We start from the raw sequence: 115,343 nt of genomic DNA on the forward strand, positions 1-115,343 counted from the left end.
TATTACGATGTCTTTTTAAAAGAGCATCCCGGTAGTTTGAAAGTAGGAGTGGGCTTTGACTTTCAGTTAGTGGATGCACTTCCCGTAGAAGCGCATGATGTGCCTCTCGACAAAATCATACTGGGTTGAGCATTGTTAATGAATCTTGATTCCCGTTGATCTGCTCTCTTTTTCCTGATTATTCTATTATTTTTGACAATACAACCCAAAGGATCTGTATTTATGAGTTTAAAATGGTTGGAAGTAGCCAAACGACTACAAGCAATTGCCCAAAATGGCCTCACCTTTACCGAAGGAGAATATGACCGGGAACGCTATGAAGAGCTTCGAGATATTTCTGTGAAGATGATGAGTCATTACAGTGGGGAAGAGATGCAGAAGGTAGGGGAGTTGTTTGCCTTCGAAAAGGGATACCAAACTCCCAAAACGGATGTACGGGGAGTGGTATTTAAAGAGCGGAAAATTTTAATGGTAAAAGAGGCGGCTGACGGTAAATGGTCTTTACCCGGTGGTTGGGCCGACATCAATTATTCTCCCAGGGAAGTAGCGGAAAAAGAGGTATGGGAAGAAGCCGGGCTGGAAGTGAAATCGGGAAGGTTGCTGGCCGTATTTGATAAGCACAAACACCCTCATCCACCGGACCCTTATCATGCGTATAAATTGTTCATCCGTTGTGAGATTATCGGAGGTGAGCTGAAAACCAGTATTGAGACCTTGGATGTAGGCTTTTTCGGCAAGGAGGACTTACCGCCTCTTTCTGAGGAACGGAATACGCATAGCCAGATCCTGACCATGTTTGACTATTTGGAAAACCCTGAAAAAGAGGTACTGCTGGATTAAATAAGAGCCGTGACACTTATTCTCTTATCTTTATTTATCCTGTACCTGAACTCTATAAATAGTTGGCTGGAACCGGATCGAATAACTTTTCTGGCTGAATAGCAATAAATTAATACTAATTATTCTAACCATATTTGATTAAAAGCAAATGAGCAAAAAAGTACTTGTTACCGGTGGATGCGGTTACATCGGGTCACACACGATTATCGAAATGATCCGTTCAACTGACTATGAGGTGATTTCTGTGGATAATAATATCAACTCTACGGAAAAAACCATGGAACGAATTCGGCAAATCACAGGCAAAGAGGTGAAGAATTATCAGGTAGACCTCTGTGACCTGGCTGCAACTCGTCAAATTTTTGAAGAAAACGACAATCTGGTGGGGGTAATCCACTTTGCCGCACTGAAGGCCGTAGGCGAATCGGTAGAGCAACCTCATTTGTATTATCATAATAATATCAACTCTTTATTGAATATTCTTAAATGTTGTGAAGAGTTTAAGGTGAATAATTTTATTTTTTCTTCTTCTTGCTCATTGTATGGTAATGTGGAGCAACTTCCGGTGAAAGAAGATACTCCGTTGAGCAAAACCGAATCGCCTTATGCACATACCAAATTGGTAGGGGAAGAAATAATTAAAAGTATTGTGCATGTAAATGATGTGCAAGCGATTGCGCTTCGCTATTTCAACCCGGTAGGAGCCGATAAAACAGGTTTGAACGGAGAAAATCCTATCAACAAGCCGAATAACTTGGTACCGGTGATCACCCAAACCGCAAGTGGAATTATTCCTAAAATGCAGGTTTTCGGAGATGATTACGATACCCGTGACGGTTCGTGCATCCGTGATTATATCCATGTTACGGATATCGCGAATGCACATATCAAAGCGTTAAACTACTTGATTGAACAACGAAACAGTTCTAATTACGAAGTGTTTAACCTGGGTACAGGTAACGGAGTGACAGTATTGGAAGCGATTAAGGCTTTTGAAAAGATCAGTGGCTTGGAGTTGAATTATGAAATCGGTCCGAAAAGGGCCGGAGATGTCATGGCAATCTATTCGAATAGTAGTAAAGCCAAAGAACTGCTCGGTTGGGAAACGACTTTTGGCATTGAAGAGATGATGGCAAGCGCTTGGAAATGGCAACAAAACTTGAATAAAGAGGCGGGAAGAGCATAAGGGAAAATAGCCGCTTTTACAAAGAAGCTAAACCTTCCAGGTTTTCAAAACCTGGAAGGTTTTTTTACCATGACACAATCAGTCAAATACAGACACTAATTGGTGATTCTGTGTATGGAATTGGATATATGTTTTCTTATTACCAAACCATTTCAGTACCTCCCTCCTACAAAGAAATGTATCTCTTTTGCGTAGCAGTTCAGTATAAGACGAGTGTTTCCATTTTTTCAAATCGTCCACAAATCCATGATGCACAGGATTGTGATGTATATAGAATACCAGTTGACTATAATAACTCGCATCGCGAACCGCTTTACGCTTTATGATTTTTTGAAAAAGAGCTCCTTGTCTTTGATAGGTTTTATTAAAAGCCTTGGCATAACTATTAAAAAAATTGCTGAACTGTTGACTGACCAGACCTTCCAGGTTTCGAAAACCTGGAAGGTCTAACAATTCGCCTTTTCGCTTTAGTTTTTTCTTTCGAAAGTAATAGTCAATAAGTTTATTTTCAGGTTTTACCCTGATCATCATATGAAAGTGGTTTGGCATCAGGCAATAGGTAAAAGTATCGACAACAGGAGCCAGGTATTTTTGATATTTTTCCAGAAAAAAGAAATAGTTTTTACTTTCTTTAAACAGTACATCTTTTCCATTGGCATGATTATAAATATGGTAGACAGCATCAGGAATAAAAGGCAGGTGCATGATATAGTATAAGTTGAACATATACAATCAACTTAAGTCGTTAGGAAATGTTTATTGGAATAAAAAAACCTTCCAGGTTTCCCAAACCTGGAAGGTTTAAAAGGTATGTATAAACAAAATTAAATCAAGCTTTCTCCTGTCATGGCAGCCGGTTGAGATACTCCCATCAGTTTGAGAATGGTCGGAGCGATATCCCCCAATTTCCCATCTTTAATACTTCCTTGATATGCACTGTCAACCAAAATACAAGGCACCAGATTGGTAGTATGTGCAGTGTTGGGCGTTCCGTCCGGGTTAATCATCATATCCGAATTACCGTGGTCGGCAATGACGATGGTAGCGTAACCGTTTTCCAAGGCCGCATCGATTACCGCTTGCGCACATTGGTCTACGGTTTCACAAGCTTTTACTGCGGCTTCAAAGACACCCGTATGCCCTACCATATCCGGGTTGGCAAAGTTCAAACACACAAAATCCGTTTCCTGAGCTTTCAGTTCGGGAATGATTTTATCCTGAATCTCCTTAGCACTCATTTCCGGTTGCAAGTCATAGGTTGCGACTTTAGGAGAAGGGCACAACAAGCGCTTTTCCCCTTCAAAGGGCTCTTCCCTACCACCGGAAAAGAAGAAGGTAACATGAGGGTATTTTTCCGTTTCTGCGATACGGATTTGCTTTTTACCCGCTTTTTCCAACACTTCTCCCAGTGTTTCGGTGAGGTCTTCATTTTGGAATACGATTTTTACATCTTTGAAAGTCTCATCATACATGGTCATTGTGACATAGTACAAGTCGAGCTTTTTCATTCCCTGTTCCGGAAAGTCTTTTTGCGTAAGCGCTTCGGTAATTTGGCGTCCCCGGTCGGTACGGAAATTAAAGCAAAGGACTACATCTCCTTCTTCAATGGCAGCCAAGGTATTTCCTTGCGCATCCACACCCACAATCGGCTTGATAAACTCATCGGTCACCCCTTCGGCATAAGATTCTTTAATGCTTTGTAAGAAGTCCGTGGTTTGTGTACCGGCACCTTTTACCAGTGCATCATACGCCAATTGTACCCTTTCCCATCGCTTATCACGGTCCATTGCATAATAGCGACCTACTATCGAAGCCAATTGCCCGGTAGTATTAGCCATATGTCCTTGCAGGTCTTCTACGTACTTCAAGCCCGCTTTAGGGTCCGTATCACGCCCATCGGTAAAAGCATGTACAAATACTTGCTCCAAGCCATAGCTGTGAGCTGCACTGAGCAAACCTTTCAAATGATTGATATGTGAATGCACCCCTCCGTCAGACAACAAGCCCATGAAGTGTACTTTTTTTCCATTTTGTTTCGCATAGTGAAAAGTATCCTTTAAGGTAGTGTTTTCGGCCAAAGAGCCATCTTCCACGGCCCGGTTGATACGTACCAGCATTTGGTATACAACCCTCCCTGCACCCAAGTTCATATGCCCTACTTCCGAGTTTCCCATTTGCCCATCCGGCAATCCTACGGCAATGCCGGAGGCTTCCAGCTTGCTATGTGCATATTTGGTGTACAAAGAGTCGATAAAAGGAGTGTTCGCTTTATCGATAGCGGATACTTCCTTGTCGGGAGCAATGCCCCAACCGTCTAAAATCATTAAGATTACTTTCTTGTCCATAAGCTTTAAGTTACGAGCATTAAGCTGATTTTTCTTTTGGAATGAAAGGGATTGGTTGGCGAGTGCCTGACGGTATAATTCTAATAATTCTAAAAAACATCTCTCTCGTGATTTTCTGAGAATTAATGAAAATAACTGCCATATTCGGCAGCATTGCCAAAGGCTCCGTCACTACTTGTTTCCCTTCATCCGTATTGCCGTACAAAATTAGTCATCGTCAGGCGAGATCGTAAAGAGTTTGGAGAATAATTCTAAAAAATTAGTAGGAAAGAAGGGCAAGAGGAAATGGAAAAGGGTGTTTAACCTGCTTTTCAGTAAGGGGGCTGTAAGTCTATACTATTGAAAAAGCCCTTTCAGTTAAGGCGTATAGCGAAAGGGCGATAAGTACATTGTTATGAAATAAACGTCTGTAAGGAATTAATCTTCCATTTCACCTTCCGGCAGCTTTTTGAGGTTTTTGATAAACCGTTCGTAATTGAAAGGCTGTTTGTTCTTCATAATATGAAATAATTCTACAGATACTGCCTGTCCGATCATGAGTTTTGCATCCGCTTTATCAATGCCTAACTCGAGCAAGCGTTCATAGGTCTGTGAAGTTTCAGGAGGGTGATTATCAATTATTTGGTTATCCACAATGGTTAACACTGCGCTCATTAATTTTCTGTTGACTCTCATGTGCTTTGGGAGTTTTGCTGTTAAGCTTCTATTCCGATAAATATTCCGTTTGTCTCTACCTTGATGGGGTAGGTCTCAGCTTCTTTGGTACGTAAATGACATTCCTGGCCATCGGTCAATTGAAAGCGATAGTGATGCCAAGGACAAACTACTTCGTTGAGTTTATTGACAGAACCTTCACTCAGAGAAGCCCCCATATGTGGGCAAATGTTTTGAATGGCATATAGGTTTTTTCCGTTTCGTACCAAACAAATCTTCTTTTCCCCGGCTATGACTAATTGCAGGGATTGATCGGGCATCTCTCGGAAGGCCTCTTCTTCCGAAACAAAAAGTTTATACCATTTCATTCAATGAATATCGGGTTTGTTTACAATTTGTTCGGCTGGATTTTTTTCTCATACGTTGGATTATGTAACTTTCATTCTGAATTGTTCGGGAAACAGATCAGGTGAGGTTCAGGACGGACAATAGTATGCCAATCCTGCTTCCAAACCGCTTTTATTCCAAATGTAAGAGAAAATTTTTGTGATCAGAGTTCTATTAATACTTATTAATTTTTTTTACTACGCAAATGAACTGGCCCCATTCCAAGTCTTTTTTTGAAAATGCATTGACAAATGTCTGTCAAAACAAGCCACAAATCCGCACAGTAAAGAGTTTAGGAGGGGGCTGTATCAATCAGGCGGTCCGGCTCAGTACGGATGCAGGAGAATATTTTTTGAAGTATAATCCGGAGAAGGCCCTTCACTTTTTTGAAGTAGAAGCTAAAGGATTACAACTTTTAGCAAATACCCAAACCGTAAAAGTTCCCCAAGTGATCGGTTATGGTAAAACAGAAGATAAGGCATATCTGGTTTTGGAGTTTTTGGAGTCACGCTATCCGGAAGCATTTTACTGGGAAAATTTCGGACGGCAACTGGCCCGGTTACACCAACATTCGGAGCAGGCTTTCGGGTTGAGTTATGCCAATTACATAGGGGCATTGCCGCAGGAAAACGATTGGAAATTCACCTGGGAGGAGTTTTTTTTTGAAAAGCGCTTGAACATACAGTTTGAGCTGGCGCTGCAAAACGGCTTGATCGATTACAGTTACCTGAAAAAACTGGAAAAACTGAGGTCCCGGTTAGTTGACTTTTTCCCTGTGGAAAAACCTTCGTTGTTACATGGAGATTTATGGAGTGGCAATGCCATGATTGGTCCCGGCGGACAGGCATGTGTAGTGGATCCGGCGGTGTATTTCGGGCACCGGGAGATAGAATTGGCATTTACCCGTTTGTTTGGGGGCTTTGAACCGGAGTTTTATGAAGCCTATCAGGAAGTATTTCCATTGCAACAAGGATTTGAGGAACGGGTTGATATTTATAATATCTACCCTTTAATGGTTCATGTCAATTTGTTTGGGAAAAGTTACCTGAGAGGAATTGATACAGTTTTGCAAAGAATGCTTTAGTTTTATTGAAAATCAAGATTAACCATTTTACAAACAACACACAAAAAAAAGAATGAAAAAAATTTTGGTAATTGGAGCAGGAAGATCATCACACACTTTAATCAAATACTTGCTGGAACATGCACAGGAAGAAGATTGGCATGTGACCGTAGGCGATATGGACTTGGCTTTGGCGCAGGAAAAAGTGAAAGGACATTCGCGGGGCGAAGCGGTGCATTTTGACGTGACGGACCCGAAATCGCGGGAACGTGAAATCCAAAAAGTGGATTTGGTTGTGTCAATGTTGCCTGCCCGTTTTCATCATATCCCGGCCAAAACCTGTTTGCAATACAGTATACCCATGGTAACGGCTTCTTATGTTTCTCCGGAAATCAAGGAGATGGACGAAGAAGCTAAAAACAAGGGGATCATCCTACTGAACGAAATGGGACTGGATCCGGGTTTGGATCACCTCTCGGCAATGTATATGATCGACCGGGTGAAAAATGCCGGAGGAACCATAAAATGTTTTGAATCCTTTACCGGAGGACTTCTGGCGCCTGTGTCTGAAAAAGGAAACCCTTGGAAATATAAGTTCACCTGGAATCCTCGCAACGTAGTCCTTGCCGGACAAGGGGCAGTAAAGTTTATTCAAGAGGGACGTTACAAATACATTCCTTACCACCGCTTGTTCAGGCGTTCGGAAGTAATTGAAGTGGAAGGGTACGGACGTTTCGAAGGATATGCCAACCGCGATTCCTTGAAATACCTGGATGTGTATGGCCTGCGCGGAATTCCGACCATTTACCGGGGTACGCTCCGGAGACCGGGTTTCTCCCGTGCTTGGAATATTTTTGTGCAGTTAGGAGCTACAGACGACAGTTACATGATGGAAGGTGTAGAACAAATGACCCACCGACAGTTTATCAATTCTTTTCTCTCTTACAACCCGCATGATTCCGTAGAACTCAAATTGATGCATTATATGCATTTGGATCAGGACTCGGATGTTATGGAGAAGCTGGAGTGGTTAGGTATGTTTGAGGATACGCCTATCGGTCTGAAAGAAGGAACCCCTGCCCAAGTACTACAACATATCTTAGAGAAAAAATGGGCCTTGACCGAAGAAGACAAGGACATGATTGTTATGTGGCATAAATTAATTTATGAATTGGATGGCAAAGAAACGTTTTTGACTTCCTCTTTAGTAGTTGAGGGAGATGACCATCAAAATACCGCGATGGCCAAAACCGTAGGTTTACCACTGGCCATTGCTACCAAACTGATCCTGAATGGAAAGTTAAAACTGAAAGGTGTGCAGTATCCTACCTCCCCCGAAATTTATCATCCGGTGTTGGAAGAGCTGAAAAAAGCAGGAATCAACTTTGTCGAGAAAGAACAGTAACGATTTGAGGAAGGTTGATGCAAAGGAGGAAAGAAGGGGGGATAGGGTTTCATAATCGTATGCCCCTTTCTTTTGAATTTGCCCAATGAAACCCTAAGCCCACAATTTTAAAAAGACAAAACTCCATGAATAAACAAGACAAATTTAATTTACTCGAAAATAACAACCGGGAAGCAGAGCTGGGAGGGGGTGAAAAGCGCATCGCTTCGCAGCATAAGAAGGGAAAACTGACGGCCCGGGAAAGGATTGGCTTACTGGTGGATGAGGGAACGTTTCAGGAAATCGGGAAATTCGTCCGGCACCGGAGTACTGAATTCGGCTTGGACAACGAACACTACCTGGGTGATGGTGTGGTAACGGGCTATGGCAAAGTCAATGGCCGTTTGGTGTATATTTTCTCCCAGGATTTCACTGTATTCGGAGGCTCTCTTTCCGAAACCCATGCCGAGAAAATTTGTAAAATCATGGACTTGGCTATGAAAAACGGAGCTCCGGTGATTGGTTTGAATGATTCGGGAGGAGCGCGGATTCAGGAAGGGGTCCGTTCACTGGGCGGATATGCGGATATCTTTTATCGCAATACCTTGGCCTCCGGAGTGGTCCCTCAGATTTCGGCAGTGATGGGGCCCTGTGCCGGAGGTGCGGTGTATTCTCCGGCCATTACGGACTTTACCCTGATGGTAGAGCATACCTCCTATATGTTTGTGACCGGACCGAATGTAGTGAAAACCGTTACGCATGAAGAAGTAACGGCGGAAGAATTGGGAGGGGCCAGCACACATAGCTCGAAAAGTGGGGTGACGCACTTTGCCTGTGCCAACGAAGTGACTTGTCTTCAACAAATCAAACAATTATTAAGTTATATCCCTCAAAACTGTGAGGAAGAGGCACCGGTGTACCCTTATGAAATCAAAAATGAAAAGCGCCCGGCACTGAACGAACTGATCCCGGAAAACCCCAACCAACCTTACGATATGCGGGAGGTAATAGAAGGAGTGGTGGATGAGCAATCGTTTATGGAAGTGCATGCCAACTTTGCTGAAAATATCGTAGTGGGCTTTGCCCGTCTGGCTGGAAGAAGCATTGGAATTGTCGGCAACCAACCTTCGGTACTGGCAGGAGTGTTGGACATTAAAGCCAGCAACAAAGCCGCGCGCTTCGTTCGCTTTTGCGATGCATTTAATGTGCCCTTGCTCGTATTTGAAGATGTTCCCGGCTTTTTACCAGGGACTGATCAGGAATGGAACGGGATCATCGCCAACGGGGCGAAGCTGTTGTATGCCTTCTGTGAAGCCACTGTACCCCGGGTGACGGTGATTACCCGGAAAGCCTATGGAGGGGCTTATGATGTGATGAATTCCAAGCATATCGGGGCGGATATGAACTATGCCTGGCCTTCTGCTGAAATTGCCGTGATGGGGGCCAAAGGTGCCGCAGAAATTATTTTCAAACGGGAAATAGCGGAGGCCAAAGACCCGGAGGCCAAATTACAGGAAAAAGTGGATGAATATACCGAAGCTTTTGCCAACCCGTACCGGGCAGCTTACCGGGGCTTTATCGATGAGGTCATTAAGCCGGAAGATACCCGGGAAAAATTGATGGCTGCTTTTGAAATGCTGGAAAATAAGGTGGATCAACTGCCCAAGAAAAAACATGGGAACATTCCTTTATAAAGAAGGAAATATAGGAAATAGGATCGACCGGAGGTAGTTGGGCGCTTCCTATTTCCTTCCTTCCAGAGAGCTTATTTTGTAAGTGAGTGATTAAATAAACGAATTGTGAAGTTGCCTATAAACCACACAGGTGTTACTACTTTACCACTCACTCATTCACTATTTCACTATTTCACTATTTCATAAATCAAGACATCCTTTGCAACTTGTATTCGTCTTATTGAACACTTGCCTCTTCTAACAGGCTACTGCCATTTTTTACCTTTAATCGTTTTCCGACACGGATTTTATCAGAAGGGTGTAGCAAGTCGTCTACATACCACCATTCGGCAGTTACTTCTTCCGGCTGGATATCCAAAATCACATAACCGTGATCGCTGAGATTGGCGTGTTTCATATGAGGGTTGTAGGCCGGATCCCGGTGCTTTTCCTCAATCACTTTTACCGTATCTCTGCTCATATAAAAATCGTAATTCGGAGCGGAAATACTCTGAACTACAAATTCCGCAGCTACGGCACCTTTTCCGGTTTTAGGATCATATGCTTGCGTATTCAAAGGGTCTTGGGTAACTTCCATCGCTAATGAACTGTGAAAGTCCCCGGTGACAAAAAGCACATTTTGTTGTTCGCCTAAGAAGTCGATCAGTTTGGTTTTTTCAAACGGATATCCATCCCACATATCCATGTATTTGGGGTTTTCCGGTTTTTGAAAAGCAACATTAACCCCTGCCAGAATCACTTGGTTGCCTACAATTTTCCATTGGGCCTCGGAGGCTGTCAGTGTATTGGTAAACCAGTTGTACTGCTCCTGTCCCAACATGGTACGGGTACTGTCCAGATAAGCAGGATCTTGCATGTTTTTTACTTGTTTGCTCCGTCCTTCGGCCCGGGTATCCAACAGAACGAGTTCCGCCAGATTTCCGAATTTTAACGTACGGTAAATTTTTTGATCTTTTCGTTCACGCATGGGCAACCACTCAAAATAGGCTTGACGGGCAGCATGAAAGCGCTCGTTCCAGTCACCTTCTTCCGGTTGGTGATTTTGAGCCCCTCCGTTGTAAGTATTGTTGGCGAGTTCGTGGTCGTCCCAAATGACGATAAAGGGATGTTTTTGATGAGCAGCCCGCAGATCCGGATCTACATGGTATTGAGCATAACGAGTGCGATAGTCCGCCAAGGTAATAATTTCTTTATCTGGAAGGTGGTTACGGTGCAATGTCGTATCGGCATATTTACCGGCTTTGTACTCGTAAATATAGTCGCCTAAATGAACCACGGCATTGAGGTCTTCCCGTTCGGCCAGCTTTTTATAAGCATTGAAATAACCCGTTTGATAATTGCTACAAGAAACGAATCCGAACTTTAGTTGTTCTTGGTCGCCTGTGGGTGCCGTACGGGTTTCTCCGGTAATCGAAGTTGCTTCCAAAGCCAGGAACCGGTAGTAATATTTAGTGCCGGGTTGCAACCCTTCTACATCGACTTTTACGGTATAATCGCGAGTAGAATCAGTAGTAAAGCTTCCTTTTTGAGTGATTTGTTCAAAAGTAGGGCTTTCACTGATTTGCCATTGTACTTCCACGGGTTGTGCTACATCAGGGGTAACACGCGTCCAGAGGATAACCCGGTCTGTTAGCGGATCACCGGAGGCGACCCCATGATAAAAGGGTTTTAAATTTTTATCAAAATACTCCGCCAAAGGATCGGAATAAGGGCTTGCACTTTCTTGAGAGGGTTGTGATGCCTGGCATGCGAATACCAAGCCCGCTAACCCTGCCAGAATGAAATTCAGTACAGGTTTCATACGAGTTTTGTAGTTTTGAAAAGGTTTATTTGCGCGAAAATAGATTCAATTTTTCAAACTCCTCACAGTTTCATATTTAAGAAATTAATAATTGTTTAAGTTGTTGATTTTTAATTTTTTATAAAATAACAATGTGTGCATTTTACTTTTGTGTCTTATTCTGTTAAAAGACATTTCAAGTATTGTTAAACGCCTTTTGCGAGCCTCAAAATAAGCCTCCCTCTAATTTTGCTCCGCATACAAAAACAAAATCTCTCAATGAAAAACTTACAACTACAAGTAGGACTATTTCTGTACTTTATGATGTTATCTGTGCTGGGGAACGGCCAGGTAACTTCTACCCGGAAAGTACAAGGTAAAGTAGTAGACCAAATTACCTCGGAGCCCTTACCCGGTACCAGTGTACAGTTGCTTGGTCTGAATCAAGGGACTATTACCGATGCGGATGGTTACTTCCTTTTTAACAATATAGTGACCGGACAAATTAAAATCCAGGTGCGCTATATGGGATACAAAACCAAAACGGTGGATTTTGACTTATTTCAGAACTCTTCGGAAATCGTCATTGAGTTGGAAGAAGATGTTTTGGGCTTGGAAGAAGTAGTGATTTCCGGCCAGGGAATTGATGTGGAAAAGCGCAGGCTTTCTACCAATGTTTCTTCCATGAGCTCCGAAGAGATCGAACGGGTACCTTCCCAACGGATCGACCAATTATTACAATCGGCCGTGCCGAATTTACAAATTAAAATGACCGGAGGACAACCGGGAAGCACCTCGTTGGCCCGGGCCCGGGGGATCGTTTCGGCCTTTGTAAACTCTACTCCGATTGTTTATGTGGATGGCGTACGTATTGATAACCTGAATACTGCACCCGAATTGGGCTTGGTCACTTCCGGAAGCCGGCACCAAGGGGCGGCCACCAGTGCACTGGCGGATATTCCGGTGGAAAATATTGAGAAAATTGAATTTATCAACGGTGGAGCTGCAACTACCTTATACGGTTCGGATGCAGCGAACGGTGTGATTCAGATTTTTACGAAGAAAGGTGGTGAAGGCAAGGCCAAAGTGACTTTCGAAACCCAATGGGGTGTGGAAAAAGCCAATACGGATTTTTACTATTTTGACCGTACGGATGAGTTGTTTTTCGAATCTGGTTTAATGCAAAAGCACCGTATGGGTATTAACGGGGGATCGGAAAATTTCGGCTATTCTCTTTCCGGAAGTATTTTTCATACGGACGGTACCCGTATTCATAAGCAAAATGAAAATACCCGTTACGATTTGCGTTCTTCGTTCAGAGCGGAATTGGGGAAAAAAGCTACCTATCATAGCTCTTTCGGGTATACTTCCAACCAATTCAACAGAGTTCGTAACGGAAATGCCGGAGGATATACCGGTTTGTGGTTTACCGAAGGTGGAGCGTCTTTATTCACCGGACCGGGATTTAATAACAAAATTGATGAATTGAGTCAGGAGGAATTTGATGTGATGAAAGCCTATGTGGACAAAGCCGAAGCACTTCAGAATTTTCAAACCAATGTCAACCGTTTTCAAACTTCACAAAGCATTATTTTAAAGCCCGTTAAAAACTTAACCATAAAAGCCTTGGCCGGGGTAGATTACCGGGTACAAAAGGAAACGGGTATCACCACCAATGAATATTTGAACCATACCCGGGCTGCCAAACCCGGTTCGGAAACGACTACCGAAGGATCGATCAGTAATTACGACCGGAAATTTTTGGGCTTGACTTTAGAATTGACCGGGCAGTACAATTTGCAAGTCGGTGACTTCTCTTTCCTGTCTACGGGTGGTGGGCAACTATTCCGCAACGAAGACCATCAGAGTGCTTATATCGGTACCAACCTGCGTGACGGAGCACAAACCATCAGTGGGGCGGCCAACCTGACCAGTGACGAGTATTATTCGGAGGTGGCTAACTACGGTCTGTATTTCCAGGAAAGTATAGGCTTTAAAGACCGTTACTTTTTTGAGTTTGGTTTGAGAGGCGATCGCAATTCGGCCTTTGGGGATAATATCGGGACTCAATTTTTCCCCAAAGTAGGTGCTTCGTATGTCTTGAGTGACGAAGCTTTTTTCGAAGGCTTAAAAGAAGCTGTTTCCTATGTGAAAGTAAGAGCCAACTACGGAGTGGCGGGTAACTTTCCCACACCCTTTGCGCACCAACGAACCATTGCATTTGCCGGTTTCCGCAATGAACAAGCTGCCACGTTCGGGCAAGCAGGTAATGCCGACCTTAAGCCGGAAAGAGTGAAAACTTTTGAAGTAGGGGCCGACTTGGCTTTTGTCCGTGACCGGATTTCCTTGGGGGTAAACTATTACCAGTCCAATACGGTAGACGCTTTGTTTGTTGTTCCTGCCGCACCTTCTACCGGGCAAAATGAGCAGTTGAGAAATATTGGTAAAATCGAAAACAAAGGTTGGGAAATTTCAACCCGGATTGCCGTGCTGCAGAACAAAGATTGGAAAGTCAATGTAAGAGCGGCTGTAAATACCTTGAAAAATAAAGTAACCGATGCCGGAGGAGCAGCCCCATTCAATATCAACGGTTTTAGCCCGCGAACCATCCAAACGGTAGTGGAAGAAGGGCAGCCGGTAGGATACTTGAGAGGAAACAAAGGTACCTTCTCCAGCGAAGGGGTGATGACCGGTACCGAAGCGCAGGCGAATTTGGGAACCACTTTACCGGACCTGTTTGGAAATTTGGGTGTGGACATTCAATTCAAACGTTTAAGTGTATTTGCCAATGCCGATTACCAAGCCGGAGCCTATGCCCATTCTTTTGACCGCCAGTTCCGCTTTAACTATCAAGTAAGCAATGAGGGAATTCCTCAAGCCGAAATTGACGCCAATGGCCGTAAAAACTGGTTGAATTTTACCGATCGTTTTGTGGAAAAAACAGACTTCCTGAAAGTAAGAATTATCGGAGCCAATTACACTTTCCCTAAAACTGTTTTAGGGAATTACTTTGAGCAAGTCAACTTGGGTGTTTCCGTAACCAACCCCTTTAATTTTACCAGCTCCAGCTTTGACCCTGAAGTGTCTCAATCCGGAGGTAGTCAAGGCCAAAACGGGGCCTCTACCGGAGGTATTGCCTATGGTGTGGTTTCCAGTCCACGACAATTCATCGCTACGTTAAAAGTATCTTTCTAAGCGTTTGTACCGGTTTTTACCTTTTGAATTTCATCTAACTATGAAAAAATATATTTATTCCATTGCACTGGCAGCCAGTTTAAGCGGTTGTTCGTTTTTGAATCCCACGGAAGTGACCAACCCGAATGTTACCGATGAGGTATTTGTCGACAATCCGAATGCTGCAGCTTCCTGGCTGAACGGTATGCGCAGACAGTTGGCCTTGACCCTTAACCAGACGGTAGTGTTAGGGGAGTTGACCTCAGACAACTATTATAACAATCGTACCCAGAGCAGTAAGGTCTTTGATATCCCCCAGATTATTTCGACGGACGTGGATGTGAATACCTTGCAAGCTACCGTGCAAAAGCTCCGGGAAATGGGCTACTTCGGCATTGAAACCGTTGCCCCCAAAGATGCCGCTACTACGGATGATATGTTGGCGGAAATGTATTTCTTAAGAGGTATCGCTTCTATGTTTTGCGGGGAGTATTTTGTAGGCTTGCCAGGCAGCGCCCTCAGCGAGATTATGCACCCGGAACAGCATCTGCATTTGGCCATCGCGGATTTTGAAAAAGCGATGAGTTTAAGCGATGATGTTTCCCAAAAAACGGCTTGCCTTTTGGCTATGGCTCGTAGCTATTATCATATGGGAGATAAAACCAATGCGGTAAAATATGCAGAGGATGTGTTGGTGGCCGACCCAATGTATATAAAAGAAATAGGCTATGATGGCGTAAACGGAGTGTCCAACAGTATGCAATTTTTCTTGTTTGACTCCTCCAATGATGAGTTTGCGCCTTTGCCCCGTTTGGATTTTCTGGATCCTAAATATTATAGTATTGGGAATCCGGATCAAGACCAGAAGCCGGTGGCTTTGCTAAAAGCGGAAGAGGCGTATTTTATCCTGGCCGAAGCAGCCTTGGCTGACAATCAATTGGAAAAAGCCAAAACCCAATTAAAAAACCTGTTACAAGAAGTCATTGCCCAACGCCCTACGGCTTCTATTGACGATTCCAAGGAAACCCGTAGCGGAGGTAACCGGACCGACTACCCGCTAACCGATGACTATTGGCTGAAAACCAATCCGGATGCTCCGGCTCGGACGGGCTTTATTTTGGATAGACAGAAGGGCAATGTCACCATTCCGGTGGTATCGGGAACGTCTGTGACAGCAGTGGAAATTGATGCGGCCACTACGGTAGATGAGTTGCTGGAAACCCTTTATTTGATGCGTCAGGAAGTGTTCCTTGCAGAAGGAAGGCGGGTCATTGACCTGGGAATTAAATATCCGGTTTCCGATATCGAGTACCGGAATAATTCCAATGTACAAGCAGAACATATCCGGGCACAGATTCCGGACTTTATCCCGGGAAATAGAGAACTGGATGATTTTACAAATGATGTTGAGAACAAACAGATCACTTTGACGATAGACATGAACAAAGTATTGGTCGAAAATAAAACCAACCCTGCTGTAGTGCCATTTTTTTAAACTGTTTATCGATGAAAAATTACTTGTTTTAAAAAAACTGAGAAGGCTGCATGACAGTCTTAAAACAGAACACCTGTGAAAGGAAAAAGCCCGGATACTGTCCGGGCTTTTTTTGTATGAGGGCAACCGGGAAGTGGAAATGCTGTGCCAACGGAATAGTAGATGAATAGTTGTTTGCCAGATTGCCTTATCTTTTCGGTGATCTTGTCGTATATGCAAAGTACACCAACAAATTCCTCTATGAGAACAAATATGTTTCTTTCTGTCCTCTTTGGGATGTTGATGACGGCATCCCTGACGGGTTGTATTTACATTGATGAAGCCGATGTAAACCCACAGCCCGGAGCGGCCATTCTGGAAATTTATGTGTATCGTTTAGGCAATGATGAACCTGTGTCCGGAAGACCCGTACAAGTGTACTGGACCAAAGAGGATGCCCGCAACCAGGTGAATGCGATTTCCTCCAGGACCTACACCCGTTCGGATGGCACTGCCACGATTTATAATCTCCCTTACGGACACCGTTTGTGGGTCCGGGTAGACCAAGTGTTGATCTTTGATACCGAAAGGACTTCCCGGTTGCACGAAGGAATTAACTATCTCAATATCGGCATATTTTAATGCCACTCGTAAACCCAATTAAAAAAGCTGCCTTAAGGTGGCTTTTTTCTTTCTCTCACTCAAGTTTTGGTATATGCTCCTTAGAGTGATTGCCAGTTTGGTGAATGAGTGAAATGCTGAGTAAAAGTTCTAAGGAGTAACAGTGTATGGTGCAATCCGTAGAACTTGATAATTTGTACCTGATTTCACACTCTCTCATTTACCATTTCGCTCATCAGCAACAATCTAAAAAGGAAATTTTGTTATTTTGAACTTATAAACCATAAAGAATGGCAAGTGATGAAAGAATATATCACCGATGAAGAGCTTGTTGGGCAATTACAAAAGAGCTTTGAGCCCAAGCTTTTTGCATTACTTTCGGAGCGTTATGAGAAAAAAATTGTCGCTCAGTGCCGGACTTATGTCAAAGATGAAGATACGGCTAAGGACCTGGCACAAGACGTGTTTGTGAAGTTGTTTTTGAAAATATCCATGTACAAAGGAGATGCGAAATTTTCTTCTTGGCTTTATACCATTACCAATAATACTTGCCTGGATTATTTGCGGAAAAACAGCAAGCATTTGCATACGGAAATTTCCAATGAATTGGCTGATAAACTAGAAGAGATTTCGGAATTTGATGAAGAAGTACCGGAAGAGGTTTCGATTGAAATATTACAGCAGTTACTGGAACAGATTCCCCCGCAAGATAAAATGATTTTAATGTTAAAATACAAAGAGCATCTTTCTTTGAAAGAAATTCAGGAAACCATGGGCATTGGCGAAAGTGCCGTGAAAATGCGCTTGAAACGCGCCCGTGAAAAAGTGACCAAACTGCATAAACAAGCAGGATGCTAAGGGGGGAATAAAATAATTAATGAATGATGTAACATAGCCTTTCTTTACAAAGTGAAAGTAGAAGCATTGAAATGATACCGTTAAGCTTGTTGGAAGCAGGTTGCCATGATTACATCATCCCTTCACTCCTTCACTCCTTCATTCCTTCATCCCTCAACCTTGGCTTATTAAAGCCACTTTTTGTATTTCATAAGCATTAGAATACTGACTCCCACTACCGCCATTGCGCTCATAGCGATTGGGTAACCCATCGGATGGTGAAGTTCCGGCATGTTTTCGAAGTTCATTCCATAAATTCCCGCAATGAAAGTCAGTGGGATGAATATGGTCGAGAAGATAGTGAGTACTTTCATTATGGAGTTGAGCCGGGCACTGATACCCGTATGGTAAATATTCAGAAAGTCAGAGAGCATTTCCCGGTACGAATCGATGGTTTCGGTCACATGGACGATAATGTCCAGTAAGTCTTTTAAAAAGGGGCGGGTTTTCTTGCTGATAAAATGCTCGTCTTGCCGGTTAAGACGCATGATCATGTCCCGGGCAGGGCGCATGGTTTTAGACGCAAAGTTCAACTCCCGTTTATGCATATTGATGGCGCTTAATACTTCCTGTCCGGAGTTTTTAAGGATTTTCAATTCGAGGTTTTCAATCTGCTCCCCGATATTTTCCACCAAGTATACATAATTGTCCACTACGGCATCCATCAGCCGGTATACCAGGTAGTCAGTGCCAAACTTGCGCAGTTGGCTGGAAGGGTTGTGAATCCTTTGCCGGATAGGAGCGAATACATCGCCTTTGCGCTCTTGGAACGTAATCAGGAAATTTTTGCCAAACACCATGCTGAGCTGTTCGGATACAACTTGATGCTTTTTGTTATCATAGTTCAACATTTTCATTGTGACAAACATATATCCCTCAAATTCTTCCAACTTGGCCCGTTGTCCGGTATTGAGAATGTCTTCTTGTATCAGTGGGTGAAGTTCATAAATAGTCCCGACTTCCTCAATTAACTGAGTATCGTGCAAGCCCACCACATTGATCCAGGTGAGTGTACTGGTGTTTTGCTTATAGGGTATGAGTTCTTCAGGGGTTTTGATTTGCACTTCATGAACGTAGTCTTTCGTATAATCAAACACATCGATCCTCGGTTTCCTTACCTTTTTATTTCCTATGAAAATCAAAGAACCAGGCGATTGCCCTTTGTTTGAGTCTCTTTTTTTATAAAATCTGGCCATAGTATTTCTGGATTCAAAAAAAACAGAGGCTGTCCGAAAAGTCAAAAGGACATAAAATGCCGCAAAGGTGCTAAGGCTATCAATTGGCTGATTTACAGCTTGTTATTTTTGTGAAAAAACTTAGCCTTAGCCTCTTAGTGGCTATAGATCGACTTTTCGGACAGCTTCCTTCTCACAAAAAGTAATATAGTAAAATTATTCAGATCTTAGAAAAGTAAAATGACCGGGCAAGTACGGAAGGTTGTTAGGCCTTTAAAAATAATTTCGGAACTTGTGGCAAACCACACCATTCGGCTATGGAGTTATAATGTTTGGCCACATCCTGAGCAATCCCGATGCCATCTCCAATGGTTTTAATCACTTGGCCGGTAGAGGACTCAGGATCTTGTACCTTTTCCAGCCACCGCCTGATTTTGTTCATAGGCCCTTGCGGAACATCTTCTTTTTGTTGAACCCCCTCCAGTTGTTGAATTTGTTCTTCCAATTGGGCCACTTCTTGCCGGGCTTCAACCAACTCAGGGCTGTATGGGGCATTGGATAATTCCCCCTGCAATTCTTCAAATGCTCCTTTCAGGCCGTTAATGCTCAAGGAGATATCGATCTCCACATGCGCGGATGCTTCCGAGTGAGAAGAAGACTCGGAAGTATTGGTATTGTATACATTCACTTGGATAGGAGCTTGTTGGGCAGGGGTTTCGGTTGCTTTGAGGGGAGAGGTGTTTTCTGTTTCATCCGGTAAGGGAGTACTCTCCGCAAATTCGTTGAGCAGGTCGAGTAAGCCATTGGCAATTTGCATATTTACCCGGTTGGCTTCGTCCAGGCTTATGGTGCCCAACCTTTCTTGCCGGTGGTTGCGTTGGAATTTGGCGCTAAGCCCCAAGACATCCTGATGAAGGTCGGAATGCTTGCTTAACTGCCCGGCCAGTTGTAAAGCTTGTTTCAACTTATTTTGGGCTACCAGTTCTTTGATTTGAGTAACGGACATTTTTTTTCGGTTATCGGTGAACAGTGATATAATGCTTTGTCTTTTGGTAAATGCAAGTGAAAAGCAGCAGATGCCTTTCCCAACCCTCCAGTCCTCCAATCCCTCAACCCTCCAATCCCTCAACCCTCCAATCCCTCAATCCTCCCAAACGTGGCTTCCTCATTTTAAATTTAAAGATAATTTGTTAGTATTGAGTAACTAATTCATTTTCAAAGAAAAATCAAGTATATTCTTGAAGGGCCTCTAGTTGAAATAGTACTCACCATGTCAGAAACTACAAATGATCAATACCATGCCCATGTAGACTGGGATTTTGTATTAGAGACGATCCGTAATGAAAAGTGCGTCTTACTTATTGGCAAGGAATTACCCCAGTTACAAAGCGGGGAATCGTTGGAAGATGCATTGATCGACCACCTGGATGTGGAGAACAATGAAAATGTGGTCAATTACTATCAGAATGATGAATTCTTTTTGTTTAAAAACCCCATTGCCAAAACCCGCACCTATTATAAAATCAAGGATTGTTTTCGGCAACCTTATTATGAAGATATTTACCATAAAATCGCCCAAATTCCCTTTCACTTGGTATTATCGGTTTCTCCGGATTTGTATCTGAAAAAGACCTTTGAAAAATACAAATTGCCCCATCACTTTGATTTCTACCATAAAAAACGAAACCCCAAAGAGGTGCCCGGTCCCAGTAAAAGTCAACCCCTGTTGTATAATTTGTTTGGCAGTGTGGAAGAAGAAGAGTCCTTGATACTGACCCACGATGATTTGTTTGACTTTTTGTTGGCCTTGTTTGGCAACCGCGATTTGCCTACGGACCTGCGCAATACACTGGAATCGGCCGACAATTTTATTTTTTTAGGGTTTAAGTTTGACAAGTGGTATGTACAGTTGCTTCTGCGCCTGTTAAAATTACACAATGAAAGTTATAGCTTTTCCCGCTACGCTTCTAACAAAGTGCTCAGTGCGGATACTATTAAGATTTGTTATGATCAATTTAAGATAGAATTTATTAATAATAACATTGTAGAATTTGTAGATACGCTGTATCAAAAATGCCAGGACAAACACTTGCTCAAAGAATTGGGCGATGCGGATTTGAGTGTATCAGCCAAAATTGAAAACTGTATAGAACAGGATGAAATTGATCAAGCTTTAGCACTCTTGAAGGAGTTCTTTGAACAAAAGGAAGAGGAGGAATTGGGAGACGACTCCCGTTTGCTTTCCAGCCGGCAAAGTCGCTTGCAACGAAAAGTAAACCAGGGTGTTATCGATGAAAATGATGCGGGAATTGAAGCCAATAAAATCAAGCAAGCCGTATTGGATTTGTGCAAAGAAGTAAAACTATTGGAATAGCTTGCCGATATGATGAAGCCTTAATGCCCCTGCCTCCCAAACGGCTGACCACATATTGATGCCTTCGTATGCATCCAACCATGGTACACCTTGAATAGTACTGATTGTTTTCTTTTAGTCAAATGACCCTAGACAAACCGTGAGTGAAAAATTACATAGATATCCCGGAGTGAAGCCCTTTTCCGTGACTGAAAAGAACCTGTTTTTTGGCCGGGAAAAGGACATCCAACAACTCACCAAATTTATCAATATAGAACAGTTGGTGGTGTTGTATTCGAAATCCGGCTTGGGAAAAAGCTCTTTGTTGAATGCCGGGGTTATCCCGGTGATCGAAGCCGAAACTGACTATGAGCCGATCAGCATCCGGTTTGGTAGCTATCAGGCCGGAAGCCAATACTCTCCTTTGGAAGTGTTAGTGAAAAAAATAGCTGCGAACCAGCCTAAAGTTTCCTTTCTGGACAAGATATGTGAAGGGGAACGCTCCCTCTGGTATTACCTGAAAAATATACAGATTCACCGGAAAACCAACCGCAGCTTTTTCCTGGTATTTGATCAGTTCGAAGAGCTATTCACGTATCCGCGGAAGCAAGTCAATCAATTCAAAAGTGAATTGGCCGATGTGTTGCATAGTGTGATCCCGCAAAAATACCGGGCGGCCATGGAAGAGAAGAGCCAGACGAACCCGGAGTTTCTGTCGGATCACGAATTGGAGTTGCTCTATCAACCCTTGAACATCAAGGTACTGATGGCGATCCGTTCGGACAAAATGAGCCTGATGAATCAGTTAAAAGATTATTTGCCGGGCGTGTTGAATAAGACTTACGAATTGGGTGCTTTGAGTCCGATACAGGCCGAAGATGCCATTCTGAATCCCGCCTATAAAAGAGGAGAGGAGTTTATTTGCCCGCCTTTTGATTTTAGTGACATCGCCTTGGACAGGATTCTGGGTTTTTTGACTAAAGGAGGAGAGCAAAAGATTGAGTCCTTTCAGTTGCAGATTATTTGCCAGTCGGTGGAAAGCATGGTCTTGGAAGAGGGAAAGCGCTTGGTTGAGCCGGAAGACTTGGGAGATATCAGCAATTTTTTTAAAAACTACTATGATAATTTAATCGCGAAAATTCCCGATCCGGACGACCGGGTCAATGCCCGGGTATTTATTGAAGAAGGGTTGATATTTGAAGATGACCAACGCAGGTTGAGTTTGTACGAAGGGCAGATTTATAAAAACTACAACATCAGTAAAGAACTCCTCCGGCAGTTAGTCAACACCCATTTGCTCCGGGCGGAACCCAACACTGCAGGAGGCTTTTCTTTTGAATTGAGTCACGATTCGTTGGTGGTGCCGATTCTGAATGCCAAGCAAAAACGTTTGGCTCTGGAAGCGGAAGCCAATGCCCAGCGAAAGTTGGAGGAAGAACGTCTGGCCGAGCAAAAACGCCTGGAAGAAGAGCGAAAAGAACAATCGGTAAAATATACCAAACGCATCGCTGTCATTATTGGCGTGGCTTTGATTCTTTCCATGGGTTTGTCCATCCTTGCCTACCTGGACCGGAAGGAGGCCCTTCGCAGTTCTCAGCAACTGGAAATTGCCATGGATTCGCTGGAAATAAAGCGACATCAGTTAGAAGACTTGTTAAAAATATTGCGGCTGGAGAAAGATACTGCCGAAATGCGCAGGGTTGAGGCCGAATTGTTACGTGTGGAAGCGGATGAGCAAAGGCGATATGCCGAAGAACAACGTCTGATTGCTTTGGAACAGGCTTTTAGCTTGCAAAAGCAACTACAACGATATGATATTTTAAAGAACGAAGCCCGTTGGTTGGGAAATCTGACGGAGAAGCAAAAAGAGTTTGCCGTGGATACGCTTTTGCGATTGGTAGACCGTCCTGCTCAGTACAATATGGTGAAAAATTCCATGGTGCTGGCGGCAGAATCAAAATTACATGCGCAAAATAACTTGTTGATGTCATTAAAGTTGGCCAAGGAGGCCTTGGCCATCAACCGTAATTCCATTACACAAACCGTCACCGAGCATATCCCTGACAATCTGCTATTGCCTCAAACCACCTTTGTGCAAGACCGGCCACTAGAAACTGTGGTGATCACACCTGACAACCAGCAGGCAATGATGGCAAACGCTTACCAAGATGAATTGCTCATCTTGGATTTGTCAACAGGAAAGAGACAGAGAGTACAAGCACATAGGGGGGGAGTCAGTAAGATGGCCCTTTCATCGGATGGAAGCATACTTGTGACCGCAGGTACATATGATAAAACCGTTAAAATATGGCCGCTTTCCAGTATGGTTCCGGTCACCCTCTCAGGAAATGAAACCAATGTCCGGAACGTATTGATTTCCCAAGACGGAAAGTTATTGGCCGTGAGCCTGGAAGACGGCAGCCTGAAACTCTGGAACCGGGCAGGGCAATTGGTAAAATCTTTTACAACATATGATCGAATTAACTCTATGGTGTTTGGGCTGGGAGGAAGGTACTTGTTTGTAGGCTTGTACGATAAGGTGGAAGTGATCGATGTAGCTGTGGAGAAAGTGATAGGTGTGTTGGAAACAGGGTATTCGGACAATAATGCCATGGCTGTGTCTGTAGACGGGCATTACTTGTTGACGGCCAGTTATAATACCATACAACTTTGGGAAAATAACTGGAATAAAAGCCCACTGAAAACCTATAAACAACAACAAGTTCAACAGCAGGTGGTAAAAGCCCCGAAAGAAGAGAAAAACCAGAAACGGGGCTACAATAAAGCCCAACTACAAATGGTACAGCAACCACTGGAGCCTCAGGTGGAGATAGAGCCGGAAAACTTTCAGCCTGACTATGTGGAGAGCAGGCAGTTTCTCGGGCATCAAAAAGGGATAAAATGCTTACAGTTCTCAAAGGATGCCCGGTATATATTATCGGCCTCGGACGACAATACGGCCCGTGTTTGGGAACTGGGAAGCGAAGAGGCCCGGAATATCCTGATCGGTCATGAAAAGAAAGTCACCCAGGCCCGCTTTGTCTACCAAGACAGGTATGTCATGAGCGTTTCGGAAGACAGTACCCTGCGTTTGTGGGATTATCTGAATAACCGGGTCCTTTCGGTAAATGACCTGTTCCAAAGTGAAGCCTTGGAGCCCCTTTCCATGAAAGATAAATTTGAATACGGGGTATTAGAAGTAGAAGACCTGATCCTGAAAGGGAACCTGGAAGACATCTTACATGCGGCCCGGATTTACTACCAGGATGTATATGGGTTTCGCTCCGTGGGAGACAGCTTGTATTATCAGGAAAGGTATTCTCAAGATTCTGCTTATTTAGCGAAAGCAAAAGAATTGACACAAACCATCTTTAACCGTTTTGACGGACAGCTTTCCTCTGAACAGGCTTTGTTAGACCGGGTCAATACATTACTGGCAGATATTTATGATAAAGAAGTGTTGATTAATGCCCTCCACATACCGGAAACGGAACTATTGGGAAAAGTGAGTTCGGCCGTTCGGATCCGGGTATTCCAATTGAAACATGCTCAACTCGACAAACAAAAGGCCAATTCTGTGATTAAAATGCTGGAAGGAAAAGGCAATCAAATGGCAGAACTCGAAAAATACCGTTTGTTTGAAGCGTATTGGCAAGGAAGCATGCAGGTCTTTGAACAATTGGAAAGCAGGTATCCGAATGATAAGGAACTGATGAAGGATTACTCGATGGCTTTGAACGATTTCGGAATAGTCTTTCACAATGAGTTGGACGATTATGAAAAAGCCTTGAGTTTTTACCTGAAAGCTGTTAAAGTGGATGCCCGGAACAAATGGGCTTGGCGCAATCAAGGCATTGTATATGCCAACAAAGAGCAATCCGCTAAGGCAATACAAGCCTTGGAAAAAGCCATAGCGGTGGATTCGGCCTATGCGGATGCCTATTATTATCTGGGAAGGGAATATGGTGAGCAGAAACAATACAAGAAAGCCGTGGAATATTTGAATAAGGCCACTGCGCTCAGCCCGGACAATGCGGATTACTGGAACACGCTCGGGATTAATTACGAAGGAAACGGCAACAATGAATTCGCCGAGAAGAGCTACCGGAAAGCCATTGAAATAGACGCCAATCATAAATGGGCCTGGCGAAACCTGGGCATGATGTATAAAGAAGAAGGCCGCTATGACGAAGCCAAAAAACATTTGCAACAGGCTATCCGGATCGATCCGGAATATGTCAATGCCATCTTTAATCTGGGGGTGGTTTATGATGAAAATAAGGAGTTGGCACAAGCCAAAGTAAAATATCGTAAAGTACTGGAACTAGACCCCGAATACCAATGGGCCTGGCGGAACCTGGGTGATATCTACCGTTTGGAAAATGACCAAAGGACAGCGGTGGATGCCTATAGAAAAGCCCTGGCCATTGATCCCGAATACCCACAGGCATTCAATGGAATGGGTTTGAGTTTTCAAAAACTCAAAAACTACCCCCGGGCCATTTATTATTTTGAAAAAGCGCTGAAGGCCGATTCGTTACACAAATGGGCCTGGCGGAACTTGGGAGAGGTTTACCGGGAGCAAAACCAGTTTCAAAAAGCGATCGATCATTATCAACAAGCGGTGGGCATTGATGCTAACTACATCGCTCCCTTGAACGAAATGGGATTGGCTTACGAAGAGTGGGGCAAAGAGCAAGAAGCTATTCAAGCTTATACCAAAGCCGTTACGTCAGATCCTACTTACAAATGGGCCTGGAGAAATATGGGCTTGCTCTACTTCCAATCCCAAAAGCTGCAAGAAGCTTACGACTGTTTTCAAAAAGCCGATGCGATTGACCCTGACTACCTGAATCAAAATGATTGGTCAAATTTGGGCAATGCCTTTTTTAATGGGAAACAGTATGAAAATACGGTCAAAATATATGAGCTTCTTACCCAAAAACACCCCGATAACCTGACCAACTGGGGGAATTTAAGTTATTATTACCTGTTTACCCGGCAATACAGCCAAGCAATTGAAGTCGCAAACAAAGGCATTGCCATGGGAGAAGAAGGGGAGTGGGTATATACAAACCTGGCTTTGGGCTATTTGCTTTCCGGTAACTTTGATAAAGCCGCTTCTATTTATAATCAATTGAAAAACAAAGCCTATACCCAGGATGATCGCTATGGGGATCAGTATAAATATTACAAGGAGGTCTTTTTGAGCGACTTGATGCAGCTTGAGAATGCCGGAATTATCAGAGCAGATCAGGCGGATGTAAAACGGGTGAGGGAAGAAGTCTTGAATTAATCTTTCAGCCCATTCATATTTTCAAAACAGTACTAATATACACAGCTAAAATGAAAGTGACACAGATGTACACTTGGGCTAAAAGATTCTTTCTCAGTTGAATAAAATTTTTGAATGAACGGAAGTTATTTTTTTCAAACATAAAAAAATAGTAATTTCGGAGAGTGAGAGATTATGTGATATTTGTAGATACGGAAACCTCCGGCTTGCCTAAGGATTGGAACAAGCCGTACTCGGCTGAAAAGAATTGGCCTTTTATCGTTCAGATCGCCTGGACAGTATGTACCAAAGATGGAAATGAAATTAAATATGAAAATCACTACATAGAAGATAAGGACTACGAAATCCTGGAGGCTTCCCGTCAGATTCATGGCATTTCTCATGAGTTTCTCCAACGGCACGGCAAAGAGAGAAGGGAAGTGATGCAACGCTTGTTGGCAGACTTGAAAAAATACAACCCGTTAGTGGTGAGCCATTTTATTCCCTTGGACTACCATATGTTAGGCGTTGGCTTTTTTCGGGCAGGCTTGGAGAATCCGCTTCAATACATGCCTAAGTTCTGTACCATGCAGCTAACGTATCAGTTTGTGGGCTCACCTCATCAAAAGTTTTTGAGGTTGGGGCAACTGTATACCAGGCTTTTCCAAACCACTCTGGAAAATCAGCATAATGCACTGGTGGATGCCCGTGCAACTGCCCGTTGCTTTTTTGAGTTGCAAAAAAGAGGGGACATCACTGACAAAATCATCACCAAACAACAAGAAAAAGGGTCCAAATGGCTTGCATTAAATAAAGGAGTTGGCATTGTTATTATGCTTCTCGTAATTTTGTCTTTGTTTATGTATCATTATGTATGAATAGCCAGTTAGCATTCCTGAAATCTGTCAAACCGTTTCATGTTTTACCCGATGATGTATTATTGGAGGTCCTGGACTTGTTAGAGGAAGTGTCTTATAAAAAAGATGCGCCTATCTATTTGCAGGACGTGTCGAAGATGCGCGGGGTGGAAATCATCAGTAAAGGAAAGTTTGAGTCTTTTTTTTACGACAGTGAGCAAAACAAACGGATGGTGGAGTATTATGAGAGGGGGTATTGTTACGGAGGTATTTCCGTACTGCTTAATAAAAAGAAATCAATCCGTACCATTATAGCCAAAAAGGGCACGAAAGTCTACTTTCTGCATCGAAAGCATTTCAAAGCTTTGTGCCAGGCTTATGAGGAGTTTTTTCATTATTTCACAGCGGAATTTGGCCGCTTGATGCTGAATGATGAATACGCGCATTTTGTAAGTCCGGCCACCACCATAGAAGAAAATTTTATCGCTTCGGATCAACTGTATTCACGGAAAATCGAAACGATAGAACCCCGCGAAATCATTTCTTGCACCAGCAAGACGCCTATTTATAAAGTAGCCCGGCTGATGGGTGAGCATAAAGTCAGTTGCCTGTTTATCAAAGACTCTTCAGGGCAGATAGTAGGATATGTGACGGACATTACGTTGCGCGATAATGTATTGGCACAATGTATTCCCACTGACCAGCCGGTGGCCAATGTGATGGATAATCCTATTGTTTCCATTTCCGACCAATGTTATGTGTACGAGGCAATATTGCTGATGTTTCGAAACAAAATCCGTTACTTGTTGATTGAGAAAGACGGGCAATTGCAAGGGGTCATCAGCCGGAACCGTTTGTTGGGAGAGCAGGCCCAGTCTCCCTTTGTTTTCATTCAGTCGGTCAAGTTGGCCATTTCGGTAGATGAGCTGAAAGCAAAATGGGAGAAAGTACCGGTCATTGTTCAGCAATTGTTGAACCGGGGAGTAAAAGCTGAGATTGTAAACCAGGTAATTACTACCGTTTCGGACGCCATTGCCTTGAAAGTGATCGAGGGGGTGATTGAAGAAATGGGGGCTCCTCCGGCCAAGTTTGTGTTTATGGTATTGGGCAGTGAAGGCAGGAAAGAACAGACGTTGAAAACCGATCAGGACAACGCCATCATTTACGAAGACAAGGCGAATGAACAAAGAGAACTGGTGCGTGAGTATTTTCTCAAATTTGCCTCGTTGGTATCCGAACGCCTGGATTATATCGGTTTTAGTTTTTGCAAAGGAGGCCTGATGGCGAAAAACCCTAAGTGGACCCATTCGCTCTCTCACTGGAAACGGAATTATGTAAGTTGGATCAACCAGTCTGTGCCGGAAACGGTAATGAATATCGCTACTTTTTTTGATTGCCGGTATATTTATGGTGAGGTGAAAATCATGCAGGAGTTGCAGGAGTATTTACGCCAGGAGCTGGATAAACCACTGGACCGCTTTCTGTACCATATGGCCAATAATGCTTTGCAGTACGAACCTCCTTTGACATTTTTCAATAGCATTCGCACCTTTACCAAAGGCTCGCAAAAGGTGTTTAACCTGAAAAATGCCATGACACCTATTGTGGATTTGGTAAGGGTATATGCCTTGAAATATATGATCTTCAAAACCAATACCGGGGAACGTCTGGAAGCCTTGAAAGAGAAGGGTGTTTTTTCCGAAAAGGAATTCAGCGAATTAATTCAGGCGTATTACTATTTAATGAGTTTGCGACTTAAGAAACAGGCCGTCCAGGTAATTAATGACCATTCAGAACCGCATAATTACTTTGACCCGAAAAGTATTACCAAAATCGAGAAAGTAACCTTGAAAGAGACGTTTAAAGTAATCCAGGATTTCCAATTGAAAATCAAAGTAGAGTTTACCAAAAGTATTTTTGGATGATGCTCGGCAGAATGCTCGGCAGAACATAAAAAGAGGCTATTAGAAAAAGTCGATCTATAGCCACAAAGGCACTAAGGTTTACACAGAAATATCGCATGATAAATCAACGCTTTGTGACTTTGCGGCATTTTTGTTGGCAAGGCTGGGTTATGTCCGTTCCAATTCCGGAGTTTGTGCTCTGCCACAACGGTCTTCGATATGATAGTCGTTTCTGTTCGGGTGGTTAAGAGAGGTCATTTCCGCCATGAAACCCGCTAGAAAAAGTTGGGCTCCTACAATCAAAGCCACTAAGGCTAAGAAGAACAGAGGTTGCTCTACAATATCTCTACGGGGAAGTTGATTTAATACATGAATGTAATACAACTTCTCACCGATCAAGTAAAGTGCCATGATAAAACCGGCCAGGAAAGAGAGAGAACCCAATGTACCGAAGAAGTGCATGGGTTTTTTTCTGAAACGGGTAACAAAAGAGATGGACAATAAGTCCAAAAAACCGTAGATAAACCGCTCCAAACCGAACTTGGTCATACCATACTTCCGGGCCCTGTGTTGTACTGTCTTTTCGCCTATTTTCCGGAAGCCTTCCCATTTGGCAATCACCGGGATGTAACGATGCATTTCCCCATTGACTTCCACGGTTTTTACCACTTTGTTTTTATACGCTTTCAAACCACAGTTAAAGTCATGTAGTTTGATACCACTCATCACCCGGGTCGTATAGTTAAATAGCTTGCTGGGGATGGTTTTGGTAATAGGGTCGTAGCGTTTCTTTTTCCATCCGGATACCAGGTCATATCCCTCTTCCACGATCATTTTAAACAGGCCGGGAATTTCGTCCGGGCTGTCTTGCAAGTCAGCATCCATGGTGATCACTACCGTGCCCGTTGCCTCTCTGAAGCCGACATTCAAGGCCGCTGATTTTCCATAGTTTCGTAGAAAGCTAAGGCCTTTGATATGTTGGTTTTCTTTGGCCAGTTGGTTGATAATTTCCCATGAACGGTCAGTGCTTCCGTCATTGACCATAATGATTTCATAGGTATACCCATGGGTATCCATCACCTTTTTGATCCATTCGACCAATTCCGGCAAAGATTCTTCTTCGTTGTACAGAGGGATAACTACTGAGATATCAAGCTTACTCATGTGCTTACTAGACAGTTGACAAGTGGAGGAATACCCTTTCAAAAGACCCGAAAGGGATTCACATCTATTTCTAATAGGAAAAGCCTTACTTACACTTCGTATTCAGGTTTTTCTTTTTTCATAATGGCAGCAATAATCAAAGAAATCAGAAAGCCGAAGAATACATTTCCCAGAGTACCTGCAATAAATAGTGTCAGGGGGGTGATAAATTTGGTCATCATCGCCATCACCTGTTCTACCATCTCTTCTGTAAATTGAGGGTTCCGGGCATATTGATCGCGCAAGGCGTTTAAAATAACCTGGATAACGGAATCATCGATAAAGATCATGTATAAGTACGTGAGCAGTCCGGAGCCAAAGCCCGCAATCAATCCGGTTAGTGTGCCCAATTTCAATCCTTCCGAATACTTCATAAAACCTTCATTGGATGTGCGAAACTCCCGGAAAGCAAATACAAAGACGAGGATGAAGATCAAATAATTGATGGTTGCGAACAATTGATCATCCGTTTTATTTGTCACATTTAACACAAAACTGTAAGCAAAAGAGGCTACAGCCAGGATGAGCCCATATTTAATCGCAACAGGTTTAACTGATAATTTATCTTCCATGGTATTAAATGATTTATTGAACGGATACAGGCGTAAAGTTAGGGGAGGATTTGAATTATACCAATTAATTGGATACAGGTTCCTCCCTGTTGGAATGAAGAAACCGGACCCGCTGGAAATAGCCGGTTCCAAACCACTTCCGGTAAGTCCGGCCGGTTTTCCTCCCCTGGGCTTTCCCGCTATCCAGGCAAGATATGTTTTGTGACGGTTTCGTACAAATTGATGGCTAAATGAGTAGCCCGTGAATTTTCAGGCATTTCTTCCCCGATGAATACAAGGTTCGTCACCCCGGCTTTTTGGGCCGCTTCCAAATCCCTTTCTTTATCGCCCACCATCCAAGAGTTTTCCATATCGATATCAAATTTTGCCTGCGCTTTCTCCAGGAGTAAGGAGTCAGGTTTGCGTCCGAATGATTCGGTCGTAATGGGGTGATAAGGAGCGTAATACAGGGCATCAATTTGATGCTTGACTGCTTCTTGAAGTTTTTTATGACATTTTTTCACCTCCTCATGGCCGTACATCCCTTTGGCAATGCCTGCCTGATTGGTAATGATAATGACCAAATAACCAGCTTCTTTTAATAAAGAGACCGCTTCAGGTATCTTGGTTTCAATCTCAAAATCATCTAATTCGTACACATACCTTCCCCGCTCCACATTTAATACCCCGTCACGATCCAGAAATATACATTTTTGTTTCATCAGAAAATTGTTATTTGTCAATAGATAATTAGTCAATTAGTTCTTTGGTAAATAGTGCTGGCTTTATTCGTTAAGAAAACAGGTTTTTTATTTTGTAGTAAGGTGAGAGGATTGTTTGTTGTGAGTAGCCTACCCTCAACATTTTGCGATTATCACTCATCTTGTATTTAATAGTTATCTTTCTTGAAAACATTAAGTGGTAGTAGATTCCTTTTTTACCGAATATTCTCTTCCTTTCCAGTTGACTTTTATAGGCAAGAGGTAAAATATTAACATGGAGAAGGAGATGATTAAAAGGTATCCTTCATAGAAAGGATAAAAGGGTAAAAGCTTTGTCCTCTTTAACCGGATCAGTTGATACAGGATATAGATGCTTTGCCCGGTTATTCTGGCAAACCAGGCCAGTAAAGCCCATTTCCAACTCCAAAAACTTAATAAGACCAGCAAAGGAAGGAAAAAGGTTTGAAAGTAGATGATCAATTTCATGAAAAATTGCAATTGTAAGGCTCCGTACATCCAGCGTTTCCGTTGATGCATTAAGCCCGCAAAGGTGGGAATAGGCCGGGTGGTAGCGGTAATTTCGGCTTGATCCAGTTGCCGGAACTTCCAGCCTTTATCCAACACTTTTTTAAAAAGCGCATAGTCTTCCGTAATGGAGAAGGGGATGTTTTCATACCCTCCTACGGATGCATAGGCTTTTCTGCTGATCAGCATATTATTGCCCATTGCTGTGACCGGAGTACCCAACCGGGCTACCTGAGCAATGAACGATAAGGCAAAGAGCCAATCAAGGGCTTGCATATTGGCAAAAAAACTCTTGCCTTCGATCACGGTAAAACCGGTCACAATACCTACATCCGGTTGGACGGCTTGAAGCATTCCCCGTACCCAAGTGGGAGGAGGGCAGGTGTCTGCATCCGTAATCAGGAAATATTCTCCTTGGGCTTTTTGTGCTAATTGGGCCAGTACATTGGCTTTGCCCCGGGCCATGCCCAGGGTGTGCCGAATGGTATATACGTGGATATTTTTATATTGTAGGGCGTATTCCCGTGCGATACGTTCGGTGGCATCTTCTGATTGGTCGTTTCCCACCAAAACCTCCCACTTGTCTTGCGGGTAGCGGATGTTTGTTAAGGCTTCCAGACACCGGGCAATCGTGTCTTCTTCATTCCGGGCGGCCACAAGTATGCTGACTTTCGGTAGTTCCACAAGTATGAGTCGGTTATTGTTGAGTTTTTTGTAGCTTTGGGGTTATTCAAATTGCATAGTCTATGTTGACAGAGGAAGAGCATCGCTTTTGTGATCTGATCATCAGGATGAGCGTTTTTACTTTCATCTTTACAAAGGCATGCTTCTCTTGATGGTTTGTGTGTGTTTATTTGAAGGGAGTTATACCATCAAACAAGATGACAGCATGCGTTGATTATGTGTTAGTGTAAGTGATCCATCTGTCATTCTACAAAACAAAAATAGATTTTTAACTTCAGAATTGACTAAAAAATAAACAAAAGAACATGGTCTCATATATTCAACTTAGGGATTTCAGTAAGCAGGTATTTATCAAGATGGGCTGTCCGGAAGAAGAGGCTACTTTGGCCGCCAAGGTACTGACTTCGGCCGACTTGCGTGGGATTGACTCGCATGGAGTTGCACGCTTATCGGGATATGTGAGGCTATGGGAAAGCCAACGGATCAATGCCAGCCCTAAACTAACCGTTGTGCACGAAACCCCCAGTACGGCAACTTTGGATGCCGATGCAGCTTTGGGCTTGGTGGCTGGTCCTCAGGCAATGAATCTGGCTATCGAAAAAGCAAAACAATGTGGTACAGGATGGGTGGCCGTGAAAAATTCCAATCATTATGGCATTGCCGGTTATCATGCCATGATGGCGTTGGAGCACGATATGATCGGTATCTCTATGACGAATGCCAGCCCCTTGGTAGCGCCTACCTTTGCCAAAGAACGGATGTTAGGTACAAACCCTATTGCCATTGCCTTTCCTTCGGAAAACGAACCTCCTTTTGTTGCCGATTTTGCGACTACAACGGTAGCCAATGGTAAATTGGAAATTTTACAAAGGAAAGGGGAAGAGGCGCCTTTGGGGTGGATTCAGGATCAAAACGGACAACCGACCCGCAATCCCAGTGAGCTTAAAAACGGAGGGGCGTTACTGCCTTTAGGTGGAGATCGTGAGCATGGAAGTCATAAAGGTTATTGCCTGGGAGGAATGGTAGACATCCTGACTTCGGTATTGTCTGGTGCTAACTACGGTCCTTGGGCTCCTCCTTTTGTCAGCTTTTTACCGCTGCCTGAGGATCCGGTGGGGCAAGGGTTGGGGCACTTTTTTGGCGCCATGCGTATTGATGCTTTCCGGCCAGCCAGTGAATTTAAACAACATATGGACAATTGGCTACAGCGCTTTCGCTCAACAGCTACGGTAGAAGGAGAGGAAAATGTACTGATTCCGGGAGACCCCGAAAGAGAAATGGAAACCAAGAGAATGAAAGAGGGAATTCCTTTGCTACCTGCGGTAGTCGAAGATTTATGCAAGGTTGCCGAAAAATTTGAATTAAACTTCCTATAATACTTAAGTAGCCATGTATGTTGGATGCCTCTTGAAAAGAGTGTGCCTTGCAAAGAGGAAAAGGAAAAAGCAGCTTGAATAAGCTATTGATTCAAGCTGCTTTTTCCTTTTTAGCCGGCAATTACCAGCGCTTCATATGAGCGAAGGAGTGCTTTTCAACAAAATATAACCCAGTGAAATCAAGTTTTTTGAAAAAAAACTTGTGCTATAGTTTTAGAATCCTGAAATATACTTACACGTCATTCTTGAGGGGCATAGAATGACGAAATCTACCTACACGACTCCGTTATTGATGCTGACAGCGGTATTTTTTCGAAATACTTATCGTTTATTCCCGATAAGCGATGATGGAATTTCTAAGTTTTTTAAAATGAACCTTTTATAGATGCATCGTTGAGATTTGGATAGTGTCGTTATGAGATGAAAACAGCATGTATTTCACAAAGGAGGAGATCTGGGAGGCTTTTGGGTTTTTTAGAAAAAACAAAGGCGTAAAAACGATTTTTTGCAAAAAATAATTGATAAGTTACATCTTAATTTTGTTAATAAGTCTTAATGAAGTACCAAAATTGTATTATTATTTTCTTAACAATGTATAATTTTGGGCACCTATCAAATCAAAAAACTAAAAACCATTCTGCCTAACTATCAATTTTTGTAATGCCTTTATCCGATAAGGGGCAGGTGGCAGTCTGTTGTGCATCCACAGCAAGCTACAATACTATTACAACTAACTATTCCAAGTACGACAGTACCTAAATGGGAACACTGAACCGAATAATAAAATAAACTTGCCATGCTCTATAAAATTAAGTTGAAGAATGCAGACAAGCATGTAATTATTTCTGACGAGGCATTTGAATTTATAGATAAGAGTGAATACCTCACATCTATCAATTTCCTAGAGAATTTACGATTACACTCCAGTGGTTACGTCTTTTATCAAAAAAATTATCCTTTTAAAGGGGGGTATAAAAATGTGACCATCTACCTGCATAAGTTAATTGCTGATAAATTTGTGGAAAAGCCGGAAAGTGATAAGCGACTTTTTGTTCGTATCATTAATGGCAATGCATTGGATTGCCGAACCAAAAATCTGGATTGGGCTACCATGTCCGATTTAAGAAGAAACCAGAAAAAACACAATAACAAGACGGGGTATCGCGGAGTCGTAAAAGTGAGTAAAAGTACCTACCGTGCGGTGTTGTATACCAGTAAAGAACGCTATGACTTAGGGGTATTTAACAGTGCCGAAGAAGCTGCAAAAGCCTATAATGAGAAATCTCAAGAGCTTTTTGGCGATACCAAGAGCTTAAATAAAGTGACGGAGTAAAGAGAAAAACGAGGGATGAACCGGAAGAGTGGACAAATGAAAATGTACGATTTTTCCTATAAGTTCAAAATAAATTAAGAAAAATTCTCTGTATAGCCATCTGAAAGGATGGCTATTTGTTTTTCAGCACTCATTGAAATTAAGTATAAACAGAATAAGCATATTTGTAGTTTAAATAGAGAGTTTTGGTTGAATTAATATTGTAATATTTTTTGTTAAACAATTATATGTGATCCAGAAGAATATTTGGAAAATAGCAGTGTGTGTATATATTGTCAGTAAGTTTTGGGTGTAATCCTTAGTTTTGCGCGTGAAAAGGTGATGAAAACAAGGGATATTATATGAGAACAGAAGCCCTTACCAAGTAACAGGTGATCTCGCAAGTCCGCAAAAAATCTTTGGTAATTGCTCAAAACAAAACATGATCAAACAGAAAGATTACATTGTAGATTTTCAATAATTTGATATGTTTGTAATTCGTATAAATAACATTAAAAATGCAATTTGAGGTAAGAGAAGAAAAAGGATACAAATATATCGACCAAGGTGAAGGGGAAGTATTGTTGCTTTTACATGGTTTGTTTGGTGCTCTAAGTAACTGGAATGGAGTGCTTTCCTATTTTTCACAACGGTATCGAGTAATCATTCCTTTAATGCCTATTTATGAAATGCCGTTGCGGGAAGCAGGCTTGAATGGCTTGGTGAAGTATGTGGAAAACTTTGTGGAGCAGCAGCAGTTGAAAGACCTGACAATTCTGGGGAATTCCTTAGGCGGGCATGTAGGGTTGATTTATACCTTAAAAAATCAACACAATGTGAAACGTTTGGTGCTGACCGGAAGCTCCGGCTTATTTGAGAATACCATGGGAGGCTCATACCCTAAGCGAGGAAATTATGAATATGTGAAAGATCGTGTGGCCTATACCTTCTTTGATCCCGAAATTGCTACGAAGGATTTAGTGGATGAAGTATTCGAGGTTACCCGAAGTATTCCGAAGTGCCAACGAATCGTGGTCATAGCCCGTTCGGCCCAGCGCCATAATATGTCCAAAATGATAGGTGAAATACAGGTGCCAACGTTGTTAATTTGGGGCTTGAATGACACCATTACCCCTCCCATGGTAGGGCATGAATTTCACAAGTTGATTCCTAACTCGGAATTGCGCTTTATCGACCAATGCGGGCATGCACCGATGATGGAACACCCTGATAAGTTCAATAACTTGTTAAGCGGTTTTTTGGCTAGATATAAAATTTAATTCTGTTCATTTACTGGTAAATTGAGATACATATGACAGCAGAAGAACTAATCAATGACTTGATCCCGGACGTAAGCAAACAAGATACCATCCAGCGGATTATGGATTTGATGGATGATTTTAGCGTAAATCAATTGCCAGTAGTTGAAAACGGTAAATATATTGGTATCATTACCGAATCAAATTTATTAAACCACTTGATATCGGATGAGGGATATGCACAGAGTTTACCCTTAATACACCAGGAGGTCTATGTGTATAATGATCAGCACTTGTATGAGGTGTTGAATGTAGCTACGGAGAATGACATAGAGTTGCTTCCGGTTTTGAATAGAGAGGGAAAATACTTAGGAGTAGTGAGCCTTCGGGATACGGCCAAAGCCCTGGCCCGGAGTTTTGCTTCACAACATCCCGGAGGAATTTTTATCCTGTTAGTCGATAGCATCGATTATTCTTTACAGGAAATCAGCCGTTTGATCGAAGCAAATAATGCCAAAGTGCTTAGTTGCTTTGTGGAAAATGACCCTAATAACTTTGAAAAGCTGAAAGTAACCATTAAAGTAAACACCTTGGACCTGACTCATCTACTTGCTACATTTGAGCGGTTTAACTATCAAATTATCGGAAAGTTTCACGATTATGAAACCAGAACCAACTCTACAGAGCGGTTGGGAATCTTATTAAAATATCTGGATATGTGAGGCGAGGCTATGCCCTTGAATGGTATGACTTGCTTGTGTATTTCAAGCACCTATTCCTGTTTCAAAAGAAAGTATCACTTAGATCAATTAAACTTTGTTAAGGGTAGCTATACATAGTATGACTGTAGAACTTGAAAAGCTCAAGTTTTTTAGGTATATTTTCGAAGATATCGTCAGTAGAAATATTCAGTTCTCCATTTCCAAAAAATTAAGCCAGTTTTTATCCTCAACAGATCTTAGCTTACCCGATCACCAAGTGTTTGAAGGGTACGAAGACTTGCCTGATGCCGATTATTTTTTTAGTATTGGAGGAGATGGGACTTTACTGGATTCGGTAACCTATGTGCGGGACAAAGATATCCCTATTTTAGGCATTAATACGGGACGCCTCGGCTTTCTTTCCACTACGCCTAATGACAAAGTAAAAGAAGCGATTGATGCCTTGTTTCATGGCTATTACACCTTAGAAGAGCGCTCTTTGATTCAAGTAGAATCCAATGAAAATATTTTTAACGGATTGAATTTCGGGCTGAATGAATTTACAATTCTGAAAAGGGATTCCTCTTCCATGATTGTGGTGCATACTTTTTTGGACGGAGAATATTTGAATTCCTATTGGTCGGATGGCTTGATTGTCGCCACCCCTACCGGCTCTACCGGATATTCATTGAGTGTAGGAGGACCGGTGGTGATTCCCGATTCGAATAATTTTATCATATCACCTGTGAGTCCTCATAACTTGAATGTCAGACCTTTAGTGGTATCTGACAACAGTATTATTTCTTTTGAAATAGAAGGAAGAAGCAGGAACTTTTTGGTATCTTTAGATTCCAGATCTAAGAAAGTGGATGCAAGTGCACAAATCGCAGTGCGAAAAGGGGATTTTACGACCAAGTTAGTCAAACTCAACGGAGAAAACTTTTTGAATACACTGCGCTTGAAATTAAATTGGGGCTTGGATATGCGTAATTGATGTGTACTTCTTTGTAAGAAATAAGGTTAATTTAAATAATTAAGTTTTCTCCTTGAGATATTATACAAAAACTAACTTCGTTAGTATAGACTAGAATTCTACAAATTTGTAATCAATTACAAAACATGAAATTACTAAGCTCTTTTATTATACTGGCCTCTTGTATTGTCTTCTTGAGTAGCCAAGTATATGCTCAAAAGCGTAGCAACAGAAAATTAAAGAAACGACTCTACACGTTTACTGCTAAAAAGAAATATTTAAGTATTGGAGGCTCAATCAATGCGATGAACTACTTTGGGGACATTGTTCCTAAAACCTCTGCCGGTAGCACTGATATCCAGTTTACCCGGCCGCAATTTACCGTTTATGGGCAAAAACGCCTCCACCCGAATATTACGGCCCGTGTAGGCCTCTCATGGGGGCGCCTGATTGCCGAAGATTTTGGCACGGCCGATCCTTCCGATACGGAAAATGGTATCTTCCGCTATCAACGAAACTTATCTTTCCGGAACGATATCGTGGAATTGTCAGCCATTGCAATGTGGGATTTGTTTGGGAATTACGGTGTTTTCTATCGAAGACCTAAAAAACCGATCCCTTATGTATTTGCGGGGGTAGCCGGTTTTTATCATAACCCGAAAGGCAAGGCACCAGAAACAACAATTGATGGTGAGCCTTTAGAAGAAGCAGGTAAATGGGTCGCCTTGCAACCCTTGAAAACCAATGGAGAAAAATATTCGCGTTTTGCTTTTGCCATACCGGCCGGAGTAGGAGTCCGGGTACGGGTAAGCCCTTATATTGACATTGCCGCGGAAATCGGATACCGCTTCACTTTTACCGATTACCTGGATGATGTCAGTGGCGTGTATTTGGATAAACAAGTATTCGGCGATGATAATTTGGCCAAGGCCATGCATGATCGTTCTTGGGAGCCTACCAGTGGCTTGAAAGGTGAAACCCGACCTGCGGAGTATGTTCCCGGTTTGATTTCCTTAAATGATGGTACTGATAATATGTATACTCGGAATTCTGTTCCCGGGGCCGTAAGGGGAAAACCTGATAACGATGCCTATCTGATTACAGGTTTTCATTTTATCTACCTCTTCCAAGGAGCCTTGAAGACGCCTAAGACCGGATTCCGGTAGGCGTTAAAATTTGCACTCTTTTTGCTGTCTGTTTACCTTTGATAACTAAACTAAACAGACAGCATTTTTTAAATGAGATACATTAAGCTATTCTTAAGCGCTTTTTTGCTCCTTTTACTGATACAAACTGCCAATGCGCAACGCTTCGAAGTAGGTGGTGGTTTCGGGGTAATGAATTATAAAGGAGATTTGGCCCCCTCAGTAAATGTCATACATTCCCGTCCCAGTGCTAATTTGCTCTTACGCTATAATTTTAACCCTTATCTAAGTTGGCGTAACTCCCTCGTTTTTGGTTTTTTGACCGCTGAAGACCGCAATTCTTCTGACCCCTATCTGAAACGAAGAAACTTTACCTTTACAGGAGGAACGGTCGGATTGCACAGTATGATAGAATATCATTTTTTCGACCTTTGGGAAAATCGCAAATTTTTAAACTTTAGCCCCTTTATTTCCGCTGGCTTAGCTTTTAATTCTTTTAATTCGAAGCTGAAATACGGAAGTGATGATCGGAGAAACGAAGAGTTTGCGGTGAGTATTCCTTTAGGGATAGGTATTCGGAAAGCCCTGGATTTAAATTGGAGTATTGGCTTGGAGTTGATTACGTATAAGACGTTTACGGACAATGTGGATGGCTTAGGTGAAATCGAAAACGCTACTAAATTTCAAAAAGGAAATCCGAATGATAATGATACCGTCTATCATTTCGGTGTGACCATTTCGTACCGTTTTGTAGATATCAAATGCCCTAAGCCTATTGCCGATCGATACAGATAACGTTGTATACAATTAATTTGTATGTAGACTTTGCTCCTTTGATACTAAAATATCTCAGTTTAGAGCTCTTTGCATAGGGTTATTGACGGTTCGGCAGTTAGTGGTCCGGTCACTCAAAATGCTGCATTGAGGTGTCTGAAACGGAAATTTTTACCACCATAAGGATGAAGTTTAAACATGCTCCAAATAAAAAACCGGTTGATCTGCAGATCAACCGGTTTTTTATTTGATGGATATGAAACAATCCGGTTACTCTTCAATATCCAAACTGAATGAGTAGAATGTCGGATCGAGTTGCAAATTGCCAGAAGTATAATCCTGTACAAATTTTAGAACTACCTCTTCATTTATTTCAGGAACATGCAGACAGGCATCCAGAGATACATTCGGAAGGTCGATGTCATCCACATCTACAAACTCTTTTACTTCAAATTCTTCGTCTTCTGCTAATTCTTGGATGGCTTGGTCCAACATTTCAACATGCTCGCCCTCTTCTGCCTCAAAATCTTTTCCCTCAAACTCAGGTCTTAGTTCCAGAACGGCATCCTTAGCGGCTTCTTCCAGGTTGGCAAAGTATTCCATCTCTAATGGATACAAAAAGGCATCAAAAACGACTTCTTTGTTTTGGTGTTTTCCAATAAAGTAAAACCGGGCACAGTCGTCTTCTATCGCATTGTCATCATGCAATAGGTAAGGACGGTTCTGTTGACTTAATAAAGCTCTTAATTCTTCGACAGAATAGCTCATAATTTTTTTGATTTATACATCAAACATCAAACAATTTAGGGCATTACTGTCTCAACACCATGAACGATGATTCATCATATTGGTGGCTTGAACAGGTACGACCCGTTGGTAGGTGCAAATTAAGAAATACTATTGGTATTTTTGATGAAGAAATTTTCCTAAATTAATCGCAGGCTATAGCTTGAGGTATAGGGCTATTTCAAAAAAATGCTTCGACTTCTTGGGAGGATCCTTCCGTAGTTGTTACTTAAGTCAGAAAATATTTTGTACTTTTCGGTAAGAAAGTGATGCAAATTAAATCGCTTCTCAGCGATTTATGGAGGCGTTTTCTGTTCATTAAGGGTTTTTCAGAATTCCATTTTTGAACAGGGAGAATTTCGATAAATTACAATCATGGGGAAACTTGCATTTTGGATTGTACTTTCCCCAAAATAAAGGAAATTGGTAAGAAAAAACTATATTTTAGCTCCCAAATGATCAGAATACTTGAAGCGATCTCGCAGATTATCAAAATAAAAGCAAAACTTTGAAGAATGAAAAAAGCAAAAATTTCAGGGATAGGGTATTATGTGCCGGAAACGGTCGTCACCAATAACGATTTAACGCAACGCATCAATACCACTGATGAATGGATACAGGAGCGTACCGGAATTAAAGAACGGAGATATGTGCAACCTGGCCAACAGAAAAACTTTGAATTGGGAGTAAAAGCGGCCGAAAAAGCCATGGAAATGGCACAGGTAACCGCCAAGGATATAGATTTGATTGTGTATGCTACCTTGAGTCCGGATTACCTGTTTCCTGGCTCTGGTGTTCTTTTGCAACATGCTTTGGGCTGTAAACATGTTGGAGCCATTGATGTAAGGGCACAATGCTCAGGTTTTGTCTATGGGCTTTCTATTGCCGATCAGTACATCAAAACCGGTATGTATGAGAATATCTTGTTAGTGGGCTCCGAAATACATTCTACTGGCTTGGACTTTTCGGATCACGGCAGGCATATTGCAGTGATTTTTGGAGACGGAGCTGGTGCGGCAGTCATCCAACCGGCCAAAGACGGGGAAGAATCAGGTATTTTATCCACGCATTTGCATAGTCAAGGAGAGTTTGCCGAAGAGTTGGCCACGATCGATCCGGGTTGTACCAAAGAAGTCCGTTTCAAAGATGAAATGGTTCAACCGGGGGGCAGCTTTTATCCGGTAATGAATGGCCAATTTGTGTTTAAAAATGCGATCCTTCGCTTTGAGGAAGTGATTAATGAAGCCCTGGAGGCAAATGGATTAGGCATACAAGACATTGATTTATTGGTGCCCCACCAAGCCAACCTCCGTATTTCGCAAATGATCCAAAAGAAGCTGGCTTTGCCTAATGAAAAAGTGATGAATACGATTCAAAAATACGGAAATACGACTGCAGCTTCTATCCCGATTAGTTTGTCGGAAGCCTATCAGGCAGGGAGAGTCAAGCCGGGAGATCTGGTTTGTTTGGCGGCTTTTGGCAGTGGCTTCACCTGGGCCAGTGCTTTGGTAAGGTGGTAAATAAATTGCTGTGATATTAAAGGATGTGGGCTCTTGGCTTTCACATCCTGCTTGTTGTATTTAAATAGATAGTTATGAGCCTGGTTGTTAGCTCGCTGATTAAAGAGTTTGGAACACAAAAAGCCGTTGATGATATTTCATTTGAAGCCCAAGCGGGAGAAATTCTGGGTTTTTTAGGCCCTAATGGAGCCGGAAAGTCTACTACCATGAAAATCGCCACTTGTTACCTGACACCCACCAGCGGTAAAGTAACGGTATGCGGACATTCGGTGGAAAAAGAACCCATTGAGGTGCGCAAAAACGTAGGGTATTTGCCAGAACACAATCCTTTGTACTTGGATATGTATGTGCACGAGTACTTGCAATTCATTGCTTCCGTTCATAAAATTAAAGGAAAAAAGCAACGTGAACGGGTAGGGGAGATGATTGAACTGGTAGGCTTGACCCGCGAGCAAAACAAAAAAATAGGAGCGCTCTCCAAGGGATACCGGCAACGGGTAGGTTTGGCTCAGGCCTTGATTCACGATCCTAAAGTACTCATCCTGGACGAACCGACTACCGGCTTAGACCCCAATCAAATAGTGGAGATTCGCAATGTGATCAAGCAGATTAGTCAGGACAAGACCGTGATCTTCTCTACACATATTATGCAGGAAGTGCAAGCCCTTTGCGACCGGGTGGTCATCATCAATTTGGGAAAAATTGTTGCCAATAGTGATGTCGCCTCCCTGAAAGCCAATCAAAAGGAAACAAAAATCCATTTGGAATTTGAAACTACGGTGAATCCCGATGCTTTTAAAACCTTGGAAGGGATCACCCGTATAGAAAAACTCGGCGATTTGACCTATGAGTTAACTTCAACGGCTGTAAAGGACATCCGGGGAGATATTTTTCGGTTGGCTGCCCAACAGGGAATGGTGATAGTCGGAATGCAAAAAGAGGAGTCTTCTTTGGAAAATGTATTCCATCAACTTACTTTAAATCCTACAAATTCAGAGTAAACTTCAACCATTTTGACCTTGGGTGTGTCCTTTAACAGAGCCAGTATAACTTGGCACAGCTTGCCTGGAAGTTTTTTGATGTATAGGTAATTTTCTCAGGGATTGTTATCAGCGCCTTGTGGTACTTCATGACCCTTGGTGAGGAGGCAACCTGAAAAGGAAAGCTGTTTTTTTATTTAGAACTAAACCAAAAGAACATTATGAAAAGGACAATCAGTGTGTTTACCCTTTTAATGCTTAGTTTATTGACCATCTCTTCACTACAAGCTCAGCAATTGGAAGTAAGAGGGCAAGGAGAACTCAAAGCAAAACCGGATGTGGCAGTACTACACATGCAGTTGAAGGTGGTAGATATGGATTTTAATGCCGTGATGAATAATCTGAATAAAAAAGTAAATCAGATCACAAAGCATTTGGTAAAAGCGGGTTTTTCAAAAGAACAGTTGAAAACCTCTATGTACCAGATTTCGGAAAATACGCTTTGGCGCAACGGTACCCGTATTGACAGTGGTTATGTGGGAACTCAAAACTTAATGGTGGAAGTTTCTACGGAAGAAGCGGAATTGACAAAAGCGATCAATACCTTATCCGAAAGCCCCGTGGATTCCAGAATTAGTTTTTCATTTAAATTATCCGATGAAAAACAAAAAACAGTACAGGCGGAAGTAATTCGTTTGGCCATCCGGGATGCAAAGTCTAAAGCCGAATTAATTGCGGATGAAAGCGGTTTGAAATTAGTGATGGTAAAAGACATCAAATACGGATCTTCTAACATCCATCCACCCGTTCCTATGCGAATGGAAAATTTTAAAGTGAGTGCGGACGGTGCCGCAGCACAATTTCAAGTACAGGATTTTAATATCCAAGATGAAATATTAGTTGTTTGGCAACTGCAAAATAAATAAATTGAAAAAGCCCCTGCACAGGGGCTTTTTTGTTTATGAAGTGGTTTACACGTATAGTTTTTGACCGAAAATGAAATCAAAATCGGCTCATCAAGGCACTTTTTGAAGAGAAAAGCTATTGTTGAAAAAAGGAACACAGAGGAGGCCTTTTTGAAACATTTTTCAGGAAAAAGCAAAAGTTTAATTTGCTTCTATATAAATAAAGTATCGATATCCTTATAACTATTCAAAACGCGGACAATTTCAATTCCCTTGGCTTGGGGCAAATAGTACAAACGGTAATTTCCCACCGGAGCACTTTGTAATGCCGGATGTAACGGATCCCGGGACCTGCCCAGTTCGGGGTTTTGAGCCAGTAGTTTTACTTTGTCATCAAAATGATGAATGAATTGATCGGCTTCTTGGGGGTTGTTCCGGGCGATATCTTCCCATATTTCAAACAGGTCGGAGGAAGCTTGTTGTGTTTGGGTGACGGTGTTCATGATTCAGGTCGGTTGATATGGTAAAATTCTTTGTGTGCTTTCGCGAAAAATTCATCTGCATTCCAGGCTTTTCCCTTTCCGCTTTGTAATCCTTGGTCAATCTCCTTTCGCAAACTGTCAAAACGCAAGTCTCTGATTTTGTTGCGTTCTTCCAGGAGTTGCAGCCCTTCCCGGATGATTTCGCTGGCAGAATGGTACTGCCCGGAGGCTAACATTGATTCGATAAATTTTTCACATTGTTTACTTAAAGACACATACATAAGTCGCTTCTTTTTATAGGTGAAAAGTCCCACGAGTGTTTCATGGCTTTGGGTTTATTTCTCACAACAAAATCTACCCGTTTTTGTGTCTCATTGCGGTAAGAATTTTTAGGATAAGCATTCCTCCCCGGCTTTCCTTATCTTTGTAGTTCAGTTTATCCGGAAGTCTTGTTTTCTGGAGGACTGAATGTATTTCCTGAATCCTTATCCAAGTGTTCTATGCCTGTAATTCGTAATTCTACATATAAGCCTCCTGCCCTGCTTAAAAATAAGCATTTGCAAACGATCTATCCATTCTTGTTCAGAAAAGTCAAAGGGATTTCTTACCAACGGGAGCGTATTGAAACCAAAGACGGAGATTTTTTGGATTTGGATTGGACCCAAGGCCCTGAGAGTGATCGCTTGGTTGTGGTTTTACACGGTTTGGAATCCAGTTCGGAAGCGGGGTATGTCATGGGTATGATCAAAGCTTTTCAGCGAAGAGGCTGGGCCGGACTGGCGGTAAACTACCGGGGGTGCAGTGGTGAACCCAATCGCTTATTGCGTTCCTATCATAGTGGAGAAACGGATGATGTACGCACTATTTTGTCGCATGTATTGGAGAAAGATCGCTATAAGGAAATAGCCTTGGTGGGTTTTAGCTTAGGGGGGAATATTTTATTAAAATACTTGGGAGAACAAGCAACCCGCCTTCCCAAAGAATTTCAAGGAGCTGTGGCCATCTCAACTCCCTGCGATTTGCATAAAGCGGCTTTTCACCTCAGTAAAACATCCAATCAAATTTATTTAAGGCGTTTTTTGAAATCCCTAAAAAAGAAAGCCCAAGAAAAAGAAGGCCTGGCTCCTGAAACGCTTTCGCTACAGGCCATTCACCAAGCCCGGGATTTTGTCACCTTTGACAACCTGTTTACGGCTCCGGTACATGGCTTTGAAAGTGCGATTGATTATTGGACCAAATGTTCCAGCAAACAGTATTGTCCGTCCATCCAGCTACCTACATTGTTGATCAATGCTCAGGATGACCCCTTTTTGCCAAGGGAATGCTTTCCTTTGGAAGAAGCGGAAAAGAGCAAACACTTTCACCTGGAAGTTCCGCGGTATGGTGGGCACGTAGGGTTTGTAACTTATAATGATGAGGGGGAATACTGGAATGAAACCCGCACCTTGGATTTTATTCTAAGTGCCTGATATACTCCTCTGCCAGGCAGTGTTCCGATACAATTGAATAAGCATATGAACCAACTTACAATGCCGGAGAATTGGCCCATTGGCTTTGTTGTCATTGCAGTTTCCATGGCAATGGCCTATCTCGGTAAAAAACTCGATTTATTGGGTGCTTTAGTCGGAGGGGGAATTGCTTTGTGTATTTTTATGGGAGTAGGTTTTAAAGGACTCTTTTTCCTCTTTGTTTTTTTTGTGTTGGGTACAGGTGCTTCTCATTGGAAGTTTAAAGAAAAGGAAAAATTACAAGTTGCCGAAAAAAACAAAGGCAGGCGTTCGGTGGCTAATGCTTTGGCCAATGGTGGTGTAGCGGCAACTTGCGGTTTGTTGGCTTGGCTGTTTCCCATGCATCAAGAGCTTTTTACAGGAATGATTGCTGCAGCCTTTGCTTCCGCCACAGCCGATACCCTTTCCTCCGAGCTAGGCAATTTGTATGGCTCCCGCTATGTCAATATTCTTTCTTTTCGTCCGGATCAGCGTGGACTCGATGGGGTGATCAGCCTGGAAGGAACCGTATTAGGTACTTTTGGAAGCGCCCTGCTCGCATTGAGCTATGGCTTTTTGTATCAGTGGAGCAATATGGTAGTCTTTGTTTTCTTGGCAGGTGTCATTGGCAATTTTATGGACTCTTATTTAGGGGCCACTTTACAGCGCAATGGCTATTTGAATAATCATACGGTAAATCTGGCCAACACCTTGGCGGCCGTATTATTTGTCTGGCTTTGTCTATAGATAAGTAACAGTTGAACCCTTTAGGCTTTTCGTTGTAATCGATCTGTTTTTCTTATTTTTATCTTCTCAAACCAAATAGTCTATGAAAGCACTTTCCTTACTTTGTTCTCTATTTCTTATCCTGCTATCCTGCAATTCTTCAACCTCCTCAGAAAAGTTAATAGGTGCTTGGAAATTGATCGGTTATCAGGAGTTTGGCATTGAAAAACCTTATGAAGAAATATGGATTGATTTTAATGCTGATGGTACCTGCCAGTTGATTGAAGAGGGAAATAGAACCAAGGCTACTTGGACACTGGACGAAGAAAGGTTCTTGCTGACCATAGACGGAGCAAAGTTTTCCGGAAACAAACCATGGTACATACAATTGGATAACCGAAGGTTTGCATTGAAATACAAGAAAGAAGCCAGTTATTACTTTCATGAAATTGAGCGCTTGCCGGATGATCAAACATTGGCAAGAAGAAAAAAAGAAGCTTTAATAGGAACCTGGGAAATTGAAAAGGTACACTTGGACAATTCCGATGCGCTTTCCAAACAGGAAATGTTGAAAGGGCGATGGATTAAATTGAAATCCAACGGCTCGTTCATCAGTGGTTCGGGTACGCAAGCCATTAATGCTGGAAAATGGAAGTTTGATGATAAAACGGATAGTCTTGCCATTCATGGTAATATGAACGGAGGTACCCGTATCCGTTGGAAAGTAAAATTGGCCAAACCTCATTACCTTTACCTTTCCGGAAGCTCACAGTTTCAGACTACAGATGTGATGTTGACCTGTAAAAGAAGTGATGGGAAATAAAATTCAAATAACTTAAAAAAACATAAAGCCCGCTGTGTTTAAGAGCATGTTTAAACTTCGTTGCAGGGGCCACCCTTTTGAAGGATGAGGCTTAAACATGCTCTAAAATAAGCACAACAAGGTTTTTATAACGTTTGTATTATTTTGTAGATAAGGCTTGACATCCTAAGGTCATATTGTACGGAACCTGCCAATAGGCAGAAAAATCGAAACAGTCACTTAACCTGAAGTCTTTACGGAACCAAAGTCCAGGTCATTGAAAAAGAGAATTTTATCCAGGCGGATGGTCAATCCGTTTTCCAAGACTAAAAACTCCTCTCCATCGTCTATCTCGATGGTTTTAATCCGGTCATACACGGTTTCCTGCCCATTGTGTTCATTCATGAATACAATTTTGCAGGGATGTTTTTTTACTGCTGCTGCTTCCAGGTAATCATAATGGCCACAGTTAATAGGCCGGTAGTGAAGTGGATTGTCCATATGTTTTCCGTTTTTCTTTTCAAACAGTTGCTTTATACGTAAGGTTTCCTTCTTTTACAGAATCTTTTCCGGAGAGTTTTTTTGTTGAAATTAATTGAGGAATAGAGAAAAAAACAAGAGCCTTATTAAGGAATCCTCTTCAAAATAACTATACTTTACAATCCCAAAACCGTAGCTACGAATGATAAAATGAAACCAAAAAACCATACAAAACTTCTTCAACGGCTTTATGAGGAGTACCAAGCAAAATCTCCGCAGTCAGCGGCATTACACCAACAGGCCTCGAAGTATATGATTGACGGGGGGAGCCACACCTTGCGATTGACAGAACCCTTTCCTCCTAAAATTGTTCAGGCACAAGGAGCTTGGCTTAAAGATGCCGATGGGCACCGGATTTTGGATTTCTGGCAAGGACATTATACGAACTTGCTAGGGCATAATCCCGAAGTGGTTACTCAAAAGCTTGCCGAGGTGTTCAGCCAACGTTGGGGCTTACAATCCGGGTTTACGGATGAATATCAGATTGCAGCTTCCGAAATTATTTGTCGACAAACGGGCAGTGAACGTATCCGGTTTACTACCAGTGGAGGCAATGCGACTACTGCCGCAATCAATATGGCCAAGGCATATACCGGCCGGCCATATGTGATGAAAGTGGCCGGAGGCTGGCATGGAGCAAATCCGATGGCGATGAAGGCGGTGGCTTTGGAGAAAGGCTTTCAGGAGCTGGAAAGTTTGAAACCGCCTACCGATAATACCATCATCACAGGTTTTAATAATAGCGAGTTGATGGAAGCTCAGTTCGAACGCTATGGAGAACAGATTGCCTGTTTTATCCTGGAACCGGTAATAGGGGCCGGAGGGATGATGCCCTCCCGGAAAGACTTTCTTCAAAAAGCCCGTCAACTCACAGAAAAATTCGGCTCCGTATTAATCTTTGACGAAGTAATTTCGTGTTTTCGTTTCCGGGCGGGAGATGTCGGGGCTCTGTACAACATAAAGCCGGATTTGATTACCTTGGGAAAGGTGATTGGAGGAGGCATGCCTGTAGCGGCTGTAGCCGGAAAAGAAAAAATTATGCGGCTGTGCGGAAAAAACGGACCGGTTAAATTCTCCGGAGGCACCTATGCGGCTCACCCTGCTTCTATGGTTGCTTCCTGTACCTTTCTCAACCATTTGGTGGAACACCAAGACCAGCTCTACCCCCGGTTGGAGGAGGGCAGCCGTACCCTTCGCAAACTGGTGAAAAAAACCTTTCAGCATGTAGGAATTGATGTCCGCTTTGCCGGAGATCAACGGGAAGAGTTGCCTGGAAATTCGTTGCATATGTTGCTATTTCCGTATCAAAAAGAGTTGCCTTTGGATACCCCGGAAGAGGTGTTAAACCCAGAGGTGTGTGATATTGTCTTAAGTGAGCAAGTTTTCCATTTGGCGATGTTGTTGGAAAATGTCAAAACCGTACATGGTTTGGGTGCAACGGTGCTGGCACATGGAGAAAATGAATTATTGTTTTTGGAAAGTGCCTGTCAAAAAGTAGCCGAGCGATTTAAAAAAGAACTGTAATCCATTGGGCAAAGAGGTAGCGGATGAATATTCATTATGCTACCTCTCTGAATTATTCTTTGTCGACATCGGGATTCATAAAATCAGAATCTTTGGTATCCACCGAACTGTCTCCTCCTAAAAACTTCAAGGGAATGATTTTTTTGATAAAGGGCAGTTTACCGTCCTCAGCCTTGTCATATTCCTTTTGGGCTTCCTTTAAGGACTTTTGCCACATAGGAGCAAATCCTACAGCCGCTTCTGACATAATGTCTACGGCACGTTGGTAGATATGAAGGTTGATAACTTCCCGTCTTCCGGGTTTTTGTGCCAGCGATTGATTGGAGATACGTAGATTTTCGTTTTCCTTTTTTAACAACTCAATCTCTTCCCGCTTTTTGTTGGTCGCTTCCGCATCTATGTCCATCTTTTGATGTAGGTGGTTTTTCAGGCTTTTAATTTCCTTTCTTAGAGTACTTCGTTTCAATGACTCTCTGAAATATACAATGACTGTAATGACAAGCCCCACGATTAAGCCGATGGCAAATGCTTCGATTTGTTGTACTTCCATACGTTTGCTTTGTTTAGTATCAAGCTAAGGTAGTGGAATTTCTGTGGATTTGAAAAAACATGCTCTTAAGCTTCCAAGTAAAACCAAGTACTTCTATTTATAAAACAGAACTAACGGCTAAAACATTAAGCATCTCTTCACCGCTTTTTAAAATTTCTTTAAAAAAATCACTTCTATTCGAACCAATTTTTATCGGGTGTAGTTGTAGAAAAATATCAAAATACTATCATTTTAACATACTAACATATGAAAATTACTTCATTAATTATTTTCAATAAACAATGTGTTTTGTTGATAAAAATGTAAATATTATAGTTTTTTGTTAAAATTTATATAAAAAACACCCTTAGGTATTGCAAAGAATATAAAGGCTTTTTACTTTTGCTTCGAATCGAAATTAAATAACCTCAAGAAAATCTCATGATAATAAGCAATTCTTTAACCGAACGCCAAGTAGCTGCACGCAGATGTGCTTGCTGGTTCTGGTGTTGTCCTTACATGCGTTAGAGGAAGGCTTATTGTATCCACACATTTCTATCATATCCTATTGATATTTCTTCTTTAAGTAGATTATAAGATACAATCAAGTTCTTCTCTGGTAAACGTATGAGAAGGACTTTTTTTATTGTATTCATTTTTAAATACACCAAGCCATGTTAAGTTTCAGAACTGAATTAGAAAATCCGGTTGTAGAGAAAGACATCATTGATTTAGAGAAAAAAATACTGTCGTTCAAAAACGGTACAGTAGACGAAGAAAAATTCAGAAGCCTGCGTTTGGCCCGGGGAATCTACGGACAACGTCAGCCTGGTGTACAAATGATCCGTATCAAGATTCCATATGGACGGCTGACAACCAAGCAATTACGAAAGATATCAGATATTTCCGATGAATATTCTACCGGTAAGCTTCATGCGACTACCCGTCAGGATATTCAGATCCACCATGTAAGCCTGGACAAAACCCCTGAACTTTGGGCGAAGCTGGAGGAAGATAAAATTACCTTGAGAGAGGCCTGCGGTAACACCGTACGTAATGTGACTGCTTCTGCCAAAGCAGGGATTGATCCGAAGGAGGCTTTTGACGTATCCCCTTATGCACACGCCACATTTGAGTACTTTTTGAGGAACCCGATTTGCCAGGAAATGGGGCGTAAATTCAAAATCGCTTTTTCTTCCAGTGAAGAGGACTCGGCTTTTGCTTTTATCCACGATGTAGGGGTAATTCCTCAGGTGAAAATTGAAAACGGAGAGGAAGTAAGAGGTTTTAAAGTGTATGTAGGTGGCGGTCTGGGAGCAAATCCTTGGTTGGCTGAAAAAGCATATGATTTCCTTCCTGAGGATGAATTGATTCCGTTTATGGAAGCCCTTATCAGAGTGTTTGACCGCCATGGAGAACGGACAAGGAGAATGAAAGCCCGTCTGAAATTCTTATTGAGAGACATTGGCCTGGAGGAATTGTTGAGATTAGTGGAAGCCGAAAAACCTGCTTTGAAAAGCAGTATTTATAAAGTAGATCGCAATTTGGTACCGGAAATAGCCCCTTCTGAAGCAAAGGAGATTGCTCCTGTAGAAATTGCAGATCAAAAACGCTATCAAACCTGGTTGGATACGAACGTATTCGAGCAAAAACAAAAAGATTTTTATGGGGTGTTCGTACGGGTGCCTTTAGGTGACTTTAGTACGAAAACGGCCAGAGCGTTAGCAGAGTTGGTAGACCAATATGCCGGAGACGATATTCGCGTAACGGTAAATCAAGGGTATTTGCTCCGCTTTGTCCGGAAAGAAGCTTTGGCTGCTCTTTACACAGGCCTGGACCGGTTAGGCCTTGCCAAACCCGGGTTTGACAGTACAGCCGATATCACCGCTTGCCCCGGTACGGACACTTGTAATTTGGGAATTGCCAGCAGTACAGGTATTGCGGCTGAATTGGAACGGGTGATTCATGCAGAGTATCCGGACTTAGTAAAAAATAATGATATCAAAATCAAAATCAGCGGTTGCCCTAACTCTTGTGGTCAGCACGGAATTGCTAGCGTTGGTTTTCACGGAAGCTCTTTGAAATACGAAGGCAACATCATGCCTGCCTTGCAAGTGTTGTTGGGAGGCTCGGTGTTGAATGGAGGAGAGGGACGGATTGCAGAAAAAGTGATCAAAGTACCTAGTAAAAGAGGACCGGAGGTGTTGCGTTGGGTATTGCAAAACTACGAAGACAACCGCCAGGAAGGAGAGTACTTTAGCGATTACTATGTGCGCCAAGGCAAGATCTATTTTTACGACCTGTTGAAACCGTTGGCGGTATTGGAAGATATCGAACCTGGTTACTTTCAGGATTGGGGTAGCGAACACAAATTTGCCTTGCACAAAGCCGTAGGAGAGTGTGCCGGTGTGATCATCGACTTGGTACAAACACTACTGTTTGAGTCCGATGAGAAATTCGAACTGGCTGAGCAAAACTTACATACAGGGGCTTATGCCGATGCGATATACCATGCTTATGCGGTGTATGTAAATAGTGCCAAAGCGCTTTTACTGGATAAAAAGACCCGGACCAACAACCAGGTGAGTATCTTAAAAGCCTTCGATACACACTATGTGGAAACGGGTGAATTCATCTTTGACGGTAGCTTCGAAGAGCATGTATTAAAGATCAATAAAAATGAGCCAAGCCGGGCATTTGCTCAAGCGTATGTAGCGGAAGCTAAGGCGTATTTGCAAACGGTAAGAGCTTATCGTGAAAAACAAGTGAAGCAAGAGAAAGAGCAATTACCTGTAGCATAAGTCAGTGCGACAGTTTGCCAAAATAATATAACTTGACAGACGGATGAATTACGCAAAACAACCTCGATTAACCTTAGTGGGTGCCGGCCCGGGCGATCCGGAATTGATTACTTTGAAGGCGGTAAACGCCTTGAAAGAAGCGGATGTAGTGCTATACGATGCTTTGGTGAATACCAGTTTGCTGACGTATGCCAAAGAAGGGACTGAAATGGTCTATGTTGGAAAAAGGGCCGGGATGCACAGTTTTTCGCAGGAGCGTATCAACCAACTGATTGTGGAATATGCCTTTTCCCATGGACATGTCGTCCGTCTGAAAGGTGGCGATCCCTTTGTCTTTGGCCGGGGGCAAGAAGAAATTGCCCATGCGGAGGCTTATGGAGTACCTTCTTCCGTAGTACCGGGCATTAGCAGTGCTTTGGCCGTGCCGGCTTCTCAAAAAATCCCGTTGACGGCAAGAGGGGTAAACGAGAGTTTTTGGGTGGTGACCGGAACGACCAAATCCGGAAAGCTGTCCAAAGATTTGCCTTTGGCCGCGCAGTCTTCGGCTACGGTAGTCATTTTGATGGGGACGAAAAAGCTGAAAGAAATTACCGAAGTGTTCCGTATCTATCGCGATGACGATACCCCCATAGCCATTATTCAAAATGGTACTTTGGAAAATGAACGGATAGGCTTGGGTACTTTGGATACCATTGTGGAAGTTGCGGAAGAATTGAAATTAGGTGCTCCGGCCATCATTTTGGTGGGAGAGGTGGTACATACACATCCTGATTTTGCCATGACTTGGGAGAACATCCAGGCACAGACAGGCATTGGAATCAATGGCATTACATCGGCAAACAGTTAAACAAACAAAAACCATGAATACCTTATTTCCCATATTCGTCAAGTTAGAGCAACTGAACCTCCTTTTGGTAGGAGGGGGGAATGTAGGTTTGGAAAAACTGAGTGCCTTGTTGCGCAATGCTCCCAAAGCCCGTGTGACCTTGGTGGCCGAGAAAATCAGTGAAGAAGTGCGTGCGCTGGCCGGGCAACACGCCACTGTGGAATTGCTGGAAAGAAAGTACCAAGTAGAAGATTTGGAGAATAAGCAATTGGTGATTCTGGCTACGGACGATCCGGAATTGCACAAAGCCATTAAAAAGCAAACGGAAGCCAAAGGAATTTTAACCAATGTGGCGGATACGCCAGACTTGTGCGACTTTTATCTGGGTTCTATTGTGCAGAAAGGTGATTTGAAAATTGCCATTTCAACCAATGGAAAATCCCCTACACTGGCGAAGCGCTTGCGTGAATTATTGACGGAGATCATCCCGGAAAACGTACAGGATTTATTAGACAATTTACAAGAATTTCGAAATACCTTAAAAGGAGACTTTCAGAAGAAAGTGGAAGCTTTAAATAACTTAACCAAAGAATTCATCAACCGATAAACCTGATTAAACAATGATTACTAAAACAGAAACTAAAGAGACGACTATTGAACCGGCATCCTCCGAAACACAAGATTCCCGTACCTGGGATTTGGATGCACTAAACGAAAAGTACTTAAAATTGACTCCTCAGCAACGGATTGCCGAATTATACAATGATTTTGATAAAGTATTGTTAACTTCTTCTTTCGGCACTACGTCTGCCTTGCTTTTGCATATGTTTTACAGCCAGGGGGTTAAAGAAAAGGTGCACTTTATCGATACGACCTATCACTTTAAAGAAACCTTAAAATACAGAGACAGCCTCCGGGAGTTGATGGGTTTGCAAATAGAAGATGTGAAACCTGAAAGGTGGAAGAATGAATTAACTTATAAAAGCGAACTGTGGCGTAAAGATCAGAATTTGTGCTGCTCCATCAACAAGGTAGAGCCTTTGGAAACGATTAAAAAAGACTTCCAGGTATGGGTATCCGGGCTAATGGGTTGGCAAAACGACCACCGCCAAAGTCTTAAAGTATTTGAGGAAAAGAATGGCATCATTAAATTTTATCCTCTGATCGATCTGGAAGAAAAAGAAGCGGAGTCTTATTTCGAAACCCATGATTTACCGGTACATCCTCTCAAACCATTAGGGTACGAATCCATAGGATGTAAACATTGTACCATTAAAGGTGCCAAGCGACAAGGCCGATGGGCCGATTCTCGCAAAACCGAATGCGGTTTGCACACTTAAGATACCAGACAGTCAAATTACTCAAAAAAGATTAACGATTACTTATCCATAAATAAAGTTCAAATCTGCAATGCTATGAGCCTGTCTAAGTTTTGTTTTCTAATTGAAAAAGAATAAAATTTGACAGGCTCTAAAAGAAATTAAAAGTCGTCAATGAAGAATCTGTTCTGTTTAGAGGCAAGAATATAGAAGTCTTCATAGTTTAATTGGTGTTATGAATAACAATTTGTTAAGTTTATCAGGAATGGGCGTAGCCGTTGGCTACGCTTATTTTTTTGTTTGTTAAATACTTGTTAAGCCCTCTTTTTTGCATATTGCTTGTCTACATTTGAGCATGCAATGGTTGCGGACTCATATCGCCTTGGGCTTGGTTTTTATGTACTCTTTCAATGTATTGGTAAACCTACTGCCTGTACTGTTGGAGGAGGTGGCCTCCGTTCACTTCGAAAAGCGATGTGTCCGTTCGGAAATGCAAAAACAATTGGCTGTTGAAAGCGCTTGGGAAGACACCACCATTCAGGTGGATCTTGAGAATTGGTTGCAAAGCATCACCTTGATCCTTTGTAATCTCAAAGACTTACAAAAAGCCGTGAATGCCATAGCCCCTTTTGTTTTTGCAAAACAACCTTTGATAAAATCCCTCTATTTACACGGTCTTACCCCTCTGGCCTTCCGGGAAATTGTCCCTCCCCCTCCGAAGTTTTGAGTTGAAAAATGAAGAAGCATCACGCAGGATAACAGACTTGCACAAGTAATTGCTTGGCAAAACTGTAAGCCTATGATGCCTTTCTTAAACTGCTTTCCCTTTTTTATTTCAATTCAAAAACAGACGTTTAAAAATGAAAATATCCTCTTTTAGTGCTGACAAAGCAGGTACTTTGTTGACCCCTTTGCGTTGGGTAATTGGCTGGACGTATTTTTCAGCTTTGTGGAGACGCTTGATCTTGGCCGATAAACTGGACCCTGAGGCCATGGGGTATATTGGTGAAAAATTCAACCACTTTTTGCCCAATGCCTTGTTTATCAAACCCATTATCGAATACCTGCTCACACATCCTGATTTGTTATGGATCAATATGGTTGTATTTACCATTATTGAAGGAATTGTCGGTCTGGCTGTGATTTTTGGCTTTGCTTCCCGCCTCATGGGTTTGGCTGTTACAGGCTTGGCACTAGGCATATTGTTGGGGGCCGGCTGGTTGGGCTCCACTTGCCTGGACGAATGGCAGATTGGGGTATTGGGAATTGTGGCTGGCTTTGCAATATTTTTGGGAGGTGGCGGTCATTACTCCCTGGACCGGAAGTTGGCGGAACATTTTCCGGACTTGGCAAATCAGCGGTGGTTTCGGTTGTGTTTTTCAGGAGATGTGAGTCAACTTTTTCCGACAATCAAGTTTCAGTGGCTTGTTCTATTATTATCAGCAGCAGGTTTATTCATTACATTATTTACCAATCAAGTATTTCACGGAGGTCTCTGGGGAACCCTGCACAATAAATCGGTACGACCGCATTTGACCCTTTCCGGTTTACAGTATGCGAAAGGTCAAGTGCAGTTTACTGTTATCAGAGACGAAGGGATTGATGTATACGGAAGCTTTGTCATTGGTATGGAAATAACCGATCAGGAAGGGCAACAAGTCGCTTATTATGATCAACAAGCTTTAAGCGGTTTTGCTACAAGTGATATTGCCAATTATTATATCGCGAAAATCAAACCTTCGGCCCATAGCCTGGTCGTACCCTTGGGAGCGAAAGCGGATATAGTTTTGCGGCATCCGGAACTGAAGGCCTTACCCAAAGGAACCTACACCTTAAAACTATTGGATATCAGCGGAGCTTCCTGGACGGAAAAGTTTATTGTTGATTAATGGAATTTTGTTGAGGAATTTGTAATGAAATCTTAACAGGTAACTGCCATTCCACTACTTCGCTTTATAAAGTATGTGGAATGGCATTTATGGTGAAAACCTTTGGTTCTTGCTAAAAGGAGAAACTTTTGTCTAAATACAACCCTAAAGTGACCATCCATTCGAAGCGGTGTGATTGCGGGCCGTCTTGGTAAAAAACTTCCAGGGCATCTTTGGCCTTGATGTACCGTCCTTCCAAGCGCAGAAAGCTGCTTTCGGAAGGTTTGTATTCATTACTGAATGTAATGCCATAGGCTTCAAAGCCTCTTTCATTTCCATTTTTATCGCTCAGGGTTCCACTGATAAATCCATCCGGGTCGCTGAAGATTTCACCCCGCAGGGTAATTCCATATACAGGGCTGAATTTATAATTGAGAGTGGTCAATACATTGTACATTACGGCCTCTTCTTCCGGATGATCTAAACCGGAATGACTTTGAATTCCCATATCTGCCCCGGTAAGCCAGGTAAAAGCCTCTGTAGGTTGGTATTGGAAATACAGGTTTTGATACACGCGGAACTGTTTGGGCTTGATGCCGTCTTCCGATTCCCTGCCTAGCAAATTGGAGTAGCTAAGGGTAAACTTGGAAGTAGGAGAGTAGGAAAACAATACTCCAACGGACTTTGCATTATTTTTATCTAAAAAGAAGTTATAGCCACTCACTACATGAAATTGAAAAGCAATCTTTTCGGAACCTTCATAGGAAAGGCGAGCCCCACTTTGGAAAAAGGGTTCGTTGTACGTGGCGATGGTGGTGGAACTGGTGAAGTTGTTTTTGGGTAAAAAGCTTTCCGTACCGATATGGGTGGTAAAAAAGCCTCCGTCAACCCACCAACCTTTTCCCAAGCGTACACCTGCATTGGCCTCTTGTATGACGGGAAATTCCGATGACCAAGTGGCCTGCGCAATATCTCCATAGTGCAAGGTGACAGTTCCCCGGATGTTTTTCTCCTCATAGTTTGCGGTGATTTGGGCAGCATTTAAGCCAAAGCGTTTGCTCCGGGGAGACACCGTGGAATACAACTGGAATTCATTGGCTCCTAATGAGTCGGAAAAGTCACTATAATATACATCCACATAGCCGGACAAGGTGAGTTTTTTATTCTTTTCTTGGGAGTCCTGAGCAAAGAGAGATAAAGAAAACATCAAATTGCTTAGTAAACAGAATAGGGTAAAGGTGAATTTCATGGGGTTTTGTCGCTTCTCAAAATGTTAAAAAAATCAGAACGGAGAGCCGTGCCTTCGGTTCTTACCAAGATAATGGTGTACTTTTCAATACGCCATGAATGGCTATGTATTGAGGAGTACTGGATATTGGTAGGAAAAGAGGAGCTGAAAGCCGGGTGATATTCTTCCGGCTGTTTAGCTCCTCTCTGGAAAAGAAATCCGTCATCCGAGTGTGTAATGGGTCGCGACCCTCTAGCTGACCACTTGTTCTACTTCTTCTTCTTTGCCTTTTGGAAGTTTTGCCCGGGTTAACAAGATCAGCCCCAAAATAAAAAAAGCACTCATGGCCACCAGACTGTTGCGCATATTGGTGAGTTGGTCTACAAAGCCAAAGGTTAATGTTCCGATCACAATGGCTAACTTCTCGGTAATATCATAAAAGCTAAAGAAAGATGCCGTATCAGGGTGATCGTTGGGGATCATCTTGGAATAGGTAGAACGTGACATCGACTGTACCCCACCCATGACTAAACCGAGAAATCCGGCTAATATATAGAAATGTGTTTCACTGGTAAGCATGGAGCCGAGCAAACAAACCAGAATCCAAATAACCAAAGTGATGCTGATGGAAAATTTGTTGCCCTTCTTATCGGATATTTTGGCAAATAAGATGGCTCCTACAATGGCGACCAGCTGTAAAATAAGTACCGTCAGGATCAAACTATCGCCTTCCATGCCTACTTCGGACTGGCCAAACAAAGGAGCCAGTAACATAACCGTTTGCACGCCCATGCTGTAAAGGAAAAAGGCTAGCAAAAAACGGATCATGGCTTGTTTGGATTGGATTTGCCCAAAGACTTTCTTCAATTCTTTAAAGCCTTTGCCAAAGACTTCCGAACTGACCTTGTGGCCGGTGGGTTTGTCTTTCAAAAAGTAGAAACCAATTTGGGCGAAGCCCATCCACCAGACCCCCACCATCAAAAAGGAGATTTTGGTAGCGGCAGTTTTATCTGCAAAGCCGAAGGTCTCGAATTGTGTGATCATCACCAGGTTGACCAACAGTAACACCACACTTCCGATATAGCCCATCGAAAAGCCCCGGGCACTGATGCGGTCCATTTGATCTTGTGTACTGATTTCCGGTAGGAAGGCATTGTAAAAAACCAGCGAACCCGCATAGCCGATACTGGCTAACACTGAACAGAGCAGGCCGTATTCCACATTTTCACCGGTAAAAAAATACAAAGACATACAGGAGAGACTGCCCAGGTAAGTGAAGAATTTCATAAATCGTTTTTTCTTTCCGCTGTAATCGGCAATGCCCGAAAGAATGGGGGAGAGAAATACGATGACCATGAAAGAAAAGGAAATGGCATAGGAATAAATGACGGTATTTTTCACTTCCCAACCAAAAAAAGGTATAATCCCATCATCACCGAAGATGGCCTCTGTACTGGCGCCATAGTAAACGGGAAAAATGGTGGAAGTGATAATGAGGTTATAAACCGAGTTGGCCCAGTCATAAGAGCACCAGGCGTTGACAAGCTTCGGATGGTTTTTCGGTAATAATTTTTCAGTCATCGGTTAATAGTTATCAGCGGGATGGCCTTTTCGGCAGAGAGAAAAAATCTCTGTCAGTAGGGCTTGTTCGGGTTCCTTTGCCTCCTCTCTTCTTTCCGTTCTACTATCCTTTCCGGAAAACCATGCCGCAATTTGAGTTAATTAATCTACCCCTGTAAATTATCCAATTCTCATCTCCTGACAAAGTTTTGGGTTTTAATTAAAAAAAAATTTTTCAATTGGCCTTTTGGAAGGTAGCTTTACGGATTTAATGCTGAAAATCCATGGGCATCAACAAAAAGTTATACCTATCGTCATAGGATTGTATGATTTTTTTAAGAACTAGTTGTAATTAAAAAAAAACGCTTGTGGAAGGTGGAGTACATAAACCTTAAATCCAAACCAAATTGACAGCACCAATTAGCACAATATCCGCACTGGAGGCAATGGAGGTACACGAAGCGATTGCTTATTTGTGGACCACTGCGATCCGGGCAAACTTGCCGGTAGCTTGCTGGCAGTTGCCTCATCAGTCTGAAAAACATCTGATAGTAGATTTTACCGGAGGAGAAACCATCGAGCGCCCCGAGGTGGAAGTCTTGCCCAAGGGCTTTCTGGTAGGACCTTTTCTCAACGAAAGTTGCCCTAACTTTTTTATTCAAGCGGGCCTACATTACAAAACCTCCGAAGGTTCTTTTCAGGAAAATTTTGATGCCGAACGTTTTGGTACGAAGGCCTATGCCAATGCTCAGCGGTTTTACCAATTATTAGAAGAGCATATTCAACAAAATACGTCTGAAGAGGTGCCTTATTTTTCAACGAACAAAAGTTGTGAGGGTGTTGACAAGGAGTGTTTTGAGTCCATGGTAGAGGAAGGGGTAAGGCAAATTTGTGAAAAGCATTTTCACAAGGTGGTTTTGTCACGGATGAAAACGGTGAAATTGAAGCCGGGGTTCAATTTGTTACAAACTTATTGGCAGATTGCCGAGGCGTATCCCAGGGCATTTGTCTCTGCAATCTCCGTACCTGAGTACGGCACTTGGGTGGGGGCGACTCCCGAGTTGTTGATTAGTGTGGAAAATGAAGAGATATTTCGGACGGTATCTTTGGCCGGTACGCAATCCCGGGACTTGTTTCCCAGCCTTTCGGATGTTTCCTGGAAGCAAAAGGAAATCGAAGAACAGGCCTTGGTTTGCCGTTATATCATCTCTTGTTTCAAAAAAATCCGCTTGCGTGAGTACGATGAAGTCGGCCCTCGTACAGTGGAAGCCGGGCATTTAGTGCACTTGAAATCGGATTATACGGTGAACATGAAGGACGTGAATTTTCCTCAGTTGGGGAGTGTCATGTTGGAGCTTTTGCACCCTACCTCAGCGGTGTGTGGAATGCCTAAGCCCGAGGCTTTGAAGTTTATCGTAGCGCATGAAAAATACGAACGCAGTTTATACAGCGGTTTTTTAGGCCCGGTGAATATCGAAAATAATACCCGGATTTTTGTGAATCTTCGTTGTATGCAGTTGCTGGAAGGCGAAGCACTGTTGTATGCCGGAGCGGGAATAACCTTCGATTCCGATCCGGCCAAAGAATGGAAGGAAACGGAATTGAAGATGAACATTATGGGAAAATTCTTATAAAAGCTACCGCTCTTAGCGAATCATATGTAGCCAAGTCACCGGATGACGGTTGGGTTTATTTCTTTCACAGAAAGTGATTCTCCCAAAAGCCATCCGGTGATTTTTTTCTTAATACAAAAAGATATGATCATAATGAATGACCGGATGGTGCCCTTGTTGCCCGATGCGTTCACGGGTGACCGTATCATTGTATTTGGTCATTCCAATACCGATATCGCTACCTTCCGCATCTTTGATTTTTACAATATCTCCCTTCTGAAAACTTCCTTGTACTTCGGTCAAGCCCACCGGAAGTAAACTGGTCACTTTGTCGGAAAGTAAAGCCTGTTTAGCCCCTTCGTTCACTATCAATGAGGCTTTGGCATAACCTTCGGAATGCGCTACCCATTTTTTGATGCTGGACGGGCGCTTGGGATGAGGTAAAAACAAGGTACCCGGAAGTTCTTCCGCAGAAGTAGCTTTTTGATACAAGTCGATCAGTACATTTTCCTGATGTCCGTTTGCGATATGGACGGCAATTCCCAAGTCGGCAATCTTTTGGGCATTTTTACATTTGGTCAGCATGCCTCCCCGGCCAAACCCCGATTTTTTAGTGGAAATGATTTCGTTGAGGTTGATCTTTTGTTTGTCTACCAGGCGGATCAGTTCGGTATGTTCTTCCTCAGGATGACCGTTGTACAAACCGTTGACATTGGTCAAAATAAACAAAGCGTCAACGTCCATCATAGAAGCTACCAGGCCTGCGAGTTCATCGTTGTCCGTAAACATCAGTTCAGTGACGGATACTACATCATTTTCATTGACAATAGGGATAATGCCATATTTCAACAAGCCCTGAAAGCAATTTTGCATGTTGAGATAATGTTGCCGGTCCCGGAAGTCCTCTTTGGTTACCAAAATTTGAGAACAAGTCTGCCGGTGTTTTTTGAATAGTTCTCCATAAACCTGAATGAGTTTTACCTGTCCGATGGATGCCAGTAATTGACGTTGTGTAACAGTGTTCTCTTTCGTATTCAGTTGAATCAGGCTCCTGCCTGCAGCCACAGCCCCCGATGAAATTAAAATAACCTCTACTTTGTGCCGGTGGATGAGTTGGGAAACTTGCTGTACCAGTTGCGCCATTAAGTCCGTATTGGGTAAACCCTCGGCAGTAGTTAATACGTTGGAGCCAATTTTAACGGCAATCCGTTGATATGTTTTCTTCATAGAAATTACTCCAAAATTACAGGTCCTTGTTGGTTTATTTGAGAGGTATACACTTCACAACCGATACCCAGTTGTTCGAAAATTTGTTGTTTTGCTTTTCCGACTTGCACAGCGGTTTCTTGTCCGCGGCATAGTGAAAAAATAGAAGGGCCAGACCCGGAGATTCCACAACCCAAAGCCCCTGTTTGCAGAGAGGCTTGTTTCACCTTTTCAAATCCGGGAATCAAAATCGAACGTACCGGCTCCACAATGACATCTTGCAAGGAACGGCCGATCAGAGCATAGTCAGACTGCATTAAGCCGGCAATTAAGCCCGCTACATTTCCCCATTGGGTAATGGCATCTTCCATGCGAATGTTCTTTTTCAGAATGTTCCGGGCCTCCTTGGTAGGGACTTCGATTTGCGGATGAATAATGGCACAATACAATTCCGGAGGGGTATTGATTCTGACAACATCCAAAGGTTGATAACTGCGGATCAAAACAAAGCCACCAAACAAGGAAGGGGCAACATTGTCGGCATGAGCACTACCACAAGCGATGCGTTCTCCTTCAATGGCAAATGGGAGAAGTTCTTCTGTGGAAAGCGACCCGCCAAGAAGTTCATTGATGGCAAAAGCACCCGCTACCGCACTGGCAGCACTGGAACCTAACCCACTACCGAAGGGCATTTTTTTGTGGAGGGTAATGTCAATGCCTTGGTCCGAACCGATCTTGTTCAGGTATTGAAGTACTGCCACTCCCACGGTGTTTTCTTGGCTGTTCAGGGACAATCTGCCTCCGTCTCCGGTAATTTGGGAGATCGTGACTCCCGGGGTGTTTTTCTTTTTGAGAATGACCTCATCACCCGGGGCGTTGACTGCAAAGCCCAATATGTCAAAACCGCAAGCTACGTTGGCGACAGTCGCCGAAGCAAATACCCTGATACTTTCACTCATGATTTAAATAATTTTTTTATTGAGATTGAAAAACAGCCTTTGTAAGGTTGTAGCCTATGTTTGGGCCTCTTTTTTCCTATTGTAGGTCAGGTTAGTAATTTTTTAGAGTCACCGGATTTACTCTTCCTCAAAGGTGCATGTCAGGCAATCCTTACTGCCTTGATGTAAAAGTAAAACTTCTCTTTGAGAAAGAAATGAGATTTGTAGTGCTGAGGGTTGGCTAAGGAGAGTTATGTTAGGTTGTTTTAGAAGTCCGGCAAAGTTAGCGAAATAAATTGAAATCAGAAATTCCGGTTGAATGTCCCTCTAGTCCCTCAATCATTGATAGTCCTCACTCCCCCGCCAACATAGGATACTTCTCCGCTATTTCCTCCTTGCTCATCACGCTCACCTTCGGCAGGGGGACGGATTTGAATAAACGCTTCTTCCAACGCACCGGAGACAGAAAAATAAGCTCTCCCGCATCCCGGTTCTCAATAAAGACTTTTCGCTCGTTTAACTCCGGGTAGGCCGCCATATCCACTTCGCCCAGTTCGTAGACTTTCTTGGTCGCCAGCCAGTACAATTTCCCGGAGATACGATTCAAGAAATAGATTTCTCCTTCCTGGGAAAAGACCTTGAAATTCCCTTTCAGCATTTCCGGATCTTTGAGTGTGCGGTACAAAGTGCCCTGATCTTTAAAAGGAGACCGGGTTATGGGTGGGTAATCCCAATCTAACTTTTTGATGGTGTAAGCTTTGACACCCTTCCATTCATCCATCCTTGTAACCAATAAGCTATCACTTCTCCATAAATACAAGCCTTGCGGATCACCAATCAGAGAATACAGCGCAGAGTCTTTAAAGAAAATATCTGCCTCCAACCGGCTCATCATTACACGGTCCTTTTGTATGGCTTCTTCACGAGGTATTCTCCCTTCCAACCGGTTACCATTCTTGTAATACCCTTTCCATTCAATATTAAAATACTGTTTGTACATATTCAAGGGGCTACAAAAACTATTGGTATATTTTCTTGTACGAAATTCGGTATCTAATTGAAATAAACTAATAACAACATCCGGTCTATATTGATAAATAAACATTGTTGGAGTATCATCAATTGAATATTCATGAAGAATACCATCATGTGCATTCCAGTTTTTACAAGACTGAAAACTGTACTTAGTATCTGCTTCTACTTTTGTATCCAATGAAGACTTGTGAAGTATAATTTTTTCAGGAGAAAATTGTTGCCTGTGATACAAAAAACCTCCTTCAATCAATACATATTCTAAACTGTCATTCCTCCCCTCACAAATTCCCTGTAACACCAGACCACAAAACAATAGACTTACTACTTGAACTTTCATTTGAACGATAAATATTCTAACCTTCAAGGATTCGTTGCTCACTCCCCCACCAACATAGGATACTTCTCCGCTATTTCCTCCTTGCTCATCACGCTCACCTTCGGCCGGGGGACGGATTTGAATAAACGCTTCTTCCAACACACCGGAGCTAAAAAGACAAGCTCTCCCGTATCCCGGTTCTCAATAAAGAGTTTTCGCTCATTTAACTCCGGGTAGGCCGCCATATCCACTTCGCCTAGTTCGTAGACTTTCTTGGCCGCCAACCAGTACAGCTTTCCGGAAATACGATTCAAAAAATAGATTTCTCCTTCCTGGGAAAAGACCTTGAAATTCCCTTTCAGCATTTCCGGATCTTTCAAGGTACGGTACAAAGTGCCCTGATCTTTAAAAGGAGACCGGGCTATGGGTGGGTAATCCCAATCTAACTTTTTGATGGTGTAAGCTTTAACACCCTTCCATTCATCCATCCTTGTAACCAATAAGCTATCACTTCTCCATAAATACAAGCCTTGCGGATCACTAATCAGAGAATACAGCGCAGAGTCTTTAAAGAAAATATCTGCCTCCAACCGGCTCATCATTACACTATCCTTTTGTATGGCTTCTTTACGAGGTATTCTCCCTTCCAACCGGTTACCATTCTTGTAATACCCTTTCCATTCAATGTTAAAAAAACGTATGTACATATTCAAGGGGCTACAAAAACTATCCGTAAGCTTTCTTTTACGGGATTCGGTATCTATTTGAAATAAACTAATAACAACATCCGGTCTATATTGATAAAAAGACATTATTGGAGTATACCTAATTGAATATTCATAAAGCATACCATCATGTGTATTCCAGTTTTTACAAGACCGAAAACTGTACTTAGTATCTGCTTCTACTTTTGTATCCAATGAAGACTTGTGAAGTATAATTTTTTCAGGAGAAAATTGTTGCCTGTGATACAAAAAACCTCCTTCAATCAATACATATTCTAAACTGTCATTCCTCCCCTCACAAATTCCCTGTAACACCAGACCACAAAACAATAGACTTGCTACTTGAACTTTCATTTGAACGATAAATATTCTAACCTTCAAGGATTCGCTACTCACTCCCCCACCAACATAGGATACTTCTCCGCTATTTCCTCCTTGCTCATCACGCTCACCTTCGGCCGGGGGACGGATTTGAATAAACGCTTCTTCCAACACACCGGAGCTAAAAAGACAAGCTCTCCCGTATCCCGGTTCTCAATAAAGAGTTTTCGCTCATTTAACTCCGGGTAGGCCGCCATATCCACTTCGCCTAGTTCGTAGACTTTCTTGGCCGCCAACCAGTACAGCTTTCCGGAAATACGATTCAAAAAATAGATTTCTCCTTTCTGAGAAAAGACCTTGAAATTCCCTTTCAGCATTTCCGGGTCTTTGAGTGTGCGGTACAAAGTGCCCTGATCTTTAAAAGGAGATTCGGCAATGGGAGGATAGTCCCAGTCCAACTTTCGGATGGTAATGGCTTTGATCTCTTTCCACGATTTCTCATTCTTAACAAAGATGCTGTCACTCCTCCATAAATAGAAACCTTGGGGGTCCCAGATCATAGAATATAAAGTACCGTCTTTAAAGAAAGCATCAGCATTCACCTGTTCCATTATTAGTTTTTGCTTTGCCCGTGCTTCTTTGCGGGGAATGGGTGTTCCTAAACGCTCCATTTTCCCCTTATACTCTTTATGCTGCCAAAATTCTTTCCAATCAGCAAAATAATATCTATAAAAGTTTAAAGGATTACAGATACTACAGCGATTCTTTCCTTTAGGTCGTTCCAAACGACTTAAAGGATTTAGGATATTCATTTGAAATAAACTTACAATATATTCAGGTAAGAAAGAATATGAACCACTTCTAAAAGGTGTTACACAATACTCATAAAGGAAATCATTATACACAGTCCAATTTCTACTCAATAGAGAACTATATAGAGTATCTGTGGCTAACTCTTTATTTTCATGGAACAAATAACGCTTTATAGGCCTTCTACCTTCAAAAATTGAAGTCTCCTTCACATACAATTTCTCCCCTTCAATCAATACATACTTCAATGTATCACTTCTTCCCTCACAAAAGCCTAAAGTCACCCAACCACAAAACAATATGGTCAAAACCTGTATTTTCATTGTATTATTTTTTGCTGTTATTTCTTTTTCTGTACTTCCCAATATGTTCTAATCTCTCCAGGTGTATACTTTTCATCCCTCCAAGCCCTATAATATCCAGCAACAGCAGCCTTTTCCCAAGCTTCAAAATTGGAAAACACCTTTCCATAAGAAGGATCATACAACCTACCACCACATTTCACAAATCGATGCATTGAGAAATTACCTGGAGCACAAGGATTATTATGGCCTTTCAAGTGATCTTTACCCTCACAATCCCGGTTGGCCTCCACACTTAATTTATCATCAAATTTGTAATTTCCTTGATGGTCATAAAATAATGAATCTAGTTTTACTCCTTGCCTAAATATGCTAACAAAGGGGTACTCAGGGTCATCACTCGTTCCATTACTAGTAAATTTCCAACCTTTAATCAATACACCTGAAATGTTTTCTCCCAATTTTCCTTTTTTAAAATCCACTTTATACCCTATAGAGTCTATCCCTTCAGCTTGAAAACAAAGATTTAGCAACTCACTAAAGGCAAAGCAATCTCCTCTATTTGTATCAAGCAATTCTTCTACACTAGAAGCTACTTGCATATTCTCTTCATAATGATAATAACTTAATTGATTTTCTTGTCCCATCCCAAAATCGCTTTGAAGTAGATTACCTAATGGATATTCTTTTTGCGTATTCAAAGAGACAGAGGGTTCTTGGTCAATATATGGAATACAGAACTTTTCCCATATTTTTTGAACAATATCCTTTCGTTTTGGAAGTCCATGGGACTGCCTACAACTATAATACAAATAACGTTCATCCAGAGAACCCATTTGCAAGCTAACTTCATATAAATAATTAACTAATCGTATCGGTTGCCTATAAGTCACATACCAACGTGTCAAAGCCTCTTTTTTGACACTGATCAACTCTTCTTCCAGCCAGGTTTCGCCTTCGTCCTTGGAAAGGCTAAGCTCGATATGAAAGCCGTGACGGTCTTGATTATCTTGAGGAGTAACCCAAGCGGCAGGCATGGCCGGATGGTCCAAATGGAAACAGCCCTGGGTTTCGAAATACCCTTTCTTGTCTTTTACTTCTTTAAGCTTCAGTCCGGTTTCTCCCTTCAGCTCGCTCTTTCCTTTTTTATTGTAAAGCAATGTTGCCACACTTTCTCCTCCCAAAGTGACTTTGGCTTTTAAACGTACGTCTTTCAGGTCCGAGTTGCCAATGCCTTGCTCTCCCGTATAGCGCAAGGTTGCACTAAAGTTGACCGGGATAGCTTTCCCATCCTCCGTACCGTAATAACATGCCGGGGGAGAAGGATTTTTGAAGACGAGTGCGCTTTCCGGTAACTGATCACTCTCTGCGATTGTTAAAAAATTCTCTCCCTGAAAGCGCAATGTCTCCAGGTCGAATTGTAAATCCGGTGCAGTGATATTCAAACGGGCGGATTTGGCCTGGGCATGACCCGGTTGCCCGGAAGGATAAACCGTAGCAACGATTTCCGTGGTATTTTTGTCAATATATACCTTATACCGGTTACCACTCCCGGTTTTTTCTACTTGTATTCCCATAATTCAATGATTTGGTTTAATACCTGTTTCTCAAATTCTACCCTTTGCAAAAGGATCCCACTTGATTTCAGGGTTTCAAATGTAGTTATTAATAAGCTTATTTATACCAATAATTTGTTATTTTTAATGCTTTTAACGAAGCCGTTGTGGGTTTTGAGGAAGGAAGTACTAGGAGCATGGATAAGTTAATAAATAGGTACGTGTGTTTCGTATTAAATAAAGATTTTATTGGAAAAGCCAGGTTTGATTTTTGTTTTTCCGCTTTTCTTTATTTCCTGTTTCCTTCTTTTGCAGTAAAAAAATGAAAGATGAAGCAATTAAAAACTTCTAATAGTTAGCAAATTATAGATTAATTCCTATATTTGCAGTCCTAATTTTAAGAGGCATAAAAATACACAAGATAATGAGCGATTTATTAAAATTTGTAGAAAAAGAGTCTGAAGAGGTGAAAGCTTCACGTCCGGACTTTTCTGCAGGCGATACGGTGAATGTACACGTAAAGATCAAGGAAGGTAATAAAGAGCGTATTCAGCAATTCCAAGGAACGGTAATCCAACGAAGAAACGGTGGGAACGGAGAGACGTTTACCGTGAGAAAAATTTCTAACGGAGTAGGTGTAGAGCGAATCTTTCCCTTAATCTCGCCAAATATCGCGAAGATAGAGGTAATCCGTAGAGGTAAAGTAAGAAGAGCCAGATTGTTCTACCTGAGAGGAAGATCTGGTAAAGCTGCCAAAATTAAAGAGAAAAGATTCTAGTTTAGCGCTTAGCCGCTTTTTTGAGGCACGCATCGATTATAAGAAATTAAGTCTCTGGCCAACAAATGTAAGTTTGTTGGCTTTTGTGTTTTCTGTAGATTGACCTCCTCATAAAAGGAAATTTACCTTAAATGCAGCACTCTGTGCCAGGGGCTTTTTGTAATCCTCAAAAAAATAAGTAATATCGGTTTTTAAAGCCTTGTTGGACAAGCTTGGGTTGGGTAACGATACGTATTTTGTGGTGGTTAATAAACAAAATGAAGCCGGGAAAGGCTTTGTCAACACTACGAACAAATTATCGTTAACATATACGAAAGTACCCGGTTTGTATAGAAAGATTCATAATTATCTCTGTTGTTCCTAAATCAAAGCACTGTCCTTATGGAAATTCAGTTGGAGAAAGGGAAAAAGTTATATTTTGCCTCTGACTTTCACCTGGGAATCCCCACCCATGAAGAAAGCGTAAAGCGCGAACGGAAAATTGTACGTTGGCTGGATCAGGCCAAAGAAGATGCGCAGCATATTTTTTTGATTGGGGACATTTTTGATTTTTGGTTTGAGTATAAAACTGTTATTCCGAAAGGTTTCATCCGCTTTCAAGGCAAATTGGCAGAGTTGACCGATGCCGGAATTCCCGTTTCCTTCTTTATTGGTAACCACGATATGTGGCTTTTCGATTATTTCACTAAGGAGTTAGGGATTGCTATTTATCGCGAGCCTTTGGTGATGCATGTCAACGGTACTAAAATGTATGTAGGGCACGGTGATGGCCTGGGCCCCGGAGACGGCTTTTATAAAATTTTGAAGAAAATCTTCCGGAACAAACTCTGTATTTGGCTTTTTGGTTTGATTCATCCCAGCCTGGGGATTACCATCGCAGATAGGTGGTCGCGGCAAAGCAAGAAAAAAGGAACTCCGCAATTTATGGGGGAAGAGGAGTGGATTTATCAATTTGCCAAAGAACTGGAAGAAAAAGAGCATCACGATTACTATATTTTTGGTCACCGGCATTTGAACTTTGTCATGGATGTGTTGGGGCGAAGCAAATATGTGAATACGGGAGAGTGGCTTTCAACTTACAGTTATGCCACCTTTGACGGAGAAGAAATGCAATTGTTAAAATTTGATTAGTTCCTACGACCTGAAAAGTTTTCGCTAACAAAGTGGTTTTTATTCATCCGTAAAAGCCCGAAGCGGAAACTTTCTCATGGGTGCTTTCCTTCCTTCATTAGACAAACCTTACAATCGCCACACTTGATAGTCTTTTCGCGAAAATAATTCTATCCGGATTTTTTAAAATTTTCTTGAAAAAACGGGTAAATTACCCTGTTCGATAAAAAAAATGCAGGGTAAAAAACAGCTCTATAAGCATTAGAAGGAAGATTTTAAGGGAGAATGGGAGAAGTTCCTGGAAAGGCAAATTGAATAATATCGGATTTAACGTATTTTTGCAGCAAATATTAATCAGAGAGGAATGGCGTCTGCAAAGTATATTTTTGTTACAGGTGGAGTTACTTCATCCTTAGGAAAAGGAATTATATCTTCTTCGTTAGGTAAATTATTACAAGCAAGAGGATACAAAGTTACCATTCAAAAGTTCGACCCCTATATTAACATCGATCCGGGAACAATGAATCCCTACGAGCACGGTGAGTGCTATGTGACCGATGACGGGGCCGAAACAGATTTGGATTTGGGACATTACGAACGGTTTTTGAATATTTCCACTTCCCAGGCTAATAATGTGACCACTGGAAGGATCTATCACAATGTGATTTCCAAAGAGCGGAAAGGGGAGTATTTAGGGAAAACGGTTCAGGTAATTCCCCATATTACCGATGAAATTAAACGGAATATCTACTCACTGGCCGAAACTGGCGAGTACGATATTGTGATTACGGAAATTGGCGGTTGTGTCGGAGATATTGAGTCCTTGCCCTTTATTGAAGCGGTAAGACAAGCCCGTTGGGATGTCGGGCCACACAATTCATTAGTCATTCATTTGACTTTGGTCCCCTATCTCAAAGCGGCAAAAGAGCTGAAAACCAAGCCTACCCAACATTCTGTGAAAACCTTGTTGGAATCAGGGATCCAGCCGGATATTTTAGTATGCCGGACCGAGCACCCGCTTCCTCCGGAAATCCGCAGAAAGGTAGCCTTGTTTTGTAATGTGGATTTGAAAGCGGTGATCGAATCAAGAGATGCCGAGTCTATCTACGATGTGCCTTTGTTGATGCGCAAAGAGAGGCTGGATGAAATTGTATTGTCTAAATTGGATCTGCCGAATACACCTGAGCCGGATATCAGCTCATGGAAACACTTTTTGGGTAAATTGAAAAACCCCACCGGGGAAGTCAATATTGGTCTGGTAGGAAAGTATGTAGAGTTGCCGGATGCTTATAAATCTATTGTAGAAGCCTTGATTCATGCCGGAGCAATGAATGAATGCCGGGTGAACATCCATTGGGTCAAAGCCGAAAGCCTGGATGATGGAGAGGTGGAAGAGCATCTGCAAAACATGGATGCGGTATTGGTGGCACCGGGATTCGGAGAGCGGGGAGTCGAAGGTAAAATCAATGCGGTGACCTATGCCAGGGAAAACAAAATCCCGTTTTTGGGCATTTGCTTGGGAATGCAATGTGCGGTGGTAGAATTTGCCCGGAATGTATTGAAATTGGAAGGAGCGGCTTCTGCGGAAGTATCGCAAGAAACACCCCATCCGGTGATCGCATTAATGGACGATCAGAAAAATATTACCATGATGGGAGGTACGATGCGATTGGGCGCTTATCCGTGTAAAATCCGGAAAAACTCCCTGGCAGCGAAAATCTACCATAAGCCGGAGATAAAAGAACGGCACCGTCATCGTTACGAATTCAATAATAATTACCTGGAGCAGTACGAACAAGCTGGCATGCTGCCTTCCGGTATCAACCCTGATTCGGGTTTGGTTGAGGTCGTTGAGTTGAAAGATCATCCTTTCTTTGTAGGGAGCCAGTTCCATCCCGAGTTAAAAAGTACGGTTGAAGATCCGCATCCCTTGTTTGTGAGTTTTGTGGGAGCAGCTATTGAGAAGAAGAAAGGAAAAAATTAAATACCGGATAGCATCTTTTAACAGCTTGAATCTGTTAGATTTGCTTCTTTAGATGGAATAAACTGATGGTTGAGCAATTGCTTTCTAAAAACAGGAGCCTTTTAAAAAGGTGCTGTCAGTGCAAGTTGCCTCTTCCTCAAGCATAATATAAGGAGTATTGAGAAAGAGCAATCAAGTTCTGAGGGTTAAGCGCAATGCGGGAAGTGAGTAATTATTTCCGGGCATACCTTATCCCTCATTGCTTTTGGTCTTTCCGGTACTGCTGGTGATTAGTGGAAAATGTGATTTTTGGAAATCACACTTATTTTTAAAAGAAAAAATAATGGACAAAAATCAAGCTACCGGACTCATTCTGATTTCGCTCTTACTGCTGGGGTATATGTTTTTCTTTTCCCCTGACCCGGAGTCCGTTCAGCAAACGAATTCTCTGCCGGATTCAACAACGGTTGCGGCTTCACCTGTGAAAGAGCCCCTTGTCAAAGACAGCACAAGTGTCAACCGCTCCCTTTCGGATTCTGTCGCAGTGGCCCAATACGGCCCTTTTGCCAAGGGAATGCAAGGAGAAAGTAAAAAGGTGATTTTGGAAAATGAAGATGTCAAAATTACTTTCGATTCCTATGGAGCGCAGATCAGCGAAGTGATCCTGAAAAACTATGTGACCTATACCAAAGAAACCTTGGTACTGTTGGACCAATGGAGTAGCCAAATCAGTGAAACCTTGCCGACTGACCATGGAAACATCAACCTGAACGAGCTGTATTATCAAGTAAAAGAGCAAGGTAATACCTTGAGCTTTCGGATTTATAGCGAAGGAGGACTGGCTTTGGAAAAGAAGTTTACCTTGGAGGAGAAAGGGTTTGTCTTGAACTATGATCTCAACTTAGACGGTATCAAAAATACTTTGCGGGGATCATCCATTCGCTTCAATTGGGTGAACCATATGAAAAAATTAGAGCAGGATCTGGAGCAGGAAATGATCCGTTCTACCGTCAATTTTTATACGATAGACGATAACTGGGATGATTTATCCCCTAGTTCCAAAGATAAAGAAGAAGTCAAGCCGGAACTCCCGGTGAAGTGGGTTTCTGCCAAGCAAAAGTTCTTTAACTCCGGCTTGATTACGGATGCACAGTTTTCCAATGTACAATTGACCACTTCGGTAGACGAAACCGATAAACATTCGGTAAAAACCTCTCAAATCTTATTGGATATTCCATTGGATAGTATTCAGGCGGGTACGGCAAACCTCCGTTTTTATTTCGGTCCTAATGATTATAAAATTTGTGAGGCGGTAGCCCCTCGTTATGAGAAAAACGTATACTTAGGTTGGGCAGGTCTTTCTTTTATCAACTTATACGTGATGTTTCCCTTGTTCAACTTCTTGGAAAGTTTTATTTCCAACTACGGGGTGATCATTTTCGTAATGGTATTGCTGATCAAGACCTTGTTGTTCCCACTGACGTACAAGTCTTATATTTCGATGGCGAAGATGAGGGTATTAAAACCGGAGCTGGACGAAATCAAAGCAAGAGTGGGAGACGATATGGCGAAAGCGCAACAAGAGCAAATGAAGCTCTATCAACAAATGGGAGTGAATCCTATCAGCGGATGTATTCCGATGTTGGCTCAAATGCCTGTATTTATCGCCTTGTTCAACTTCTTCCCCAATGCCATTCAGCTTAGGCAAAAAGGCTTCCTTTGGGCTACTGACTTGTCAACCTACGATTCTGTTTTCGACTTGCCGTTTTCTATTCCGGCCTATGGTGACCACGTGAGTTTGTTTACCTTATTAATGACCGGGTCGACTATATTATATACCTATTATAATAACCAAATGAGCCCGAGTACTGGCCCGGGACAAGGACAAATGAAGATGATCGGGTATATCACTCCGGTGATGTTCATGTTCTTCTTAAATTCTTTCTCTTCCGGTCTGACGTACTATTACTTTATTTCTAACTTGATTACCATCAGTCAGCAATTGGGAATCCGGAAATTTATTGACGAAGACAAAATCCGGAAGAAATTAGAAGAGAACAAGCATAGAAATAAAGGACGGAAACGCTCGAAATTCCAGCAACGCTTGGAAGACGCATTGAAGGCGCAAGAAGAAGCAAAAAATAAACGAAGAAAATAATCAATAGTAGAAACCTCCGGAGGCGCTAAGTCCTGGAGGTTTTGTGAGATTTAAGATCACGGAAATCATGAATGTGGATTTTGATAAAGGCGATGGACTGGTGCCGGTAGTGATACAAGATGCCTCTACTAATAAGGTTTTGATGTTGGGCTATATGAATCAGGAAGCCCTGGAAAAAACCCGGCAAGAGAAGCGGGTTACTTTTTATAGCCGGAGCAAACAACGTTTGTGGACCAAAGGCGAAACTTCGGGGAATTTTCTGAATGTAAAAGAAATCTTGGTCGATTGCGATCAGGATACCCTATTAATCAAAGCAGACCCTGTAGGACCGGTTTGCCATACCGGAGCCGATACATGTTTTAAAGAAAGCAATCAGGGAAAAGCCGCTTTTATTCAGTACTTGGCGGAAATTATCCACGACCGCAAAGTCAATCCGACGGAAAAATCGTATACGACTTCTCTGTTCAATAAAGGTATCAACAAAGTTGCCCAGAAGGTAGGAGAAGAGGCCGTGGAGTTGGTCATTGAAGCCAAAGATGATAACAAGGACTTGTTTTTAGGCGAAGCGGCTGACTTGCTTTATCATTACTTGGTATTGCTGGAAGCCAAGTCCATTGGCCTGGATGAAGTGATAGCTGTGTTGGAAAAACGGCATAAATAAAGAGGTAATACTGAAGAGTGGAAAATAACAGCCTGGGTGAAAGCCCGGGCTTTTTTTATGCTTTTGGATTTTTTTTCGCATTCCCCGTCTGTTAACCTTCTCTTTTTGTTTCAATATCCTTGAATTTGCAATTTTTATAAAAACAGGGTTGGAATGGAAGTGAATATGTGTGGAAATATGTTTTTATTGATGTTTGATGGTTGTTAAATGTCTTTAAAATTAATTAAATATGTATTTTTATTAATTTTTGATTAAAAAATAAACCGTGTTTATGTCTTTTTGCTGAAAATTTCTTTTCTTTGGGTTAAAATCAAACCCAATATCAAAACGATTTGAATATGGAGCACTTTACAGAGAATAAAAAGAACTTGGTGCTGGTAGGAAATGGCATGGTGGGATATAAGTTTTGTGAAAAGTTTGTAGAGTTGGGAATGGGCGCAACATACAATCTTATGGTTTTTGGAGAGGAGCCCAGGGTTGCTTATGACCGGGTGAAATTAAGCACTTATTTTTCCGGGACTACCGAAGAGGAATTAACCTTGGCAACAGCTGACTGGTACGAAGACAACGGAATCCTTTTGTTTACCAATGAGCTGGTCACGGAAATCGACCGGAACGAACAACAAATTAAAACCCAGAAAGGAACTTGCATCTCTTATTATAAACTTATCCTTGCGACCGGGTCTTCAGCTTTTGTCCCTCCTGTGCAGGGAGTGGAAAAGGAAGGTATCTTTGTGTACCGGACTATTGAAGACCTGGAAGCAATTTTGGCCTTTGGAAAACGGGCCCGGAAGGCGGTGGTGATCGGGGGCGGTCTTTTAGGCTTGGAAGCCGCAAAGGCAACTTTGGATATGGGGCTGGAAACCCATGTAGTGGAATTTGCTCCCCGGTTGATGCCCAGGCAATTGGACGAACAAGGTGCACAAACCTTAAAAAATAAACTGGAAGCTTTGGATATTTACATTCACCTGAATAAAAATACCCGGAGTTTCGAAGGGAAAGATACTGTGAAAAAATTGCACTTTGCCGATGATACTTCTTTAGAGACCGATATGGTCATCATCTCTGCGGGAATACGGCCCCGGGACGAACTGGCCAGACAAGCCAACCTGGCAACCGGAGGCCGTGGAGGAATAGCCGTCAATTACCATATGCAAACTTCCGATCCGGATATTTATGCCATTGGAGAAGTAGCACTGTTTCAGCAAAAAACATACGGATTAGTAGCTCCGGGGTATGAAATGGCCGAAGTCGCTCTCCAGCATATTCTGGGCAATTCTGAGAAAAAATTTGAAAACGTGGATATGTCTACCAAATTAAAGCTGATAGGGGTAGATGTAGCCAGTTTTGGCGATGCCTTAGGAGAAACCCAAGGTGCACGTACAGTAGTATTGGACAGCCAGACTAGTGGAGTATATAAACGGTTGAACATATCGGCGGATGGCAAACGCTTACTGGGAGGGGTTTTGGTAGGAGATACGGAGAGTTACAATATGCTTTTGCAAATTACCAATAATCAATTAACTGTCCCTGCCGAACCTGCTGCGCTATTAGTAGAAGGGAATACCGGAGAAGGGACTACTATGAAAGCCAGTGACCTACCTGATTCGGCTTTGATTTGCTCTTGTGAAAATGTGGACAAAGGTACGATTTGTCATTCGGTAGTTGAAAAGGGGGTAAGCAATTTGGCCGAAGTAAAAAAGTGTACCAAAGCGGGCACGGGTTGCGGAGGCTGTATGCCCATGGTGAAAGATTTGTTAGAAGAAACGCTAAATGCACAGGGTAAGGCGGTGAAAAAAGTGATTTGTGAGCATTTTGACTATACTCGTCAAGAGCTGTTGGATTTAGTGAAAGTAAATCATATACGCACCGTTGATGAGTTGATTGACCGGTATGGAAAAGGCCAGGGCTGTGAAATATGCAAGCCGGCAGTAGCTTCCATCCTGGCAAGTACCTGGAACGAGATGATTCTGAAAGACAATGCCACCAGTCAGGATACCAACGACCGCTTTTTAGCCAATATCCAAAAAGGAGGATCGTATTCGGTAGTTCCCAGGGTACCGGCGGGAGAGATTACACCTGATAAATTGATTGTATTGGGAGAAGTAGCCAAAAGATACCACTTATATTGTAAAATTACCGGAGGCCAACGCATTGATCTTTTTGGGGCCAGACTGGAGCAATTACCCGATATCTGGGAAGAGTTGATTGCTGCCGGTTTTGAAAGTGGCCATGCCTATGGCAAATCTGTGCGGACGGTCAAAAGTTGTGTGGGCTCTACCTGGTGCCGCTTTGGCGTGCAAGATTCGGTTTCCTTTGCTATTCAAATTGAAGAGAGGTACAAAGGGCTCCGGGCACCCCACAAACTGAAATCGGCTGTATCCGGATGCATCCGGGAATGTGCGGAAGCCCGCTCCAAGGACTTTGGCATCATTGCTACCGAAAAGGGCTGGAACCTGTACGTCTGTGGTAATGGAGGGGCAAACCCGCAACATGCTCAACTGCTCGCTTCCGATATCGATGAAGCAACTTGCATCCGTATGATTGACCGCTTTCTGATGTTTTATATCAAAACGGCCGAACCTTTGACTCGTACGGCTCACTGGTTGAAAAGTATGGAGGGAGGAATCGACTATCTGCGCGAAGTAGTCGTGATGGATTCCTTGGGAATCGGGGCGCAACTCGAACAGGAAATGACCCTTTTAGTAAATGCCTATACCTGCGAGTGGAGGGAAGTGGTGAAGAACCCTGAACTCCGCAAACAATTTAAACAATTTGTGAACTCCGATGAGGAGGATACTACGATGAAGTTTCAACCGGTCAGAGGCCAACGGGTGCCTCTGGCCTGGTAATGAAGTAAAGGGGAAAATACCACAGAATTGGCTCGTGAATCCTGGACGTGTTCCTATGAGCTTTTCCTCTTTATCCAACCAAAAACACATGGCAATCTTAATATACCAATAAACAACTCCAAGCCCGGAATTGTAAGGGCTCAACTCTCTTTTTTTCAGGTGTTAAAATAGAGGGATTCTTCCCTTCCTACAATGGAAGAAGAGTGAGGGGCATGAGTGAGGAAGGCATTATTGCTTTTTTTACTCATACCCTCCTCCTCTATTTGTTTTTTCTATGCAATCGTAATCGCTATGCTTAATTCAGACACTATTGTTACTCAGAGGTCATGGTACAAGGTGGCCCGGGTAGAAGACTTTCCGGCAAATGGAGGAGCTTGTATAAAGGTAAAAGATCAACAAATTGCCGTTTTTCATTTTTCCCGAAACAATGAATGGTACGCCAGCCAACATTTATGCCCGCATCGCCAACAAATGGGACTGGCCCGGGGAATGATCGGCGATATACAGGGAGAACCCAAAGTGGCCTGCCCTTTTCATAAACAAACCTTCTCGCTGAAGTCAGGTACTTGCCTGAGCAGTGACGAATACCAAATTCAAGTGTATCCGGTAAAGGTGGAGAAAGGATTTGTGTATGTAGGATTAGAAGAATAAACCTTTGACAGGTTGCTTACCGATAAGAATTAACCCTCTATACTTTTCCCCTGTACTACATGAATCAACAGTTTACAATTATCATCATGAACTCATGAAATCGCTTGCTCACAGAATATTATTTCTCAACACTTTTGCTTTTACGATCTGTTTTGCGGCCTGGATGTTGAATGGGGTGCTGGTTACGTATTTGGTAGAAAATCAAATAGTGGATTGGGGTCCTGTAGAAATCGGTTGGCTGATGGGAATTCCCGTTCTAACGGGTTCGCTGATGCGTTTGCCGGTAGGTATTTTATCCGACCGGTACGGGGGGAAACCCGTGTTTTCGATACTGTTGATTTTAAGTGCCATTCCCATGCTTCTTCTATCCCAAATGACGGAATTTTTGGGTTTTGCCTTATGTAGCGTTGGCTTTGGGTTAACCGGAGCCAGTTTTGCCGTAGGAGTAGCGTATACATCGGTATGGTATCCTAAAAAACAGCAAGGTACCGTGCTTGGTATTTTTGGAGTGGGAAATGCCGGTGCAGCCATTACCACACTCTTGGCTCCTGCTTTGTTAAATCATTTGACACTTAACGGTACCGACAAAGAAGCCTGGAGAATTTTACCCATGATCTATGGAGTCGTTTTAGCCGTTGTGGCTTTAATCTTCTTTGTATTTGCGGTCAACAAGAAACCTGAAAATAGCCAACGTTCTTTAAGGACTTCGCTAAAGCCTTTAAAAAATATCAGGGTATGGCGCTTCGGGTTGTATTACTTTCTGGTGTTTGGTTGTTTTGTCGCTTTTGCCCAGTGGTTAGTGCCGTATTTTCTCAATGTGTATTATTTGCCCTTGGTGACCGCCGGAATCTTCGCTTCTCTGTTCAGTTTTCCCTCCGGTGTGATTCGGGCATTGGGAGGATGGCTGTCGGATAAATTTGGCGCAAGAAAAGTCATGTATGGGGTTTTAGGGGCTTCTTCTATCATCAGCCTGTTGTTAGTGGTTCCCAAAATGGATATATACTCTCCCGGAAAAGGAATATTGGCCTCTACCGGAGGTACGGTCTCCCATGTATCTGATTCATTGATTGCCATAGGGGAGAAGTCGTATGTGCTCACCCAAAAGGCAAACGGATTAGCGGAAGCGGATAAAACAGCTAAAATTTTACCGGTGAAAGAAGTATGGCAAGAGCCGGTGATCCGGGAGGGGGAACAAGTGAAAAAGAAACAACTTATCGCCAAAGGAGTTACGCATATTTTTTATCAGGCCAATGTTTGGGGGTTTGCGGTTCTGGTGATTTTGATTGGCAGTGTTTGGGGAGTGGGAAAAGCCGCAGTCTACAAGCATATCCCCGACTACTTTCCCAATGAAGTTGGCGTAGTGGGAGGAATGGTAGGCGTGATGGGAGGCTTGGGAGGTTTCTTTTGCCCGATTGTATTCGGTTACTTGCTTGAGTTTACCGGGGTATGGTCCAGTTGCTGGCTATTTATGTTTTTCTTATCCATACTCTCCTTGTTGTGGATGCACCAAGTAGTACTCAAGATGAAGAATAAAGACAGTATTGAAAAATACCACAAATTAGAAGAAATGCCGGAGCTAGCCGGAGCTACTACATTTGAAGGATAGAAGGATAGAGGGAGAGAATGTTTTTTCTGTTTCTCAACGCGAAGAAATTGTGAGACATTCTTTTCGAAACAATTAGTCAAAAACCAAACATTTCAATTCTACTAAGTATTCATTCTCATGCATACAAGAGCAAATACAGTAACACCCTACAAAACTACTTGTTCCTATTGTGGCGTAGGTTGTGGGATCATTGTCCGGAAAGATTCCAAGGGACGCTTGCAAGTAGAAGGAGACCCGGAGCATCCGGTTAACCGGGGGGTGCTTTGCTCAAAAGGAAGAAATTTGCATTATGTAGTGGAAGATAAGTCGGATCGTTTGCTGTATCCGGAAATGCGTTGGAACCGGCATATGCCCTTACAGCGAGTCTCTTGGGAACAGGCATTGGAACGGACGGCCGCGGTGTTTAAGGCATTGATGAAAAAGTACGGGCCGGATTCCGTGGGCTTTTACGTTTCCGGACAGTGCTTGACGGAGGAGTATTACTTAGTGAATAAATTGACCAAAGGGTTTTTAGGAACCAATAATATCGACACCAATTCCCGTTTGTGTATGAGCTCGGCAGTAGCGGGATATAAAAAAGCATTGGGAGACGATATCGTGCCGGGCAGTTATGATGACATTGAGAAGGCCGGTTGTTTTCTGATTGCCGGAGCTAACCCGGCTTGGTGCCATCCGATTTTATTCAGACGGATAGAACAACATAAAGAACAAAACCCGGAGGTGAAACTGATTGTGGTAGACCCGCGAAAAACACAAACGTGTGCGTTGGCCGATATACACCTTCAGATAAGGCCGGGAACAGATATCATTTTGTACCATGCTATGGCTCGTTACCTGATCGAACAGGACTGGGTAGATTGGAAGTTTATCGCCCGGCATACGGAAGGGTTTGAATCTCTCAAACAAGTGGCCTTTGAACGGGACCTGGATGAAGCGGCAAGACGCTGTGAGGTACCGGTAGAACAAATCAAAGAGGCAGCTCGCTATATTGGTGAAGCCAATGGCTTTCTATCCATGTGGGCGATGGGCGTGAACCAGAGTGTGGTAGGGGTGAATAAAAACCTTGCTTTGCTGAATTTGTCGTTGATTACCGGGCAGATAGGAAAACCCGGAGCGGGTCCCTTTTCCCTGACCGGACAACCCAATGCTATGGGAGGGCGTGAAGTAGGAGGGATGGCCTCTTTGCTGGCCGCTCATTTGAATCCGGCTAATCCGGAACACCGGCAAAAAGTGGCTGATTTTTGGGGAGTAAAAAGCTTGTCCACAACTTCCGGACTGACGGCCACGGAAATGTTTGAAGCTTTGGCTGAAGGGAAAATGAAGGCAATTTGGATCATTTGTACCAATCCCATGGTCTCTTTGCCTAATTCGAACCTAGTGGAAAAGGCCTTGCAAAAAGCCCGCTTTGTGGTGGTACAGGATATTTCTAAAAAAGCCGACACACTTGCTTATGCCGATGTGGTATTGCCTGCTGCCGGATGGGGGGAAAAGGAAGGTACCATGACCAATTCCGAACGGAGGATCAGCTACTTGAGTAAATTTACCGAAGCACCGGGAGAGGCCCGGCCGGATGTGGAAATATTGTGGGATTTTGCCCGGAAAATGGACTTTGAAGGGTTTGATTACCAATCTCCTGCAGAGGTGTTTAACGAGCATTGCCGCCTTACTCAAGGCACCAAAATTGATATTTCCGGACTCGGTTACGAGCGCTTACAAAGGGAAAGATCCATTCAATGGCCGGTACCGGATAAAAAACATCCGGGGACGCCCCGCCTGTTTACCGATCACCGGTTTTATACCGGAAATGAACGGGCAAGAATATTCGGCGTACCCTCCGAAAATGCCTCCGAAACGACTACCCCTGATTTTCCGCTGGTGCTGATTACCGGACGTATTCGCGATCAATGGCATACCATGACGCGCACAGGCAAAGTGAGCCGCCTTAATCAGCATATCAGCCAGCCTTTTGTAGAAATACATCCTGAGGATGCTCATGAAAGAGGTCTTAAGAACGGACAAGTAGTGGAAGTATACAACAGCAGGGGGCGGGTAAGAGTGACGGTGAAAATTACCGGTACGATCAAACGCGGAGTCGTATTTTTACCTATGCACTGGGGGAAGGTATTGAATAAATCGTTTGCCCGGGCAAACAACCTTACTTCCAACCGGGTCGATCCGGTATCCAAAGAACCGGACTTTAAATATTCGACTGTTCAGGTATTGCCGTATCAGAAACCGAAAGAAAAGGTGATTGTCGTAGGAGCCGGAGCAGCTGCCTATAGATTTATTCATTCCTACAGAGAATTGAATACCCGGGATGAAATCCATGTTTTCTCCAAAGAACCGTATCCTTTTTACAACCGGGTGTTGTTACCGGAATATGTCAATGAGCATTTGGTATGGGAAAAGTTACTGAAGTTTAAAAAAGGAGAATTTGAAAAACTAAATGTGCATCTGCATAAGGGCGTAAGTATTGAAGCTATTAACCGCCAACAAAAAACGGTGACCGATGCCAAAGGAAGCATACATGTATATGATAAACTAATTATCGCTACGGGTAGCCGGGCATTTGTGCCCAAGGATGTTCCGCTGCACCTTCCCGGGATTTTGACCATGCGAAGCCGGGCGGATGCCGATGCTTTAAAACAATGCCTGGAGCCTGGAGGAAAAGTGCTGGTGGTAGGAGGAGGGTTGCTAGGGCTGGAATTAGCGGCTTCGCTGCGGGAAATAGCCATTGATGTAACCCTGGTGCAATTGGCTTCCCGGCTGATGGAACGCCAGTTGGATGTGATTGCCAGTGACTTACTGAGAGAGGTAGTGGACGAGATGGGTGTGGATATCTTTTTTAATGATCAGGTACAAACGATTTTTCCTAAAAATACCTCTGGCTTTGTGGTACGTCTTAAAAGTGGAAAAACCATTCCTTGCGATGCCGTGGTGTATGCCATTGGTACCCGGCCCAATATTGAGTTGGCCAAAGAGGCCGGGTTGAAATGTCAGCGGGGGGTGGTGGTCAATGCTTATTTACAAAGTAGTGATCCGGATATTTATGCCATGGGCGAAATTGCCGAATTCCGGAACGTGCTCAACGGTATTACGGCTGCAGCCGAAGAGCAAGCTGATTATGCCGCGCGTCATCTGGCAGGGGATCTGGCCAATTTGTATAAGGGCTCTTTATTTATGAATATCCTCAAATTTTCAAACCTGGATCTTTGCTCTTTGGGAATGGTGGAAATTCCCGAAAAGGGAGAAGGGTACGAAGAGGTGGTTTTTATGGACAGGAGTCAGCGATACTATAAGAAATGCATCGTGTACCAAGATCGTCTGGTAGGGGCCATACTGATGGGCGATAAAAGTGAATTTGCCGAATTTAAAGACCTGATCGAGTCGGGCATGGAGCTTTCGGAAAAACGCTTGAAACTCTTGCGTTCCGAAGGCAAAACACAAGCGGTACTCGGTACATTGGTCTGTTCGTGTAATAATGTAGGAGAAGGGAACCTCCGGCAGGAAATTGAAAAGGGATGTAATGACTTCCGGCAATTGTGCAAGCTGACAGGAGCCGGTACCGGATGCGGAAGTTGTAAGCCTGAAGTAAAGGCGGTTCTGGAAAGTTGCCAACAGGCAATGTTTACTTAACAATGAAGCTCTTTTACCTTATATTCTAAAAAAACAAATCCAATGAAAAAGCAACTTGTACGGGTATTTGTGAAAGGAGGTGCTTTGTCTCCGGCCGATTTAATGAAGGTGCTTACCACTGCGGAAGAGAATTTTGGCTGTGAGTATGTGCATTTTGGCTCCCGGCAAGATATGATTTTTCCGGTAACGGAATACAAAAAAGAGCTGCTGGATGAAACGTTTCAATCCATTCAGACGGCTTACGAATATGAACTACAAGGGGAAGAAACCTATCAAAACATCGTTTCATCGATGATGACGGTAGACATGCTTCCCAATACCTATTGGATGCATACTGATACGTATTATTATATCCTTGAGGCGTTTGATTACTTGCCAAAATTGAAAATTAATATATGTGATCCCCAACAAAGTCTGGTGCCCTTGTTTACCGGTCAATTGAATTTTGTTGCCAGCGAATATGACAATTATTGGTATCTCTATCTGGGTTTCCCGGAATACGGTCAAAAGCTACAGGTATGGCCGGAGTTGGTATTCAGTTTTGATATTGCCAAGTTAGCCAAAGCTTTGGAAGAGTTATATTTTACGCATTTGGGCTTGCCTGTGGAAGAGCTTTATGCCATTTTAAAAGAAGTAGCACCGGTAAACGGGAAAAAAACAGAGGAGGATTTACAAATACCCGATGGTCGCTTTCCTTATTATGAAGGCATGAATAAGATGGCCGGAGACAAATACTGGTTGGGTTTGTATTGGCGGAATAACCGTTTTACAATTTCCTTTTTGAAGGATGTCTGTACCCTTTGTGATTTGACACAACTCAGTAAATTTTACATCACTCCCTGGAAGTCATTCATTGTAAAAGGAATAATGGGGAAGGATTGTTTTCAATGGGAAAAACTTTGTGGAGTGAATGGCATCAATATGCGGCATTCTTCCCTGGAACTTAATTGGCACCTGCCTTTGATGGATGAGGATGCTTTGCAGCTGAAACGCTATCTGGTCAAAACTTTTGACCAGAATGATATCAGCACCTTGGGGCTTTCTTTTACCATTAAAACCCGCCCGTTGGTAGTGTTTACTTCGGTGATCATTGAAAAGAATCCTCCGAGTCAATATGCATCAGCGTACGAATTGTTGCCCTCTTACACCATATCGTATGCAAAGGATTTTAATCCGAACCAACGGGAAGTGAACGTATTTGCAAGTAGTGTAGTGAAAGAAGATTTGCCTCCTTTGTTGATGGAGTTAAGCAAATTGTATTATCAACAATTGGAAAAAGAACAGGGCACACTTCCTGAAAAGCAAAGAGAAAAAGAAACTACATACCGGGAGGTGTATCAATGTGGGGAATGTTTGTCCGTCTATGATGAGGAGTTTGGAGATCCTGATGGAGGGATAGTACCGGCAACGGTTTTTGCCGATTTACCGGAAGATTACCAATGTGCGCTTTGTCAGGCCCCCAAGGCGTCTTTTGAGCCCAGCCAAATCAACCTGGCCCATGTTCAAGATGGATGAGTGGGTAGACAGTAGAAATTTATCAAAGGCATTTAACTGCTTTTGAAAAAAATAAAAATTAATTCTAACCTAAATCAAACTCAGCAGGTTGCTTTTAGCGGTCTGGTGTATAATTTCTCGCTTTCTGATCCATGGCCCGGTAATATCACTGTTACCGGGCTATATCATTGAGATGGAAGGGAGCATTAAGCATTTTCCAAAATAAACCGGGTGAGATCGGGGGCAAGCTCCAAAATATATTCCTGTGAATTGGGGTTGAGGATGATCGTCATTTCCTGAAACTGTTCGATGACATCGCGGGCTTTAAAGCATTTAAAGCTGACATGATAAGCCTTTGTAAGTTCTTCGGCAGTAAACAAAGCGATGATTTCCTCTCCTGCTTGGTTTTTCCAGGGGGCTATCACATATCCGTTGTTGTGCTCGGTGGCTTGTACGTATACAGGACTTTCCAACAGAGCGGCAAAAAAATCCTTTTCTTTTCCATTTTGCCCAAAGAGCGAAAAAAGGTATCGGGTATTTTCCATTTTAAATCTTGTTTAGTAAAGTAGGGTCACAACCAAAGTTTTCATCCCTTATAAAGTGTTTAGCAAAGCCTTGGCTTTGTCAATTTGCGGATGTTGCTCTTTGGGAACCAGTTGGTAGATCTTTGTTGATTGATGAAGGTTCCTAAGGGCTACTATCAATTCTTCCTGTTTTATTTTTTGTTTCATCACATCCGCGTGAATTTTCTTACAGAGTTTTATATATCCGTCGGATTTGTCTTGCACCTTTTCTTGAAACTCCAAAGAAAGAGTGTAATCAAATGTATGGTAAAACCCGGATAAAATATGGGCCAACTGTAGCGCTCTGTGCTGAGCATCTGGCTCCAGTTCTGTTTGTGACAGAATACTTGGAAGTATTTTACTGTCACCAACTTTAAGAAGTGAAAGGATAAGGTTTACTATTTTTTGAGAGTTCATAGGTAAAAAAATAATTGTTGCATGTCTGATTCATGATCCTCTTTACCGGAGGGCCGTTTAGCGATAAAGTTTAAAATCAGAGTTAGTTATATGTATATCATATGCGGATTAAAAAAAAATTAACCCTTTCGTTTTCTTAAAGACCCGGATAAGTCCGTAAATGTTGCTTCGGAAGATAAGATAAAAAAAATATAAACACTCAAATGCTCTATTATGAGTCCAAAGGTAAGCTTTGGCGGAATGGTATACCTCCCTGCTTCCGGGGATTTTGAAATTTAGCTGAGTGGATGAAGAGGATAGGGTGACATATAAAAAAAACGCCAACAAAAAACTGCTGACGTTTTGGGTTTTTAAATTAAGAAAAATAGTCTTTACATACCTCCTTCGCCTCCAAAGTCTCCTCCATTGCGAAGTTGGTCGGTTTTACGTTTCTTTTGATTGATCCGGTAGGTCAAGCCTAATTGTACTACCTGTGTACTTCGTTGGTATTCGCTTTTTACAAAAAAGTCATCGTCAAAGGTTTCGGAGCGGTACTTACGTGTGGCAAATACATCCCGTACTTTTAACGAAAGGGTTCCTTTTTTAGCTAGTATATCTTTGCTGAGGGCAATATCCATAAAAGCCATTTGCTTGGTTTTTCCTTGGGTGGTTTCCCGTGGAGCCCGGTAGTTGAAAATCATCTGTATGTTCAGGTCTTTTGGCAAATCCAATTTTGTGTTTACCCGGCCAAACCAAGCATACGTATCGGTTTTGTAGCTTTCTCCAAAATTACTTCCATCGATTTGGTTGCGGAAGAAGTTTACACTTCCGTCAGCTCTCCACCAAGAGGTGATATCATGCGAAGCCGTCAATTCCAATCCGTACCATTTGCCTTCATTGAGGTTTTCCGGCTTGGTGATGGTGACCGTTTGGTCCTCATTTAACTGGCGGAGTCTTTCGATCACGTCTGTCGTGTGGCGGTAATAAATCGAAGAAGTCAGGGAAGTTTTGGTCCAGTTCTGCATAAAACCGATTTCAAACGAGTTGGTAAACTCCGGCTGTAATGCAGGGTTACCGGTCCAGATGTTTTCCCGGTTAGTATAGCTCAAGAAAGGGTTCAGACTCCAGAAAGAAGGACGTTGTACCCTGCGGCTATAGCTCCATTGTACAGAGCTGTTTTGCGTCAGGTCATAGGTGAAGTGAGCGGTAGGGAATAAGCTCAGATACTCTTTACTATTCACTTCGTTGGTTTCGATCAGTTTGGTGCTGTAATCCGTATATTCTGCCCGCACACCCAGCTGCATGGAAAACCGGTTGAATTTTTCCCCAAAGCTGGCGTATGCCGCATGGATTTTTTCATCGTATTCAAATTTGTTGCTCAAACCATCATCTCTGATCCAATCGCCTTGCTCATTCTTTCTATCCACATAATAATTGGTGTTGATATCGCGAAGGCTACTTTTTACTCCGGCTTCGATTTTACCTTTCTCACTGATAGGATGTACATAATCCGCCTGGAAAGTAAGGTTATCCTGCCCTTCTTTATTGTAAGAGTATTCTTGTTCGAATTGTGTAGGATCTTCTACATCGTTGACATAATAGCGCTGCCAGATATCCGAAATTTCCGTTTCGCTACTGGTAGAGTATTGCAGGTCCGCTTTGAGTTCCCGGCCCTTTTGCTCAAAGGTGCGCATATAACTCAAGTTGTAATCAAAGTTTGGCTCCTCTTCTTCTTCTCCTGTAAAACGCAAGCTTTTTTGAGAGAGCTTTTCCGGGCTGATATTCACTTGTTTGATTTCAGAAGTGTTATCGTCATTGCCTATCCTGTAAAGAAATGATCCGGTGAGAGTATTGTATTTATCCGGTGCATACTCAAGGCCAAAACGGGCGGTATGAGAAAGTCCTTTTCGGCTAAAGTCCTGTTTCTGATCCAGAATAGTAGTATCCGAACCGTTGTAGGTTTCCCGGTAGTTTAAGCTATGGCCTGGCATATCCCGGTAGCGAATGCCATAACTTCCGAAGAGGTTGAATTTATTTTTTCTCCAATTGAGGTTGATAGACGCATTGTGCAAATCAGGGTGCCCGACAGACACATCTACACTGCCGTTGAGGCCTTGTCGGTAATCTTTTTTCAGGATGATGTTGATCACACCAGCCATTCCCTCGGCATCGTAGCGTACGGAAGGATTGGTAACCACCTCTACTCTCTCGATCAGGTTAGAGGGAAGTTGTTGTAAGGCCTCCTGACTGCTGATTCCTACTAATCCGGATTGACGTCCATTGATCAGAATCCGGACGTTTCCACTCCCCCGTAAGTTGACGTTCCCGTCCACATCTACAGTGACAGAAGGAATATTTTCCAACACATCCGTAGCCGATCCTCCAATGCTGGACATATCTTCTCCTACGTTAAAGACTTTTTTATCCAAACCCACTTCCATGGTACTTTTCTTTCCGGTAACTTCTACTTCCGAAAGAATTTCTGAAGATGGGTGGATGGTGAGTGTACCTATTTTGGTTTTTTGGTTGGCACTCACTGTTATTTTGTTAGAGAAGGCCTCATCATATGACAAGAGCTCCGCTTTTACCAAGTAAACTCCGGGGGTTGCTTCAATCAAGAATTGTCCTGTGGCATCGGTCATTCCTCCTGACACAATGGCGCTATCAGTCGCATTCAAAAGTACGACCGTAGCAAATTCCACGGGCTTTTTGGAATCCCCATCCACCACTTTCCCCTCAACGCTTCCCTTACTTTGGGCCCATCCCCAATGTGTTGCAAGTGCTAATCCAATTAATAAAAACCATTTTAAGGAATTGTGTAGTGACTTCATTTTCTTATGTTAATCGATGTTATAAACTTTTATGGACAAAGAATAAAGTTAATTGACAGATTAAATGGGAGGCTATTAGGTATGTTGTTAAAATTGCCTAAAGAACCAATATTCAAAGCTAGCGGGGAATTTGTAATAATGCGGGCTAAATTGATTTTTTAACGAAACATTAAGAAAAATTCTCCACAAAAGGGGTGAAGTTGTTAAAACTCAGTGAAAACTGGTTTGCATCTTATGCTAGAGAAGTGGATTTATCTACATAAAAATTGGAATCAACAAAGACTACAAGCGCTTGGGATCAAATACAGGTTTATACGTTGTCGAACCTGCAAAAAGTCATGTTTGTCATATAGCTTACAAGCTTTTGTGGAAAGGAACGGTTTTGACAAAACTAAGTGGCAGGTTCCTGAAGATACGCTGCCACTTAGTTACTTAATCCAAATTGTGAGGTATTACTTGGAGAGTTTTTAGTGAAAGGATGAATGACACGTTACAGTTATATTGAAAGCATTTCTCTCAACCCACTCACTAGTTCACCCACTCACTCATTCACCCACTCACTAGTTCACCCAGTCACTCATTCACCAGGTTTCACCCACTCACCAGGCTTCCTTCCTTCACCAAAAGGTAAAATTTCCTCTTGATAAACCACAAATTGAGTCTGAGTGATGTTTGGAGTCCTTGATCAGGGGTGTTCCAATCTTTATGCTTACCAATAACAACCCTCTTCTATGTTCTGGTAGTTTTGAGGGACTTCCAGGGAAGAGGGCCTGATCCAGTGGCGGTTAAACAGTCGCGATACTTGAGGGACGCTTTCTTCCCATCGCTTTCCTTTAATGCCAAACAGTATTTGAGTGGCTCCCCCTAAATGCACGGCTTTTTTTCCGAGTCTTTTCACATGAGCGGCCAATGGCAAGCCGTATGCCCCACAACCTATCAAAGCAATATCAAAATCAATCGTTGAAATTTGATCCCGCATGGCTTGAAGTGCATCAAACCAAGTGCTATAAGCGACCGTATTGTTGGCAATGGATTGAATGGCTTTTAAGGTTTTGAGTTCAAACTCCGGTAAAACCCGAAGATCATTAAATATCCGGGTCCTTTTAGCATATTGTTGGCGTATGCTTTTTTCAAACGGATGAATGACCAGTACTTTTTTCCCTTCCAGTACCCGGCTCCAAGGGGTAGGATGATAATAGGGTTCTAAATCCTTGATCGAGACTTTGACGGCATCTTGAAAAAAGGGATACAACAGCCTTTCCTCCTTAATCCAGGAACCCAAAATATCAATAGTGCCAATATCCTCAAGCATTAATTTGCCAAAGCGGTCTAGGTGTTTTTCATCTACAGGGAAAAAGCCGGCATTGTTGCGCATATTGAAAAAATGCGCTTCGTCCCACCAAAACTTGTGAATTTCCCCTTTGATATACCGGGCTGCTTTTTGAGAAAAAGGCCAGCGTTTGTTCCGGAAATAATAAGTCAAAGTACAATTCAGCTCATTGTACCCGAAGCGGCAAATCATACTGGGTTGTGGAGAAGAAAGGCACTTGAAAATGAGTTCAGCGGCTGCCTCTCCGCTCAGTTCTACATTGCATTCACTCATCACCAGGTTGTTGTGATGTGTACGGGATTTGGTCTTGAGCCTTCGACTTAAAATCAAAGGTTTGCTATAAAGCGGCTTCATCATCATTCATAGGGGTAAAATAGTATCTTATGGATAGTCGTTCAGGCTTGAGCATAGCAAGCTTAGCACTGTGGAAATGGCACAGACATACTGCAATGAAAGCCTGATAACAAGCAAGGGGTTGGCCGCCTGTTTAACTATCAGAAATTCATCTCGAGATGGGGTGATTGAGAGTCGGTCGTTGTGCGTGTTTTTGTGGGAATACTCCTGACCTGTGGAAGTCAAGATAGCTTTGAAAAAGTCCACAAAAATGATTTGGGGTTAGTAGATGCGTCATAAGAATAGTATTGTAGATTAGGAGTGAGTTTTTATACCTTGTAAAAGGTAATTTTAGTTGTTGTGTTATTTCAAAAATACAGAATTGTATACGAAAAATGTGCAGGTATTAACAATCGTTAATGATTGTTTTACAGGGAGATATCTCTTGGATTAGGCTTTAATTTGAATGGTTTTTAATTTTTCCACACAAGACAAAAAAGAGAAAATATAAATTTCACCTTGACCGTCATTATCCCCGTCAATTTGAACGATTTCAAAAGGGATGGTTGGCGAAGGGTTAAATGAAGCAGGGAGCGGTGGACCCGGTATCGTGACAACTTCCGTATATTCCACTACTTCAAATTCAATGTTGCCTTTTTCAATGAATGAAAGTAGCTCGTTAAGTGAATCGTTTAAGACGATGCGTTTCCGGTCTTTTTTGTGAAGTACAGGCCGGGTGGAATTACATATGGAAAAACAGAAAAACCACCCTATGGCTAAGTAGTTGATTCCTTTTGTTATCATTTCGTTAATTTAAAAATCCGTATGGAATTCTTCAAGATGGGCCGTAACTTTGGTTTATGGCTAATCTGATACAGGTATTTTTTATCCGGTAAACCTGTAGTCAAGGGAACAATCATATATCTTACCTTCTTAAACAAAAACTTTTGAACTACTTCATTTTTAAACAATTTACTCATGGAAAAAAGAAAATTAGCGAATACTGAGGTAGAAGTATCAGTGGTCACCTTTGGTGCTTGGGCAATTGGCGGATGGATGTGGGGTGGTGCCGATCAAAAAGATGCGATTGAAGCAATTCATGCCGCTTTAGACCATGATATCAGCTCGATTGATACTGCTCCCGTATATGGTTTCGGGCTCAGCGAAGAGTTGGTAGGGAAAGCATTGGAAGGCAAAAAAAGAGAGCAAGTACAAGTATTGACCAAATATGGCTTGCGTTGGGATACGGACAAGGGAAACTTCAAGTTTGCCTCTCAAAATGCACAAGGAGAAGCCGTGAATATTCAAGAGTATGCCGGTAAAGAAAGTGTCATTAAGGAATGTGAAGATAGCCTGAGACGCTTGAAAACGGATTATATAGACTTGTATCAAATCCATTGGCCGGACCCTACCACACCGATAGAGGAAACGATGGAGGCGGTTCAACAACTGTTGCAACAGGGTAAAATCAGAGCGGCCGGTGTGTGCAATTATAATGTAGACCAGGTAAGCGAGGCCTTGAAATATGCTCCGATTGTTTCGAATCAAGTGCCTTATAGTATGGTAAACCGTGGGATCGAAGCCGATGTAATGCCTCAGGCAAAAGAAAAGCAAATGGGTATTTTGGCGTATAGTCCTTTGCAAAGAGGCTTGTTGACAGGGAAAATTACGCCTGACTACCAATTTGGGGAAGGAGACCATCGACCTGGCACTCCACATTTCCAACCCGAAAATTTGAAAAGGACCAATGAGTTCTTGGCGAAAATAAAACCGATTGCGGAAGAACACGATGCTTCGCTTTCGCAGTTGGTAATAGCTTGGACTTTAAGACAACCGGCTATGGCTTGTGCATTGGTGGGGGCCCGGAATGCCCAACAAACCATCGAAAATGCTAAAGGCGGTAGGCTTAACTTATCGGAGGAGAGTCTGGCAAAGATTAACCGAGAACTTGCAAACTTGGAACTGGTATAAGTAAAGAAGGGTTGATAAACAGCCTAAATATATACGGGGTGATGTCATGACATCACCCCGTATATATTTGAACGGACCGTTATCGTTGGGCCTGGAGTGGATTGTTAACCATAATTAATTGGCCGTTTTCAAATTTGAATACGGGAACTACCTGATTGTCATTCTTCCCTTCATAGCTAAAGCCCGTATAAATCATTCCCTCTTCAGGAGCTTCAAAATAGATAGCCTGTCCGAAAGAAGTCCCATGCTTTTTCATCATCTTTCCAAAATAATACATGGTTTCAAAACCGCTAAACGCAAAGTTGGAGGGTAGTACCTGAACCTTTTCAAGGTATTGATTCGTAAAATGCTTGGTAGTGTTCGAATGGTACTTTTTGTATTCCGGGAAAAAGATATGGACATTGGATTGTTCCAACTGATCATAACTGATTTGAGGAAACTCAAACCATTCTTTAGGCACAAAAACAGGCACTTTTACCTGAAGTTCTTGCAAGGCACTGATCACATTGGAAGCTGCTACCGGCTCGGTTACACTGACAAATACATGTGAGGTAAAGGCGGTGTCCCTACTGTGATTTTGGATTTTTCTGAAATCACGGATCAAGTTGCCGAAGCCGTTAGAAGTATAGTCAAACTGCTCGTATACTTGTACGGTTCCCCCTTTGGCTTTGAAGTTTTCCATATAGGTATAAGCCATGAGTTTTTCGTTGTCCGTTCCTCCGAATATGATATAGGCCGTATGGTTATTCAAGGTATCAAACACAAAGTCGGACACTTTTCTGGCCTGGGTTTCCAAAGAAGGCAAACTTAAAAAGGCATTGGGGTTATGGTTGGTAAAAACAGAGTTAGAACTGAAGGGGTTGACCATTACTTTGGAGTGCTTTTTGGAAAATTCGGATACCAACGGGAAGGTATTGGCGTACAAGGGGCCAATGATCAAGTCCATATACTGCATGGCAGTATCTTCCAGGATTTTCTGCGTTTGTTGTGAATCGTGTTTGGTATCGATCGCGTGGAGTTTGATATTAATGCTGTCTTTTTGAAGCCACTGGCAAGCCAATTTGATTCCCTCATAGGTATCATATACAAATTGATTGTTCCGGGCTAAAGAACGGGGATTGGTGGTTTCGTTCAAAAACGGCATCAATACAGCCACATGGTATTCGTCTTTATAGACCGATTTTTTTAACTCAAGATCGTCCAAGGGGCCGCCATTGCTATGGAATTGGTAGTAAAGCTCTTGGAATACTTCGCCATAAGAACCTTTGGAAGGAAGGCGGTAAATCTTATCTAATAGTATTTTGGCAATGACCTGATCTTTTTGAAAAGTTTTATAGAGGTAATGTACTTGATCAACCGTAAACGATTGCAGTTCCTGCTTTTTTAAATTGACAATGCTTTCCTGAAAGCCCTTCCCCTTTACCAGGTTCAAGGTTTGAATGGCCAGGTCCGGTTTGCCGGTTTTGAAGCGGACAGCGCCTAATAAAAATTTGACTTCCTCCTGATGCGGCCAAGAAGGGTGCTGTTGGAGTATTTGTTGGAGGGTATTTTCCGCTTTGGTAAACTCCCCGCTTTTAAAAGCGGCCAAGGCATAAAAGTACGAAGCGTAAATTTGATAGCTATTGCCCGGTTTTTCGATGGTTAAGGGTTGAAATACCTGTTGAGCTTGGGGGTACTTTTGTTGTTTCAGTAAACTTTTGCCATACTCATATTTATTTTTCAAATCGTCTAAAACGGATTGTTTTACCCGGGATTGGCTAAAGCTACTGAGGCTGGTAAAGAGGAGGATACTTAGCAAAAAGAATGTCCGCATCATAAGTAGTCAAGTATTAATAAATGTTGCTATGATTCATATCAAAAAAAGATAACGTTTGTACTTTGATATGATACTGATGTTGAGAAATATCTAGAGTATTCCACTAGTAAAAAAAGCAGGGGTTTAGAAATCATCTCCCCAAATTTCTAAACCCCTGTTCAATTCGCAAAATCCATGCTTTTCGAAACTCTTTTTCACAAATGTGCCAAAGAAGAAAAGAATGTGATGTTATTCAATATATTATTCCCACTCAATGGTGGCCGGTGGTTTAGAACTAATGTCATAAACGACCCGGTTCACTCCTTTCACTTTGTTGATGATATCATTACTGATTTTTGCCAAGAATTCATATGGCAAATGGCACCAGTCAGCCGTCATTCCGTCCAGGCTGGTAACGGCCCGTAAGCTGACCACGTTTTCATACGTTCGCTCATCTCCCATTACCCCTACTGACTGCACGGGCAATAAGATAGCCCCGGCTTGCCATACCTGGTCGTACAAACCATGGTCTTTGAGACCTTGGATAAAGATATAATCCACCTCTTGAAGGATGCGTACTTTTTCCGGGTTGATGTCACCCAGGATACGGATTCCCAAGCCTGGTCCCGGGAACGGGTGTCTGCCTAAGATAGCGGCATCTATTTGCAAGGATGTACCCACTCTTCTCACTTCATCTTTAAAAAGGGTGTTCAAAGGCTCCACCACTTTCAAGTGCATGTAGTCAGGCAAACCGCCTACGTTATGGTGAGATTTAATGGTAGCAGATGGGCCTTTTACAGAAACCGATTCAATGATATCCGGGTAAATGGTTCCTTGCCCCAGCCATTTTACATCTTTTATTTTATGGGCTTCTTCATCGAAGACTTCAATAAATACCCGGCCAATTGCTTTGCGCTTTTGTTCCGGGTCGGTCACATCACGCAAGGCATCGTAAAATTTATCTTTGGCATCTACTCCTTTAATGTTCAATCCCATATGTTTGTAGGATTCCAACACACTTTCGAACTCATTTTTACGGAGCAGGCCATTGTCTACAAAAATACAATACAAGTTTTCACCAATTGCCTTATGCACCAGAATAGCGGCCACTGAAGAATCCACACCACCGCTCAAGGCCATCACTACTTTGTCATTGCCAAGTTGCTCCTTCAGAGCTTTTACGGTGCTGTCAACAAAAGTATCGGGAGTCCAGCTTTGGCTGCATCCACAGATTTTCACCACGAAGTTTTGTAAAACTTCTTTTCCATCGGTAGAGTGCGTGACTTCCGGGTGAAATTGCAGGCCAAAGGTTTGCTCCCCTTCGATATGGTAAGCCGCTACTTGTACACTCTCCGTACTGCCGATGACTTTAAATTTTTCAGGTAGGTCGGTAATGGTATCACCGTGTGACATCCATACTTGTGAGCCTTCTTTGATATTTTCCAATAAAGGGCAGCTTTGATCGATAAAGCTCAAATTTGCACGGCCATACTCTCGGATTTCGGAGGGAGCTACCTTGCCTTTGGACTCAAAAGCGGTTAACTGTGCACCATAGCAAATGCCGAGTAAAGGGAGTTTGCCACGGTATTTATATAAGTCAATATAAGGGGACTCGGTATCCAACACAGAGTGCGGGCTTCCGGATAAGATGACCCCTTTTACCTCCTCATCCAATACAGGAAGGTGGTTAAAAGGATGGATTTCACAATACACATTTAACTCACGTACTCTCCTGGCAATCAATTGAGTGTACTGTGAGCCAAAATCGATGATATAGATTTTCTCCGCCATGCTGCAAAATTAGAAAAATAACCTAAACTGTATGTATCAATTAATGTATAGCCTCTGTATAAATGCTGTTTTATCTCTTCCGTAGATATCTTCAAGGAATATTCCGGGAAGGGCTTGGGAAGGAGTTGCGTTACTGGTAAAAAATAAATGCCATAACCTTGAACAAGGATTATGGCATTCATTGCGAACGCTGCATTGATTACTTTTGAGCTCTTTTGTATTTCTGGTTGAATTTCTCAACACGACCAGCTTTACTGATGAACGAACGCTTACCAGTATAAAACGGGTGTGAGGCAGAGCTAATTTCCACTTTGATTACTGGATAAGTGCTACCGTCTTCCCATTCTACGGTTTCATCTGAAGTCATCGTAGACCGAGTCAAAAACTTATGGCCACTCGTCAGATCCAAAAAAACAACCTCTCTATACTCTGGGTGAATATCTTTTCTCATTTCTCAATTGCTATTTTATGCCATGAAAATTTAAAAGAAGTGCAAAGATACTTATAATATATAAGAAGTCAAATAACTAATAATGAACAATTCTGAAAAACAATGAAATACTCAAAAAATTAGATTAGCAAAGAACTTTAGAAACCACCGGTTGGCGATAGTTATTTCTTTTTATGGTGAACGGCATTTCAAGAGTTATGATTCAGCCTTTGGAAGAAAAGTTTGGCAAAGGCTGATCCTTTTACCTGCCTTCGGTTTCTTGCTGTTTTTCCCCTCGCTCTTGTAGATATATGCTGGTTGCCTGATTCAATGATTGAACAATTCCTTTTCTTTGAGAAATCAACAGTTCCATTAATTCCTTTCGCTTACGGAAAAGACCCAATAGTTTCCATTTTCCCCGCATACTGTGAAGAAAGAAACTGAAATTCCAGGTGAAAAAGCCGGTAATGGGAAGAGAAAGCAAATAAGCACCGGTGAACCATGGGCTAGACGTCCATAGATACACCAGGTAAGTTTGAAGCGCGTAAAACAACGGAAATGTAAAGGTACCCGTGGCGAGCATAATGGGTGCCCGGTACTCAATTTCTTTGGTGATGCGGTCTGCGATCAACGATGGTAGGATATACGGAATATAATTGTGAAGGTACCCGTACAGGTAAACAGGAAAACCCAGAAGGGTGAAGAGCCAGTTTTTTAAAGTGCTGTAAAATAAGGTTTTGCTTCCTGCAAACCCGGAGAGTACTTCATCTCGCATTTGAATGATGGCCAGCTTGCGAAAGTAATTCTCAATCGATCGGGTAATTTGTTCGAAACGCTCGGGATGATATTCCTGGAAAAAATTTACGGCATCAATAATTTGCTGTGAGAGTTTAAAGGCTTCTTGTTTGTCATCCAGGTTGGCGTCTAACTGGTGGCTTAAGGTCTGCCGGTAAAGTTTTTCTATTTGTTTACGCAAGCGATCCTGTTCCGCGTTTTGAGTGATGAGCATTTGTTCTTCCAGTTGTTTCCGAATATCATCGGTTAGCTGATTCACCGTTCCGGCTTCATCTGTGGAGTAAGACTCCCAATAGTCTTGTACGTTTAGCGCCTGTGTGATATTGATCAATACTTCGCTGCGAAACCGTTGGGGTTGAGAATAATTCAATCCTATGGAAGCGATTTTTACTCCAAGCTTTCCTCCGTATTGGGCTTCAGCTCCCAGGGCAATCCGGGCCGTACCGGTTTTGAGCTGCCTGAGTTTCCGTTCACTGATACTGGTTCCTTCCGGAAAAATAAGAATCGTGCCTTCTTCCGCCAGGTACTCGTAGCACTTACTAAAGGTCTTGCGGTTGTCCGGATTGCCTTTTTTTACATCCTGTTTCCGGTACACCGGGATCATATTGAATTTGCTGAAGAGCCATTTGTTGAAGGCATTGGAAAACACGGAGGCATTGGTCAAAAAGGCAACTTGTTGCTTTAAAAGTACGGCAATCAACAAGGGGTCCAGAAACGTATTGGGGTGGTTGGCTACAACCAATAGGGGGCCTTCTTTCGGCAAAAGATGCTTGTTGTTGACCGTAATCTTACGGAAAAAAACCTTTAGCGCCAGTTTTACAATGATTTTTAAAAATGAGTAAATCATATGTTCCAGTTATCAATATGACTGTAAAGTAAACCAATAAGGAGAAAGTTTTAACAATAAAAGTACGCTACTGCCCGGCTTGGGAGCAATGTACCACACAAAACTATCAGTGTTTACAAATGATAAACCACTTTCCTGCCTTCCGGTAAAAATAAAAAGGTTGCCTTGAACGGGCAACCTTTGCATCGCATATGAATAATATGCTATATTTCTTATTCGAAAAACTCCTTCATTTTTTCAAAAAAGCTTCTTTCGGACTTGCCGGGTTGGGGTTTGAAATTCTCTGCACTTCTCAGAGACTCCAACACCTTCTTTTCGTCAGAAGACAATTTTTTCGGAGTCCAGATATTGACATGAATCAGTTGGTCGCCCGTACTATAACCATTCAAGTCTCTGATCCCTTTGCCTCTTAAGCGAAGTACTTTGCCGCTTTGTGTGCCGGCTTCTATCGGGATTTTTACTTTTCCGTTAATCGTGGGTACTTCCACGGTAGTGCCCAGGCAAGCATCGATAAAGCTGATGTACAAGTCATAATGTACATTATTGCCATCCCTTTTCAAGTTTTCATCCTCCACTTCTTCGATAACAATCAACAAGTCACCGGGGATGCCTCCTCTCTTCGGAGCATTTCCCTTGCCACTCATCGACAGTTGAACGCCTTCCGAGACACCGGCGGGGATTTTTATCGGAATAACTTCTTCTTTGTAAATCCGGCCTTCTCCATGACATTTGTCGCAACTTTGGCTGATGGTTTGTCCTTCGCCATTACAGGAGGGGCAAGTATTGGTAGACACCATTTGCCCTAGCATGGTATTGACTACTTTTCTGACTTGACCGGTTCCCTGACAAGTAGGGCAGGTTTTCAGAGAGGTGCCGTTTTTAGAGCCATTGCCATCACAGCTGTCACAAGATACGTAGCGTTTTACTTTGATTTTTTTCTCTACACCGTTGGCAATTTCTTCCAGGGTGAGTTTGAGTTTGATTCGCAAGTTGGAGCCTTTTTTCATCCGGGCTCCCCGGCCTCCGCCACTTCCGCCAAAGAAGTCGCCAAACCCACCTCCGAAAATATCGTCAAAGCGGGAGAAAATATCCTCCATGTTTACGCCACCGGAGCCAAAGCCGCCTTCTACACCTTGATGGCCAAAGCGGTCATAGCGCTCGCGTTTGTCCGGATTACTTAATACTTCATAGGCTTCGGCTGCCTCTTTAAATTTATCTTCCGCCTCTTTATCGCCCGGGTTTTTGTCCGGGTGAAATTTGATTGCTATTTTCCGGTAGGCTTTTTTTATCTCATCCTGTGCCGCGCCTCTACTTACGCCCAGTATCTCGTAATAATCTCTTTTGGTCATTATTTATGATTTTATCAAGAAAAGTTGAGAAGGTCTCGGTTGTTCAAAAGCGTAGGGGATTAGGCTCCCACTACTACTTTGGCAAAACGAACTACTTTATCATTCAGATAATATCCTTTTTCAATCACATCCACAATTTTTCCTTTGAGCTCTTCGCTGGGAGCCGGAATTTGTGTGATGGCATCGTGCAGTTCGGTGTCCAACGCTTTGCCTATACAATCTTCCATTTCTTTGACCCCCTTTTGCTCCAAGGTTTTTTTGAATTTGTTGTAAATCAACTCAAAACCTTCTTTTTCCTTACTGTCTTCTCCCAAAGCTTTTTGAGCACGCTCAAAGTCGTCCAGAATTGGCAGTAAAGCTACCACTAAGCCTTCATTAGCCGAGGCGACCAGATCCAGACGCTCTTTAGCAGTCCTTCTCCGGAAATTTTCGAAATCAGAATAAAGGCGTAAATATTTATTTTTAACTTCTTCCAATTCTTCTCCTTTTGATGCCCTTGCTGTTTCTTCAGAAGTTTCTTGCGTCTCTTCCGTAGCTTCTTCCTGATCTGTATTTGCCTCTGCTTCTGTAGTTGTTTCTTGTTCTGATTTTATTTCTTGCTCTTCTTGAGCTACGGATTCTTTTTGCTCCTTCATTTCGTTGATATCTTCTTTAGCCATAATTATACTGGATCGTTTGTTAATTAAGACATTAAATAAATAAAGTGTTTAAACACTGGGGGGCTTGCGAAAGATTCCCCCTGTCTTTTGCTCTCCTGTTTTCAATTATATTGCCAAGCCTCAAATGGTGACAAAATGACTTACAAAGGTATACATTTAGCGAAAAATGTCAGTCTGTCAAGCTTAGTCACTTTGCAAGTTGCTAAGGGCCAACCAAGCCATTAGCCCCGCTCCGATTTCCAAGGCATCTTCGTCAATGTTGAATGTAGGGGTATGCACCCCGGATGTAATTCCTTTGGCTTCGTTCCCCGTACCTAAGCGGTAAAAACAAGCGTCAATCTCATGGGAATAAAAGGCAAAATCTTCTGCTGCCATCCAGATATCCAAATCGACTACATTGTCTTCTCCCATAAATTCAATGGCGGCTTGTTTTAATTTTTGGGTCAATTCTGGGTTGTTTTCCAAATAAGGGTATCCCACCCGGATTTCAAAGTCACAGGAACCGCCCATGCCTTCGGCGATGCTTTCGGCAATTTTTTTCATCCGTTGATGGGCATCGTAGCGCCACTCTTCATTCAGAGTGCGGAAAGTACCTTCTATATATACTTCGTTGGGAATGACATTGGTTGCTCCTTCGGCAATGACTTTTCCGAAGGATAAAACCGAAGGGACTTTCGGGTCGCAGTTCCGGCTGATAATCTGTTGCAAGGCCACAATGATATGGGAGGCCATCAAAACGGGGTCAACCCCCTTTTCGGGCATAGCTCCATGGCCACCTTTGCCTTTGACCGTCAGGTAGAGTTCATCCGCACTGGCCATGTACATGCCTTCTCTGAATCCTACCTTTCCCACCGGAATGAAAGGCATTACATGTTGTCCGGTGATGTTGCTGGGCGTTGGGTTTTTCAAAACCCCATCTTTGATCATTAAAGAAGCACCGCCCGGTACTTTTTCTTCGCCCGGTTGAAAAATCAATTTAATACTTCCTTCAAATTGATCGGTCAGTTCACTCAATATTTTGGCTGTTCCTAACAGGGATGAACTGTGTACATCGTGCCCACAGGCATGCATCACCCCTTGGTGGACGGACTGGTAAGGCACATCATTTTGTTCCTGGATGGGTAAGGCATCGATATCTGCCCGTAAAGCAATGACTTTTTTGTCCGGATTTTTTCCTTTGATCACTGCCACCACTCCGGTGCCTGCTACACCTTCCTGCGGCTCAAGACCATAAGAACGGAGCTTTGCTGCGATAAACTTAGCCGTCTCAAACTCTTGAAACGAAAGTTCGGGATGTGTATGGATATGTCTCCGGTTTTCAATGATTTCCGATTTGTAGTTAGCCGCCTTGGATTTTATTGAGTTTACTAAGTCCATTCGATGAAATTTTATTAATTTACTAACAAAGATACGCACCAGATTTCCACTCCGGGAGTATTTCCCTTAGAAATGAGTAATCTTATTGTCAACTAGTTACACCAGCCATATACCCGGAAGAACTTCAAGTGTGTGCTAAAGAAGGGCAAAGAAAAAGGAAAAACAAGAAACATCAGCCCATTGTATAAGAGTAATTTGTCTTTTTCCTGCTTTCATATTCCTTTCTCCTGACAATTTTACTACCTTCGCAGCTTTCTAAAAAAATCGCATATCACAATGAGAAAGAAGATCAATTCCGCACTCATCTCTGTATATTACAAAGATAACTTAGAGCCCATTGTCAAACTCCTGAACGAACATGGAGTGAAAATTTACTCTACAGGTGGTACTCAGGCTTTTATCGAGCAATTAGGTGCTCCGGTCACGGCCGTAGAGGACGAAACTTCGTATCCTTCGATTTTGGGAGGGCGGGTAAAAACATTGCATCCTAAAGTATTCGGAGGGATTTTGTTCCGTAGAGAGCATGAGCAAGACCAATCGCAGGTAGCTGAATACGAAATTCCGGCTATTGACTTGGTGATTGTGGATTTGTATCCGTTTGAAGAAACGGTAGCTTCCGGTGCCGAGCATCAGGATATCATCGAAAAAGTAGATATCGGAGGGATTTCATTGATCCGGGCGGCCGCAAAAAATTATAAAGATGTGGTCATCGTTTCTTCCCGTGAGCAATATGCCGACTTGGAAGCGATTCTGAGCGAAAAAGGTTGTGAGACTGACTTGGAAGACCGGAAATTATTTGCTGCCAAAGCTTTTGACATCAGCTCTCATTATGATTCGGCTATTTTCAACTACTTTAACTCTACCCTTTCCGAGGAAGAAAAAGTACACCATTATAAAGAAAGTATCAGAGACTTGAAAACCCTTCGCTATGGTGAAAACCCTCATCAAAAAGGTGTTTTCTATGGAAAATTGGAGGAGTTGTTCGATCAAATACACGGGAAAGAACTTTCTTATAACAACCTGGTAGATGTTGACGCGGCCGTTGCTTTGATAGGTGAGTTTCCACAAGAAGAAGGACCGGCTTTTGCCATATTGAAACACAACAATGCTTGTGGGGTAGCTACTGCCAGCACTTGTAAAGAAGCGTACCTGAATGCCTTGAAAGCGGATCCCGTTTCGGCTTTTGGTGGGGTATTGATCAGTAATACGGCTATTGACCAAGCCGCTGCCGAAGAATTGAACAAACTCTTTTTTGAAGTATTGATTGCACCAGCATTTGATGAAGAGGCTTTGACTTTATTGAAAAGTAAGAAAAACCGCATTCTTTTAATTCAAAAAGAAGTGGAAATGCCGAAGATGCAGTACCGCACTTTATTGAACGGGGTGATTGCGCAAGACAAAGATTTGGCAATAGAAGGAGAAGAGGATTTGAAGGTCGTCACCCGGCGCACACCGGCTGCCGATGAAATCAAGTCGCTGTTGTTTGCAAACAAGCTGGCCAAGCATACAAAATCCAATACGATTGTTTTGGCCAAAGACGGGCAGCTTTTTGCCAGTGGAGTAGGGCAGACCTCCCGGGTAGATGCCTTGAAACAAGCCATTCATAAAGCGAAAAGTTTCGGTTTTGACCTGAACGAAGCGGTGATGGCTTCGGACGCGTTTTTCCCTTTTCCTGACTGTGTGGAAATTGCTTTCAATGAGGGAGTAAAAGCAGTGATCCAACCCGGAGGGTCTATCCGTGATAAAGAGTCGATCGACTTCTGTGATGCCAATGGCATTGCCATGGTATGTACGGGGGTAAGGCACTTCAAGCACTAAACAAAGAAATTCTGATTCATAAAAAAAGCCTGAGTTTTTACACTCAGGCTTTTTCTTTAATGGATTTCTATGATCTCTCCATGCTGGTTTAAAAACATATATTCTAGAATTCCCAAAGAGGAGTCTTTGACGACTTTGACCCACCGGTGGTACTTCATCAACCATTTGAACTGAGAGGAAGGCCAACCTTGCTTGAAATACGAGTACAAATAAGGGTGAACCAAAAGAGAAACACTCTTTTCATTTTGTTTGGTCAAGATGTAATCCAGGGTGTTTTCAATGACATCTGCCACATTAATGGAGGCGTCAATTTTGCCGGTACCTTTACAGGTAGGGCATTTTTCTTTGGTTACAATATTGACTTCCGGTCTTACTCTTTGCCGGGTAATTTGCATCAAGCCAAACTTGCTCAGGGGCAAGATCGTGTACTTGGAGCGATCCGATTTCATGACTTGTTTGACATGGTCAAAGAGCTTTTTCTTGTTTTCAGCCCGTTTCATGTCAATGAAATCGATGACGATAATACCGCCCATATCGCGCAATCGGAGTTGCCGGGATACCTCGGTAGCGGCTTCCAGGTTTACATTCAGGGCGGTGGCTTCCTGGTCTGCCTCCGCATTGGATTTATTGCCACTGTTCACATCGATGACGTGCAGGGCCTCCGTGTGTTCTATCACTAAATACCCTCCGTTTGGCAAGCTCACCGTCTTACCAAACAGGGCCTTCATTTGTTTTTCAATTCCAAAATTCTCAAAAATTTTGGTGCGGCCGTTGTATAATTTGACAATTTTCTCTTTGTCCGGAGCAATGTTCCGGATAAAGCCTTTGATATCTTCAAAGGTTGCAGGATCATCTACCGTAATGCTATCGAAGCTCTCATTGAGAATATCTCTTAGCATAGAAGTTGCGCGGCTCATTTCGCCAATGACCTTTTGGCGAGGTTTGGCTTTGCTCAGGGCTTGTATCCCTTTGGTCCATTTAGCGACCAGTTCACGCAAGTCCCTGTCTAATTCGGCAACTTCTTTTCCTTCGGCGACAGTGCGAATGATGATCCCGAAGTTATCTGGTTTAATGGAGGAAATCAGTCTGATAAGGCGTTTGCGCTCTCCCTGTTCACTAATTTTTTTGGAAATATTAATGCTATTGGAAAAGGGAACCAGCACAATATATCTTCCGGCAATGGATAATTCGCAGGAGAGGCGTGGGCCTTTGGTAGATATAGGTTCTTTTACGACTTGAACTAATATTTTATGGTTGGGTTTGAGTACCTCGGTAATTTTTCCGAGCTTATCAATATCCGGTTCTATCTTAAATTCGGCGAGTTTGGGACTCACTCCGCCCCTACTTTGGGCTCTTTTAATATACCTTAGTAGTGATTGGACTTTGGGTCCTAAGTCAAGGTAATGAAGAAATGCGTCTTTTTCGTAGCCTATATCAATAAATGCGGCATTCAGTCCTGGAACTAACTTGCGTACGGTACCCAAGTAAATGTCGCCTACAGTAAATTTTTCCTCGTTATTTTCGAAATGTAATTCAACCAGACTTTTGTCTCGTAAAAGCGCAATGCGACCGCCATTTTGAGTAGAATTGATTATTAATTCATTACTCACAATCTTTTTATTAAGTTAATGTGATGGAAAATGTAAGATATCCAAAATTGTAATACTTAAAAAGCAGATTACTATTCTGGCTGGAGTTTCCTCACAATGTTGAAAAATAAGTACCTCAACTTTGCCTGTCCGTCTGACAGATAAAATTGAGATACCTTTTATTGGCTAAATTCGCTTGCCGAAATTAGTTCTTCTTCTTATGTCTGTTTTTTCTCAGTCTTTTCTTTCTTTTATGCGTAGAGATTTTATGTCTCTTTCTTTTCTTTCCACAAGGCATAATTCCTAAAGTTTAAAGTTTTACATAAATTAATTACTAATGCTGTAGCTCTTCCAGATAGTTATTCACCGTTTGAAGAATTTCAGGGTTTTTTTCCCTGGCTTTTACATATTCAAACTGCTCAATGGCCTTTTGGGTTTGGCCATCGCTCCGGTAACTTACCCCTAACAGAAAACGGGCTTGTAAGTTCGAGGCATCTACACGCAATAAGTGCTCGAAGCGCTCAATGGCTTTGTGATGTTGGCCAGACTCCATAGAGAGTACGCCCAAGTTGTACAAAGCTGACAGGTTGTCCGGATCTTCTTGTAAGACCTCCCGGATCATTAAAATCCCCTGCATCGGATTGCTGGTGGAGACATACGTCATTCCCACTTTTACTTTTAAGTCAAGTAAACTCGCATCTTCCTCAAGTGCTTTTTGCAAAAACTCTCTGGTTTTCGTACCCAGCAATTGTTGTCGGGTTTTGTCCAGAGAAAATGTAAAGGCTTCGTAGTACAAGTTACCAGTTTGTAAATAATTAGCCAACTCCGGATGTTGGTGAGTATATTGTTCGGAAACAATGGCTGCGCTGTCAATCCGGTTGATAGACCGATACAGATCCATCAACTTTTTTAAGGCGGGCGCTTGCTCGGCCTCAGTTGCGTTTTCCCATAGTTCCCGTTGCGCATTAATCATTTCTTGCTGTTCTTCAGACACCTTCATATGATGCTCAGAGGCGGCAGACTGGGAAGTGGCCGCTTCTTGATCAACGGGCTGTTCAATGCCTGCGGTTTCGGCAGAATCATTATTCACCACTACCTTGGGCATCAAGCTCAAGCCGGTAATACAAAGAATGGCAACAACGACTAATATAATTTGGGGGCGCAACATATCTCACCTAGGGGTTTACATTTGATGATTAGCTAATTTTACTTGTTCACTACCTTTGATTTTTTCAACAAAGACTTTAGCTGGTTTAAAGTATGGGATGTAGTGTTCCTTAATCACGATAGCAGTGTTTTTGGAAATGTTTCGTCCAATTTTGCTCGCTCTTCTCTTGTTTACAAAACTACCAAAACCTCTTACATAGATGTTTTCTCCTTCCGCCATTTTTGACTTCACTACTTCAAAGAACGCTTCTACTGTGTGAGCGACATCACCTTTGTCAATTCCCGTTCTGTTAGCAATCTCAGCTATTACTTCTGCTTTAGTCACTTCTTTAAAATTTTGGTTTTAAATATCGGTAATAATCTAATAATCAATAACTTTTGAAAAGTTTGCAAATTTATGTTTCTAAAAGATAATTCGCAAATGCTTTGTGTTATTAGTGTTTGTCTTTCGCAGAATTTTCCAAGGCCACAGTTGTTCCCTCTCCTACCTCCTTGGGCCAAAGCGAATTAAGGAGGAAAAGACACCGCGTTACAGGATCATTCTGACATAATTCTCCCGCTTGTAATTGCTTTTCAATTTCTAATGCTAGGAAATTTAAGGGCGCAAAATTATATTATCTTTCTCATTCAGCCGCATTTCCAAGCTAAAATTCTTGGAATTTTTCCTGTTTCTTTCGGAAAATCTAACCTGACTTTGAAAAAAAGAACGGATGAAGGAACTTTTTATGCTCTTAGCCTTCCTTATTTTGATGAGTGGAAACGTACACTTCGCTAAAAAAGATCGGTTAGTCCCTGGGCCGACTGAAGGATTTTTTGTAATTTTCTGATGTTGAAAGGCTAGGCAATCAGTAACGCTTTTTTTAACCCCATACCATTATGAAAGGCTTTCGCTTTACCGATTATATTCCTCCGCAAACCAAGCAAAAAGGAGATTTTGAACAGTTGCTAAACATCTTTATGCAATTGTTGACCATTACTTCCGGAAATGTGGGGGAGGCGCTGAATTGGCTAACCAACCTGGATAAGCAATATGGCTTGACAGGCGGAAAGTATGGTGTGGGAGACTTCATTCAAGACCTTAAAAGCAATGGCTATATCCAGGAGAATCCGGAGGGCAACGGGGTGTTTATCATGACTGCCAAATCGGAACAGACCATAAGGCGCAGTGCCTTAGAAGAAATTTTTGGCAAATTGAAAAAGTCGGGAAGGGGAGAACATACTACCGCTCATTCGGGGGAAGGCGATGAGTTAAGTGCCGATTTGAGAGAGTACCGCTTTGGGGATACCCCGGAACAAATTTCGATGACCGATTCCATACGCAATGCTCAAGTCAACCATGGTTTGGGGCGCTTCTTTATCACGGAAAATGATTTGGAAGTGGTAGAAAAAGAATATAAAACACAAACGTCTACGGTGTTGATGATTGATATTTCCCATTCCATGATTTTGTATGGGGAGGACCGGATTACACCGGCAAAAAAGGTAGCGATGGCCCTGGCAGAGCTAATTACGACTAAATATAAAAAGGATACCTTGGATGTGATCGTGTTCGGAAACGATGCCTGGCAAATCCAGATCAAAGACTTGCCCTATTTGGAAGTGGGGCCCTACCATACCAATACGGTGGCCGGCCTGGAGTTGGCGATGGACTTGTTGAGAAGACGGAAAAACAAAAACAAACAAATTTTTATGATTACCGATGGAAAGCCTACTTGTGTGAAAGAAGGGGTGCGGTATTATAAAAATAGCTTTGGGCTCGACCGAAAAATCCTGAACAAAACCCTGACACTGGCCGCCCAATGCCGCAAACTGAAAGTGCCCATTACTACGTTTATGATTGCTTCGGATCCGTACTTAAAAGAATTTGTCAGAGAGTTTACCCGGGTCAATAGTGGCAATGCATATTACAGCAGCCTGCAAGGGTTGGGGCATTTGGTGTTTGAGGATTATAAACGGAATAGACGAAAAAATATGAAGTGAGAAATCCATGAAATGGAAAGAATCACAAAAAAAGCGGAGTGTTCGACTCCGCTTTTCGTATATGCTATAGTACGTAGTATTAACTGCTGATTTGATCCATCTTGTCTTCCATTTTCTTCAGGATCCGGTGCTTGGTCTTGAGCTTATTGATAAAGTTATTGCGCTGCTGGTAAAGCTCCGGCACGGAAGCCGCTGCGTTAGGCGTAGATAACTGTGCGCCATGCTCATAATTGAACTGGTCCAGCTCGTCTTCATCTTTTTGGATAGATTCCTTCAGTAGGTCTATTTTGGCTTGCATTTGGTCTTTTTCCGGCTTATTGACAATGTCCGGGTTCAAATGTCTGACCGTTCTTTCCAAGAAGTGCGTTTCAAAGATCTCGTTACAGGTAATTCTGAATTTTAAGTTAAGATCTTTGTCTTCCAACGAAGGTTGTTTACCCAATTTTTTCCAAGCTCCTTGAATGCGCTTGATTTCACTGATGTTAAATGGAGCACCTCTGTCGAGAATATTTTGAGCTTCGGTCAGCAACTCCCGTTTAACTTCCACAGTGGTTTTCTTGCGATCGGTACTGCGCTTTAAGTCACCAAAGAATTTAGCGGTTTCCCGTTTAAAGTCCCTTTGGAAGCGGGAGTACTGGTGTCTGGCAATCCGGCCGACTCCTCTCCAATCGTGTTGCAGGTCTTTTACTCGCTGGACAAATTCCGGACCGCCACCCACGCGGTTGATCTTGCGGACCTGTTCTACAATCGTGCGATACTGGTTAAAGCGATCGCGATTGACTTTGGCCTGCTCATGGAAGAATTGTTTCCTGCGCTCGAAGAAGTACTCCAAGGCCGCATTGAATTTTTCCGTAAGCTGATCTTCCACTTCTTTGTGGGCGCTTCCTGTTTTGATCCAGTTTAACTTGAGTTCTTTGAGCTTTCTGGACGTGTTTTTCCAGTCTGTACTACCTTTTAAACTTTCGGCTTCTGCCAACAAGGCTTTTTTAATTTCGTAGTTTTTCTCCCGGTTTTTGGCGATGTACTCCCGGATTTCATCTTCCAACTCGTTGATGATGTTGTAGAGGCTTATAAAATCGCCCAAGCCATTGTACATGGCCAAGTAGGTGCGCATATGAATAAGCTTCATCAAGTAGGATCCTTTGTTTTCGGCTGTCAAGACAGCTTCCTTCACTTCCAGGACCTTCTTTTCCACCATCTGGAACCGGTTGACAAAATACTGAAGACTTTGTTCATCACTCTCGCGAACCACTCCGATCTCTCTGTCTTGAAATTCTAAGTACCCTTTTAAATAAACCTTGTCACCTTTTACATAGCCGTAAGTGGTAATATCTTTGTATTCCCTAATAGATTCGTCTGACATGTTAATTTGTTGGTTTGGTTAATAGTTAATCTTGCTTTTGTATATTGATGATTCAAATAGTCAACCTTTGAAAAAAAGATAAACTATTTTCTTCGGAGTCTTTCATTTGCAATTATACAACAATATCTTGATTATAAAAGTATTATATGTCATTTTCAAAGGATCTATAGAATTGTCCCTTCTATATTGCCCGATATTTTGGATATTTGCAGCTTAAGAGCATCAGTAAATTTTATTCTGCTTCTCCGTAGAGTGGCCCCTTGCAAAACAGGCTCCGCTTTGGAGGTGAATCAGAGGGGAACTTGCTTGAATGCTCAAGGTTTGACCTTTTAATTTATCTATATACCAAATCTAGCGAATTTCATTATAAAGCTGAATAGCTGAGCGATTTATGAGTAGCGAAAAAATAATATTTTCAATGAATCAGGTGAGTAAATATTACCCACCTAAAAAGCAAGTGCTAAAAGACATTTACTTGTCGTTTTTCTACGGTGCTAAAATCGGAGTCCTGGGACTGAACGGTTCCGGTAAATCTACCTTATTAAAAATTATAGCCGGCTTAGACAAAGAATATGTAGGCGAAGTGGTGTTTTCACCCGGCTTTACGGTGGGTTACCTGGAACAAGAGCCTCAAATGGATCTTCAAAAAACAGTGAAAGAGGTGGTCGAAGAAGGGGTAAAAGAGGTAGTGGACTTGTTGAAGGAGTTTGAAGATATCAATTTGAAATTTGCCGATCCGGATGTAATGGCCGATGCCGATGCCATGGATAAATTGATCCAGAAGCAAGGGGAAGTTCAGGAGAAATTAGACCAGCTAAATGCCTGGGAGCTGGACAATCGCCTGGAAAGAGCGATGGATGCTTTGCGTTGTCCTCCGGAAGAAGCCAAAGTTGAAAACCTCTCCGGGGGAGAAAAACGCCGGGTAGCCTTGTGCCGACTGTTGTTACAAGAGCCGGATGTTTTGCTGTTGGATGAGCCTACTAACCACCTGGATGCAGAGTCGGTTTTATGGCTGGAGCAACACCTACAGCAATATAAAGGAACGGTGATAGCAGTGACTCACGACCGTTATTTCCTCGATAACGTGGCTGGTTGGATTCTGGAATTAGACCGTGGAGAAGGGATTCCTTGGAAAGGCAATTATTCTTCTTGGTTGGACCAGAAGAAGAACCGTCTGGAGCAAGAGGAGAAAACCGAATCCAAAAGACAGAAAACCTTACAAAGGGAATTGGACTGGATTCGCATGGCACCTAAAGCACGGCATGCCAAACAAAAAGCCCGTATCAATTCGTATGAAAAGCTCCTGGGGGAAGAAGTGAAGGAGAAAGAAGCCAAACTGGAGTTGTATATCCCTGCCGGGCCTCGTTTGGGAGACAAAGTAATTGAGGCAGCAGATGTGTCGAAAGCATTTGGAGACAAGCTCTTGTTTGAAGACCTTAGTTTTGCGTTACCTCAAGGGGGAATTGTGGGAGTAGTAGGGCCTAACGGAGCAGGGAAAACTACTTTGTTCAAACTGATTACCGGACAAGAAAAGCCGGATACCGGTACTTTTGACATCGGTCAGACGGTGGAAATTGCCTATGTGGATCAGGAACACGTTAACCTGGATCCAAACAAGAGCGTATGGGAGGCCATTTCGGAAGGGAACGAATTGATTCCTTTGGGAGGCCGGGAAGTGAATTCCAGAGCGTATGTCAGCAAGTTTAACTTCTCGGGAAATGACCAACAGAAAAAAGTGGGACAACTTTCCGGAGGAGAGCGTAACCGCGTGCACCTGGCCCTTACTCTGAAACAAGGGGCGAATTTGCTCTTGCTGGATGAACCGACCAACGACTTGGATGTAAATACCCTCCGGGCTTTGGAAGAAGGCCTGGATAATTTTGCCGGATGTGCCGTGGTGATCTCTCACGACCGTTGGTTCTTAGACCGGATCGCAACCCATATCCTGGCCTTTGAAGGAGACTCGAAGGTACGGTTTTTTGAAGGAAACTTCTCCGAATACGAAGCAAAACGTATTGAAGAGCTCGGAGAAGTGGCGCCTAAACGTATCCGATACAAAAGTTTAAAATAGTCAACTGTCAGCAGAGTCGGTTTTTGACCGGTAAAGGCAAAAGGGAGAAGGAAGGCAACAGTGTTATTACTGAGCTTTTTCCTTCTCTCTGGCCTTTTATTTGGTCAAAGATTGTTAACTCTTGCTTTTTTGCTCTGTGCTTAATGCTTGAATTTTAAGGAATAGTCTAACTTTGCTTATTACTCGTTGCAAATGATTCTTTAGACCCAAGGGTGTAGGACGCATTAAATAGGAATGAACATTATGCAAGATATTATAAATCTTTTACCTGAAACATTAGCGAACCAAATAGCCGCGGGAGAGGTTGTCCAAAGGCCGTCTTCAGTAGTGAAAGAGTTGTTGGAAAATGCTTTGGATGCCCAAGCGCAGAATATAAAATTAATTGTAAAAGACGCAGGAAAAACGCTGGTTCAGGTAATTGATGACGGAGTGGGAATGTCGGAAACGGATGCCCGTATGTGTTTTGAAAGACATGCAACCTCTAAAATATCCAAAACCGATGATTTGTTTGCCATCAAAACCTTTGGCTTCCGGGGGGAGGCCATGGCCTCCATCGCTGCGGTAGCGCAAGTGGAATTGAAAACCCGGAGAGAGGATGATGAAACCGGTTGCCGGATTGATATCCGGGGTTCTGAAGTGAAAGAACAAGAACCCACCGCCTGTGCAAAAGGGGCTTCCATCTCCGTAAAAAACTTGTTTTATAATGTTCCGGCCCGGAGAAAGTTTCTGAAATCCAATCCCGTAGAGACCAAACACATCATTGAAGAGTTTCAACGAGCAGCCTTGGCCAATCCATCGGTCAATATGTCGATGTACCAGGATGATTTGGAAACCTACAACTTACGAGCCGGCAACCTGGCTAAGCGAATCATTCACCTTTTTGGGAAAAGTTATCAAAATCAATTGATTCCCGTAGAGGAACAGTTTAACGATATTCATATCAAAGGGTATATCGGTAAGCCCGAATGTGCCAAAAAATCAAAAGGAACACAGTTTTTCTTTGTCAATGACCGCTTCATCCGGCACCCGTACCTGAACCACGCAGTGGTCAATGCCTTTGAAGGGTTAATTACCGAAGATCAAAATCCTTTTTACCATATCGGAATCTATCTGGACCCTCGCAAAGTGGATGTGAATGTGCATCCTACGAAAACAGAGGTGAAATTTGACGATGAGCGGGCTTTGTATGCCATCATCCGCTCGGCTGTTAAACAAGCTTTATCCGGTTTGGGAATAGCTCCTACCATTGATTTTGAGTTCAATACTAACTTGGGATCTATGGACAGCTCCGCGATCGAAATGGACAAACCGGATGTGGAGAAAATTATCCGGCAGGAATTGGGTTCCGGTCACATCGCGGCATCGGAAGAAACCCGGCAAGCCAACAACAAAAGAAATTGGGAAAAACTTTACCCGGGGGGCGCGTCAAATCAGTTTTCCCGTTGGAATTTTAAAGAGGTAACCGACAACCTGACGGATAACAGCCCCGGGGAGGCCTCGCAAGAGGAACTGAAATTTGAGCCCGCGCCTCAATCAACTAACAATGCGGAGCAGGCACCCCCGAAAATACCGGTGACCAGCCCCCAAGCCAAATCGCCTGCGCCTACAATGAGCACTAACATCCTGGTGCATAAAGAGTTTATCGTTTGTCAGGTGAAATCAGGCATGTTGATTATCAACCGGAAAGCGGCCCACCAACGGGTGTTGTATGACAAATTTGTCCGGCAGCTGGAAAACCGCAGCGGTTCGTCCCAGCGCTTGTTATTTCCTAAAAATTATGAGTTTCAACCGGCCGATTTTTCCGTATTATTGATGATGAAAGAAGAGCTGCAATCCATCGGGTTTGGGATCGAAGAGTTTGGAAAAAATGCCTTGATGATCAATGGGGTACCGGCCGACTTGACAGAAGGGGATATCAAGGATGTACTGGATGATTTGATTCATCAATTTAAGAACGGCCAAGATGAAATTGGCAATACCCGCTACAGACATATCGCTGCCGTCCTGGCCAAAAAAGTGGCCGGTACGTATCGAAAAGAGCTGGAAAGCGAGGAGTTGAATTCCTTGATCGAGCAACTTTTTGCGAGCTCCAATCCGAACTATACACCGGACGGTAAAAAAATCATTGTGCCCATGGACTTGAAAACACTCCACGAAATGTTTTCATAATTTATTCACTTTACAAAAAAGGTAATTCTTTGTATTTTTGAAGAGGTTGACCTTCGCGTAACCTGGCAGCTAAAGCCTTGAGGGAAAGCACAAAAGAGGTGACAAACCAATTGTATTTTGTTAAATAAAGAGATTGTAATGAGATTTCATTTTGAGGAAGACACTGAAGTACTAGAGCAGGAAGAGGTTGATACCGGGTCAGGTGAGCAGTGTGAGCTAACGGTCTTTAACGATGATGTAAATACGTTTGATCATGTGATTCAAACCCTCATCGAAGTATGCCGGCACTCTCAGGAACAAGCCGAACAGTGTACGTATATCATTCATTATAAAGGAAAGTGTGCCGTAAAGGTAGGTTCGTTTGAAGAGTTGGTGCCGATGCGAAATGCCATTTGTGACCGGGGAATTTCGGCAGAGGTATTATAAGGCATCACCTGTATATCAAAAAATAACAAAAGCCATTATCCGGAAGGTATCCGGGATAATGGCTTTTTTGTGTTATCATTTGTTGAGTAAGCGATCGTGTGCTTTCGTCAAAACTTGCCGGTGTTTTATACAAGAAAACCTGTAGCCTTACAAGTTTAATTGTTATGAATGACTAACATTTTGTTTAATGATTTTGAAAAAATGATATCAAAGGACGCGTTAATATGTTCAGTTTTCATATAGAATATAGCTGGTTAAAAGAATTTTACTTATTAACTCAGCAAAGGACCCTCTTTATATTTTTTAGTTTTTTTAATCACAGAGAAAGTTTACAAAGGTAAGGGAGAAAGGAGAATTCTTATTTTCCTGTTCTTTTTCTCTTCTTGCAAAT

91 protein-coding genes (1 of these 91 running past the window's edge) are annotated in these 115,343 nt (G+C 42.6%); 51 read left to right on the top strand and 40 right to left on the bottom strand.

Translation table 11 applies throughout. The features are described 5' to 3' along the window. The 3 genes from AAG747_RS10735 to galE form a co-directional block, all read left to right on the top strand. Nucleotides 1–129 carry the final stretch of a 5-formyltetrahydrofolate cyclo-ligase gene (locus AAG747_RS10735; RefSeq protein WP_346821165.1) on the top strand. It extends 411 nt beyond the left edge of the window, so the window shows 129 of its 540 coding nt (coding positions 412–540); the start codon falls outside the window, past its left edge; the stop codon is at nucleotides 127–129. A gap of 93 nt (nucleotides 130–222) precedes the next feature. Next, the gene (locus tag AAG747_RS10740) at nucleotides 223–840 is read left to right on the top strand and encodes an NUDIX hydrolase (protein WP_346821166.1); all 618 of its coding nucleotides are present in this window, start codon (nucleotides 223–225) and stop codon (nucleotides 838–840) included. Between the two features lie 148 nt (nucleotides 841–988). Then, entirely contained in the window at nucleotides 989–2,026 is a 1,038-nt protein-coding gene (gene galE / locus AAG747_RS10745) for a UDP-glucose 4-epimerase GalE (protein ID WP_346821167.1), read from the top strand. A gap of 78 nt (nucleotides 2,027–2,104) precedes the next feature. On the opposite strand, the gene AAG747_RS10750 is transcribed toward galE, so the two are convergent. The 4 genes from AAG747_RS10750 to AAG747_RS10765 all read right to left on the bottom strand — a co-directional run bounded on the left by AAG747_RS10750 (nucleotide 2,105) and on the right by AAG747_RS10765 (nucleotide 5,393). After that, complete coding sequence (locus tag AAG747_RS10750) at nucleotides 2,105–2,752, bottom strand: hypothetical protein (RefSeq protein ID WP_346821168.1); 648 nt, start codon at nucleotides 2,750–2,752, stop codon at nucleotides 2,105–2,107. Nucleotides 2,753–2,850: 98 nt separating this feature from the next. Next, complete coding sequence (gene gpmI / locus AAG747_RS10755; RefSeq protein WP_346821169.1) at nucleotides 2,851–4,371, bottom strand: 2,3-bisphosphoglycerate-independent phosphoglycerate mutase; 1,521 nt, start codon at nucleotides 4,369–4,371, stop codon at nucleotides 2,851–2,853. Nucleotides 4,372–4,788: 417 nt separating this feature from the next. Further along, a complete protein-coding gene (locus tag AAG747_RS10760; protein WP_346821170.1) occupies nucleotides 4,789–5,046 on the bottom strand; it encodes a hypothetical protein in 258 nt (85 codons plus the stop codon). Between the two features lie 20 nt (nucleotides 5,047–5,066). Beyond that, nucleotides 5,067–5,393, bottom strand: a complete 327-nt coding sequence (locus AAG747_RS10765) for a Rieske (2Fe-2S) protein (protein ID WP_346821171.1) — start codon at nucleotides 5,391–5,393, stop codon at nucleotides 5,067–5,069. A gap of 224 nt (nucleotides 5,394–5,617) precedes the next feature. Between AAG747_RS10765 and AAG747_RS10770 the strand changes: the two genes are divergently transcribed. The 3 genes from AAG747_RS10770 (at nucleotide 5,618) to AAG747_RS10780 (ending at nucleotide 9,553) form a co-directional block, all read left to right on the top strand. After that, nucleotides 5,618–6,496: a fructosamine kinase family protein gene (locus AAG747_RS10770; protein ID WP_346821172.1), complete on the top strand. Its 879-nt coding sequence runs from the start codon at nucleotides 5,618–5,620 to the stop codon at nucleotides 6,494–6,496. A gap of 52 nt (nucleotides 6,497–6,548) precedes the next feature. Then, a complete protein-coding gene (locus tag AAG747_RS10775; RefSeq protein ID WP_346821173.1) occupies nucleotides 6,549–7,880 on the top strand; it encodes a saccharopine dehydrogenase family protein in 1,332 nt (443 codons plus the stop codon). Between the two features lie 125 nt (nucleotides 7,881–8,005). Next, a complete protein-coding gene (locus AAG747_RS10780; protein ID WP_346821174.1) occupies nucleotides 8,006–9,553 on the top strand; it encodes an acyl-CoA carboxylase subunit beta in 1,548 nt (515 codons plus the stop codon). A gap of 217 nt (nucleotides 9,554–9,770) precedes the next feature. Here the strand turns inward: AAG747_RS10780 and AAG747_RS10785 are convergent, their stop codons facing one another. Continuing rightward, nucleotides 9,771–11,354 (bottom strand): alkaline phosphatase D family protein, encoded by a 1,584-nt coding sequence (locus AAG747_RS10785; protein WP_346821175.1) that lies wholly within the window; start codon nucleotides 11,352–11,354, stop codon nucleotides 9,771–9,773. A 258-nt stretch (nucleotides 11,355–11,612) separates the two neighbouring features. Here AAG747_RS10785 and AAG747_RS10790 point away from each other — a divergent pair, with 258 nt between their 5' ends. The 4 genes from AAG747_RS10790 (at nucleotide 11,613) to AAG747_RS10805 (ending at nucleotide 17,460) form a co-directional block, all read left to right on the top strand. After that, a complete protein-coding gene (locus tag AAG747_RS10790; RefSeq protein ID WP_346821176.1) occupies nucleotides 11,613–14,528 on the top strand; it encodes a TonB-dependent receptor domain-containing protein in 2,916 nt (971 codons plus the stop codon). Nucleotides 14,529–14,568: 40 nt separating this feature from the next. After that, nucleotides 14,569–16,002: a tetratricopeptide repeat protein gene (locus AAG747_RS10795; RefSeq protein ID WP_346821177.1), complete on the top strand. Its 1,434-nt coding sequence runs from the start codon at nucleotides 14,569–14,571 to the stop codon at nucleotides 16,000–16,002. A gap of 240 nt (nucleotides 16,003–16,242) precedes the next feature. Next, the gene (locus tag AAG747_RS10800) at nucleotides 16,243–16,623 is read left to right on the top strand and encodes a hypothetical protein (RefSeq protein ID WP_346821178.1); all 381 of its coding nucleotides are present in this window, start codon (nucleotides 16,243–16,245) and stop codon (nucleotides 16,621–16,623) included. 279 nt (nucleotides 16,624–16,902) lie between these two features. After that, on the top strand, nucleotides 16,903–17,460 hold the full coding sequence (locus AAG747_RS10805; protein ID WP_346821179.1) for an RNA polymerase sigma factor: 558 nt from the start codon (nucleotides 16,903–16,905) through the stop codon (nucleotides 17,458–17,460). 167 nt (nucleotides 17,461–17,627) lie between these two features. Here the strand turns inward: AAG747_RS10805 and corA are convergent, their stop codons facing one another. Both corA and AAG747_RS10815 read right to left on the bottom strand, forming a co-directional pair. Next, complete coding sequence (gene corA, locus AAG747_RS10810) at nucleotides 17,628–18,695, bottom strand: magnesium/cobalt transporter CorA (protein WP_346821180.1); 1,068 nt, start codon at nucleotides 18,693–18,695, stop codon at nucleotides 17,628–17,630. A gap of 244 nt (nucleotides 18,696–18,939) precedes the next feature. Beyond that, complete coding sequence (locus AAG747_RS10815) at nucleotides 18,940–19,680, bottom strand: hypothetical protein (protein WP_346821181.1); 741 nt, start codon at nucleotides 19,678–19,680, stop codon at nucleotides 18,940–18,942. A gap of 264 nt (nucleotides 19,681–19,944) precedes the next feature. Between AAG747_RS10815 and AAG747_RS10820 the strand changes: the two genes are divergently transcribed. The 4 genes from AAG747_RS10820 (at nucleotide 19,945) to AAG747_RS10835 (ending at nucleotide 29,084) form a co-directional block, all read left to right on the top strand. Continuing rightward, on the top strand, nucleotides 19,945–21,048 hold the full coding sequence (locus AAG747_RS10820; protein WP_346821182.1) for an SIR2 family protein: 1,104 nt from the start codon (nucleotides 19,945–19,947) through the stop codon (nucleotides 21,046–21,048). Between the two features lie 139 nt (nucleotides 21,049–21,187). Next, the gene (locus AAG747_RS10825; RefSeq protein ID WP_346821183.1) at nucleotides 21,188–26,323 is read left to right on the top strand and encodes a tetratricopeptide repeat protein; all 5,136 of its coding nucleotides are present in this window, start codon (nucleotides 21,188–21,190) and stop codon (nucleotides 26,321–26,323) included. 164 nt (nucleotides 26,324–26,487) lie between these two features. Continuing rightward, complete coding sequence (locus AAG747_RS10830) at nucleotides 26,488–27,180, top strand: 3'-5' exonuclease (protein ID WP_346821184.1); 693 nt, start codon at nucleotides 26,488–26,490, stop codon at nucleotides 27,178–27,180. Beyond that, nucleotides 27,177–29,084 (top strand): DUF294 nucleotidyltransferase-like domain-containing protein, encoded by a 1,908-nt coding sequence (locus AAG747_RS10835; RefSeq protein WP_346821185.1) that lies wholly within the window; start codon nucleotides 27,177–27,179, stop codon nucleotides 29,082–29,084. The genes AAG747_RS10830 and AAG747_RS10835 overlap by 4 nt, the downstream gene beginning before the upstream one ends. A 147-nt stretch (nucleotides 29,085–29,231) precedes the next feature. On the opposite strand, the gene AAG747_RS10840 is transcribed toward AAG747_RS10835, so the two are convergent. From AAG747_RS10840 to AAG747_RS10855, 4 genes are all read right to left on the bottom strand, one after another. Beyond that, on the bottom strand, nucleotides 29,232–30,227 hold the full coding sequence (locus tag AAG747_RS10840) for a glycosyltransferase family 2 protein (RefSeq protein ID WP_346821186.1): 996 nt from the start codon (nucleotides 30,225–30,227) through the stop codon (nucleotides 29,232–29,234). A gap of 89 nt (nucleotides 30,228–30,316) precedes the next feature. Further along, nucleotides 30,317–30,838, bottom strand: a complete 522-nt coding sequence (locus tag AAG747_RS10845; RefSeq protein WP_346821187.1) for a DUF4199 domain-containing protein — start codon at nucleotides 30,836–30,838, stop codon at nucleotides 30,317–30,319. 179 nt (nucleotides 30,839–31,017) lie between these two features. Further along, the gene (locus AAG747_RS10850) at nucleotides 31,018–31,539 is read right to left on the bottom strand and encodes a D-glycero-alpha-D-manno-heptose-1,7-bisphosphate 7-phosphatase (protein ID WP_346821188.1); all 522 of its coding nucleotides are present in this window, start codon (nucleotides 31,537–31,539) and stop codon (nucleotides 31,018–31,020) included. Nucleotides 31,540–31,731: 192 nt separating this feature from the next. Then, a complete protein-coding gene (locus AAG747_RS10855) occupies nucleotides 31,732–32,748 on the bottom strand; it encodes a glycosyltransferase (protein ID WP_346821189.1) in 1,017 nt (338 codons plus the stop codon). A gap of 305 nt (nucleotides 32,749–33,053) precedes the next feature. On the opposite strand from AAG747_RS10855, the gene AAG747_RS10860 reads away from it, so the two are divergent. From AAG747_RS10860 to porG, 7 genes are all read left to right on the top strand, one after another. Further along, nucleotides 33,054–34,124 (top strand): Ldh family oxidoreductase, encoded by a 1,071-nt coding sequence (locus AAG747_RS10860; RefSeq protein ID WP_346821190.1) that lies wholly within the window; start codon nucleotides 33,054–33,056, stop codon nucleotides 34,122–34,124. Nucleotides 34,125–34,920: 796 nt separating this feature from the next. After that, complete coding sequence (locus tag AAG747_RS10865; protein ID WP_346821191.1) at nucleotides 34,921–35,457, top strand: AP2/ERF family transcription factor; 537 nt, start codon at nucleotides 34,921–34,923, stop codon at nucleotides 35,455–35,457. 497 nt (nucleotides 35,458–35,954) lie between these two features. Further along, nucleotides 35,955–36,716, top strand: a complete 762-nt coding sequence (locus AAG747_RS10870; RefSeq protein WP_346821192.1) for an alpha/beta fold hydrolase — start codon at nucleotides 35,955–35,957, stop codon at nucleotides 36,714–36,716. 32 nt (nucleotides 36,717–36,748) lie between these two features. Further along, nucleotides 36,749–37,417 carry a CBS domain-containing protein gene (locus AAG747_RS10875; RefSeq protein ID WP_346821193.1) on the top strand — a complete coding sequence of 223 codons (669 nt, stop codon included), beginning with the start codon at nucleotides 36,749–36,751 and terminating at the stop codon, nucleotides 37,415–37,417. A gap of 94 nt (nucleotides 37,418–37,511) precedes the next feature. After that, nucleotides 37,512–38,390 (top strand): NAD kinase, encoded by an 879-nt coding sequence (locus tag AAG747_RS10880; RefSeq protein ID WP_346821194.1) that lies wholly within the window; start codon nucleotides 37,512–37,514, stop codon nucleotides 38,388–38,390. Between the two features lie 125 nt (nucleotides 38,391–38,515). Further along, complete coding sequence (locus AAG747_RS10885; RefSeq protein WP_346821195.1) at nucleotides 38,516–39,535, top strand: DUF6089 family protein; 1,020 nt, start codon at nucleotides 38,516–38,518, stop codon at nucleotides 39,533–39,535. A gap of 72 nt (nucleotides 39,536–39,607) precedes the next feature. Next, on the top strand, nucleotides 39,608–40,309 hold the full coding sequence (gene porG, locus AAG747_RS10890; protein WP_346821196.1) for a type IX secretion system protein PorG: 702 nt from the start codon (nucleotides 39,608–39,610) through the stop codon (nucleotides 40,307–40,309). Between the two features lie 249 nt (nucleotides 40,310–40,558). Here the strand turns inward: porG and AAG747_RS10895 are convergent, their stop codons facing one another. Further along, the gene (locus AAG747_RS10895) at nucleotides 40,559–41,056 is read right to left on the bottom strand and encodes a hypothetical protein (protein ID WP_346821197.1); all 498 of its coding nucleotides are present in this window, start codon (nucleotides 41,054–41,056) and stop codon (nucleotides 40,559–40,561) included. A gap of 533 nt (nucleotides 41,057–41,589) precedes the next feature. Here AAG747_RS10895 and AAG747_RS10900 point away from each other — a divergent pair. The 3 genes from AAG747_RS10900 (at nucleotide 41,590) to AAG747_RS10910 (ending at nucleotide 44,500) form a co-directional block, all read left to right on the top strand. Then, nucleotides 41,590–42,594 (top strand): 3-oxoacyl-ACP synthase III family protein, encoded by a 1,005-nt coding sequence (locus AAG747_RS10900; protein ID WP_346821198.1) that lies wholly within the window; start codon nucleotides 41,590–41,592, stop codon nucleotides 42,592–42,594. Nucleotides 42,595–42,668: 74 nt separating this feature from the next. Further along, nucleotides 42,669–43,595: a gliding motility-associated ABC transporter ATP-binding subunit GldA gene (gene gldA, locus AAG747_RS10905; protein ID WP_346821199.1), complete on the top strand. Its 927-nt coding sequence runs from the start codon at nucleotides 42,669–42,671 to the stop codon at nucleotides 43,593–43,595. Between the two features lie 200 nt (nucleotides 43,596–43,795). Continuing rightward, on the top strand, nucleotides 43,796–44,500 hold the full coding sequence (locus AAG747_RS10910) for an SIMPL domain-containing protein (RefSeq protein WP_346821200.1): 705 nt from the start codon (nucleotides 43,796–43,798) through the stop codon (nucleotides 44,498–44,500). A 191-nt stretch (nucleotides 44,501–44,691) separates the two neighbouring features. On the opposite strand, the gene AAG747_RS10915 is transcribed toward AAG747_RS10910, so the two are convergent. Both AAG747_RS10915 and AAG747_RS10920 read right to left on the bottom strand, forming a co-directional pair. Further along, nucleotides 44,692–44,982 (bottom strand): type II toxin-antitoxin system RelE/ParE family toxin, encoded by a 291-nt coding sequence (locus AAG747_RS10915; protein WP_346821201.1) that lies wholly within the window; start codon nucleotides 44,980–44,982, stop codon nucleotides 44,692–44,694. Further along, nucleotides 44,979–45,242 (bottom strand): type II toxin-antitoxin system ParD family antitoxin, encoded by a 264-nt coding sequence (locus AAG747_RS10920; RefSeq protein ID WP_346821202.1) that lies wholly within the window; start codon nucleotides 45,240–45,242, stop codon nucleotides 44,979–44,981. The genes AAG747_RS10915 and AAG747_RS10920 overlap by 4 nt, the downstream gene beginning before the upstream one ends. A gap of 219 nt (nucleotides 45,243–45,461) precedes the next feature. Here AAG747_RS10920 and AAG747_RS10925 point away from each other — a divergent pair, with 219 nt between their 5' ends. The 3 genes from AAG747_RS10925 (at nucleotide 45,462) to AAG747_RS10935 (ending at nucleotide 47,997) form a co-directional block, all read left to right on the top strand. Continuing rightward, a complete protein-coding gene (locus AAG747_RS10925; protein ID WP_346821203.1) occupies nucleotides 45,462–46,430 on the top strand; it encodes a YheT family hydrolase in 969 nt (322 codons plus the stop codon). A gap of 45 nt (nucleotides 46,431–46,475) precedes the next feature. After that, nucleotides 46,476–47,195 (top strand): DUF92 domain-containing protein, encoded by a 720-nt coding sequence (locus AAG747_RS10930; RefSeq protein ID WP_346821204.1) that lies wholly within the window; start codon nucleotides 46,476–46,478, stop codon nucleotides 47,193–47,195. Between the two features lie 82 nt (nucleotides 47,196–47,277). After that, complete coding sequence (locus AAG747_RS10935) at nucleotides 47,278–47,997, top strand: hypothetical protein (RefSeq protein WP_346821205.1); 720 nt, start codon at nucleotides 47,278–47,280, stop codon at nucleotides 47,995–47,997. 219 nt (nucleotides 47,998–48,216) lie between these two features. Here AAG747_RS10935 and AAG747_RS10940 read toward each other — a convergent pair whose 3' ends face one another. Continuing rightward, nucleotides 48,217–48,477: a Rho-binding antiterminator gene (locus tag AAG747_RS10940; RefSeq protein WP_346821206.1), complete on the bottom strand. Its 261-nt coding sequence runs from the start codon at nucleotides 48,475–48,477 to the stop codon at nucleotides 48,217–48,219. 189 nt (nucleotides 48,478–48,666) lie between these two features. Between AAG747_RS10940 and AAG747_RS10945 the strand changes: the two genes are divergently transcribed. Then, a complete protein-coding gene (locus AAG747_RS10945; RefSeq protein WP_346821207.1) occupies nucleotides 48,667–50,040 on the top strand; it encodes an aminotransferase class III-fold pyridoxal phosphate-dependent enzyme in 1,374 nt (457 codons plus the stop codon). Nucleotides 50,041–50,092: 52 nt separating this feature from the next. Here the strand turns inward: AAG747_RS10945 and AAG747_RS10950 are convergent, their stop codons facing one another. Continuing rightward, the gene (locus tag AAG747_RS10950; protein WP_346821208.1) at nucleotides 50,093–50,590 is read right to left on the bottom strand and encodes a LapA family protein; all 498 of its coding nucleotides are present in this window, start codon (nucleotides 50,588–50,590) and stop codon (nucleotides 50,093–50,095) included. Between the two features lie 653 nt (nucleotides 50,591–51,243). Here AAG747_RS10950 and AAG747_RS10955 point away from each other — a divergent pair. From AAG747_RS10955 to AAG747_RS10980, 6 genes are all read left to right on the top strand, one after another. Further along, on the top strand, nucleotides 51,244–53,370 hold the full coding sequence (locus tag AAG747_RS10955; RefSeq protein ID WP_346821209.1) for a HEPN domain-containing protein: 2,127 nt from the start codon (nucleotides 51,244–51,246) through the stop codon (nucleotides 53,368–53,370). 43 nt (nucleotides 53,371–53,413) lie between these two features. Continuing rightward, nucleotides 53,414–54,217: a uroporphyrinogen-III C-methyltransferase gene (cobA, locus tag AAG747_RS10960; protein ID WP_346821210.1), complete on the top strand. Its 804-nt coding sequence runs from the start codon at nucleotides 53,414–53,416 to the stop codon at nucleotides 54,215–54,217. A gap of 13 nt (nucleotides 54,218–54,230) precedes the next feature. Then, nucleotides 54,231–54,803, top strand: a complete 573-nt coding sequence (locus tag AAG747_RS10965; protein ID WP_346821211.1) for a precorrin-2 dehydrogenase/sirohydrochlorin ferrochelatase family protein — start codon at nucleotides 54,231–54,233, stop codon at nucleotides 54,801–54,803. Between the two features lie 13 nt (nucleotides 54,804–54,816). Beyond that, nucleotides 54,817–55,536, top strand: a complete 720-nt coding sequence (locus AAG747_RS10970) for a phosphoadenylyl-sulfate reductase (protein ID WP_346821212.1) — start codon at nucleotides 54,817–54,819, stop codon at nucleotides 55,534–55,536. A 334-nt stretch (nucleotides 55,537–55,870) separates the two neighbouring features. Further along, nucleotides 55,871–56,242 (top strand): hypothetical protein, encoded by a 372-nt coding sequence (locus tag AAG747_RS10975; protein ID WP_346821213.1) that lies wholly within the window; start codon nucleotides 55,871–55,873, stop codon nucleotides 56,240–56,242. A gap of 133 nt (nucleotides 56,243–56,375) precedes the next feature. Continuing rightward, on the top strand, nucleotides 56,376–57,404 hold the full coding sequence (locus AAG747_RS10980) for a TQO small subunit DoxD (protein ID WP_346821214.1): 1,029 nt from the start codon (nucleotides 56,376–56,378) through the stop codon (nucleotides 57,402–57,404). Between the two features lie 112 nt (nucleotides 57,405–57,516). On the opposite strand, the gene AAG747_RS10985 is transcribed toward AAG747_RS10980, so the two are convergent. Together AAG747_RS10985 and AAG747_RS10990 are read right to left on the bottom strand one after the other, a co-directional pair. Beyond that, the gene (locus AAG747_RS10985; protein ID WP_346821215.1) at nucleotides 57,517–58,632 is read right to left on the bottom strand and encodes an outer membrane beta-barrel protein; all 1,116 of its coding nucleotides are present in this window, start codon (nucleotides 58,630–58,632) and stop codon (nucleotides 57,517–57,519) included. 231 nt (nucleotides 58,633–58,863) lie between these two features. Further along, a complete protein-coding gene (locus tag AAG747_RS10990) occupies nucleotides 58,864–60,192 on the bottom strand; it encodes an MFS transporter (RefSeq protein WP_346821216.1) in 1,329 nt (442 codons plus the stop codon). A gap of 386 nt (nucleotides 60,193–60,578) precedes the next feature. Between AAG747_RS10990 and AAG747_RS10995 the strand changes: the two genes are divergently transcribed. Beyond that, entirely contained in the window at nucleotides 60,579–61,805 is a 1,227-nt protein-coding gene (locus AAG747_RS10995) for a chorismate-binding protein (RefSeq protein ID WP_346821217.1), read from the top strand. Between the two features lie 108 nt (nucleotides 61,806–61,913). On the opposite strand, the gene proB is transcribed toward AAG747_RS10995, so the two are convergent. From proB to AAG747_RS11025, 6 genes are all read right to left on the bottom strand, one after another. Beyond that, nucleotides 61,914–63,011 (bottom strand): glutamate 5-kinase, encoded by a 1,098-nt coding sequence (proB, locus tag AAG747_RS11000; protein WP_346821218.1) that lies wholly within the window; start codon nucleotides 63,009–63,011, stop codon nucleotides 61,914–61,916. A 5-nt stretch (nucleotides 63,012–63,016) separates the two neighbouring features. Further along, nucleotides 63,017–63,949, bottom strand: a complete 933-nt coding sequence (locus AAG747_RS11005; RefSeq protein WP_346821219.1) for a homoserine kinase — start codon at nucleotides 63,947–63,949, stop codon at nucleotides 63,017–63,019. A gap of 331 nt (nucleotides 63,950–64,280) precedes the next feature. Continuing rightward, entirely contained in the window at nucleotides 64,281–65,438 is a 1,158-nt protein-coding gene (locus AAG747_RS11010) for a hypothetical protein (RefSeq protein WP_346821220.1), read from the bottom strand. Continuing rightward, nucleotides 65,339–65,986 (bottom strand): hypothetical protein, encoded by a 648-nt coding sequence (locus AAG747_RS11015; RefSeq protein WP_346821221.1) that lies wholly within the window; start codon nucleotides 65,984–65,986, stop codon nucleotides 65,339–65,341. Before AAG747_RS11015 ends, AAG747_RS11010 begins: the two co-directional genes overlap by 100 nt. Nucleotides 65,987–66,396: 410 nt before the next feature. Next, a complete protein-coding gene (locus AAG747_RS11020) occupies nucleotides 66,397–67,137 on the bottom strand; it encodes a hypothetical protein (RefSeq protein ID WP_346821222.1) in 741 nt (246 codons plus the stop codon). Between the two features lie 338 nt (nucleotides 67,138–67,475). After that, nucleotides 67,476–69,014, bottom strand: coding sequence for a lysozyme family protein (locus AAG747_RS11025; RefSeq protein ID WP_346821223.1), 1,539 nt, complete (start codon nucleotides 69,012–69,014; stop codon nucleotides 67,476–67,478). A 403-nt stretch (nucleotides 69,015–69,417) separates the two neighbouring features. On the opposite strand from AAG747_RS11025, the gene rplS reads away from it, so the two are divergent. The 10 genes from rplS to AAG747_RS11075 all read left to right on the top strand — a co-directional run bounded on the left by rplS (nucleotide 69,418) and on the right by AAG747_RS11075 (nucleotide 85,923). Then, nucleotides 69,418–69,771, top strand: a complete 354-nt coding sequence (gene rplS, locus AAG747_RS11030; protein ID WP_346821224.1) for a 50S ribosomal protein L19 — start codon at nucleotides 69,418–69,420, stop codon at nucleotides 69,769–69,771. A 381-nt stretch (nucleotides 69,772–70,152) separates the two neighbouring features. After that, nucleotides 70,153–70,902, top strand: coding sequence for a UDP-2,3-diacylglucosamine diphosphatase (locus AAG747_RS11035; protein WP_346821225.1), 750 nt, complete (start codon nucleotides 70,153–70,155; stop codon nucleotides 70,900–70,902). Between the two features lie 343 nt (nucleotides 70,903–71,245). Continuing rightward, nucleotides 71,246–72,865: a CTP synthase gene (gene pyrG, locus AAG747_RS11040; protein WP_346821226.1), complete on the top strand. Its 1,620-nt coding sequence runs from the start codon at nucleotides 71,246–71,248 to the stop codon at nucleotides 72,863–72,865. Between the two features lie 322 nt (nucleotides 72,866–73,187). Further along, nucleotides 73,188–75,002: a membrane protein insertase YidC gene (gene yidC / locus AAG747_RS11045; RefSeq protein ID WP_346821227.1), complete on the top strand. Its 1,815-nt coding sequence runs from the start codon at nucleotides 73,188–73,190 to the stop codon at nucleotides 75,000–75,002. 67 nt (nucleotides 75,003–75,069) lie between these two features. Next, on the top strand, nucleotides 75,070–75,663 hold the full coding sequence (gene hisIE / locus AAG747_RS11050; protein ID WP_346821306.1) for a bifunctional phosphoribosyl-AMP cyclohydrolase/phosphoribosyl-ATP diphosphatase HisIE: 594 nt from the start codon (nucleotides 75,070–75,072) through the stop codon (nucleotides 75,661–75,663). Between the two features lie 338 nt (nucleotides 75,664–76,001). Beyond that, nucleotides 76,002–78,515 carry a nitrite reductase large subunit NirB gene (gene nirB, locus AAG747_RS11055; protein WP_346821228.1) on the top strand — a complete coding sequence of 838 codons (2,514 nt, stop codon included), beginning with the start codon at nucleotides 76,002–76,004 and terminating at the stop codon, nucleotides 78,513–78,515. Nucleotides 78,516–78,806: 291 nt separating this feature from the next. After that, complete coding sequence (gene nirD, locus AAG747_RS11060) at nucleotides 78,807–79,166, top strand: nitrite reductase small subunit NirD (protein ID WP_346821229.1); 360 nt, start codon at nucleotides 78,807–78,809, stop codon at nucleotides 79,164–79,166. Nucleotides 79,167–79,260: 94 nt separating this feature from the next. Next, entirely contained in the window at nucleotides 79,261–80,772 is a 1,512-nt protein-coding gene (locus AAG747_RS11065) for an MFS transporter (RefSeq protein WP_346821230.1), read from the top strand. Between the two features lie 117 nt (nucleotides 80,773–80,889). Further along, nucleotides 80,890–84,408, top strand: a complete 3,519-nt coding sequence (locus AAG747_RS11070; RefSeq protein ID WP_346821231.1) for a molybdopterin-dependent oxidoreductase — start codon at nucleotides 80,890–80,892, stop codon at nucleotides 84,406–84,408. 42 nt (nucleotides 84,409–84,450) lie between these two features. Beyond that, a complete protein-coding gene (locus AAG747_RS11075; protein ID WP_346821232.1) occupies nucleotides 84,451–85,923 on the top strand; it encodes a rubredoxin in 1,473 nt (490 codons plus the stop codon). Between the two features lie 185 nt (nucleotides 85,924–86,108). Here AAG747_RS11075 and AAG747_RS11080 read toward each other — a convergent pair whose 3' ends face one another. From AAG747_RS11080 to AAG747_RS11100, 5 genes are all read right to left on the bottom strand, one after another. Further along, nucleotides 86,109–86,447, bottom strand: coding sequence for a hypothetical protein (locus tag AAG747_RS11080; RefSeq protein WP_346821233.1), 339 nt, complete (start codon nucleotides 86,445–86,447; stop codon nucleotides 86,109–86,111). A gap of 48 nt (nucleotides 86,448–86,495) precedes the next feature. Further along, a complete protein-coding gene (locus tag AAG747_RS11085; protein ID WP_346821234.1) occupies nucleotides 86,496–86,882 on the bottom strand; it encodes a hypothetical protein in 387 nt (128 codons plus the stop codon). Between the two features lie 371 nt (nucleotides 86,883–87,253). Beyond that, on the bottom strand, nucleotides 87,254–89,692 hold the full coding sequence (locus AAG747_RS11090; RefSeq protein ID WP_346821235.1) for a TonB-dependent receptor domain-containing protein: 2,439 nt from the start codon (nucleotides 89,690–89,692) through the stop codon (nucleotides 87,254–87,256). A 709-nt stretch (nucleotides 89,693–90,401) separates the two neighbouring features. After that, the gene (locus tag AAG747_RS11095; protein ID WP_346821236.1) at nucleotides 90,402–91,382 is read right to left on the bottom strand and encodes a hypothetical protein; all 981 of its coding nucleotides are present in this window, start codon (nucleotides 91,380–91,382) and stop codon (nucleotides 90,402–90,404) included. A gap of 423 nt (nucleotides 91,383–91,805) precedes the next feature. Then, entirely contained in the window at nucleotides 91,806–92,159 is a 354-nt protein-coding gene (locus AAG747_RS11100) for a hypothetical protein (protein ID WP_346821237.1), read from the bottom strand. Between the two features lie 174 nt (nucleotides 92,160–92,333). Here AAG747_RS11100 and AAG747_RS11105 point away from each other — a divergent pair, with 174 nt between their 5' ends. Beyond that, nucleotides 92,334–93,326: an aldo/keto reductase gene (locus AAG747_RS11105; RefSeq protein WP_346821238.1), complete on the top strand. Its 993-nt coding sequence runs from the start codon at nucleotides 92,334–92,336 to the stop codon at nucleotides 93,324–93,326. 79 nt (nucleotides 93,327–93,405) lie between these two features. Here AAG747_RS11105 and AAG747_RS11110 read toward each other — a convergent pair whose 3' ends face one another. From AAG747_RS11110 to AAG747_RS11140, 7 genes are all read right to left on the bottom strand, one after another. Further along, complete coding sequence (locus tag AAG747_RS11110; protein WP_346821239.1) at nucleotides 93,406–95,142, bottom strand: ABC transporter substrate-binding protein; 1,737 nt, start codon at nucleotides 95,140–95,142, stop codon at nucleotides 93,406–93,408. Nucleotides 95,143–95,382: 240 nt separating this feature from the next. Next, on the bottom strand, nucleotides 95,383–96,912 hold the full coding sequence (gene guaA / locus AAG747_RS11115) for a glutamine-hydrolyzing GMP synthase (RefSeq protein ID WP_346821240.1): 1,530 nt from the start codon (nucleotides 96,910–96,912) through the stop codon (nucleotides 95,383–95,385). Between the two features lie 199 nt (nucleotides 96,913–97,111). Beyond that, the gene (locus AAG747_RS11120) at nucleotides 97,112–97,363 is read right to left on the bottom strand and encodes a type B 50S ribosomal protein L31 (RefSeq protein ID WP_346821241.1); all 252 of its coding nucleotides are present in this window, start codon (nucleotides 97,361–97,363) and stop codon (nucleotides 97,112–97,114) included. A 241-nt stretch (nucleotides 97,364–97,604) separates the two neighbouring features. Beyond that, nucleotides 97,605–98,984: a lysophospholipid acyltransferase family protein gene (locus tag AAG747_RS11125; RefSeq protein ID WP_346821242.1), complete on the bottom strand. Its 1,380-nt coding sequence runs from the start codon at nucleotides 98,982–98,984 to the stop codon at nucleotides 97,605–97,607. 212 nt (nucleotides 98,985–99,196) lie between these two features. After that, nucleotides 99,197–100,333, bottom strand: a complete 1,137-nt coding sequence (gene dnaJ / locus AAG747_RS11130) for a molecular chaperone DnaJ (RefSeq protein WP_346821243.1) — start codon at nucleotides 100,331–100,333, stop codon at nucleotides 99,197–99,199. 59 nt (nucleotides 100,334–100,392) lie between these two features. Next, nucleotides 100,393–100,992 carry a nucleotide exchange factor GrpE gene (locus AAG747_RS11135; RefSeq protein ID WP_346821244.1) on the bottom strand — a complete coding sequence of 200 codons (600 nt, stop codon included), beginning with the start codon at nucleotides 100,990–100,992 and terminating at the stop codon, nucleotides 100,393–100,395. A 183-nt stretch (nucleotides 100,993–101,175) separates the two neighbouring features. Then, complete coding sequence (locus AAG747_RS11140; RefSeq protein WP_346821245.1) at nucleotides 101,176–102,369, bottom strand: M20 metallopeptidase family protein; 1,194 nt, start codon at nucleotides 102,367–102,369, stop codon at nucleotides 101,176–101,178. A 276-nt stretch (nucleotides 102,370–102,645) separates the two neighbouring features. On the opposite strand from AAG747_RS11140, the gene purH reads away from it, so the two are divergent. Beyond that, nucleotides 102,646–104,187 (top strand): bifunctional phosphoribosylaminoimidazolecarboxamide formyltransferase/IMP cyclohydrolase, encoded by a 1,542-nt coding sequence (gene purH, locus AAG747_RS11145; protein WP_346821246.1) that lies wholly within the window; start codon nucleotides 102,646–102,648, stop codon nucleotides 104,185–104,187. Nucleotides 104,188–104,243: 56 nt separating this feature from the next. On the opposite strand, the gene AAG747_RS11150 is transcribed toward purH, so the two are convergent. The 3 genes from AAG747_RS11150 to AAG747_RS11160 all read right to left on the bottom strand — a co-directional run bounded on the left by AAG747_RS11150 (nucleotide 104,244) and on the right by AAG747_RS11160 (nucleotide 107,268). After that, nucleotides 104,244–105,797 (bottom strand): Rne/Rng family ribonuclease, encoded by a 1,554-nt coding sequence (locus AAG747_RS11150; protein WP_346821247.1) that lies wholly within the window; start codon nucleotides 105,795–105,797, stop codon nucleotides 104,244–104,246. A 313-nt stretch (nucleotides 105,798–106,110) separates the two neighbouring features. Next, a complete protein-coding gene (locus AAG747_RS11155) occupies nucleotides 106,111–106,944 on the bottom strand; it encodes a tetratricopeptide repeat protein (RefSeq protein WP_346821248.1) in 834 nt (277 codons plus the stop codon). 15 nt (nucleotides 106,945–106,959) lie between these two features. Continuing rightward, the gene (locus tag AAG747_RS11160) at nucleotides 106,960–107,268 is read right to left on the bottom strand and encodes an HU family DNA-binding protein (protein ID WP_346821249.1); all 309 of its coding nucleotides are present in this window, start codon (nucleotides 107,266–107,268) and stop codon (nucleotides 106,960–106,962) included. A gap of 551 nt (nucleotides 107,269–107,819) precedes the next feature. On the opposite strand from AAG747_RS11160, the gene AAG747_RS11165 reads away from it, so the two are divergent. Then, nucleotides 107,820–108,923, top strand: a complete 1,104-nt coding sequence (locus AAG747_RS11165) for a vWA domain-containing protein (protein WP_346821250.1) — start codon at nucleotides 107,820–107,822, stop codon at nucleotides 108,921–108,923. A gap of 79 nt (nucleotides 108,924–109,002) precedes the next feature. On the opposite strand, the gene AAG747_RS11170 is transcribed toward AAG747_RS11165, so the two are convergent. Further along, complete coding sequence (locus AAG747_RS11170; protein ID WP_346821251.1) at nucleotides 109,003–110,286, bottom strand: DUF349 domain-containing protein; 1,284 nt, start codon at nucleotides 110,284–110,286, stop codon at nucleotides 109,003–109,005. A gap of 391 nt (nucleotides 110,287–110,677) precedes the next feature. Between AAG747_RS11170 and ettA the strand changes: the two genes are divergently transcribed. From ettA to AAG747_RS11185, 3 genes are all read left to right on the top strand, one after another. Then, complete coding sequence (ettA, locus tag AAG747_RS11175) at nucleotides 110,678–112,357, top strand: energy-dependent translational throttle protein EttA (RefSeq protein ID WP_346821252.1); 1,680 nt, start codon at nucleotides 110,678–110,680, stop codon at nucleotides 112,355–112,357. 243 nt (nucleotides 112,358–112,600) lie between these two features. Next, a complete protein-coding gene (mutL, locus tag AAG747_RS11180) occupies nucleotides 112,601–114,526 on the top strand; it encodes a DNA mismatch repair endonuclease MutL (protein WP_346821253.1) in 1,926 nt (641 codons plus the stop codon). A 138-nt stretch (nucleotides 114,527–114,664) separates the two neighbouring features. Beyond that, on the top strand, nucleotides 114,665–114,952 hold the full coding sequence (locus AAG747_RS11185) for an ATP-dependent Clp protease adaptor ClpS (protein ID WP_346821254.1): 288 nt from the start codon (nucleotides 114,665–114,667) through the stop codon (nucleotides 114,950–114,952). Nucleotides 114,953–115,343 lie beyond the last annotated feature (391 nt).

Origin of the sequence: Rapidithrix thailandica (genome assembly GCF_039710355.1) — a bacterium.
Taxonomy (GTDB): domain Bacteria; phylum Bacteroidota; class Bacteroidia; order Cytophagales; family Flammeovirgaceae; genus Rapidithrix; species Rapidithrix thailandica.

Coding starts and splice junctions, on each gene's coding strand:
- AAG747_RS10740 (WP_346821166.1), top strand. CDS start 223: ATGAGTTTAAAATGGTTGGAAGTAGCCAAACGACTACAAGCAATTGCC.
- galE (WP_346821167.1), top strand. CDS start 989: ATGAGCAAAAAAGTACTTGTTACCGGTGGATGCGGTTACATCGGGTCA.
- AAG747_RS10750 (WP_346821168.1), bottom strand. CDS start 2,752: ATGTTCAACTTATACTATATCATGCACCTGCCTTTTATTCCTGATGCT.
- gpmI (WP_346821169.1), bottom strand. CDS start 4,371: ATGGACAAGAAAGTAATCTTAATGATTTTAGACGGTTGGGGCATTGCT.
- AAG747_RS10760 (WP_346821170.1), bottom strand. CDS start 5,046: ATGAGAGTCAACAGAAAATTAATGAGCGCAGTGTTAACCATTGTGGAT.
- AAG747_RS10765 (WP_346821171.1), bottom strand. CDS start 5,393: ATGAAATGGTATAAACTTTTTGTTTCGGAAGAAGAGGCCTTCCGAGAG.
- AAG747_RS10770 (WP_346821172.1), top strand. CDS start 5,618: ATGAACTGGCCCCATTCCAAGTCTTTTTTTGAAAATGCATTGACAAAT.
- AAG747_RS10775 (WP_346821173.1), top strand. CDS start 6,549: ATGAAAAAAATTTTGGTAATTGGAGCAGGAAGATCATCACACACTTTA.
- AAG747_RS10780 (WP_346821174.1), top strand. CDS start 8,006: ATGAATAAACAAGACAAATTTAATTTACTCGAAAATAACAACCGGGAA.
- AAG747_RS10785 (WP_346821175.1), bottom strand. CDS start 11,354: ATGAAACCTGTACTGAATTTCATTCTGGCAGGGTTAGCGGGCTTGGTA.
- AAG747_RS10790 (WP_346821176.1), top strand. CDS start 11,613: ATGAAAAACTTACAACTACAAGTAGGACTATTTCTGTACTTTATGATG.
- AAG747_RS10795 (WP_346821177.1), top strand. CDS start 14,569: ATGAAAAAATATATTTATTCCATTGCACTGGCAGCCAGTTTAAGCGGT.
- AAG747_RS10800 (WP_346821178.1), top strand. CDS start 16,243: ATGAGAACAAATATGTTTCTTTCTGTCCTCTTTGGGATGTTGATGACG.
- AAG747_RS10805 (WP_346821179.1), top strand. CDS start 16,903: ATGAAAGAATATATCACCGATGAAGAGCTTGTTGGGCAATTACAAAAG.
- corA (WP_346821180.1), bottom strand. CDS start 18,695: ATGGCCAGATTTTATAAAAAAAGAGACTCAAACAAAGGGCAATCGCCT.
- AAG747_RS10815 (WP_346821181.1), bottom strand. CDS start 19,680: ATGTCCGTTACTCAAATCAAAGAACTGGTAGCCCAAAATAAGTTGAAA.
- AAG747_RS10820 (WP_346821182.1), top strand. CDS start 19,945: ATGTCAGAAACTACAAATGATCAATACCATGCCCATGTAGACTGGGAT.
- AAG747_RS10835 (WP_346821185.1), top strand. CDS start 27,177: ATGAATAGCCAGTTAGCATTCCTGAAATCTGTCAAACCGTTTCATGTT.
- AAG747_RS10840 (WP_346821186.1), bottom strand. CDS start 30,227: ATGAGTAAGCTTGATATCTCAGTAGTTATCCCTCTGTACAACGAAGAA.
- AAG747_RS10845 (WP_346821187.1), bottom strand. CDS start 30,838: ATGGAAGATAAATTATCAGTTAAACCTGTTGCGATTAAATATGGGCTC.
- AAG747_RS10850 (WP_346821188.1), bottom strand. CDS start 31,539: ATGAAACAAAAATGTATATTTCTGGATCGTGACGGGGTATTAAATGTG.
- AAG747_RS10860 (WP_346821190.1), top strand. CDS start 33,054: ATGGTCTCATATATTCAACTTAGGGATTTCAGTAAGCAGGTATTTATC.
- AAG747_RS10865 (WP_346821191.1), top strand. CDS start 34,921: ATGCTCTATAAAATTAAGTTGAAGAATGCAGACAAGCATGTAATTATT.
- AAG747_RS10870 (WP_346821192.1), top strand. CDS start 35,955: ATGCAATTTGAGGTAAGAGAAGAAAAAGGATACAAATATATCGACCAA.
- AAG747_RS10875 (WP_346821193.1), top strand. CDS start 36,749: ATGACAGCAGAAGAACTAATCAATGACTTGATCCCGGACGTAAGCAAA.
- AAG747_RS10885 (WP_346821195.1), top strand. CDS start 38,516: ATGAAATTACTAAGCTCTTTTATTATACTGGCCTCTTGTATTGTCTTC.
- porG (WP_346821196.1), top strand. CDS start 39,608: ATGAGATACATTAAGCTATTCTTAAGCGCTTTTTTGCTCCTTTTACTG.
- AAG747_RS10895 (WP_346821197.1), bottom strand. CDS start 41,056: ATGAGCTATTCTGTCGAAGAATTAAGAGCTTTATTAAGTCAACAGAAC.
- AAG747_RS10900 (WP_346821198.1), top strand. CDS start 41,590: ATGAAAAAAGCAAAAATTTCAGGGATAGGGTATTATGTGCCGGAAACG.
- gldA (WP_346821199.1), top strand. CDS start 42,669: ATGAGCCTGGTTGTTAGCTCGCTGATTAAAGAGTTTGGAACACAAAAA.
- AAG747_RS10910 (WP_346821200.1), top strand. CDS start 43,796: ATGAAAAGGACAATCAGTGTGTTTACCCTTTTAATGCTTAGTTTATTG.
- AAG747_RS10915 (WP_346821201.1), bottom strand. CDS start 44,982: ATGAACACCGTCACCCAAACACAACAAGCTTCCTCCGACCTGTTTGAA.
- AAG747_RS10920 (WP_346821202.1), bottom strand. CDS start 45,242: ATGTATGTGTCTTTAAGTAAACAATGTGAAAAATTTATCGAATCAATG.
- AAG747_RS10925 (WP_346821203.1), top strand. CDS start 45,462: ATGCCTGTAATTCGTAATTCTACATATAAGCCTCCTGCCCTGCTTAAA.
- AAG747_RS10930 (WP_346821204.1), top strand. CDS start 46,476: ATGAACCAACTTACAATGCCGGAGAATTGGCCCATTGGCTTTGTTGTC.
- AAG747_RS10935 (WP_346821205.1), top strand. CDS start 47,278: ATGAAAGCACTTTCCTTACTTTGTTCTCTATTTCTTATCCTGCTATCC.
- AAG747_RS10940 (WP_346821206.1), bottom strand. CDS start 48,477: ATGGACAATCCACTTCACTACCGGCCTATTAACTGTGGCCATTATGAT.
- AAG747_RS10945 (WP_346821207.1), top strand. CDS start 48,667: ATGAAACCAAAAAACCATACAAAACTTCTTCAACGGCTTTATGAGGAG.
- AAG747_RS10950 (WP_346821208.1), bottom strand. CDS start 50,590: ATGGAAGTACAACAAATCGAAGCATTTGCCATCGGCTTAATCGTGGGG.
- AAG747_RS10955 (WP_346821209.1), top strand. CDS start 51,244: ATGTTAAGTTTCAGAACTGAATTAGAAAATCCGGTTGTAGAGAAAGAC.
- cobA (WP_346821210.1), top strand. CDS start 53,414: ATGAATTACGCAAAACAACCTCGATTAACCTTAGTGGGTGCCGGCCCG.
- AAG747_RS10965 (WP_346821211.1), top strand. CDS start 54,231: ATGAATACCTTATTTCCCATATTCGTCAAGTTAGAGCAACTGAACCTC.
- AAG747_RS10970 (WP_346821212.1), top strand. CDS start 54,817: ATGATTACTAAAACAGAAACTAAAGAGACGACTATTGAACCGGCATCC.
- AAG747_RS10975 (WP_346821213.1), top strand. CDS start 55,871: ATGCAATGGTTGCGGACTCATATCGCCTTGGGCTTGGTTTTTATGTAC.
- AAG747_RS10980 (WP_346821214.1), top strand. CDS start 56,376: ATGAAAATATCCTCTTTTAGTGCTGACAAAGCAGGTACTTTGTTGACC.
- AAG747_RS10985 (WP_346821215.1), bottom strand. CDS start 58,632: ATGAAATTCACCTTTACCCTATTCTGTTTACTAAGCAATTTGATGTTT.
- AAG747_RS10990 (WP_346821216.1), bottom strand. CDS start 60,192: ATGACTGAAAAATTATTACCGAAAAACCATCCGAAGCTTGTCAACGCC.
- proB (WP_346821218.1), bottom strand. CDS start 63,011: ATGAAGAAAACATATCAACGGATTGCCGTTAAAATTGGCTCCAACGTA.
- AAG747_RS11005 (WP_346821219.1), bottom strand. CDS start 63,949: ATGAGTGAAAGTATCAGGGTATTTGCTTCGGCGACTGTCGCCAACGTA.
- AAG747_RS11015 (WP_346821221.1), bottom strand. CDS start 65,986: ATGTACATACGTTTTTTTAACATTGAATGGAAAGGGTATTACAAGAAT.
- AAG747_RS11020 (WP_346821222.1), bottom strand. CDS start 67,137: ATGAATATCCTAAATCCTTTAAGTCGTTTGGAACGACCTAAAGGAAAG.
- AAG747_RS11025 (WP_346821223.1), bottom strand. CDS start 69,014: ATGGGAATACAAGTAGAAAAAACCGGGAGTGGTAACCGGTATAAGGTA.
- rplS (WP_346821224.1), top strand. CDS start 69,418: ATGAGCGATTTATTAAAATTTGTAGAAAAAGAGTCTGAAGAGGTGAAA.
- AAG747_RS11035 (WP_346821225.1), top strand. CDS start 70,153: ATGGAAATTCAGTTGGAGAAAGGGAAAAAGTTATATTTTGCCTCTGAC.
- pyrG (WP_346821226.1), top strand. CDS start 71,246: ATGGCGTCTGCAAAGTATATTTTTGTTACAGGTGGAGTTACTTCATCC.
- yidC (WP_346821227.1), top strand. CDS start 73,188: ATGGACAAAAATCAAGCTACCGGACTCATTCTGATTTCGCTCTTACTG.
- hisIE (WP_346821306.1), top strand. CDS start 75,070: ATGAATGTGGATTTTGATAAAGGCGATGGACTGGTGCCGGTAGTGATA.
- nirB (WP_346821228.1), top strand. CDS start 76,002: ATGGAGCACTTTACAGAGAATAAAAAGAACTTGGTGCTGGTAGGAAAT.
- nirD (WP_346821229.1), top strand. CDS start 78,807: ATGCTTAATTCAGACACTATTGTTACTCAGAGGTCATGGTACAAGGTG.
- AAG747_RS11065 (WP_346821230.1), top strand. CDS start 79,261: ATGAAATCGCTTGCTCACAGAATATTATTTCTCAACACTTTTGCTTTT.
- AAG747_RS11070 (WP_346821231.1), top strand. CDS start 80,890: ATGCATACAAGAGCAAATACAGTAACACCCTACAAAACTACTTGTTCC.
- AAG747_RS11075 (WP_346821232.1), top strand. CDS start 84,451: ATGAAAAAGCAACTTGTACGGGTATTTGTGAAAGGAGGTGCTTTGTCT.
- AAG747_RS11080 (WP_346821233.1), bottom strand. CDS start 86,447: ATGGAAAATACCCGATACCTTTTTTCGCTCTTTGGGCAAAATGGAAAA.
- AAG747_RS11085 (WP_346821234.1), bottom strand. CDS start 86,882: ATGAACTCTCAAAAAATAGTAAACCTTATCCTTTCACTTCTTAAAGTT.
- AAG747_RS11090 (WP_346821235.1), bottom strand. CDS start 89,692: ATGAAGTCACTACACAATTCCTTAAAATGGTTTTTATTAATTGGATTA.
- AAG747_RS11095 (WP_346821236.1), bottom strand. CDS start 91,382: ATGATGATGAAGCCGCTTTATAGCAAACCTTTGATTTTAAGTCGAAGG.
- AAG747_RS11100 (WP_346821237.1), bottom strand. CDS start 92,159: ATGATAACAAAAGGAATCAACTACTTAGCCATAGGGTGGTTTTTCTGT.
- AAG747_RS11105 (WP_346821238.1), top strand. CDS start 92,334: ATGGAAAAAAGAAAATTAGCGAATACTGAGGTAGAAGTATCAGTGGTC.
- AAG747_RS11110 (WP_346821239.1), bottom strand. CDS start 95,142: ATGATGCGGACATTCTTTTTGCTAAGTATCCTCCTCTTTACCAGCCTC.
- guaA (WP_346821240.1), bottom strand. CDS start 96,912: ATGGCGGAGAAAATCTATATCATCGATTTTGGCTCACAGTACACTCAA.
- AAG747_RS11120 (WP_346821241.1), bottom strand. CDS start 97,363: ATGAGAAAAGATATTCACCCAGAGTATAGAGAGGTTGTTTTTTTGGAT.
- AAG747_RS11125 (WP_346821242.1), bottom strand. CDS start 98,984: ATGATTTACTCATTTTTAAAAATCATTGTAAAACTGGCGCTAAAGGTT.
- dnaJ (WP_346821243.1), bottom strand. CDS start 100,333: ATGACCAAAAGAGATTATTACGAGATACTGGGCGTAAGTAGAGGCGCG.
- AAG747_RS11135 (WP_346821244.1), bottom strand. CDS start 100,992: ATGGCTAAAGAAGATATCAACGAAATGAAGGAGCAAAAAGAATCCGTA.
- AAG747_RS11140 (WP_346821245.1), bottom strand. CDS start 102,369: ATGGACTTAGTAAACTCAATAAAATCCAAGGCGGCTAACTACAAATCG.
- purH (WP_346821246.1), top strand. CDS start 102,646: ATGAGAAAGAAGATCAATTCCGCACTCATCTCTGTATATTACAAAGAT.
- AAG747_RS11155 (WP_346821248.1), bottom strand. CDS start 106,944: ATGTTGCGCCCCCAAATTATATTAGTCGTTGTTGCCATTCTTTGTATT.
- AAG747_RS11165 (WP_346821250.1), top strand. CDS start 107,820: ATGAAAGGCTTTCGCTTTACCGATTATATTCCTCCGCAAACCAAGCAA.
- AAG747_RS11170 (WP_346821251.1), bottom strand. CDS start 110,286: ATGTCAGACGAATCTATTAGGGAATACAAAGATATTACCACTTACGGC.
- ettA (WP_346821252.1), top strand. CDS start 110,678: ATGAGTAGCGAAAAAATAATATTTTCAATGAATCAGGTGAGTAAATAT.
- mutL (WP_346821253.1), top strand. CDS start 112,601: ATGCAAGATATTATAAATCTTTTACCTGAAACATTAGCGAACCAAATA.
- AAG747_RS11185 (WP_346821254.1), top strand. CDS start 114,665: ATGAGATTTCATTTTGAGGAAGACACTGAAGTACTAGAGCAGGAAGAG.